Source organism: Candidatus Melainabacteria bacterium (assembly GCA_003963305.1).
Lineage (GTDB): Bacteria > Cyanobacteriota > Vampirovibrionia > Obscuribacterales > Obscuribacteraceae > PALSA-1081.
The window spans coordinates 1-115,343 of the sequence record RXJR01000005.1 but is presented as its reverse complement, the minus strand read 5'-3'; the positions used below and the strand labels follow the sequence as shown (position 1 = coordinate 115,343).

100 protein-coding genes and 1 tRNA gene (1 of these 101 running past the window's edge) are annotated in these 115,343 nt (G+C 50.9%); 47 read left to right on the top strand and 54 right to left on the bottom strand.

Annotated features, from left to right (window positions below; all coding sequences use genetic code 11):
- Both EKK48_07490 and EKK48_07485 read left to right on the top strand, forming a co-directional pair.
- Positions 1-419: the 3' portion of a YvcK family protein gene (locus EKK48_07490; protein ID RTL44120.1), read on the top strand. 1,069 nt of this gene lie to the left of the window's left edge; the window shows 419 of its 1,488 coding nt (coding positions 1,070-1,488); the start codon falls outside the window, past its left edge; it ends in the stop codon at positions 417-419.
- A 12-nt stretch (positions 420-431) separates the two neighbouring features.
- A complete protein-coding gene (locus EKK48_07485) occupies positions 432-986 on the top strand; it encodes a flavin reductase (GenBank protein ID RTL44119.1) in 555 nt (184 codons plus the stop codon).
- A gap of 1 nt (position 987) precedes the next feature.
- On the opposite strand, the gene EKK48_07480 is transcribed toward EKK48_07485, so the two are convergent.
- The 3 genes from EKK48_07480 to EKK48_07470 form a co-directional block, all read right to left on the bottom strand.
- Positions 988-1,923: a patatin-like phospholipase family protein gene (locus tag EKK48_07480; protein ID RTL44118.1), complete on the bottom strand. Its 936-nt coding sequence runs from the start codon at positions 1,921-1,923 to the stop codon at positions 988-990.
- Between the two features lie 282 nt (positions 1,924-2,205).
- On the bottom strand, positions 2,206-3,087 hold the full coding sequence (gene sucD, locus EKK48_07475) for a succinate--CoA ligase subunit alpha (protein RTL44117.1): 882 nt from the start codon (positions 3,085-3,087) through the stop codon (positions 2,206-2,208).
- 11 nt (positions 3,088-3,098) lie between these two features.
- Positions 3,099-4,322, bottom strand: coding sequence for a succinate--CoA ligase subunit beta (locus EKK48_07470; protein RTL44116.1), 1,224 nt, complete (start codon positions 4,320-4,322; stop codon positions 3,099-3,101).
- A 241-nt stretch (positions 4,323-4,563) separates the two neighbouring features.
- Here EKK48_07470 and EKK48_07465 point away from each other — a divergent pair, with 241 nt between their 5' ends.
- The 4 genes from EKK48_07465 to miaB all read left to right on the top strand — a co-directional run bounded on the left by EKK48_07465 (position 4,564) and on the right by miaB (position 8,642).
- Positions 4,564-5,595, top strand: a complete 1,032-nt coding sequence (locus EKK48_07465) for a 6-phosphofructokinase (GenBank protein ID RTL44115.1) — start codon at positions 4,564-4,566, stop codon at positions 5,593-5,595.
- Between the two features lie 11 nt (positions 5,596-5,606).
- Positions 5,607-6,719, top strand: coding sequence for a bifunctional diaminohydroxyphosphoribosylaminopyrimidine deaminase/5-amino-6-(5-phosphoribosylamino)uracil reductase RibD (ribD, locus tag EKK48_07460; protein ID RTL44114.1), 1,113 nt, complete (start codon positions 5,607-5,609; stop codon positions 6,717-6,719).
- 218 nt (positions 6,720-6,937) lie between these two features.
- On the top strand, positions 6,938-7,150 hold the full coding sequence (locus EKK48_07455; GenBank protein ID RTL44113.1) for a hypothetical protein: 213 nt from the start codon (positions 6,938-6,940) through the stop codon (positions 7,148-7,150).
- A gap of 220 nt (positions 7,151-7,370) precedes the next feature.
- The gene (gene miaB, locus EKK48_07450) at positions 7,371-8,642 is read left to right on the top strand and encodes a tRNA (N6-isopentenyl adenosine(37)-C2)-methylthiotransferase MiaB (GenBank protein ID RTL44168.1); all 1,272 of its coding nucleotides are present in this window, start codon (positions 7,371-7,373) and stop codon (positions 8,640-8,642) included.
- 3 nt (positions 8,643-8,645) lie between these two features.
- Here miaB and EKK48_07445 read toward each other — a convergent pair whose 3' ends face one another.
- A complete protein-coding gene (locus tag EKK48_07445; protein ID RTL44112.1) occupies positions 8,646-8,993 on the bottom strand; it encodes a hypothetical protein in 348 nt (115 codons plus the stop codon).
- A 90-nt stretch (positions 8,994-9,083) separates the two neighbouring features.
- Here EKK48_07445 and EKK48_07440 point away from each other — a divergent pair, with 90 nt between their 5' ends.
- Positions 9,084-10,052: a threonylcarbamoyl-AMP synthase gene (locus tag EKK48_07440; GenBank protein ID RTL44111.1), complete on the top strand. Its 969-nt coding sequence runs from the start codon at positions 9,084-9,086 to the stop codon at positions 10,050-10,052.
- Between the two features lie 74 nt (positions 10,053-10,126).
- Here EKK48_07440 and EKK48_07435 read toward each other — a convergent pair whose 3' ends face one another.
- Together EKK48_07435 and EKK48_07430 are read right to left on the bottom strand one after the other, a co-directional pair.
- Complete coding sequence (locus EKK48_07435; GenBank protein ID RTL44110.1) at positions 10,127-11,068, bottom strand: tetratricopeptide repeat protein; 942 nt, start codon at positions 11,066-11,068, stop codon at positions 10,127-10,129.
- Positions 11,065-11,733 (bottom strand): hypothetical protein, encoded by a 669-nt coding sequence (locus EKK48_07430; protein RTL44109.1) that lies wholly within the window; start codon positions 11,731-11,733, stop codon positions 11,065-11,067. Before EKK48_07430 ends, EKK48_07435 begins: the two co-directional genes overlap by 4 nt.
- Before the next feature lie 168 nt (positions 11,734-11,901).
- Between EKK48_07430 and EKK48_07425 the strand changes: the two genes are divergently transcribed.
- The 6 genes from EKK48_07425 to EKK48_07400 all read left to right on the top strand — a co-directional run bounded on the left by EKK48_07425 (position 11,902) and on the right by EKK48_07400 (position 18,224).
- Positions 11,902-13,395: a hypothetical protein gene (locus EKK48_07425; protein ID RTL44108.1), complete on the top strand. Its 1,494-nt coding sequence runs from the start codon at positions 11,902-11,904 to the stop codon at positions 13,393-13,395.
- A gap of 253 nt (positions 13,396-13,648) precedes the next feature.
- Positions 13,649-14,245, top strand: a complete 597-nt coding sequence (locus EKK48_07420; protein RTL44107.1) for a hypothetical protein — start codon at positions 13,649-13,651, stop codon at positions 14,243-14,245.
- Between the two features lie 146 nt (positions 14,246-14,391).
- Positions 14,392-15,123, top strand: coding sequence for a hypothetical protein (locus EKK48_07415; protein RTL44106.1), 732 nt, complete (start codon positions 14,392-14,394; stop codon positions 15,121-15,123).
- A 123-nt stretch (positions 15,124-15,246) separates the two neighbouring features.
- The gene (locus EKK48_07410) at positions 15,247-16,005 is read left to right on the top strand and encodes a PspA/IM30 family protein (protein ID RTL44105.1); all 759 of its coding nucleotides are present in this window, start codon (positions 15,247-15,249) and stop codon (positions 16,003-16,005) included.
- Positions 16,006-16,233: 228 nt separating this feature from the next.
- Complete coding sequence (locus EKK48_07405) at positions 16,234-17,832, top strand: DUF4388 domain-containing protein (GenBank protein ID RTL44104.1); 1,599 nt, start codon at positions 16,234-16,236, stop codon at positions 17,830-17,832.
- Between the two features lie 110 nt (positions 17,833-17,942).
- A complete protein-coding gene (locus EKK48_07400) occupies positions 17,943-18,224 on the top strand; it encodes a hypothetical protein (protein RTL44103.1) in 282 nt (93 codons plus the stop codon).
- Between the two features lie 114 nt (positions 18,225-18,338).
- Here the strand turns inward: EKK48_07400 and EKK48_07395 are convergent, their stop codons facing one another.
- From EKK48_07395 to EKK48_07380, 4 genes are all read right to left on the bottom strand, one after another.
- Positions 18,339-18,548, bottom strand: coding sequence for a hypothetical protein (locus EKK48_07395; GenBank protein RTL44102.1), 210 nt, complete (start codon positions 18,546-18,548; stop codon positions 18,339-18,341).
- 18 nt (positions 18,549-18,566) lie between these two features.
- On the bottom strand, positions 18,567-20,147 hold the full coding sequence (locus EKK48_07390) for a glycoside hydrolase family 3 protein (protein RTL44101.1): 1,581 nt from the start codon (positions 20,145-20,147) through the stop codon (positions 18,567-18,569).
- Positions 20,129-21,094, bottom strand: a complete 966-nt coding sequence (locus EKK48_07385; GenBank protein RTL44100.1) for an adenylate/guanylate cyclase domain-containing protein — start codon at positions 21,092-21,094, stop codon at positions 20,129-20,131. Before EKK48_07385 ends, EKK48_07390 begins: the two co-directional genes overlap by 19 nt.
- 149 nt (positions 21,095-21,243) lie before the next feature.
- Positions 21,244-22,497, bottom strand: a complete 1,254-nt coding sequence (locus EKK48_07380) for a methionine adenosyltransferase (protein ID RTL44099.1) — start codon at positions 22,495-22,497, stop codon at positions 21,244-21,246.
- A 432-nt stretch (positions 22,498-22,929) separates the two neighbouring features.
- Between EKK48_07380 and EKK48_07375 the strand changes: the two genes are divergently transcribed.
- The 3 genes from EKK48_07375 to EKK48_07365 are packed head-to-tail and all read left to right on the top strand — an operon-like array spanning position 22,930 to position 24,961.
- A complete protein-coding gene (locus tag EKK48_07375; protein ID RTL44098.1) occupies positions 22,930-23,556 on the top strand; it encodes a sigma-70 family RNA polymerase sigma factor in 627 nt (208 codons plus the stop codon).
- Between the two features lie 3 nt (positions 23,557-23,559).
- Positions 23,560-24,459: a hypothetical protein gene (locus tag EKK48_07370; GenBank protein ID RTL44097.1), complete on the top strand. Its 900-nt coding sequence runs from the start codon at positions 23,560-23,562 to the stop codon at positions 24,457-24,459.
- A gap of 13 nt (positions 24,460-24,472) precedes the next feature.
- Entirely contained in the window at positions 24,473-24,961 is a 489-nt protein-coding gene (locus EKK48_07365) for a hypothetical protein (GenBank protein RTL44096.1), read from the top strand.
- A 27-nt stretch (positions 24,962-24,988) separates the two neighbouring features.
- Here EKK48_07365 and EKK48_07360 read toward each other — a convergent pair whose 3' ends face one another.
- Positions 24,989-26,764 carry a hypothetical protein gene (locus EKK48_07360; GenBank protein ID RTL44095.1) on the bottom strand — a complete coding sequence of 592 codons (1,776 nt, stop codon included), beginning with the start codon at positions 26,762-26,764 and terminating at the stop codon, positions 24,989-24,991.
- Positions 26,765-26,945: 181 nt separating this feature from the next.
- Between EKK48_07360 and EKK48_07355 the strand changes: the two genes are divergently transcribed.
- The 3 genes from EKK48_07355 to rpiB all read left to right on the top strand — a co-directional run bounded on the left by EKK48_07355 (position 26,946) and on the right by rpiB (position 29,974).
- Positions 26,946-28,709 (top strand): arginine--tRNA ligase, encoded by a 1,764-nt coding sequence (locus EKK48_07355; GenBank protein ID RTL44094.1) that lies wholly within the window; start codon positions 26,946-26,948, stop codon positions 28,707-28,709.
- A gap of 161 nt (positions 28,710-28,870) precedes the next feature.
- Entirely contained in the window at positions 28,871-29,497 is a 627-nt protein-coding gene (locus tag EKK48_07350; protein ID RTL44093.1) for a WYL domain-containing protein, read from the top strand.
- A 30-nt stretch (positions 29,498-29,527) separates the two neighbouring features.
- Positions 29,528-29,974: a ribose 5-phosphate isomerase B gene (gene rpiB, locus EKK48_07345; protein ID RTL44092.1), complete on the top strand. Its 447-nt coding sequence runs from the start codon at positions 29,528-29,530 to the stop codon at positions 29,972-29,974.
- Positions 29,975-30,060: 86 nt separating this feature from the next.
- On the opposite strand, the gene EKK48_07340 is transcribed toward rpiB, so the two are convergent.
- Positions 30,061-30,843, bottom strand: coding sequence for a hypothetical protein (locus tag EKK48_07340; protein RTL44091.1), 783 nt, complete (start codon positions 30,841-30,843; stop codon positions 30,061-30,063).
- Positions 30,844-31,168: 325 nt separating this feature from the next.
- Between EKK48_07340 and EKK48_07335 the strand changes: the two genes are divergently transcribed.
- Complete coding sequence (locus tag EKK48_07335) at positions 31,169-32,185, top strand: aminoglycoside phosphotransferase family protein (protein RTL44090.1); 1,017 nt, start codon at positions 31,169-31,171, stop codon at positions 32,183-32,185.
- 86 nt (positions 32,186-32,271) lie between these two features.
- Here the strand turns inward: EKK48_07335 and EKK48_07330 are convergent, their stop codons facing one another.
- Entirely contained in the window at positions 32,272-33,477 is a 1,206-nt protein-coding gene (locus EKK48_07330) for an alpha/beta fold hydrolase (GenBank protein RTL44089.1), read from the bottom strand.
- 553 nt (positions 33,478-34,030) lie between these two features.
- On the opposite strand from EKK48_07330, the gene EKK48_07325 reads away from it, so the two are divergent.
- A complete protein-coding gene (locus EKK48_07325; GenBank protein ID RTL44088.1) occupies positions 34,031-34,672 on the top strand; it encodes a hypothetical protein in 642 nt (213 codons plus the stop codon).
- Between the two features lie 19 nt (positions 34,673-34,691).
- On the opposite strand, the gene EKK48_07320 is transcribed toward EKK48_07325, so the two are convergent.
- Entirely contained in the window at positions 34,692-35,132 is a 441-nt protein-coding gene (locus tag EKK48_07320; GenBank protein ID RTL44087.1) for a DUF393 domain-containing protein, read from the bottom strand.
- A 105-nt stretch (positions 35,133-35,237) separates the two neighbouring features.
- Here EKK48_07320 and EKK48_07315 point away from each other — a divergent pair, with 105 nt between their 5' ends.
- Positions 35,238-36,341 (top strand): glycerate kinase, encoded by a 1,104-nt coding sequence (locus EKK48_07315; GenBank protein ID RTL44086.1) that lies wholly within the window; start codon positions 35,238-35,240, stop codon positions 36,339-36,341.
- Between the two features lie 19 nt (positions 36,342-36,360).
- On the opposite strand, the gene EKK48_07310 is transcribed toward EKK48_07315, so the two are convergent.
- Positions 36,361-38,880 (bottom strand): LysM peptidoglycan-binding domain-containing protein, encoded by a 2,520-nt coding sequence (locus tag EKK48_07310; protein RTL44085.1) that lies wholly within the window; start codon positions 38,878-38,880, stop codon positions 36,361-36,363.
- Positions 38,881-39,155: 275 nt separating this feature from the next.
- On the opposite strand from EKK48_07310, the gene EKK48_07305 reads away from it, so the two are divergent.
- The 3 genes from EKK48_07305 (at position 39,156) to EKK48_07295 (ending at position 44,251) form a co-directional block, all read left to right on the top strand.
- The gene (locus tag EKK48_07305; protein RTL44084.1) at positions 39,156-40,427 is read left to right on the top strand and encodes a hypothetical protein; all 1,272 of its coding nucleotides are present in this window, start codon (positions 39,156-39,158) and stop codon (positions 40,425-40,427) included.
- Between the two features lie 171 nt (positions 40,428-40,598).
- Positions 40,599-42,515, top strand: coding sequence for a DUF4388 domain-containing protein (locus tag EKK48_07300; GenBank protein RTL44083.1), 1,917 nt, complete (start codon positions 40,599-40,601; stop codon positions 42,513-42,515).
- An 86-nt stretch (positions 42,516-42,601) separates the two neighbouring features.
- Positions 42,602-44,251 carry a leucyl aminopeptidase gene (locus EKK48_07295; protein RTL44082.1) on the top strand — a complete coding sequence of 550 codons (1,650 nt, stop codon included), beginning with the start codon at positions 42,602-42,604 and terminating at the stop codon, positions 44,249-44,251.
- A gap of 8 nt (positions 44,252-44,259) precedes the next feature.
- Here EKK48_07295 and EKK48_07290 read toward each other — a convergent pair whose 3' ends face one another.
- Both EKK48_07290 and EKK48_07285 read right to left on the bottom strand, forming a co-directional pair.
- Positions 44,260-48,915, bottom strand: a complete 4,656-nt coding sequence (locus EKK48_07290) for a hypothetical protein (GenBank protein ID RTL44081.1) — start codon at positions 48,913-48,915, stop codon at positions 44,260-44,262.
- A gap of 68 nt (positions 48,916-48,983) precedes the next feature.
- The gene (locus tag EKK48_07285) at positions 48,984-49,556 is read right to left on the bottom strand and encodes a sigma-70 family RNA polymerase sigma factor (protein ID RTL44080.1); all 573 of its coding nucleotides are present in this window, start codon (positions 49,554-49,556) and stop codon (positions 48,984-48,986) included.
- 359 nt (positions 49,557-49,915) lie between these two features.
- On the opposite strand from EKK48_07285, the gene EKK48_07280 reads away from it, so the two are divergent.
- On the top strand, positions 49,916-50,653 hold the full coding sequence (locus tag EKK48_07280; protein ID RTL44079.1) for a hypothetical protein: 738 nt from the start codon (positions 49,916-49,918) through the stop codon (positions 50,651-50,653).
- On the opposite strand, the gene EKK48_07275 is transcribed toward EKK48_07280, so the two are convergent.
- The 3 genes from EKK48_07275 to EKK48_07265 all read right to left on the bottom strand — a co-directional run bounded on the left by EKK48_07275 (position 50,650) and on the right by EKK48_07265 (position 54,581).
- The gene (locus EKK48_07275; GenBank protein RTL44078.1) at positions 50,650-52,197 is read right to left on the bottom strand and encodes an acyl-CoA carboxylase subunit beta; all 1,548 of its coding nucleotides are present in this window, start codon (positions 52,195-52,197) and stop codon (positions 50,650-50,652) included. The genes EKK48_07280 and EKK48_07275 overlap by 4 nt on opposite strands.
- Positions 52,198-52,209: 12 nt before the next feature.
- Positions 52,210-53,634: a magnesium transporter gene (gene mgtE, locus EKK48_07270; protein RTL44077.1), complete on the bottom strand. Its 1,425-nt coding sequence runs from the start codon at positions 53,632-53,634 to the stop codon at positions 52,210-52,212.
- 167 nt (positions 53,635-53,801) lie between these two features.
- Positions 53,802-54,581 carry a sigma-70 family RNA polymerase sigma factor gene (locus EKK48_07265; GenBank protein ID RTL44167.1) on the bottom strand — a complete coding sequence of 260 codons (780 nt, stop codon included), beginning with the start codon at positions 54,579-54,581 and terminating at the stop codon, positions 53,802-53,804.
- 430 nt (positions 54,582-55,011) lie between these two features.
- Here EKK48_07265 and EKK48_07260 point away from each other — a divergent pair, with 430 nt between their 5' ends.
- From EKK48_07260 to EKK48_07250, 3 genes are all read left to right on the top strand, one after another.
- Complete coding sequence (locus EKK48_07260; GenBank protein RTL44076.1) at positions 55,012-57,000, top strand: DUF4388 domain-containing protein; 1,989 nt, start codon at positions 55,012-55,014, stop codon at positions 56,998-57,000.
- A gap of 206 nt (positions 57,001-57,206) precedes the next feature.
- Positions 57,207-58,211, top strand: coding sequence for a tryptophan--tRNA ligase (trpS, locus tag EKK48_07255; GenBank protein ID RTL44075.1), 1,005 nt, complete (start codon positions 57,207-57,209; stop codon positions 58,209-58,211).
- 20 nt (positions 58,212-58,231) lie between these two features.
- Entirely contained in the window at positions 58,232-59,509 is a 1,278-nt protein-coding gene (locus EKK48_07250; GenBank protein RTL44074.1) for a hypothetical protein, read from the top strand.
- 8 nt (positions 59,510-59,517) lie between these two features.
- Here the strand turns inward: EKK48_07250 and EKK48_07245 are convergent, their stop codons facing one another.
- The 5 genes from EKK48_07245 to EKK48_07225 all read right to left on the bottom strand — a co-directional run bounded on the left by EKK48_07245 (position 59,518) and on the right by EKK48_07225 (position 64,798).
- Positions 59,518-61,161 carry a response regulator gene (locus EKK48_07245; protein RTL44073.1) on the bottom strand — a complete coding sequence of 548 codons (1,644 nt, stop codon included), beginning with the start codon at positions 61,159-61,161 and terminating at the stop codon, positions 59,518-59,520.
- A gap of 95 nt (positions 61,162-61,256) precedes the next feature.
- Positions 61,257-62,651, bottom strand: a complete 1,395-nt coding sequence (locus EKK48_07240; GenBank protein ID RTL44072.1) for an MATE family efflux transporter — start codon at positions 62,649-62,651, stop codon at positions 61,257-61,259.
- 32 nt (positions 62,652-62,683) lie between these two features.
- Positions 62,684-63,103, bottom strand: a complete 420-nt coding sequence (locus EKK48_07235) for a hypothetical protein (GenBank protein RTL44071.1) — start codon at positions 63,101-63,103, stop codon at positions 62,684-62,686.
- Positions 63,093-63,911, bottom strand: coding sequence for a DUF692 domain-containing protein (locus EKK48_07230; GenBank protein ID RTL44070.1), 819 nt, complete (start codon positions 63,909-63,911; stop codon positions 63,093-63,095). The genes EKK48_07235 and EKK48_07230 overlap by 11 nt, the downstream gene beginning before the upstream one ends.
- A 5-nt stretch (positions 63,912-63,916) precedes the next feature.
- On the bottom strand, positions 63,917-64,798 hold the full coding sequence (locus EKK48_07225) for a TIGR04222 domain-containing membrane protein (protein RTL44069.1): 882 nt from the start codon (positions 64,796-64,798) through the stop codon (positions 63,917-63,919).
- A gap of 331 nt (positions 64,799-65,129) precedes the next feature.
- Here EKK48_07225 and EKK48_07220 point away from each other — a divergent pair, with 331 nt between their 5' ends.
- Entirely contained in the window at positions 65,130-65,720 is a 591-nt protein-coding gene (locus EKK48_07220; protein ID RTL44068.1) for a hypothetical protein, read from the top strand.
- 27 nt (positions 65,721-65,747) lie between these two features.
- On the opposite strand, the gene EKK48_07215 is transcribed toward EKK48_07220, so the two are convergent.
- Positions 65,748-66,446: a DUF1311 domain-containing protein gene (locus tag EKK48_07215; GenBank protein ID RTL44067.1), complete on the bottom strand. Its 699-nt coding sequence runs from the start codon at positions 66,444-66,446 to the stop codon at positions 65,748-65,750.
- Between the two features lie 41 nt (positions 66,447-66,487).
- Positions 66,488-68,128, bottom strand: coding sequence for a thiamine pyrophosphate-binding protein (locus EKK48_07210; GenBank protein RTL44066.1), 1,641 nt, complete (start codon positions 68,126-68,128; stop codon positions 66,488-66,490).
- Between the two features lie 203 nt (positions 68,129-68,331).
- Here EKK48_07210 and EKK48_07205 point away from each other — a divergent pair, with 203 nt between their 5' ends.
- From EKK48_07205 to EKK48_07190, 4 genes are all read left to right on the top strand, one after another.
- Positions 68,332-68,829, top strand: a complete 498-nt coding sequence (locus EKK48_07205) for a hypothetical protein (protein RTL44065.1) — start codon at positions 68,332-68,334, stop codon at positions 68,827-68,829.
- Positions 68,830-68,925: 96 nt separating this feature from the next.
- Positions 68,926-69,330, top strand: coding sequence for a cobalamin B12-binding domain-containing protein (locus EKK48_07200; GenBank protein RTL44166.1), 405 nt, complete (start codon positions 68,926-68,928; stop codon positions 69,328-69,330).
- Between the two features lie 176 nt (positions 69,331-69,506).
- Positions 69,507-69,743: a hypothetical protein gene (locus EKK48_07195; GenBank protein ID RTL44064.1), complete on the top strand. Its 237-nt coding sequence runs from the start codon at positions 69,507-69,509 to the stop codon at positions 69,741-69,743.
- Positions 69,744-69,889: 146 nt separating this feature from the next.
- Positions 69,890-70,351 carry a type II toxin-antitoxin system PemK/MazF family toxin gene (locus EKK48_07190; GenBank protein ID RTL44063.1) on the top strand — a complete coding sequence of 154 codons (462 nt, stop codon included), beginning with the start codon at positions 69,890-69,892 and terminating at the stop codon, positions 70,349-70,351.
- On the opposite strand, the gene EKK48_07185 is transcribed toward EKK48_07190, so the two are convergent.
- The 12 genes from EKK48_07185 to EKK48_07130 form a co-directional block, all read right to left on the bottom strand.
- Complete coding sequence (locus EKK48_07185; GenBank protein RTL44062.1) at positions 70,321-73,746, bottom strand: CPBP family intramembrane metalloprotease; 3,426 nt, start codon at positions 73,744-73,746, stop codon at positions 70,321-70,323. The two genes, EKK48_07190 and EKK48_07185, sit on opposite strands and share 31 nt — an antisense overlap.
- The gene (gene acpS / locus EKK48_07180; protein ID RTL44061.1) at positions 73,743-74,153 is read right to left on the bottom strand and encodes a holo-[acyl-carrier-protein] synthase; all 411 of its coding nucleotides are present in this window, start codon (positions 74,151-74,153) and stop codon (positions 73,743-73,745) included. The genes EKK48_07185 and acpS overlap by 4 nt, the downstream gene beginning before the upstream one ends.
- A gap of 106 nt (positions 74,154-74,259) precedes the next feature.
- A complete protein-coding gene (folK, locus tag EKK48_07175) occupies positions 74,260-74,829 on the bottom strand; it encodes a 2-amino-4-hydroxy-6-hydroxymethyldihydropteridine diphosphokinase (GenBank protein ID RTL44060.1) in 570 nt (189 codons plus the stop codon).
- 205 nt (positions 74,830-75,034) lie between these two features.
- The gene (locus EKK48_07170; protein ID RTL44059.1) at positions 75,035-75,826 is read right to left on the bottom strand and encodes a tetratricopeptide repeat protein; all 792 of its coding nucleotides are present in this window, start codon (positions 75,824-75,826) and stop codon (positions 75,035-75,037) included.
- Positions 75,827-75,990: 164 nt separating this feature from the next.
- A complete protein-coding gene (locus EKK48_07165) occupies positions 75,991-76,710 on the bottom strand; it encodes an HAD family hydrolase (GenBank protein ID RTL44058.1) in 720 nt (239 codons plus the stop codon).
- A 12-nt stretch (positions 76,711-76,722) separates the two neighbouring features.
- On the bottom strand, positions 76,723-79,623 hold the full coding sequence (locus tag EKK48_07160; protein ID RTL44057.1) for a diguanylate cyclase: 2,901 nt from the start codon (positions 79,621-79,623) through the stop codon (positions 76,723-76,725).
- Between the two features lie 148 nt (positions 79,624-79,771).
- Positions 79,772-81,037 carry a hypothetical protein gene (locus EKK48_07155; GenBank protein ID RTL44056.1) on the bottom strand — a complete coding sequence of 422 codons (1,266 nt, stop codon included), beginning with the start codon at positions 81,035-81,037 and terminating at the stop codon, positions 79,772-79,774.
- 20 nt (positions 81,038-81,057) lie between these two features.
- A complete protein-coding gene (locus EKK48_07150) occupies positions 81,058-82,260 on the bottom strand; it encodes a M50 family peptidase (protein ID RTL44055.1) in 1,203 nt (400 codons plus the stop codon).
- Between the two features lie 2 nt (positions 82,261-82,262).
- Positions 82,263-83,039: a twin-arginine translocase subunit TatC gene (gene tatC / locus EKK48_07145; protein RTL44054.1), complete on the bottom strand. Its 777-nt coding sequence runs from the start codon at positions 83,037-83,039 to the stop codon at positions 82,263-82,265.
- A 21-nt stretch (positions 83,040-83,060) separates the two neighbouring features.
- Positions 83,061-83,864 (bottom strand): RNA methyltransferase, encoded by an 804-nt coding sequence (locus EKK48_07140; GenBank protein ID RTL44053.1) that lies wholly within the window; start codon positions 83,862-83,864, stop codon positions 83,061-83,063.
- Positions 83,865-83,900: 36 nt separating this feature from the next.
- A complete protein-coding gene (locus EKK48_07135) occupies positions 83,901-84,371 on the bottom strand; it encodes a 50S ribosomal protein L20 (GenBank protein RTL44052.1) in 471 nt (156 codons plus the stop codon).
- 147 nt (positions 84,372-84,518) lie between these two features.
- Entirely contained in the window at positions 84,519-84,728 is a 210-nt protein-coding gene (locus EKK48_07130; protein RTL44051.1) for a 50S ribosomal protein L35, read from the bottom strand.
- A 247-nt stretch (positions 84,729-84,975) separates the two neighbouring features.
- Between EKK48_07130 and EKK48_07125 the strand changes: the two genes are divergently transcribed.
- On the top strand, positions 84,976-85,545 hold the full coding sequence (locus EKK48_07125) for a hypothetical protein (protein RTL44050.1): 570 nt from the start codon (positions 84,976-84,978) through the stop codon (positions 85,543-85,545).
- Between the two features lie 87 nt (positions 85,546-85,632).
- Here EKK48_07125 and EKK48_07120 read toward each other — a convergent pair whose 3' ends face one another.
- The 6 genes from EKK48_07120 to rpsF all read right to left on the bottom strand — a co-directional run bounded on the left by EKK48_07120 (position 85,633) and on the right by rpsF (position 88,357).
- The gene (locus tag EKK48_07120) at positions 85,633-86,010 is read right to left on the bottom strand and encodes a hypothetical protein (protein RTL44049.1); all 378 of its coding nucleotides are present in this window, start codon (positions 86,008-86,010) and stop codon (positions 85,633-85,635) included.
- Between the two features lie 295 nt (positions 86,011-86,305).
- Positions 86,306-86,851, bottom strand: a complete 546-nt coding sequence (locus tag EKK48_07115) for a translation initiation factor IF-3 (protein RTL44165.1) — start codon at positions 86,849-86,851, stop codon at positions 86,306-86,308.
- A gap of 78 nt (positions 86,852-86,929) precedes the next feature.
- Positions 86,930-87,012: transfer RNA gene (locus tag EKK48_07110), tRNA-Leu, on the bottom strand.
- A gap of 173 nt (positions 87,013-87,185) precedes the next feature.
- Positions 87,186-87,422, bottom strand: coding sequence for a 30S ribosomal protein S18 (rpsR, locus tag EKK48_07105; GenBank protein ID RTL44048.1), 237 nt, complete (start codon positions 87,420-87,422; stop codon positions 87,186-87,188).
- A 53-nt stretch (positions 87,423-87,475) separates the two neighbouring features.
- Positions 87,476-87,946, bottom strand: a complete 471-nt coding sequence (gene ssb / locus EKK48_07100) for a single-stranded DNA-binding protein (GenBank protein RTL44047.1) — start codon at positions 87,944-87,946, stop codon at positions 87,476-87,478.
- Between the two features lie 24 nt (positions 87,947-87,970).
- Positions 87,971-88,357, bottom strand: a complete 387-nt coding sequence (gene rpsF, locus EKK48_07095) for a 30S ribosomal protein S6 (protein RTL44046.1) — start codon at positions 88,355-88,357, stop codon at positions 87,971-87,973.
- A gap of 158 nt (positions 88,358-88,515) precedes the next feature.
- On the opposite strand from rpsF, the gene EKK48_07090 reads away from it, so the two are divergent.
- Both EKK48_07090 and EKK48_07085 read left to right on the top strand, forming a co-directional pair.
- Entirely contained in the window at positions 88,516-89,493 is a 978-nt protein-coding gene (locus EKK48_07090) for a hypothetical protein (GenBank protein RTL44045.1), read from the top strand.
- Positions 89,494-89,579: 86 nt separating this feature from the next.
- Positions 89,580-91,496 (top strand): ABC transporter ATP-binding protein, encoded by a 1,917-nt coding sequence (locus tag EKK48_07085; GenBank protein ID RTL44044.1) that lies wholly within the window; start codon positions 89,580-89,582, stop codon positions 91,494-91,496.
- A gap of 128 nt (positions 91,497-91,624) precedes the next feature.
- On the opposite strand, the gene EKK48_07080 is transcribed toward EKK48_07085, so the two are convergent.
- From EKK48_07080 to EKK48_07070, 3 genes are all read right to left on the bottom strand, one after another.
- Entirely contained in the window at positions 91,625-92,818 is a 1,194-nt protein-coding gene (locus tag EKK48_07080) for a MerR family transcriptional regulator (GenBank protein ID RTL44043.1), read from the bottom strand.
- 271 nt (positions 92,819-93,089) lie between these two features.
- Positions 93,090-94,118, bottom strand: coding sequence for a tyrosine recombinase (locus EKK48_07075; GenBank protein ID RTL44042.1), 1,029 nt, complete (start codon positions 94,116-94,118; stop codon positions 93,090-93,092).
- 77 nt (positions 94,119-94,195) lie between these two features.
- Positions 94,196-98,338 (bottom strand): AsmA family protein, encoded by a 4,143-nt coding sequence (locus EKK48_07070; GenBank protein ID RTL44041.1) that lies wholly within the window; start codon positions 98,336-98,338, stop codon positions 94,196-94,198.
- A gap of 318 nt (positions 98,339-98,656) precedes the next feature.
- Between EKK48_07070 and EKK48_07065 the strand changes: the two genes are divergently transcribed.
- Positions 98,657-98,905, top strand: a complete 249-nt coding sequence (locus EKK48_07065) for a hypothetical protein (GenBank protein ID RTL44040.1) — start codon at positions 98,657-98,659, stop codon at positions 98,903-98,905.
- Positions 98,906-98,927: 22 nt separating this feature from the next.
- On the top strand, positions 98,928-99,317 hold the full coding sequence (locus EKK48_07060; GenBank protein RTL44039.1) for a hypothetical protein: 390 nt from the start codon (positions 98,928-98,930) through the stop codon (positions 99,315-99,317).
- 1 nt (position 99,318) lies between these two features.
- Here EKK48_07060 and EKK48_07055 read toward each other — a convergent pair whose 3' ends face one another.
- Together EKK48_07055 and EKK48_07050 are read right to left on the bottom strand one after the other, a co-directional pair.
- On the bottom strand, positions 99,319-100,602 hold the full coding sequence (locus tag EKK48_07055; GenBank protein ID RTL44038.1) for a response regulator: 1,284 nt from the start codon (positions 100,600-100,602) through the stop codon (positions 99,319-99,321).
- Between the two features lie 482 nt (positions 100,603-101,084).
- Positions 101,085-101,366: a hypothetical protein gene (locus EKK48_07050; protein ID RTL44037.1), complete on the bottom strand. Its 282-nt coding sequence runs from the start codon at positions 101,364-101,366 to the stop codon at positions 101,085-101,087.
- Between the two features lie 283 nt (positions 101,367-101,649).
- On the opposite strand from EKK48_07050, the gene EKK48_07045 reads away from it, so the two are divergent.
- The 3 genes from EKK48_07045 to EKK48_07035 all read left to right on the top strand — a co-directional run bounded on the left by EKK48_07045 (position 101,650) and on the right by EKK48_07035 (position 105,780).
- Positions 101,650-101,916 (top strand): 30S ribosomal protein S15, encoded by a 267-nt coding sequence (locus EKK48_07045; GenBank protein ID RTL44036.1) that lies wholly within the window; start codon positions 101,650-101,652, stop codon positions 101,914-101,916.
- A 190-nt stretch (positions 101,917-102,106) separates the two neighbouring features.
- Complete coding sequence (gene pnp / locus EKK48_07040; GenBank protein ID RTL44164.1) at positions 102,107-104,236, top strand: polyribonucleotide nucleotidyltransferase; 2,130 nt, start codon at positions 102,107-102,109, stop codon at positions 104,234-104,236.
- Positions 104,237-104,418: 182 nt separating this feature from the next.
- Positions 104,419-105,780 (top strand): hypothetical protein, encoded by a 1,362-nt coding sequence (locus EKK48_07035; protein ID RTL44035.1) that lies wholly within the window; start codon positions 104,419-104,421, stop codon positions 105,778-105,780.
- 208 nt (positions 105,781-105,988) lie between these two features.
- Here the strand turns inward: EKK48_07035 and EKK48_07030 are convergent, their stop codons facing one another.
- Positions 105,989-106,270 carry an HU family DNA-binding protein gene (locus EKK48_07030; GenBank protein ID RTL44034.1) on the bottom strand — a complete coding sequence of 94 codons (282 nt, stop codon included), beginning with the start codon at positions 106,268-106,270 and terminating at the stop codon, positions 105,989-105,991.
- A 416-nt stretch (positions 106,271-106,686) separates the two neighbouring features.
- Here EKK48_07030 and rsfS point away from each other — a divergent pair, with 416 nt between their 5' ends.
- Positions 106,687-107,046: a ribosome silencing factor gene (gene rsfS, locus EKK48_07025; protein RTL44163.1), complete on the top strand. Its 360-nt coding sequence runs from the start codon at positions 106,687-106,689 to the stop codon at positions 107,044-107,046.
- 113 nt (positions 107,047-107,159) lie between these two features.
- Entirely contained in the window at positions 107,160-108,320 is a 1,161-nt protein-coding gene (locus tag EKK48_07020) for a hypothetical protein (GenBank protein RTL44033.1), read from the top strand.
- Between the two features lie 58 nt (positions 108,321-108,378).
- On the opposite strand, the gene EKK48_07015 is transcribed toward EKK48_07020, so the two are convergent.
- The 3 genes from EKK48_07015 to EKK48_07005 all read right to left on the bottom strand — a co-directional run bounded on the left by EKK48_07015 (position 108,379) and on the right by EKK48_07005 (position 112,489).
- Complete coding sequence (locus tag EKK48_07015; protein RTL44032.1) at positions 108,379-109,095, bottom strand: hypothetical protein; 717 nt, start codon at positions 109,093-109,095, stop codon at positions 108,379-108,381.
- A 105-nt stretch (positions 109,096-109,200) separates the two neighbouring features.
- Positions 109,201-111,066, bottom strand: a complete 1,866-nt coding sequence (locus tag EKK48_07010; protein RTL44031.1) for a long-chain fatty acid--CoA ligase — start codon at positions 111,064-111,066, stop codon at positions 109,201-109,203.
- A gap of 370 nt (positions 111,067-111,436) precedes the next feature.
- The gene (locus tag EKK48_07005) at positions 111,437-112,489 is read right to left on the bottom strand and encodes an alpha/beta fold hydrolase (protein ID RTL44030.1); all 1,053 of its coding nucleotides are present in this window, start codon (positions 112,487-112,489) and stop codon (positions 111,437-111,439) included.
- Here EKK48_07005 and EKK48_07000 point away from each other — a divergent pair.
- The 3 genes from EKK48_07000 to EKK48_06990 all read left to right on the top strand — a co-directional run bounded on the left by EKK48_07000 (position 112,448) and on the right by EKK48_06990 (position 115,230).
- The gene (locus EKK48_07000) at positions 112,448-113,983 is read left to right on the top strand and encodes a tetratricopeptide repeat protein (protein RTL44029.1); all 1,536 of its coding nucleotides are present in this window, start codon (positions 112,448-112,450) and stop codon (positions 113,981-113,983) included. The genes EKK48_07005 and EKK48_07000 overlap by 42 nt on opposite strands.
- Positions 113,970-114,488 (top strand): hypothetical protein, encoded by a 519-nt coding sequence (locus EKK48_06995; protein RTL44028.1) that lies wholly within the window; start codon positions 113,970-113,972, stop codon positions 114,486-114,488. Before EKK48_07000 ends, EKK48_06995 begins: the two co-directional genes overlap by 14 nt.
- A 181-nt stretch (positions 114,489-114,669) precedes the next feature.
- The gene (locus tag EKK48_06990; protein RTL44027.1) at positions 114,670-115,230 is read left to right on the top strand and encodes a hypothetical protein; all 561 of its coding nucleotides are present in this window, start codon (positions 114,670-114,672) and stop codon (positions 115,228-115,230) included.
- Positions 115,231-115,343: the final 113 nt, after the last annotated feature.

Sequence of the window (115,343 nt, the reverse complement as noted above, 5' to 3'; positions counted from 1 at the left end):
GTGCACCTCCGCAATCTGGATATCGTTATATAAACGCCGTCCTCGTTAATGACGAGATCCCGACTGTGAGCAACAGTGATGAACATCATGGTGCCTCGGTGCCCGTGCGTTACGACCCGGACCGCCTGCGTAAGCTGGCAGTTGTGCCTGTGCGCCGTGCCGTTCTCAGTTCGACTTTGAGCGGTCATCACGATCCAAACAAACTGGCTCGGGTAATAATGTTGTGGTTCCGGCGCAAAGGCAGGCGCCGTCCCATTGAAAAAAAAACTAGCTTAGTGCGGAGACCGGAAAATTCAACAACCACTCAGCAGTCGTCATCGGCAAATCAGAAAGTGGAGCTGAGACCGTCTAACGGCAGAAGTAGCGATGCAGTTTTGTTGACACCTACTTCTACGTCGTCCGAGAAGAAGCCGCAGTAAGCTTTTAAGTTCATGCATGACCTGCTGAGCGTCACGCACAGTGTAGATTTAAATTCAAGTGGAGGAATAATGACTGCAGCGGCAACAGATGAGAAGAGAGAAAGTATAGGCCGGGCCATTGGTCGCATCGCCAGTGGTGTCTACGTCGTCACTGTCAAGCATGACGGTGTTCCCGATGGTATGTTGACTACGTGGATTGCTCAGGCTGGTTTTGAGCCACCCATGCTCTCTCTGGCTGTAAAAAATGATCGACCTGTTCTTCAGACACTGAAGAAAGGAGCACCATTTGTGGTGAATGTTCTGTCCAAGAAGAATATGGACATTTTCAAAAGCTTTGCCAGACCGCACACCGAAGGTCTGAACAGATTCGAGGGGCTCTCTGTCGACATGGAAAGAGCTGCTGCTGCTGTTTTTCCAGACGCAATTGCTTATATGGCGTGCCAGGTTCACGATCTGGTGGCGGCGGGTGATCACAGCCTTGTCATCGGTGAGATCGTAGATGGTGCCGGTCTCAACATTGAAGACGAGGCCATGGTGCATCTTCGCAAAAACGGTTTTCAGTACTGATTTAACAAGCTCTGGCAGGCGTTTCAGAAGGGTAGTCGGCGAGCTGTTCGAGTGCCTCTTCGTAGCCTTGCTTCATGAGTTTGCGAGATCTTTCCGGATCAATCTCCAGCAGGGTCGTATTGACGGCACGGCGCGGTTGAAACACACGGATGTTGACGTTCTTGCGTCCTTGCGATTCTATTGAGCCTGCAGCAATCAATCGGTTGTATAGTTCGGCTGATTGAATTTCGCGTCGTGCTGATGCATCCAGCACGATATCGAGGCAACGCACCAGAACCTCAAACATATTGGTCGGGCAGACATTGATCTTTTCTGGATGCAAGAGCACCATAAAGATTTCGTCTGCACCCATGTGGATAGCAGTTTCCATCGGCGTGTTGCGCACCAGCCCGCCGTCTACCCACAGCCCGCTGCCGTGAATGTGCCTGGGCGGGAACGCCATAGGAATTGCTGATGTCGCCATCAAAATATCTATTAGTTCGTTCGTCGACATAATCTCGTCGATGCTGATCAGACGGGTCTCAAGACTGCATAAGTCTGTGGTGCATAGTCCAACTTTCGTGCTGCTTGCTTTCAGCTTTTGCAAGTTGATTTCGCGACGCAGAATCTCTTCCAGTGGGGATGTGTCGAGCAAACCAAGTTTGTGTCCCAACACCAGTCGACCAATCAACCCGGCCGATGGCAAATGGAAAATGTCTCTGGCCCGAATAGAACTCCAGAGTTCTTCCAGTCTCTTGATCGCACCCTGTGCAATCAGTGTGGCGTTGATTCCACCTATGCTCGTACCGTATGCGAAATCAAACGTGATTCCCTTTTCGAGTAATGCCTTGGCGACGCCGACCTGGAAGGCTCCGCGTCCGCCGCCACCGGGCAGCACCAGAGCTCGTTTGGGTTTGTCTACCGGAGTGCTGGTCAGGCTGGGTGCTGCGTCAGTCATTACTGTTTCCTGAATTCCATGGTATCCGCGAGTTCTTAAGCGGCGGACGGCATTTTTTTTCTTACCGACCGGGTGGCTGGACGACCTTTCATCTGGACCGCCAAACTCAGTCTATCGTAAAAATGGACCTTTTTTAGGTCTTTAATGAAAAACGATCCGGCAATAGGGCGCCCCCGGCAGACAAGCAGGCAAACCGCTGCCATTGAAAAAGCGTGCAGCCAACCTGCACGCTTTCTCTTGATTTTTGGTTTTCCCGTACCGCTTCAAGCAGCGATCTGGTTGTTAAGCGCGCGTCAGCGTTTTGCGTGCTTCGCCCACTTTTTGTGCCACTTCATTTGGTGTCTTAGCGACCTTAACGCCTGCAGCTTCGAAAGCCTCAATCTTCGATTGAGCTGTTCCTTTGCCACCAGATACGATTGCACCAGCGTGACCCATTCTCTTTCCTGGAGGTGCGGTCTGTCCGGCGATATACGCAATCACAGGTTTCTTGATGTTCTTTTTGATGAACACTGCCGCTTCTTCTTCAGCGTTGCCGCCGATTTCACCAATCAAAACGATTACTTCAGTCTGAGGATCGTTTTCGAACATTTGCAGCACTTCGGGGTAGTCCAGGCCTTTGACCGGGTCGCCGCCGATACCGACGCAGGTTGATTGACCCTGTCCTGCATCAGTCAGAGCCAGTCCGATTTCGTAGGTCAGAGTACCGCTCTTGCTGACCATTCCGATTGGTCCTGATTTGAAGATAGAGCCTGGCAAAATGCCAATCAAACTCTCTCCTGGTGTGATGATTCCAGGGCAGTTCGGTCCGATTAATTTTGCCCCTTTGGCTTTCACTGCAGCAACGAGTTTGGCTGTATCTTGTGGCGGTATACCTTCAGTGATGAGCACGAGCAATGAGACGCCGGCGTTCAGTGCTTCGTAACCTGCATCTAACGCCAGATAAGGTGGAACGAAAATAACGGAGCAGGTTGCACCAGTTTTTTGTACTGCTTCGGCAACTGTGTCAAACACAGGTAGTCCGTGAATTTCGCTGCCGCCGCGACCGGGTGTCACACCGCCGACAATCTTCGTGCCGTAATCGATCATTCTTTTCGTATGCGCTGAGCCCATTTTGCCGGTAGCGCCCTGTACGATCACTTTCGTATCTTTATTTACCAGAATCACAGTGTTTCTCCTTACGCTTTGGCGCCGACTGGCTGTTTGACTTTCGACTTGGCGACTGCTTCTTTGACGGCATCTTCCAGATCCGGATAGAGTTTCAGACCTGACTTGGCCAGTATCTGCTCTGCTTTCTCCTGATTATTTCCGCGCAGCCTGACAATCATTGTTCGCTCTGGATGCTTGCTCATGAATTCGACAAGTGCTCCGGCGACTTCGTCGCAAGCGGTGATACCGCCCAAAATGTTCAATAAGATAACTTCGACTTTTGGATTTTCATTGACGATTTCGAGCGCCGTCAGGGTCTTTTTCTGGTCGCCGCCGCCGCCGACGTCGAGGAAGTTTCCAGGCTCGCCGCCAAATGCCTTGACCATATCCATGGTGGCCATTGTCAAGCCGGCGCCGTTGCAGAGAATACCGATGTTGCCTTCCAGCTCGACGAGGTTCAAGTCAGCCAGTTTGGCGCGTTGTTCGAGGTGGCTCAGATCGCTGAGGTGCTTTTCTTGCCAACCGTCAAAGTATTTTTGGCGACCGATTGAGTCGTCGTTGACAGTAATTTTTCCGTCCAGAGCGATTACATCTTCGCCTTCTGTGATCACGAGCGGATTGATTTCTGCCAGGTCGAGGTCTTTGCTTTCAAAGAGTTTGTAAAGCTTGTTGGCGACGTCGGCCACTTTGGTGAGCAAGCTGCCGGACAGTCCGAGCTTTTGCGCTAGCTCTCTGCCGACGAATGAGTGGAATGGATAAGGAATCGGCATCGTCACTACATTGTGCGACGATTCGATTTCAACACCGCCGTCGGCGCTGGCGATGAAAATCGGGCAGCCGGCGGCGCGGTCGAGGACGACAGCCATGTAGAGTTCGCGGGCAATGCTCAGTCTCGGTTCAACCAGCAGACTTTCTGTTTTCGAGCCGCCGATGGTCATGGCGAGCAGGTCTTTGGCGATGGCTTCGCCTTCTTTCAGGTCTTTGGGGAACTTAATGCCGCCTGCCTTGCCTCTGCCGCCAGAGAGCACCTGACACTTGAGTGTAAGCGGAAATCCGAGATGAACTTTTCTCAGCTCTTCCGGCTTGGTAATGCGAACCGAAGGTGGAACCGCAATTCCGTGGTCTTGGAAAATTCGCTTTGCTTCGTACTCATATAAGTTCAATGTCCAGTCCTCCCGACGTTCTGCATTCGCACGTCCAATTCGCGACCGCGGGCGCTCTGTCCCGCCTGGCCGCGCACTGTGCACAGCCATGTCATCTCATAAGAGTAGATGAACATCTGCGCGCATCCGGCGATATTTTGGAAGCTTTAATTTAGTAGATGAAAGAACATGTCAAAAAGCTTTACGTCACAGAGCCCTAGTTCAAGCCAGGATCCGCCATATACTTATATCCCGAGTCGCAGAGCATCTTGGCTTCTTGCCGTCGAGATGCTGATCAGGTACGAACGGTGTGGCTCCAGTTGAGCCGGGAGATCTAGGAGATGCAGACACAATGAGAATGGGAATACTCACGGGAGGCGGTGACTGTCCTGGATTGAACGCTGTCATCCGAGCTGTAGTGCGGCACGGCATGAAAGAGCACAACGGTGAAGTGGTCGGATATCTGGAAGGGTGGCGCGGACCGATGCAGAACATGGTCATGCCCCTGACGCTCAAGTCGACGGATGGATTAATTCAGCGTGGCGGTACGATTTTGCGAACTTCTCGCATCGACCCCTTTACTCTCGACCGCGGTCCTGAGCTGATTATGGAGTCGATGAAAAAGAACAATCTGGACGGACTGATAGTCGTCGGTGGTCTCGAGACTTGCCAGGTCGCTTTGAGAATGTTCAACGAGCACAAACTCAACGTTGTCTGCATTCCCAAAACAATTGACAATGACTTGAGCGCCACAGACTTCACGTTTGGTTTCGATACTGCCGTAAACATTGTCGCCGATGCGCTGGACCGGCTGCACACAACGGCTGAGTCTCATAACAGGGTACTCGTTTGTGAAGTGATGGGACGCAATGCCGGCTGGATCGCCTGTTATGGTGGTATCGCTGGTGGTGCAGACTTCATTTTGGTTCCTGAGAAAATTATTGCGCTGCACGACATCACCGAAGCGATCAAAAAGCGTCACGCCCGCGGCAAGGATCACTCCATTATCGTGGTCGCTGAGGGCGCTAAGCTGGAAGGTGATAACGGTACGCCCGGAGCCGAAGATATCGATCCTGAGATTCCTCAGAGGCTTGGCGGCATAGGCGATCGATTGGCAAAGCTGATTGAAAACGAAACGGGATTCGAGACAAGAGCGATGGTGCTTGGACATATCCAGCGTGGCGGCTCGCCGACTGCTTATGACAGAGTGTTAGCCACCCGGTTCGGTGTAGCGGCCGTAGACCTTGTCACCGAGAAAAAATTCGGAAGAATGGTGGCATTGCAAAATAATCGCATCGTCGATGTTCCTCTGTCAGACGCGACAGAGTCGATGAAAACTTTAGACATGGAACTGTATAAAGTCGCCTCCGTCTTTTTCGGTTAGTGAGCAGACCGGTGAGTGACGATCCACGCTTAGTTGAACGAGATCAGTCGTTCATGCAGATTTGTTTGGATCTGGCTCAGCAAGCCGAGGGACGCACGCATCCCAACCCCATGGTCGGCGCTCTGGTTGTGGACGCGCACGGTGAAATTGTTGGTCGAGGCTTTCACAAAAAATCGGGCACTCCTCATGCTGAAGTTTATGCTTTCGAGGAGGCGGGCGAACGGGCTAAAGAAGGCACTCTTTATGTCTCACTGGAGCCTTGCTGTCACTTCGGCAAAACACCTCCTTGTAGTCAGTCTGTCACCGAAAGCGGTGTCAAGCGAGTAGTTGCCGCCATGGTCGACCCCAATCCCAAGGTGGCAGGGCAAGGTCTTGCCCAAATCAGACAAGCCGGAATCGACGTTACAGTGGGCGTTTTGCAGAAAGAAGCAGAGTGGCTGAATCGCGGCTTTATCAGTCGCATAACCAAAAATCGTCCCTGGGTGTGTCTGAAAATGGCATTGACTCTGGATGGTCGCATTGCCGATCGCACAGGCAGCAGTCGCTGGGTGACCAATGCGGAGTCACGCAAGAAAGTGCATCAGTTGAGAAACAAATTCGATGCCGTATTAATAGGCGGCAATACTCTTAAGTTAGACGACCCCGAGTTGACTGTGCGCGATATTCCAGGTGCTCGTAATCCTGTCAGAGTGGCTATCGATTCGCGTCTCGAGCTCAAGCCTGATTCTCGTTTTTGCACGGTCGAAACCGGCGCCCGTACTTTTTTGCTGACCTTGCAAGAATCGATGCACTCTCTATCTTCGACATATCCGCAAGCGGTTGAACTTGTAGTTTTGCCCGCTACAAATGCCAACGTTAATATAAATTCTGCTTTGCAGTTTTTAGCTGAACAAGGAGTCAATTCGGTTCTTTGCGAAGGTGGTGGCAAACTGGCTGGAAGCCTCATGCAAGCAGGCCTGGTCGATGAAGTCTATTGGGTTGTGGCGACAAAATTTCTTGGTGACAGAGAAGCTATTTCTGCATTGCAATTGGATAGCAGTGTGTCCTTAGCGGATGCCTGGCAGTTGAAGTCTGTCACAACCGAAATGCTCGCAGGCGACATTTGGATTCACGGAACGCTGTGAAATCGCTGCTTTTCGAGCAATCGAATTTCGCTCCCGGTATCAGATATGGTGCACAGTAGGTTGCGTTCAGTTGCTGTCAGTCAGTATTAATTCGTGTTGTCAAGAGTTTGGCTCCAGCTCGTCCGTTTTAAAATGAATGAAAACTTATGGCCATTCTCAGATTACAAGGGTAACCTAGGATAAATTGCCAAGTCCTCAAATACAGCAGTGGTGACAAGATGCCGGTACAAAACCCAGTCAGAAATCTAGATTTGACGATTGAGACAGATCGCAACGGCGATCATTTTGTAGTTTTTCCAAGACGGTACGAGAACCTTGTCGCGCCCGAACTGCACGATGAAAAATTGCAGTGGATCCGCAGTTCATACGACACTTTCCTGGCTCGCGTGCGGGAATTTGAAGAGCTGAGAAGACCCGTAAATTACAACTAGTCGCGCTGATACACATCGCCGGGCGTATAGTATGCTGATAGGTCGGGCAGCTTGCTGCCTTTGATAGTTCTCGGTTGAGGCGGAAATCGCGCCTCTTGCCGGTTGAAATTGCCGAGTTGAAATTGTCGGAGCGAAGTAATTGAGCGCTACATACATTGCTGCGCCGCCTGAAAAGGCGACTGCCAGAAAGACCGTCTATATCGAAACCTTTGGCTGTCAGATGAATAAATCCGACTCTGAGCATATGTTGGGTCTTCTGGATGACATCGGTTACGCGCAGATTGATGACATTAAGCAAGCCGACCTGATGATTTTGAACACCTGCGCTATTCGCGAGAACGCCGAAGATAAAGTGTTCAGCTACCTGGGCGCCTGGAAGAAGATCAAAGACAAAAGACCGGGTTCAATGATTGCGGTGGGCGGCTGCGTTGCTCAAGACGAAGGCGCTAAGCTGCTTAAACGTGTTCCTTATGTTGATGTGGTCTTCGGGACGCATAATTTGCATCGCCTGCCCGATCTGGTTTTAAAAGCGCAGTCCGACAGTGAATCTGTTTGTGAGGTGTTTCAGGAACTGCCTGAAGATTTGCCGGAAGTGCCGGTCATTCGTCAGAGCGATGTCAGCGCCTGGGTTTCCGTGATTTATGGTTGTGATTACAACTGTACTTATTGCATCGTTCCGTTTGTGCGCGGACGCGAAAAGAGTCGCTCGGCAGACGCCATCGTTGAGGAAGTGAATGCACTTGCTCAGGGCGGCTATAAAGAAGTGACTTTGCTTGGACAGAACGTTACGGCTTACGGTCATGATCTTGAACCGAAGCTGCATCTGGGGCATCTGATTGAACGAATCGGCACCATGGAACAGATCAAGCGCATTCGCTTTCTGACCGGGCATCCGCGCGATTTGAAAGTGGAAGATATCGATGCCGTCAAGAATGTTGAAAGTGCGTGCGAATATTTCCATCTCCCCATTCAGTCTGGCGACAATCGCATTTTGCGCCGCATGGCCAGGGGGTACACCGTCGATTTCTACAAACGCGTGATTGAGCAAATACGCAGCAAGATGCCTGATGCTGCCATCACCTCAGATATCATCGTTGGATTTCCCGGCGAGACCGAGCAAGAATTCATGAACTCTATAAATTTGATTGAGGAGTTGCGATTCGACGCAGTCAATACGGCTGCCTACTCGCCGCGCCCGCATACTCCTGCTGCGGATTGGGATGGACAGCTACCGGATGCGGAGAAATTTGAACGGCTTCGCTTTATGAATTCTGTTGTCAGCGAAGTCGCTCACAAGATCAATAAGGGTTATGTGGGCAGACGCGAAGAGATTCTCGTAGAAGGTCGCAGCGATAGACACCCTGAACGATTGATGGGGCGCACTCGTACAAACAAAATCGTCAATTTCGATGGCGACGCATCAATGATCGGTCAGCTTGTCGACGTTGAAATCGTTACGGCAAATCCCTGGGCTTTGCGCGGAAAGCTTTAGAAATCAACCGTTAAACTGCAGTTTGTCGAAGTATTCTCTGATGTCGCCGCGGGAAATTCCATCGGTATCAGGGTTTATGTCTTCAACGAAAGCCTTTTTGATGTCGTCGAGCCGATAGAGCATAAAGCGGATAAATGACTTGGCGCGTGCACTGGTGGCGCTGGAATTGAGAAAATAATTCAGTTCAGTGCGCGAAACGAAGCCGTCACTATCCTTATCCATTACTTCAAATGAACGATATGCGAATTCCTGTATTTCCTGAAATGCATCGGCTACCTGTACGCCATTCTCGCGCTTGGGCCGCCGCCATTCTTCGTATATTTCTTCGTCGGCGGGACTGTATTCCAACATTGACACCTGGTTTTATTGAGGAGTTTTGCAAATAGCGCGCAAGAGCGCCATTTTAGCCGCATCCAGAATATACTTTTGCAGAGGCAAAAGATGAAAGAGGATATGACCATCATAGAACATGCGGTGCGATTGCTCCAGAGCGGTGAGCTTGTAGCTTTTCCCACCGAGACAGTCTATGGATTGGGCGCTGATGCCTCGAATCCGGCAGCTGTTGCCAGACTTTACGCCGCCAAGGGGCGTCCGACCAATCACCCCGTAATCGTTCATCTGGCAGACAGCAATCAACTCTCGAAATGGGCTAGTTCAGTACCTTTTGAAGCAATTCAGCTGGCTGAAAAATTCTGGCCGGGTCCCCTTACTTTAATTTTGCCGAAAGCCGATCATGTACTCGATGAAATTACAGGTGGTCAAAAAAGCGTCGGTCTGCGAGTGCCCGCACACCCCCTCGCATTGGAGCTGTTGAAGGCGTTCGGCGGCGGCATCATCGCCCCCTCGGCAAATAAATTTGGCAGATTAAGTCCAACTCGAGCCGAAGATGTTAGAGCTGAATTCAAAGATGAAGTATCACTTGTGCTTGATGGCGGTCCCTGTGCCGTAGGAATTGAGTCGACCATTGTTGACCTTTCCAGAGAGCAACCGATGATTCTGCGCCCGGGCATGATCGATCAGGCTCGCATAGAAGCTGTTATAGGTAAGGTGTTGTTTGCTCATAAACAGGCGGAGCCTTCATCTGTGACACGAGCGCCTGGTGATCTTGCCAGTCACTATGCGCCAAGCACTCCTTTGAAGCTTGTCAGTGCGGAAGATTTGCAGCAGATAGTGAGTGGCAAGGCGGAAGACTTGAATCGCACCGCCGTTTTATCACTTTCAGTTGCCCCTGGTTGCTGTAACTGGATCGTTGCTGAGACTGATCCCGAAATCTTTGCGCGTGACCTTTACCAGAATTTGCGCCAACTGGATGGGTTGAAACTCGATCGCATACTTGTTGAAACGCCGCCGGTTGACCCTCACTGGGAAGGAATCTGGGACCGGTTGAGACGTGCCTCTGCGAAGCTGTGATCATTGTCTCAAGAAGAATTGACCTTACCAATCAGTTGCTATTGTGGTGACCGTGAACGTGAAGCATGTCATGCTCAACTGAGCATCAAGCTGAACGGAGTCGGATTCGCCTGGCGCAATTTGAGTTGCGGTTCCAGTTCCAGAGCCCGTTTCAGGTCGTTCATCGCGCCTTCTCGATCGTTCATTTTTTCTCTCAGTAAGGAACGATTGTAATAAGCTTTGGGATTGTTCTGGTTCAACTCGATGTATTTGTTGTAGTCTGCCAGAGCTGCTTTATCGTCGCCGAGTTGAGCCTGCAAAACGGCACGGTTGTAGTATGCCACTGAATATGATGCATCATTTTTGAGTGCCAGGTTGAGCAGTGCGATCGCCTTCTCTTTGTATCCAAAATAGGCGTGCGCATTGGATTGGGCGAGATAATCACTGGGGGTGACGGCTTTGCACCTGAGCAGTTTAGCGTAGCTTGCAAGCGCTGCATTCTTATCAGTTAACAGTCTGATGCGATTGAATTGAGCGGTCAGATCGTTGCTTAGAGCTATTGCTCGGGAGAAGTCAGAAAGAGCTAATCCGTTTTTTCCGATTTGTTCGTATAAGATACCGCGGTTGGCATAAGATAGCGCGTCGTTCGGCCTCCATTTGAGCGCTTCTCGATAGTCTGCCAGAGCGCCGGCAGTATCTCCCGTTTCTGATTTGAAATCGGCTCTCGTGCGCAGGGCAACGGCATCAATCATATTCACTTTTAGAGCCTGATTTATATCGTCAAAACCGCCCTGACGATCTCCTAAGGAATCGAAGCGCATGAGAGCCCTGTCAATCAGCGCCACGTTGTCGTTGGGATCTTTCTGCAGTGCCTTTTCAAATTCTTCGAGCGCACCTTTTAAATTTCCCGATCTTTTGAGAACAAGTGCTTTCTCGAGATGATCCGCTTCAGCATGTGCGGCAGTGGTTATAGCGTTTGTTGATACTGCAAGTAGTATCAGTGTAAAAACGGCGAGTGATTTATTACTCTTTTTCACTTATTTCGTCTATGCAAAGGAATGTCCACTTCGTGGTCAAGGTGCGATCTCACCTGACCGTTCACGACATGTACAGGCACGCCTTTTAAGTGACCGTGATCGTAATGTGCTTCTGCTAGACCATTATAATAGTTCGATTTGTTTCTTTCAGCGGGAATGGGCAGTATTGTGCTGAAGTAGGCACCTTCGCGATAGGCAGACGCCGGAAGATTGGTGTTCACTGTTTCACTGGGGATGATGCCGTCAGGAGTTTGTGATTTGGGTATTGTCGTCGATCCAGTTAATACATCGCTACTTTGTCTTTGCTGGTGATGTCTTTGACCGCCAAGGTGTTGATCGATGGCACCGGCGTGCAATGGCTGATGATGATAGTCCGCTCTGGCTCGCTGTGTATAAGCAGATTCATAGGCTGGCGCTGCTTCAACATTGTTTTTGATAACGGCTGAGCCCTTGAGCAGTTGGCGCGTCTGATTGAGCTCACTGCCACTGGCGTTGACACTGTTATCGACAAGCTGGAAGTCGCCAAATTCGCTGGGCATTTTGGAGCCGGCACCGGACAAATCCAACTTTGGCGTCATCATTTGCGGCGTCCAGGGCTGCGAAAATTGTTGCAGTTTGCCTGACTCGCCGTTGTTTTCGATACGCCCCAAGTGTTTGTCGCTCATGCCGTGAAACCTCCAAACCTGACGATTCAGATGTTAGGGAAAAGTTTTGGCATTTCCTTGGCGCGCGGACGGGGAAATTTCAGATTCGTCGTAGTTCCCGCTTCCTGTTTTATTCCTGTTTTATCCCCATCGTTCATAAACTAAATGCGATCAGTCGGGAGTTTAAGAATGCTGGAATTAAGCCAATTTGCTGCGAAACCAAATGGCGGCAGCCACTCACTATTGCTCAGTGACCTGGGTGCAGATAGTGGACAAAGCTTTGCGGAGTCTCATTCTCAAGGTGCATGGGAGAGAGAGGCGCAGCTCGCGCACTCAGCGCTCACCTCTATTCCACGTGCAGCCGCGGCGGCTTTCAGTCCTGAACATATTGGTGAAACAGCGTCAAAAGTTGCTCTGGCAGGAGCAAGCACACTTGCACTCACTTGTATTTCCCGACAGCCCGGTATGGCTTGGACCGTTTCCAGAGTCGTGACGCCGGCGATGCTCATCTCAGCTGGGAGTGAAGTGCTGCATAATGGTGCCGCCCTTGTCGGAGCTGTAGCCGATACCTGGCATACTGGCAAGAATTTTGAGCACAACAAAAATATTGTTGATGACAGTCTTGGACGCTTTGCTTTTGACTTAGCCTTGACCTCGACTGCCGGCGGAATAGCTCACGCAAAGGGCAGCCAATACTTTGGTTGGCGTCCAGGTTCAACTCAAGGGCTGCCTGAACTTAATGAAGCAAACTTGCGCTCAGCTGTGCCTGGTGAGACGTCGCCGTTCAAAATCAAAAGCGATGGACTGTGGCGGCGTGTTGATTTACATTTGCCGGCTGGGTTTGATTTCGAATCAAATTCTAAGCGTAACCTTCTGATTGGTCTCGATGGTATTCTCGTCAATAAGCAGCCTGGAATGGCTGGAACAAACGGTCTTGGTGCTCTGGTCGATAAGACCGGTGATATCGGTGCTTTCCCGCACGCTGGTTCATTCAATCTTGTACCAGGCGCGAAACTGTCTTCCTGGCAGTCTGAGGGAGCCGGATTCCTCACTCCAGGTCACTGGCTCGTTCCCAAAGCTCCCATTGACGACACTCGTTTCATTGCCGACGTCAACAGTCGTGTTAAGGATTTGCTCAATACTGATCGGTCAGTGCTTGTTGGTTTTTCTGAGGGCGGCAATGTCAGTCACAATGTCGCTGCAAAACTAGGCAAGGACGTAATACAAGGAATCGGTTCTGTTGAAGGAACAATCATCGGTCGAGAACATCCACCTGTGCCGGGAATGGATGTCTTGATAGTGCATGGAACCGAAGATCCGACCATTCCAATTACCGGTGGTGCAGGTGGCCTGACCAAAATTCTTTCCAGGTTGGGCCACAAGCGCATTGAAAGCTCAGAGCCAATGGCGCAAATAGCTCGATACACCGAAACCAACGGTTTCAAAGGCGATCCTTCAGTCACCGAACTCCATCCGGGTGTAACTGAAAAGGTTTATTCGTCAGAACAAATGGCGAACGGCGGTGAAGTTCGCTACGTCGAGATTGCCGGCGGCAAGCATGCATATTCAGGGCGCAGCGTTGGACTTCAGGAAGACAAATCCGTTTTACTGGGGGCAAATGGTGGTCCTTCCGACTTCAAGATAAATGATCTGGTTGGAACGGTCTTATTGCGCTCTCATTAGATGAATCGAACAGGCTCGAAAAAGGAAACAATTTAGACACTTTCTTCTGCGAAACTCTAATCATTGAAGAGCCGGGACGCCCTTTACGAAGGGGTGTAGGGCGTTCCGGATGCTTCGATAATCTCGGACTCCGCAACTCGACTTCTCCCAAAAATCTTTTCTCTTTTCTGGTTTAGTAACGACTCGGTAACAACAGATTGAGAATATAGACTTGTCCAAATTACCAGTGGTCGTTCCACACTGAGGTACGAAGATGAAACGCTCTAACTGCCGGGGCTTGCTCGGCAAGCTTTTGCTCTGCGCCGGATTACTATTTGCTTCTGCTCCAGCCACTCTTGCGCAATCTGCCGATAACGTCGGTGGCTCATCTTTCGGCAACTTCGGTGCCGGCGGTGCTTACGGCGATTTCGACATGCAGGCTCAAGCTGCAACCTGGGATGGTTCGGCAGGCAATGCAGGCAGTTCATCGGGTGACGGTGGAGTTTACGGACGCGGCTCGTACGCAACCAACGAAGCCCCCGGGCAACAAACATATGGCGATTCTCAACACACAGGCAAGCAGTTAGCCAGTCGGAACGGCATGGGCACGCTGAATTTGCCTCTCGCGCAGACTGTGCCTCTCGACAAAGTCTTTGGCGGTGGTCGCGGCTTACCTCCAACCAAGCTTGACAGCTTCGTCAGAAATGCTGGTGGCAGCGCCGATATGATTTATGGTGACGAAGGATCGGTTGGCATTCCACCATTCTTTGGATTCGATGCAAGCCACTACATTGGCACAGGAATTCAATCGGGCGGTCTGACCACGGGTCACCGCAGCGGACTCCCAAGTGCATGGGGTTATCCTCAATAGGTTTAAATAATGCACCTTGAGGTGCAATTAAATACTCTTTCTCAGGGGCAGTGGGCGAGGTGCATGGGTGTGCGCTTCGTCTACTTCTTTAAGGGGTTTAAGAGGAGTCGGGCTGATACCGTCCCTGGTGTTTTCAAGCCGTTAAGATACTTTCGTTCCCCTCTCTGGTTGTCATCGTGAAATTGGCGAAAAGCACTCTTCATGCAGTATTTGTCGCTGCAGGTTTCGTTGTACTGCTACTTTTGAATCTGACCGCTCCGTCCTCTGGCGCCGAGACCAGTCGCGGACTGGACCGATTCGAGAGTGAGATTATTGCTTATGAAAACAAGGACAAGAAAAATCCGCCGCCGCAGGGACAGACTGTCTTCATCGGCAGTTCGACTTTTACACGATGGGAAACACTGAATAAAGATCTGCGCAAATTGCATCCTGTCAATCGAGGTTTCGGAGGCTCTACTATTGCCGAAATCAACCATTATGAAAAGCGGCTGATGGCCAATTTACATCCCTCGCGAATTGTTTTTTATGCAGGCACAAATGATATCGCTGAGGGACACACGGCTCAACAAGTTTGCGACGACTACAAGGCTTTTGTGCGAATGGCGCAAGAAGATGCGCCGGGCGCTGATATCTACTTTATTTCGATGAGCGTCGCACCCAGTCGAATCTCAATGCAAGACGTCTTCGATCGCGGCAATCAGTTAATAGCCGAATTCATCAAGACAGATCCGAAATTGCACTTCATTGACGTGCGTTCGGCAATGCGCGACAAAAATAATCAGCTCAGAGCCTCATATTTCGGACCCGACCATTTGCACATGACCCATGCCGGTTATGAGGCGTGGATTCCAATAATCGAAAGAGCACTTGCTAATTAGCCTGGAAGGGGCGCCAGATAGGCTCTGAAGCCAGACAGAATCAGATTCTGTGGCAATCCCCTTTAAGGTTCCGGAACTACTGCTATCATGGATAGGCCGTCCTTTTAGTGGAGTAGCTGGCTGATGTTTGATCGTCTCAAGAATATTATGAACGCCATGTTCAACAAGAGCATGAGCTCCCTGGAAACCCCGGAAGTTCTGGCTGAGCAGGCGCAAAATGAGCTCGAGACGGGCGTCAAAAAATTGCGAGAGGCGCTGACTGCCTCACTAACCAACGAAAAGATGTTGGAAAAGCAAATTCAGAAAGCCACTGAGGAAATTACCACCTGGGAAAAGCGCGCTGCTGTTGCTGTCGGCGCCGGAAATGACGATGTGGCAAAGCAATGTTTGGCGAAAAAGCAGGAAGAGAATGTCAAACTGCAGTCATTGCAAGCTCAGGTTACGACGCAGAAACAGAATACCGCCGCATTGAAAGAGCGGTGTCAAGAAATGGAAAGCAAGTTGCGCGATTTTCAGGCTCGTAAAAACGACATGATCAATCGAGTTAAAGCCGGTGATGCTGTTGTAAAAGCTGATTCGCTCATGTCTAAAACGGGCAGCTCCGGGCTCGATAAGTGGGAGCAAAAGATTCATGAAAAAGAAGCGCGTGCTGAGGCTATTCGTGAGCTTAATGGCGGTGGCGCCATGGAAGATAAATTCAAGCAGTTAGATAAGCACATCGAAATGGAAGATGAACTGGCTGCGTTGAAAGCAAAAATGGCAGCCGACGGAAAGATGCCGAAGCTGATTGTAGACGGAGCAGCGGGCAAAACTCAGGTCGATGATAACGTGCCTATGGTAGTGGAAGTAATCGAGCCCGGTGAAGATAAACCTTCGAGCTGAACTTTGGCGCTGCTGGCACCATATGTGATATCAATGCCGGCACCAGGGTTGGCTGTTTGGGACCGTATCACTATTGTTTTGACGGGCGCCCGCTCAACTTTATCAGACTTTATGGCAGCTAAAATCATAGGAAATTCGCTGCAATTGCTGAGCTCGACGCGCTTATTACTCGGGAATCTTGGTATGTAGCGTATAGTGCCATATGAACAGCCCCAGAAACTTGGCTAAATGAATAGACCCTCGTCCAAAAAAGTCACCAAGCTCCCCATACTTCCCGACGGAACGAATCCCAGTGAAGGCGATCTGCGCAGATTGCTCAACATGGCGCAGGGGCAACCGGGTAATACATTTCAACTACCCTGGGTTCATCAAGCGACCGGCGCTCTTTATACTCTTTCGTGCTCGGACACGGGCGTACCTGAGTGGACTTTGACTACAGGTATCGGAGTTCAGTCGGTGACCGTGTGGAAGCATCTCACGGGCGACCTGGAGTTGATTAACAATCTTGTCTGGATGGAGTCAAGCGGTGGATCTGCGCCGCCCAGCAAGCCTGCTGGCTTCTCTGACTTGAGTGATCTGGTTAAATCTGAGCTGGAAAAGGATGCCCAGACGCGTGGGGTGCCGCTCGAGCCCAGACCAGGCGCCAGTCCGTCAGCCTCAGCTGTTTCTGCGGAAAAACCAAAAGCCGCGTCCGCATCGTCGTTGCAGGGCAGCTTGAAAGAAATGCAAGTTTCGGGTGTGCTGCAATCAATCAGCATGACCAAGATGACTGGAAAGCTCGTTGTTGACAGTAATTCCTATGACATAACAGTATTTTTTGAAGAGGGAACGCCCGTGCATGCCGTATCGATGGAGTCGATCGGCGATGCCGCCATAATGGATTTGCTTACCTGGGATGAGGGGCAGTTCAATTTCATCCCGATGGAACGAACCGCCGATCGCAGTATAAACAGGCGACTGGAAGCTATTTTGATGGAAGGGGCTGCACTTGTCGATCAGCACCAGTTCCTGACAAAGAGAGGCTTGAAGCTCAGCACCTTCATGCGTCGTAAGAACCCCAATATCTCAGAACAAGAGTTCGAGATGGCTCTGCGCGATGCCGCGCCGCTCGACATGATTTTCCAGAAACAGATGTACCAACTTGTAGACAGTCGAAAAACATTTGCTGAGATCCTCCGTATCAGACCACTGCTTAAGTCTCAGTGGGTGCCGCTCTGGTACAACCTGATTTCATGCAATCTCGTGGAAATGTCTGACATGCCGACTCTGGCAGCGAAACAATCGGCGCTTGAGAGCATCGGAGTCGATCAAGCATTGGTGTCAGCGGCCAAAAAATCCATCGTGCGTGCCGAGTCTGGAATGTTGCCTTTTCCGCTCTTTCTCTCGTTTTTAGAACAAGAGTTCGTCCGTTTTGAATATACGCGCTCACCGCTCACCTTAGTGGTATTCGATGTGATGGTCAATAAAGAAAAGGGTCCTGAGCCTATTGCAGGCGGCGCCGTCAAGGGTTTGACAGACATAGTCACTTCGATTAAGCGAGAAATAGATTGGCTCGGTCATTTCAGAACCTTCGAATTTGGCGTTCTCTTGCCGCACACTGACGCCCACAGCGCATCTTTCTTTGCCAGCAGGCTGGTTGAAGAAGTCAGAGCTAGTACTATTGGCGGTGCCGAAAATAGTGGCGATCTTTCTATTGCTGTTGGCGTGGCCAGCCTGCCGCAAGACGGTCAAACTCTTGGAGTGCTTTTGCCGGCTGCGGTCGAAGCGAAGAAAAATTCGCGAGAAAAGGGCGTTCCAATCGTTTTGTTTCAATCACTCTACAAATGACCAGGCGATCTGCTCCGTGCAAGCTCCGGTAGGACCTGCAGACAACTCGGGAACATTTTTGTACTCCGGTACAACTATAGATCTGTAGCTCGGAGTCCGGGAGATAGGTCATGAAATCATTAAATGCAGCTCTCTTACTATTGGTTTCCATCTTTGCCATTGCTCCAACAGTGTCTTTCGCTCAGGTGCCTGATGACGTTCAATCCAACCTGCCAACGCCCGTATCGGGACCGAGCCGGGAAGAGCGAGCCAAGCTTGCTGCTGAAAGAAGAACCCTTGAGATTGAGTCAGCCCGATCCGATATTAATGACCTGTCGAAATTCGAGCATGATCATGGCTACTTGCCGAAATTTTTTTACAAGCGCAGTTCTGCTGTGACTAATGAACAATAGATGGTCGCTGGAAAAAATAAACCGTCGTATTGAGCACCATATATAGTGCTGTTTCGAGCGGTAATCGAGCTACGGCAGTTGCGACTGGTTGCAACTGATTCAAAGGTTTTCGATTTAATGAGCCGGTGAGCCTGGTGTGGAAGCTGGTGTGGTTGTAGTTGTCGTCGTCGTTTCGGTACCGAAGTTTGGCGCTAGAGCATCGCTCAATGTTTTGCTGAGAAACCAGCCACCCACGCCAAGCACTATCGCCCCGAGAATGGCGAAGAAGACGATCATTTTGAAGACACGCTCCTTCCATTCATCGCTCTTTGTCTTAAGTGACATAGAAACTCCTAAACCATTTCATCGGCTGCTGGTGACCTGAAACTCCAGAGAGACAGGGCATGTTCCCATCGGGGTGAACTCTCCCAGCAATACTTTAGCAAGAGCGCGCATAGCTAGGTCTGAGGGGTCGTAAGTGGCAATGGCGTTCTCCCAGGCCGATAGCCCCATGCAATCGAAGGGCACGTCGACAGCGACTTGCACTTTCTCTCGTGCATCAAATGATATGAGAGAACCAAGATGCAGCTGCCCCTGGTTAATTAAGGCCCGATAAGTAAGGAAAATGCAGTTGCGTTCACTGCATTGCGATTGCAACGTCTGCGATTCTTCCGGTGATGGGTCGATGCTATAGCGAATTTCAGTAAACTCGAGCGAAGTGAATCTCTCTCTGGCTATGGCATTTAAATGCTCGACGAGCTGCATCGGATAGCGGGAATGATTTGGCACCAGCACCACCCAGTTGCCTGAGTTGATGGGTGGAATTTCACCGCGCAAAACAGTTATCGCACTGCAAGAGGCTTGCAGGCTGCGATCGAACTGGGCATCCAATTCATTTTGAAAGGCCGGTAAAGATTTTTTAGCAATCACTTTTGGTCGTTTGGGGAAAAGTTTGTCTATTCTGCTGACGGCGTCTTTCACTCTAGATTCAGGCAGTCTGCCACTTTTAACGGCATCGACAATGTATCTATGTACGTCCACAGTTTCAGCAATCGGACCGCAAGTGAGAATCAGATCCACTCCCGCCTCGAGTGCCATGACGCATGCCTCAGCCAGTCCCCAGCCCGTTGTAATTGCCTTCATGACCATGTCGTCGGTCATAATCAGCCCCTGATAATTCAGATAGTCGCGCAGAATGCCTTGCGTCACCCGTTTTGAAAGTGTGGCTGGAATCGGCTCCGGGTCTACCGAACTGAGCCAAATATGTCCAACCAGAATGGACGGTAGGTAATCCATGAGAGTACGGAAGGGGAGAAGATCGAGCTGCCACAAGACTTTGCTGTCCATAGGGCAGACAGCAAGATCGGCATGGGAATCTTCCAGCGTTGAGCCATGTCCCGGAAAATGTTTGCCGACAGCAACTAAACCGCCCTCTTCAATACCTTCGATTGCTTGCAGTCCGTATTCGCAAACTTTACGCGGATTGTCCGAGAAAGCGCGTGTACCTATGATCGGGTTGAGAGGATTTGTGAGCACGTCCAGACATGGTGCCAGCAAGCAATTGAAGCCCAGTGTTTTCAATTGAGAGGCATTGATTTTGGACATTTGTCGCAATGCATCCGCTTTGCCTGATGCAGCCAGAGCCATCGGTGATGGAATCGGTGTCAAAACGTGATCGAAACGTTGTACTGCGCCGCCCTCTTGATCTACCGTCAGCACAGGCGGATGCAGAGAATGTTTGACTATGGCGGTACAGAGCGCATGAAGCTGCTGAAGATCGGCAGCGTTTTCTTTGAAGAGTACGGCACCACCGATAGTGCCTTCCTCCAGAGCTTGTTGCGTTACCGCATCCAGAGTCAAGCCCGGAATTCTAGCGACGAGAAGACGACCTACACTCTGGTTGAGTCTGTCATCGTCATTCACGTCTACTTCAATCCCAGTAATCGATGTACATCAACAGGACGTTGTCGGCCTTTTACATTGAATTGTCCGACATACTCAAACTTGAAATGTTCTTTGGCTAGTTCGTAGGTGACGTTCTCAACTACGATATCGCCCGGGCGATCGTCGCCAATAAGCTTTTCGAGCCGGAATACGAGATTAGCCGTATCGCCGAGCAAGGCCGGATTGGCTGTCTGTCCGAGAGCACCGGCGGCAACGGGGCCTGTAGCGAGTGCCATATCGAGCATCATCGGGTGGTCTTTGAAAGGCCATAAATTTGGATTCTTGGCCAGATCTTTCGAGATCACCTTAAGTTGCAGCGCTGTTTTGCAGGCTTGAAACGCTTGCAGACTGGCTCCGGTTTTGGAATCATCTCCGTGCCAGTAAGCCATGATTGCATCGCCGACAATTTTCTCCAGCTGACCGTAGTTGCGATTAATCTCTTCTTTGAGTGTCTCGAAGAAATTTTGAGCGGCTTGCATAACCACACCCGGCTTGTCAGCATACTGCTCTGATAGAGCTGTGAATCCTTTGATGTCGCCAACGAGAATGGTGGCATTAATCAAGTGAATGCGAAACTGGGTCTTATCTTGCTGGTTGCGATCTTCCTCTTCTTCTTCGTAGGAAGTGTCGTTGGGCGGGCTGACCAGTAAATCGTACTGAGCGATTTGTACAACGTCGCCTGTACGCAGCGGATACTCTTTACCGGGCGTGAGCCGGGCTCCATTTAATGATGTGCCGTTTGTACTGCCCGAATCGATTACTGTCCAGCCATTCGACTTGCAGCGAATTTCGGCGTGCTGACCGGAAACTTCCGGAAAGGGCAAAACGAGCTTGCGTTTCCCTGTCGGTGCGGGTTTGCGACCAATTTCGAGGATTTCTCCTTCTTGCACTTCGACCGAATAGCTTTCTGGCGAGTTCGGATTTACGGTGATAAGCCCGGTCGTCATTGTCTACCTATGCCAAATATGTTTTGAAAGATGCCGCTCATGAAAACCACAGACAGGAATTCCCTCAATATTATAGCTAGAGAGACAATCTAACGATGTCACCAGGTAACATCGTTAGATTGCTTAGAGTACTAGATTGGTTTCGCGCTCTAGTTGGCGCTAGCCGTCTTTACCAGTGATTTCTTGAGCTCTTCTACGCGATCCAGCTTCTCCCATGGAAGATCCAGGTCTGGGCGACCGAAATGACCATAGGCTGCCACATTGCGGTAGAATTTGCCGCCGTGTTTCTTCGGCAGTTCATTCAACTTAAATGTGTTGATGATTGCGGCTGGACGGAGATCGAATACTCGTTTTACGACTTCGGTGATTTCGTCATCAGCTATTTTGCCTGTGCCGAACGTTGTTACGTGAATTGACACCGGTTTGGCGACACCAATTGCGTATGCAATTTGTACTTCGGCTTTATCAGCCAGGCCGGCGCCGACGATGTTTTTGGCTACGTAGCGAGCGGCATAGGCGGCAGAACGGTCAACTTTAGTTGGGTCCTTGCCTGAAAAAGCGCCGCCGCCGTGGCGTGAGTAACCGCCATAGGTGTCGACGATGATCTTTCGTCCGGTCAAGCCAGCGTCACCGTGTGGTCCGCCAACAACGAAACGACCGGATGGATTGATCAAATAGCGGGTCTTTTCATCTGTTGAGATGCCCAATTCTTTAATCACGGGTTGAATCACATATGCTTTCAGGTCGGCTGCGATGCGAGCTTGCACCTGGTCGTTGTCTTCAACGCCGTCAATAACAGGATCGTGCTGTGTGGAGATGACGATGGCATCAACGCGCACTGGCTTGTCGTTTTCGTATTCGATAGTGACTTGAGTTTTGCCGTCTGGGCGCAGATACTTGAGAATGCCCTTTTTTCTCACTTCAGAAAGGCGCAGAGCCAGTCTGTGAGCTGCTGAGATAGGCATCGGCATCAGTTCTGGAGTTTCGGTGCAGGCAAAACCGAACATCATGCCCTGGTCGCCGGCGCCGATGTCTGCTGCTTTATCATCGTCTGCACGAGTTTCCAAGGCGTTAGTAACACCGTGGGCGATGTCTGGCGACTGTTTGTTGACTGCTGTCAAAACGGCGCAGGAGTTGGCATCGAAGCCACCACCGTTCTCACCTACATATCCAATATCTTTAATTACATTTCTGACCAGCTCTTGAAAGTCGACATTAGCTGTTGCGCTGATTTCGCCGCTTACTAGAACAAGACCCGTTGAAACTGAGCATTCGGCTGCGACACGACCCTTTGGGTCTTGAGCCAAAATGGTGTCAAGAATGGCATCGGAGATCTGGTCGCAGACCTTATCCGGATGACCTTCTGTAACTGACTCCGACGTGAACAGATATCTCTTAGCCAATGTCTTACTCCTCTTCTACTGGTGGCACTCCGTTTAAGGAGGCTTTGAATTTTTGAAGCAAACCTTGACCCAATCAGTGTTAGGCCAACGTTTACACATCTGTGTGGCTCAAAAATCCCCAGCACAGAGGCTTGCACATTGCTTATGCTAGCAACGATCCAGCTGTCATGAATTAAACATCTTATACAAAATGAGCCTGGCAGCGTTTTGAGCTGACATGACTTGTCACAATCTGATTTTTGAACCCCGGCCGACTAGCTTACCGAGTCATTTTTTTGAAAACACGTTGCGCAGTGAGTGTTACGATATAACCGCGATCGGCTCTTCGACTTGTCGAATGCCGAGATGGGTGAATCTCAGGAACGACAGGCAGGTCCTAGCGTCTAACTGATGGGATGACTGGTCTCCCGGCAGACCAAAAAGGATTACAAGATGGCCACAGCCTACAGCCAGAAGAGTGATAGAGACCTGGTTCTCGCCTGTCAGAGGCGCGAACCGGCAGCTTTTGAGGAGCTCGTTAAACGGCATCAACGCACCGTATATGCGTTGCTGTACCAATTGGCCCCCGATTGGACAGACACGTCCGATCTGGCGCAGGAAGTGTTCATTCGCGTCTGGCGCTCAATAAACAATTTGCGTAATCCGTCATCGTTCAGATCGTGGCTTACCCAGATCGTCACCAATCTTTTTTATGATGAATTGCGGAAACGTCCGCGTCGGTTGCCAACAGTATCTATGGACGAGCCCATGGATGACGAAGAGAGCGCTGATGTGACGCGCGATATAGCCGATGCACATCCACAACCTGATGAAAAGGTTCTCAGCAACGAGATGTCGGATGTCATCAGGAGAGCAATGCTGAGATTGCCGGAACAGTTTAGAACCTCCATCGTCTTAAGAGAAGTGGAAGGTCTTAGCTACGAAGAAATTGCAGTCTTAACCAAGACAGAAATGGGCACGGTGAAATCCCGTATTGCTCGTGCTCGAACCAAATTGCAAGAGCTGCTTAAGCCTTACCTTGAAAACAATACGTCTTCGACGACCGAGGTTTCTGGCTGATTTATGGAAAATTCCTGTACTCGCTATAGATCGGAACTCTCCGCGTATATCGATGGTCAGCTCGAGAAAGAGCAACACACCGAAGTTCAGGTGCATGTCGGTAACTGTGAGCAATGTACGAAAGAACTGGAGACTATTAAGTCGTTAACCAGCTTCTTAAGTTCCGGATTAGCATTAGAAGATCAAAACGTTCCCGACATCTGGGGGGCATTGCAAGATTCAATGCCGTCCATGTGCGAACTGATGCGCGCTGAGCTCTCTGCCTATCTCGATGGCGAACTGACTGCAGCCGCTCAGGAGGGCGTCAATAAGCATCTCAAAGATTGCTCCGACTGCATGGTTGAGTTCAAGCTCTTGAACAGCACCAATCGCTTGCTTGTCAAAGGGCTGGAGTTGCCTGCTCATATCAAGGTCGATTTGTGGACGGCTGTGAAAGCTCAGCTTAATGAAGATTGCGCTTTGATCAACACAGAGCTGTCATCTTTTGTCGACCAGGAAGTGCCCTCGCAGCGTCATCGCAACATCACCGCTCATTTGATAGATTGCCCCGATTGTCGTATTCGCTTCAACAGCTTATCCTCAGTCGGTGACTTGATACGCGAAGCTTATCAGCCGGAATTGCCTGAGAACTTTGATCTCTGGCCAGGAATCAAGTCGAAACTACAGGTGGTGCCTTTCACCGGGAAACAACAAGAGAAAGCCAAGAAAAAATTTGGCGGGCAGCGTATGTACTTGACTGCAGCCGCTGCTGCCGTAATCGCAGTGATTGGTTCGTTAGCATTCTGGTTCGGTACGCCGCAGCCAGTGACAGCTGACACTGTGAGTTCGGAAGGTTACTTAATCGAGTCAGCATTGAAGGAGCCAACGGATGTTGCCGAGGCTGCGGTATATGAGCAGAAGTAAAAAGACTAAGAGAATGAGACTAAGAACTACGCTTTTGACTTTTTCTATGGGCATCACGTGTGGTGCCGCCTTTGCAGAAGACCATTGCAGCATAGATTGGACTAAGTTGAATTTGACTCCCGGTCAGCAACAGCAAATAACTGCGTTGGAATCTGATTGGAATAAGCAATACGCTGACATCAAGCCTGGAATCGTCGAAGAACAGCGGCACCTTTCTAAATTGCTTGCCGATCACACATCAGATCCTGTTGAAATCATGTCGGTGCAGCAGAATCTGACTCGCAAGAAAGAGTCTTTGAACCAGCTGGCTACGGCAAATTATTTGAAGAAGCGTTCGGTACTGAACGAAAGTCAGCAGTTCAGTTTGGAAATTATGGTCAAAAATGCCGTCTCAATGCGACAGCGCATGAACAACCCGGGTGGGCAGACTGAAGTCATGCCTGACCGTGTGCAGAGCTTGATTGAGCGGGTGCGCAATATCTGGCCAACGGCCGGCCCTTAAGGGCGGAAGGACAATTTCCGCTGAAAGTCACCAGGGATCGGTGATAAAGGCGTTGTCGCTATACGATGGCGACATCACTCTGTCGGTGATCGATTGCAGCGGTTCTCGTATTTTGGGATCGTCTTTTATTTCCAGAGCTCGTCTATATTCGCAAATGGCACCGACGTCGTCATGCTGAGCAGCGAGCCCATCGGCAATCTCTTTTCGCAATGAGTATGAATCCTTGCCTCTGATGATTGTTTTGATCGATGTGGAAATATTTTTCTCAGAGGCAGTGTCGTCCGTGCGTAGCAATTGGGCTCGGTGGAAATCCAGGAGTGCTTTGACTTTGTTGTTGCGCTGTTTGATGCCTCTATTATTAAAGACCATGCCCAAGTTATTGCGAGCCAGTTTATAACCCGGGTCCAGATTGAGTGCCTGCGACAGTTTTTGAATCGCTGTAGCATAATCGCCACTGTTCAAAGCGTTGGCGCCTTGATTGTTTAGAGCTGCTTGCGGCAGCCCCATCGGTTTTCCCGGTTTAGGAGCCTCTTTGCCGAGTTCTGCTATCTGAGTTTTGACTTCGGCAATCTGTATTTCGATGTCACGCAAAAGCTCCTCATAGCGTTTTAGTTGCGGACCTCTTTCTTTCGCGATCGCGAGCAACAATTGCTCTTTCGCTCTGACGAAATCGCCGTCATTTTCATATGCTTCAGCCAAACCAGCATGATTCTCGGCACTCTTTTTTTGTGCCAATCTGGACAACCACTGCTTGATAGCGAGATCTTCTTTGTCGAATTTATTCAGAACATTGTAGCTGAAAGTGAAATCGAGTGATACCGAACCTGGTGCATCACTGGGCAAGGGAGGCAGTTTTGAATTTTTCAAAGCGCTGATGGCAGCTTGTTTGTATGCTTCACTGGTTGAGACGGTGGCGGCGATATTCGAAATCTTACCCGGGCTCGAGAGATCGAATCGCAAAACTACAGTTTCAGTTTTGTCTCCTCTGGGCGGGTGCCAGTTGGCGTGTATGACTCTTTCAATTGTGAGAAAATAGTTGGCCAGATCAATGCGACCTTTGGGCTGCGCAACTTCGGAATTTGTCTTCGGGCAAGCTACGCATGACACATGCAAAACGGCTTCGGGAGGTTGATGCAGTTTGATTGCTTCTTTATTCTCTTCGTTGCGGATTTCATTGTATTTTTGGAAGTATGGCAAGGCATCTTCTTTGCGTCCCATATGCCAGAGCGTGTCGGCTAGATTCAGGTAAGCAATCTCTCGCTGCGGTTCTACTGAGATGACAGCAGCAAGAACGCGCATCGCTTCTGCATCCTGGTCAAGTTTTTGCAAGTACCTGCCATAATCGTTCAGTGCGGCAATGTACACTTCGCGGTCCATCTTGAGTGTCGGCAACTTCCATCCGGCTAACCAATATTCAGGTGTTCGGTCTGGAGTGTTGACGTCATGATCCAACTTGTCTGCAACATACGCAGTGAAGTCGAATGTCAATTCCAGGCGGTCTGCCGCTTTTGCAACTTCGCCTTTTCTGTAGAGAGCTTTAGCTTCCTGGTGAACCTTTTTGACGAGGTCGTTGAGCGACTTTGCCGAGGCGTCGCGTGTAGTAATTCCGTCTAGAATGTCATAGTCGTAGACTTTGCGCAAAGTCGCCTTGTCGCCCGCCAGAACCGCATCTACAGCTTGATTGTAGTAACGTTGAACCGGATCGACAGGCGAAACAACGGTAGCCGCCCCGAAAGTCGATGCTATAGTTGCGGCGCTCAGGCAAAGGAATGACGACGCGCTCAGAAAGAGCTTTTTAGACATGTTGACCTGATTGGTATCGCAGACAGTGTCAAAGTCTGTCTTTGACTACTACAAAAAGTATAACGAACTTCACTTAGTGAGTGAATATACCTCATCCTGTACTATCATTTAATGTTGCAAGAAACTCTTGGCTTGCCAGCCTCAAGGCGGGCAGGGATGTCGAGTCTAAAAGGGGACCGCGATGATCGAACAAAAACTCCAGCAAATTGTCGAAAGTGCCATCGATGGCGCTGTTAAGGATGGTAAGCTCGGAAGCCTGACAGAGCGCTCTGTTCCGGTAGTGATCGAACGTCCCCGTCTACCTGAACATGGAGACCTGGCTTGTGGCGTGGCGATGAAGCTGGCCGGGCAAGCAAAAACCGCTCCCATTAAAATTGCAGAGTCGATTTCGGAATACATTAAAAGCAATCCTGAAGCAAATTCAGATGCGATTTCGAAGTGCAATGTTGCTGCGCCCGGTTTTATCAATTTCCAACTCGGCAAACGCTGGCTGGCCAACGCGCTTCAGCAGATCCATGAGAGCGGTGCTGATTTCGGTCGCAGCGACGTCGGTGGAAAGAAAAGGCTTTTAATCGAGTATGTCTCAGCCAACCCGACCGGAGAGTTGCATATCGGTCATGGGCGCAATGCTGTTTTCGGCAGCTGCCTGGCGAACCTGTTCAAGTTTGCCGGTTATGACGTTGTGCAGGAGTTTTACTTAAACGACACTGGTGCTCAAATCGAGCAACTGGGCGCGCAGGCCTGGGCTCTATACCAGCGCAAGAACGGCAGGGAAGTTGAATATCCTGAAGGCGGTTATCCCGAAGAATCTATCAGTCACTTCGTCGATCAAGTTTTTGAGCAAAACAAAGACAAATTCATCAACTTGAATTACGAAGAAGGGGTTGCCGCGCTAGCCGACGCCACGAAACATGTGATTCTGGAAGACCAGAAGCAACTTCTCGAGAAGTTGGGCATTCATTTTGACAGCTGGTTTTCAGAAGCAACTTTGCACAATGGGCAGGTTGAAGAGGTTCTGGAAATTTTTGCCAGAAACAATTTCAGCTATGAAGCTGAGGGCGCGCTCTGGTTGAAGTCTAAGGAACTTGGTGACGAGCGTGACAGAGTCTTGAGAAAGAGTGCCGGTAATACAACTTATCTGGCTGCTGACGCTGCTTATCACCGTGACAAATACTCGCGTAATTTCGATGGGTTTGTCACCATATGGGGTGCCGATCACCACGGTCAGGTGCCTGGCTTGCGCGCTGCAGTAAAAGCCCTGGGCGAAGATCCTGATCTGATGGAGATTATTCTGACGCAGATAGTCAATCTTTCCAGAGATGGAAAGTCAGTCAGAATGTCGAAAAGACGCGGCACCGTCGTCACCTTGAGCGAAGTTATGGAAGAAGTGGGTAAGGACGCAGTGCGTTATTACCTGGCAGAATCGAGTCCGCAAAATCCAATTGCTTTCGATCTGGAGTTGGCCAAAAAGACTAGCCGAGAAAATCCAGCCTTCTACATTCAATATGCACACGCCAGATGTTGCGCAATCCTGCGCCGGGCGCTCGAGCCATACGTGAACACTGAGAAGCAGGTGACTGAACCACCTGTATTGAGCGAAAAGGAATGGGCTGACTTCCAGGCTGAATTCAAAAAGTCTGCTGATGTCTTCTTGCCTGCCTTTGATTCGGACCCGATTGTTTTTGCAGACCAGAAGGCGCTTGTGATGGCCCTGCAGTCGTTCCCGCAGGAGGTGAGGGACGCCGCCGTCAATCGGCAGCCCGGTCGCCTGGCGCGCTATGCCTTTGAAGTCGCGAACGCCCTGCAGAAGTTTTATGAGGTCTCACGCGTCATTACTGACGATACAGCCGTAACTAAGGCCAGACTTGGTCTGATAATGGCGACGAAGCAAGTATTGGCGAATGTTTTGGGCATAATAGGCGTGTCAGCCCCCGAGAGGATGTAGACACTACTCGCGGAAAAATTTTTACTGGCGCTTGCTCACGGGCGTGCCAGATCCGCACGTAGAGCGTATGCTAGAAGAAGAAAGTTTAGCTTCAGCCTGGTCAGCCATCGCTGGCACAGAGCGCGGGCTATCTTTATCCCCAGAGCCATAAGGAACTTTCTATGCAGATGGAAGAAAAGTTTTCGCTGGAGCTGAGCCAGGAAGAGGGCATCCTCCTTTTGACCAGCGCGAGACTGTTGGACAAGCTGGTTGCGGGGGTGACGATTCACGCCCAGGAGAGGGATGAGTTAATTCGCGACATTATCGATAAACTATCGGCGGCCGTATCGCCCTCGCTTGTGACTATGTCTGAAGAGCTTGCCGACGCCATTGTCGACTCCGTGTTGGGCACAGACGAGGAGACTGACGACGAGTTCTTCTGTCCCCACGATGTTTCCGACCGAGATTTCGTGGAGGCGAGCGCCGACGATAACTCGGGCTTCAACTATCCGATGTATTCCATAGATGGCACCTTGCCTGTATTGGAAAAGGCTCTGATAACGCATGTGGCTGTGTCTGCAGAGTGTTATAGCCTGGCTCGAGAGGCGATCGACACTTTGACGCTCGACCCGCTCAGCATTGTGCGAGAGGACGGCATGTGGCGCATGGTGGCATATTGTCACGAAATGGACGACGTGATGCTGTTCCGCGTCGATCGCATCAAAAGCGTTGTGGAGACCAAAGAGCACTTCGAAACGCCGAAAAACTTTGCCCAGAGAAAGCACCAGGCTTTTGCCGCCTACTGCTAGAATCTAACGATTCAGTAGTTTGAGGGAGCCATGGAAAAATTAGCGATTGGCAGTGACCATGCCGGACTCGAGCTCAAGGAGAAGATCAAATCTATCCTTGAAGGAATGGGGTTCGGTTGGGAAGACATGGGCACTAATTCGACAGATTCGTGCGATTACCCCGAGTATGCTCGCGCTGTGGCTGATGCTGTTTCCGGGGAAAAATTCAAACGCGGCATTATCTGCTGTGGTTCAGGCATCGGTGTCTCGATCGTCGCCAACAAAGTGAGAGGCATTCGGGCTGCTCTCTGTCACGATGCCGTCGATGCTGAGACGAGTCGCCAGCACAACGACTCTAATGTGCTTTGTTTAGCGGGGCGTCGCACATCAGTGGAAGAGTCTGAGAAAATCATCAAAACCTGGCTGGAGACACCGTTTGAAGGTGGCAGACATCAGCGCCGCGTTGACATGATCGAGAAGCCACGCGCGGGCGAGTGAGCGAGATTGCGGCTTTGCGAGATCCGTGGATTTATGGTTTTGCGGTTTAGCAGTTTAGCAGTGTTGCTGCCTGATTCGCGTTTGTACTATGGAGTAGGCACATCTGTGTTTTGTCTTTGCGCCAACTGCTGCTGCTGTTGCCGAGTTCTCGTCAACTCGTCCAGATTCATATTGTGCGATTCGACTACAGAAGCTAAGTCATCTTTGGTCATGCCTCTGCTTCCGAACAGGTAGTACCTGTTGCTCTGATACTTATCTATATAAGACAGAACATCGCGCTGTCTCTGGTCCAGGCTGCGACTTTGTAAGTCTGCGACGGCTCCATATTTAATGTTGCCGTTCTCGTCTCTGACGCGATCGTAGAGGCTGTTACCTTGATTGTCTCTCTCAAAAAAGTTTCTTACCTGGTTGCCGGGTAGCAAGCTTTGTTGCTCACTCTGTAGACGATCTCGAATTTTCGACATCGATGCATTTGTCAGACTCAGACTCCAGAAGTAGGGAGGCAGCTGATCGTAATTTCCTTCGGCCGCGTTTAGCAAATCCTTTTGAAGCGGATTAGTTGAAGCGCTAAACTTTGCATCGCTTATCTGTTTCCGTGAGATAGTCGCGCCGGCTCCCGTGTCAGCGTGTACCAACTCGAAATCCACAACTGCTGCGGTTGCTCCATCGCGTCCCAGCTTCGCTTCCACCTCATATTTGAATATGTCCTGCTGCTCGGGATGGGATTTCATATACTCAGAGGCACGATTCATTGCCACTCGATACTCTTGCAGATTGTCGGTCGCAACTGCCGTTTCAATCTCCATGCCGATTCTATGAGCAGTTTCTTTTGTTTCGTTGCGCGGACTCCAGCTATCGGTTACGGACATCGAAGAATCCTCTCAATGAGATCAATAATCGGTCACATTGATAATATTGGATGTCCGTGACAGAGACATTACCAAATTGATGTGCCCCAGCCTGCCTGTTTGGCGGCCATTTAATTTGTTCGATTTCGCGTCGATTCAGAGTGGCACCGTATACGGTGTTGCACCCGTCGCATTGACCAAAGGACAGGGCTTCGTAATCATACGAAAAATCAAAGTGTTGCTTTTACAGCCATTTTATCCATCGCCGATTACTTTGAAGCAGCGAGAGATGGCAGTCGTCCGGTGTGAGACGTGACGGCGCTATCAGTTTCCAGGGGTACGACCCGTGAATCCAATTGAGACAGGTTCGTTGGCATTGAGACTCGCCGAAAAGGCCGCGGTTGCAGTCTCCGGTCAGGCTGAACCTGCCGCAGCTCTGCTTGCTGATGCAGTCGCATCGTGTTCTGGAAAATTTCCCGATATCGCAAAGCTCTCAGAGCAGGCTGGACTTGGTTCTGTTTTGGGAGCAACCAGATTACAGGGTGGCGTGGTCAACAATGTTTATCGGATTGAGACCACCGGCAAACCGTTCATCGCTCGATTTTGCCAGGACTCGCTCGATGTCTATCAAAAAGAGCATTGGGCTATGGATACCGCCGCATCTCGCGGCGTTATAACGCCTCGCATTTTTAAGGTGGGTGATGAAGGCACAACGAGCTATATGCTCATGGAGGATGTCGGTCGCAGGACTCTTGCAGATCTTGAAGGGGACAGAGGCGAAGCGCTTCAGAAGCTCGGCAAACAGATTGGTCTGACTAATGGGATAAAGGTTGAAGGATTCGGCTTTTCGCTCGATTTGAGCAAGCCACAGCGTCCGTTCTTCACGGAATCGTGGAAAGCCATGAAAGCTGGCGAGAACAGATATATCTTCGATGGCGAGCCTCTGGTCAAGCTTGGAGCGCTAAGCGCGAAAGAGAATCGCGAAGCCCAAAAATTTTTGCAACCTATGCTTGATTGGAATTTTGAACCCCGACTTTGCCATGGTGACGTCAGTCTGAACAACGCAATCATGCGGGATGATGGGGCTGTCGCCGTGATTGACTGGACTCAAGCAAAAGGAGGTGTTGCTCCTTATTTCGACCTGGCACGTTTGTCGACTGAGATTCCGGCGGAGCTGCCTTCGTTTCTGAAAGGCTATGGGATTACTCCGCAGCAATTTGCCAGTCAATCTCAGAATTATCAGCGCGTTGCGCTTACTGATGTTTTGAGAGCCGGAAGCTGGGCGCAACGCACTTCTCACTCCGAGCCGCAGAAGTTTGTAGCGGATATTCGTAAGTTGTATGAGAGTGTAATTGGCTCATAACTGCAGAACGGAAAGCTCCAGGGCTTGCTTTGGGGCATAATTCTCTGGACATAGATGCGCTCTCTCTCGTTGGTTTGCGCGCCTTCCTAGTCCCGAGTAGGCTTCCCACCAACCTGCAAAATCTCTTCCTTGATTGCTGTCATCTCTTGAACATGCGCAGGGCTCTGGTCTCTAATCCAGGCATCTATTGAATCAAGTGTCGCTGGTCGCAGATAGGCTGTCTCGAGAAGCAAGTGCCCGTGGGCATATAGCCATCGCGCCGTCTGGTCGGATGAGCGAACATTGCCCATCAGTCGCGTCACCGCACGCGGTACCATGCATTTATCTTCACTGCCTTGTATAAGGAGCATTGGCATTCCCACTCTAATCTTTGATGCATTAGCCAGTGTGCGTCTGACGAATCTTTTAGTTTTGAGCAACTCCGCTACAGTTAGTCCTTTTCGGCAGAGAGGATCATTCAACAGCTCTTGTACGATGTCGGGATCATTTGACACAAGGTTTCTGACAAAACTCGATGTGGACATATTGAAACGCGGATGAATCAAAAGTGCCCACGAGGCTGCCAGCATATTCTCTGGATGAATGAACATAAGAGGATTGACTTGAACTGTAGGACCGGACAGTAGCAGACCGCTGACGAGATCTGGTTGATCCGCAGCGAGCTTAATTGCAACAGCGGTGCCTAAGCTCTCACCCATGACAAACAGCGGAATGTTGGGATGGGCGCTCTTCATAGCTTTTGCTAAAGCAACGATGTCTTGAAAGGACTTTTCATAGTCGACTCGTCGCTTGCTCTCACCATCGACTGAGAACTCTCCTTTCTCGTCAGTGTAGCAGCGCCCAAAGCCTCGCATATCGGGGGCGCAGACGTAGAAGCCTTCTGCGGCGAAAGCTCGTCCCAGCACTTCATAACGTTTGCCGTGCAACGTCAGCCCGTGAATAGCAAGAACCATACCATCCGGCTCTGCGTTCCTCGGTATCCACTCGTAAAGCGGGAGATGCAATTGTTTTGAGAGTGGACCATCTTCCACACATTTTATGCGTTCAAGGGCGTTTCCTTCCCGTCTCGATGTATCTTGAGCAGTCGCATTTTGCGCAGGCGCTGCTTGTGTGGATGTAGTTTGTTCCGGAGCGTTTTGTACAGAGGTATTTTGTACGGAAGCATCTTGTGCCAGCTCTTTCGCAGCAAGCGATGGACTGCCAAAAAGCAAAATCCCGATTGCGATCAGACCGAGAAGTCGATTGGGATGAGTCTTTTCAAGTGCGGGCTGTGATTTGGGTTTTATGGACATTGGCGAATCCTGATTGATTTCGCCACATCTTATGATCTTTGCTCAGTCCGTTCCAGAGGTCGTTTTTAATGGACACCATTGTTGATCCATGCCTTCTGCACGAACATGAATGGTGGGGATTGAAGCACAATTTCTTTCCAAGCACACAAACACAGATGGCGTCATCGAATACGATGGCGCCATATGTGGTGCGTTAGAAGGAGTAACTGGGTTACAGTCCTCTAAAAATCAGGTTTTTATTATCGGGGCAGTCGGACGCAAGGCCCGGGGCTTAGAATCAATGTTGCACTGCTCTAATCGCATCGTGCAACTCCTCTGTTACTTACCTGCCACTCGCTTGCTTAAGCTAAACGTGTTTCTGCATTAAACGCTCAAATTTTTTGAAAAGCCCTCTCAAACCTACAACTAGAATGAAGGGGTGCCTTTTAACCGTCTGAGTGCGATAGAATTATCTGAACAATCTGCAGGCGAGCTTTCTGTGAAACACATTTTTTTGCTGCTCCTCCTATTGCTGCTTAACTGCAACTCTGCTGTATTGGCGGATGAAAACAAAATGACGGTTGAGCAGTTTCAGAAGATGCTTGATTGTCAAAAAGATGCGATTAAGTCAGTTGACATTACTAACGGCCAACCGCTTTTTGACGTAAAAGTTGCCGACAAAGAGGTGCACCAGCTGGTTGATGTTAAAGAGTCAGAACGCAAAGGTTTGATTCAACAGGTCATAGCTAGCGGTGTGCCGTTGGTCATTCACGACAATTTGATGGATTGGGTGAACGATAAGTTTAGTGGAAAAAAAGAACGCGGCAAGGACTTTGGCTGTTCCCAACTTGCTGCTCTTATGGCGGAAAATAAAGTCAGTACAATCAGCCACGTAGATGTCATCGATGGAACGAACGCTCTGGCGATACAAGTTTCAGGCGAACCAGAGCATGAGGTCGTGATGCCTGTTGAAATCAAACAGGAACTGGTTGATCAACTGATCAGCAAGGGGGTCAAAGTCGACCACAAGTCCGCCAAATTGGATTTAGGCTACATTCTTCCTGGTTTCATACTCGGTGTGCTTGCTCTAGGGGCGCTCTATATGTTCAGCCCGATGAGATTGGCGTCAGAGGTGAATGGAAGACCTAACATCGTAAGACCTCAGTCCAGTGATTCGGATGGTACTACAGGCAGTGGCGATGGTCCAAGTGCCTGAAGAAAATCCGGCGGCGTCGTCAAACTTCTATGAACCGTTCTCGCGAACTTTCATCCGGCAGCCTGCATGAGTCATGTTTGCCGAAAATTTTGTAGCGGTTAGAGGCAACCGTGTCGTATCCGAAATCCCTGATTACTTTCGGCATGAACTTAAACAGAGCTGCTACCGACCAGACAGGACCTAAGTTGCTCAAGACGAAAGCTGCTGCGTCTGATTTTGCGAACCAGCGTTGAGTGGGTAGACCGTAATCGGCTACTACAATAATACTATTCAGGTCATTTGCCTGGATGTTGCAGCTCTTCAAAAGAGTCGCTGCAAACTCACTTTGCAGTGAGGCAAACTGAAATTTCCCTGTCGAATCTCTGGGCAGTACGAATTGCACAAACCTGTCGCACAAACCGCAGACGCCATCAAACAGCACAATGTGCGAGCCTGTTTTCGGGTTGGTCAACAGCGTCATCAAGGCTCCTTAGCTGTACCTCCCAGGAAAATGCAGCAGCGTTGTTGTCCTCAAGTAGACAAAGTATCATATTGACGCTTTAGTTTACACGCGGAGGGCGAAAAGTTGCGGTTTCTTGTCAGTCCTTGTGCTTATAAAGGAACGCTCTCGGCACTGCAACTTTGCGAAGCTATCGCGCGAGGCATTCGCGAGGCTTTGCCCGCTTCGGAGATATCTATGGCACCGATAGCCGACGGCGGTGATGGAACCTTAGATGCCTTGCATGCTGCAATAGGCGGGGAGTTCCACTATGTTGAGACTGTAGATGCGATCGGGCGACCTGTGCGTGCCAAATGGCTGCACATCGACCAGACTGCCGTTGTCGAGCTGGCTTGCGCAAGCGGGCTGGCCACGCTCTTGCGCGACAACAAACTGAATGCGCTTCAGGCTCACACCTATGGTTTAGGCCAGGTTACTCGCGATGCACTTTTAACCAGGCCGCAGTATTTGTTCGTCTGCGTGGGCGGTAGTGCCTCTACTGATGGTGGCGCCGGTATGCTTACTGCTCTCGGAGCTGAGTTCTTGAATGAGCGCGGGCAGCCTGTGGAGCTAGGCGGAGAGCACCTTAGTTCCGTGCGGTCTTGCAATCTGAAAGAAGTGAAAAGGTTGATTGATGCCAGTGGTGTATCGTCGATCAAAGTTGCCGTGGACGTTGATAATCCGTTGTTAGGCGATTATGGTGCGGCAGCTGTATACGGTCCGCAAAAGGGCGCGGGACTAGAGCATGTCAAACTTCTGAATGATGGATTGACTCAGTTGGCGCAGGTTTTAGAAGCCGAAGTTGGCAGGGAATGCAAAGATTCTCCCGGCGCAGGCGCGGCTGGTGGCACCGCATTTGGTGTTAGTATCGCTCTTGGCGCTGAAATGATTTCAGGCTTTTCATGGCTTTCGTCAGTGATGAATCTAGAAGAAAAGATTCGGCATTGCGACGTTGTAATTACCGCCGAAGGCTGCCTGGATGACCAGTCAATGAGTGGTAAGGCACTTGGTGAACTGGCAAAGTTGTGCAAGCTTTACGGTAAGCAACTCTGGGCTGTACCGGCAATGGCCGAGTCAGACATCGACTGGAAGAGTCAGGGCGTGGACAAAATTCTGACGACATCATCACACGGAAAGCTGGCAGACGAAATGAGCGTTCAAGCCGCTGCGTATGACCTGTGCAAACTTTGAGGCGCAGTCAACAGGGAATCTATTTTGTCTTGCGAATAAACTGGGCCAGGTCCGCTGTCAGGTTGGAAGAAACCACATCGTTTTTCGGTGCTGTTAACTGATGCAACTCTGCTGGAGTTGGCTGTGGTGGCAGCGTGGCGGCAGCTGCTGCTCCCGGTCCACCAAGATGTACTGGGGTTGAAGCTGCTTGTGGTGCCGGTGCCGCAGCCTGTACTGGGGCGGTCTGAACCGGAGCTGCTGGAGCTTGCGGAGCTTCCATAGCCGTTTCTGGCGCCGCTGCTGGTGTTTGAGCTTGCATTTCGGCCGGTGAATAACTTTGTACTGGTGTTTGCGCGATTGAGCCATCTGGATTGATTGGTGTGCCACCTTCCATCCGCAGTGAGTCACCGCCGGTAGGGGCACCGCTTGGAGCAGAGGACATCTGAGGTGCGCTGGCGAGTTGTTGCGAAGCTGCCGCGGTCGGTGCTTGAGCGAGCGTGCCGGCACTTTCTGCGCCTGTTCCAGGCAACTGCAAGTGTTGTCCCGGCATGATCAAGCTCGGATTAGAGCCGATGATATCTTTATTGAGGTTGTAAATTTCGCCCCATTTGCTGCCATCGCCGTTGACGTGCTTGGAGATATCCCAGAGATTGTCTCCAGCTTTGACGATATAAGTTCCATGTTCAGCTCCGGCTGAGGCTATATCTGAGCCTCCACCCGGCAAGTTGATGGTGGTGCCAGGGTGAATCATCGATGGATTCGATCCCAGTACATCGGTGTTCATCTTGTAGATTTCGGACCAGCGTGTTGGTGCACCCAGTTGATCTTTGGCGATATTCCAGAGGCAATCTCCGGCCCTGATCGTATAGGTGCTGGGCGCAGCCTGAGCCGCTTGAGTAGCATCTCCTGCGGCAGGAATTTGTGATGCGTCTCCTGCTTGAGCGATTTGAGTGCCATCGGTTACCTGTGAACCATCGGCGATTTGTGAGCCGTCAGCAACTTGCTGCATCTGTGAACCATCAGCGACCACCTGTTGATTTGGCACGGCGGCTTGCTCGAATGATGCGTTTGTAGCGCCGACCGGTTTGATCATTTGTTGAGGTTGGGCGGCGATGCGTGGTTGCTCGACATGAGCGGGGGCGCGGTGAACGTGCGCGATGCCATCTCGACCGCTCAACAATCCGGAATGGTTGTGCGAGAAACCAGCAGTTTGATGACCGATATGATCCATAACATGTTTCGGTGCATGAGCGACATGCTCTGTTGCTGGTTTTGCGTCCGCGCTGGCGGGATGACTGGCTGTTGAATGTGCAGGAGCAGCTGCATGGCTTGCCGGTGCAGCATGCGCGGCAGCAGGTTGAGCGACATGTGTCTTGCCCGTTACGCTATCGAGTGAAAGCTGATTTGCTTTCAATCCGCCGAGGTTGTGCGAAGCAGCCGTGTCGGCTGGTGTTTGATGTTGCAGGTAACTGGCGTCGTAGCCGGATGTTGCGTCAGGTGTTCCAAGGGTGGGATGGAAGGTGGCTACGCCTTTGTCCATAGCGATGTATTTATTGGCGCCTAATTGATCTCCAATCGCTCCTGATGGACCGACACCATTGGCGGTGCTCGAATCTACAGCGGATCGTCCCAGTTGACCGATGTTGAAATTACCGACGTTCTGCGCGCCGCTGGCAGCCGGCGCAGCGTCGCTCAGTCCACCTGTGGCGGACATATCGCTTGTGAAGTTGCTTGAGCTGACATTCAAAGAGCTGGGCGCCTGGCCGGAAACAGGAACAGTCTGAGCTGATGCGACTGATGATGTGGGGTTAGCCATCGGAGAATGCGAGGTGAGGGCGACCGGGCGATCGCCGAAGAGTCTGTTCGCTCCGGAAAGGTGTGTGGCCGAGCTGGCTTCTCTCATGGCGGGACCGGACAGAGCATCGCCTTTTCCACTCAGTCCATCGATCTGGCTGCTTAACCGTCCAGTTTCGAACTGAGGCTTATTGAGATCGAGTGAGCCTGAAACTTTCAATTGATCGCGAAAAGCAACGCTATCTTTAAGAATGTCGTGTGTGTTGAATTGACCTGCTGCGTTTTTACCGACAGCGCCGAGCATGTCTGCGCCGTTGGTGCCGAGACCACCCATGCCAAGGTTTTGCAGAATTGGTGCAGTGTTGGGCAGCAAGCTGAGGCTGATACCCATGTGCTCGCCTACCGGCATCGATGTAATCGCCGAGTGGGCGCCAGCCAGAATTGATGGATCGAACCCGGCCAGCAAGTTAGCGTGACCAACGAGGAAGTTGCCCAGTGCCTCGAACATTGAACTGAGCAGCCCAATCTGCCCGGGCATGCGCATGATCATCTGAATCAACGGTGAGATCGGCTGCGAGGCTGCTTGTACTGCAGACATGATGCTCTGTTCAGCTGCAGGCATGGCAGCAGCCACATGCGACTCGATGTTGGGCTGGAAAACCGCGGCGCGGTGAACGTCAATCGCTGAGGCTGCAGCCGCTTCGCCACCTGATGGAGTGAAGTTGGCGCCGGCGCTCATTTCTGGATTGAAAGCGAATCTCGACATGTTTTCCTTGCGGGTTCCGTTGTGCTGAAATCAATGTACATAAAGGTTTGGGGCAAGTCAAAGCAATAGTGGGAGGATTCCCATGCTCTCGACGGCATTTAGCGTATTTCGCGCATGCTCTTCGTAAGATCACATGTGAAACTTTGCTGCTTTTAAGGCGAGCGGTTGCGCTACTTTTGCACTTTTCTCAGGCACGCCACGGCGGCGGTTAGTATAATCACCTTTGGCGATGAAAACAGCGCCGGCACTTTAGTTTGGCTATTTGGGAGAGGATAATGACTATACCGATCAGACATACACTTTCGTCAGCATGTCTGGCATTAGCAGTCGGTTTTTCACTTTTACCCGCCTGTGCACAAACCGTGAAACCCGCTGCCAGAGCAGATGCTGCCGTTACAAAAGCAGCCGTGCCTGCGACAAAAGCCGCTGCTCCTGCCAACCCGGCCGCTGACTCAAGTGCAGCGTCGCTCGATCCTGCAGCCAATCCTGCCGTGGCCAGGCAAATTGCTCTGGCTGCAGCCGTTAAGCAATACAAAGCCAAACCCGACGCCTATTCGTGGGAGGGCGTTTGGAAGGTGGCTCGCGAAATCTTATCCCAACCTGCTACGGTGAAAGCTCCTGCGGCAGCCATTCTTGCCTCTTATCCAGGGCTGTCTGAGGTCGGTGTTTCGGTCATTGACGGCGAAGGTGCGCGCCTCTGGGCTTTTCCGAAAGTTACTGATAGTCAAAACGTGCTCCTGCAGTGGTCTCAGTCTACTTCGGCGCCGGCACCGCGCCCGGCTGGTCGAAGAAGAGCGCCAGTCCACGTCGTTGTGACCACAGTGCCGCATGCTCAGGCTCTCCTGATTCCTGCCGGAGTTGTTCTCAATGACGCACACCTGGCCACCGGTGCGCATGCGCTCACTCTGACTGGAAACATGCGTGGTTCTGGAGCAGTCTGGCTGCAGGGCTACAAAAATGTGGAAGGGCAGTGGACAGAAACGGGCGAGGTTTTTTCGTCTATTCCTCCATTCCTGACCCAAAATCTGGTTGGAAAAGCCTCTTTCTCAGGAAATGACCTGGTTCTCACTGTCGGCGGAGCTAAAACTGCGGCCGGCAAGCCTCAACCGCAATCTTCCGGATACAAAATTGTTTTGCATTTTGTCGAGGGGCATTACTCGCTTGATGCCAGAACCAATGAAGAAGGTCCGGCACTCGTAGCTCTTCAGTTCATTCAAGCCGTCCAGCAAGGCCATTCAGACCTGGCGAAGGGGTGGTTGGCCGACCCCCGGTTGATTAGCATTCCCAAATACATTGGTCTCAATCGCAGTGCCGGTCTGCCTTTCAAAATAATTGCCATGGCCAATCCGGGCAACGGATCGTTCCGCTATCGTTGCATGACGTTCGAGAAAAACGATTTGATTATGGACATCGGCAAAGTCAAAAATCAGTGGGCTGTCAAAGCGCTCTTTATTGCTCCGCCCGACCCGCTCGCTCAAAAGCTGGTTGGTGGTCTGCCGGCTACTGAAAAGGCGGCTGATTCTAAAGCGGAAGAGTCCAATAAATAAGTTGTTTTTGCCAATTTGGCCACTCCACCCGCCTGTTTTGAGATACTTGCGGAGGGGCTTTGTCGATTTACCTAAATTCTGGTATTTGTCCTCTAAATACCTGACGGAGTCAGGGAATCTGGCATATTAATGGGAATATAAATTCTGACGTGAACAAATCAGGCAAATACTTTGACGTCTTATCAGTCCGACCTGCCGCAAACTAAGACAATTCCTCAAGAAGAGAAATCTCTTGAGGAAAAAAACTACTTTGCCTCCACACTTTCTTTTCTCACGTATTCTTATCGCGAGACTCTTTTTGCTGAGTTGGAACGCCTCGTCGAAAGCAGCAAAGCATTCGATGGTTTGATTATCGACTTGATGCAGACTGGATTTTCGTTACCACTGGAAGCGCTTGTCAAATTTAGCCTGTATGCCAAGCGTCTGTTGAAACCCCAGGGCGTCTTGCTCTTCGTCAAAGCAGATGGCGCCATTACGCTCACTAAAGATGACCCGGGAGGCGGTCTCACTTTCAACGCTTACGACAGTCCGTTCGGCATTTTTGCCAGACATCCGATGCTCGCTGATTACGTCTGCGCGACAGTAGCTGGTCTGGATAGACGACGTTTACGCGGGGGCGGCAGTACTCTCGCCAACCATATTTTGTTCACGTCTACGCCTGTGTTGACGGAAGAAGGTCGTCGCGTCAAGGAAACATTTGCCTTGCCTGCACCGCAAAGTTGGGTGATTCAAGTCATAGACGATTACTCCTCTGTCGAGTCGATGACGAGGCTGTTGGAAAGCCGGCACCACTTGCCCGCCGACGAAACGCTGCGCATCATGCAAGAGCTCGAATCTGCGCATTTGATTTATCCGATTTTCTCGCGTATTCAATTCCTTGCTAACTGCTATCACAATCGCAAAGCATTTCGTCTTGGTCGATATATGGTGGCGGCTGGAATCTTGACTGAGAGCCAACTGCAGGAGCTTCTGGAGCGGCAATCCGAGCAGGGGCTGGGGCGCGGACAGAAGAGTTATCTGGGGTTACTGGCGGTGCGCGCCGGTTATTTGAACACGAGAGAATTGGAAGTTTTGCTTGACGACCAGTATCTCTATGGCGGCTATCACAAAAAAGCCGAAGATGATCCGAACTCTCGAAACATCGAGACCATGCGCGATTCCATGATTGGAAGTCTGGGCGCAATCGACACGGCTGGATTGCTGCAATCATTTTCGACTGCTAAAAAGACCGGACTTTTGACTGTAGAAAATCGCGACAAGGCGCTCATCGTTTCATTCGTCAACGGCAAACCGACACATGCGAGAATGAATCGGTTGCGCGGTTATGACGCTATCGTAGAATTCCTGGTCAGTTGGACCGAAGGCATTTTCGTTTTCCGCGATAAGAGTGTCTCGCAAGAGTTGGATGATACCTGCAGTTTGCAGCATCCGCTTGACCGTATTTTGCTTGATGCCGCTTTGTTCCAGGATCAGGTCAATCAGGTTCTGGGCACTCTACCAGGTGGTCGTAATACGATTCTGGAGCGCGTTTGGAATTTCGAGACACTCTGGTATAAGCTTGAGTCTCGTCCGCTTAAATACCTGGATGAGTCGGCAGTCACTGAAAATGACAAAAAAGCGATTGTCGAACTCGTCAGTCTGATAGACGGGCTGTCAACTTTAGACGAAGTGATCAAATCTTTCGATAAGTGGCCTGGTCACTCGATTGTCAAATCAGTGCAGCTTCTGTTGGAACACAGACTGGTCAATGTGCAGCAGGCGAGTTTATTCAGACCGCTGTCGATATTTCAGCGCATCGTTGCGGAACTGCAAAAGACGATCGGGCGCGATGACAACAAAGCCTTATTGCAAGCCAGTCTCCACTACGTACATGGTGATTCTGCCGCTTCCAGTCGCTTTCATATTGATAATGAAGGACGTGTCAGTGTCAACCTCAGCCAGGTGAAAAGCTCCGGTGCACCGGTATCGGCGGTGATACTAGAATTGCGGCGCTGGATGGAAGCATACCTGGCCTATTGCCGAAGGCAAATTGAACCGAGCGTAGTCGACAACGTTGTTGCAAAAGTAGTCAACGGAAATACGACTTAACTTTTAAGATCAACTGCGGGATAATATGACCCTACTGTCTGAGCTCGAGCTTAGATAGTCACCTCAACGCCTGGGCGTGAACTTGCATGGCTCTCGCTCGGTCGCCTACCTCTTTGGAATCAGGTATGAAATACAAATTTGAAACTGCAGCTCTTTCTAAAATCAAAAGCGACGTCATCGTTGTCGGCGTCTTTCAAGGGGAAGACCTTGGAAACGTAATAGCCGGTATTGACCAGAGTCTGGCTAACGGTTCAGGCAATTTTGCCGCTAGTATCGTGGAAGCCGCCTCGCATGAGTCTTTTCAGGGGAAGCTTTCACAAGTTGTCAGTTTGCCGACATACGACAATCTCGCTTGCAAAAAGCTGGTTTTGGTCGGTCTCGGAAATTCAAAGGATTTTAAGCCTGGTGTAAGCAGGAAAATTGCTGCCAACATGGCTCGCCGCTTCTCCAACTCCACAATGACGAGCCTCTGTTTCGTCGGTCGTTTCGCTCAAGAGACAGAACATGAAGACTCGACGAAGAAGCGAAAGAAATCGCAACCAGCGGCAAAGGCTGCTTTAGAGAAAGCTTCGGCGTCTGAGAAGGGCAGTGACAGAGAAGCAGAAACAGCACATCATTTGAAAGCGCTTGTCGAGGGCTGGAATCTCGGTCGTTACAGTTTTGAGAAGTATAAATCGCAAAAAGACGAGAAGAAAAACAAGACTGAGCTGACTCTCTCTTTTGCCGGTGTTAAAGAAACGAAACTGGCTTCCAAAGCCTGTTCTGTCGGTGATACGATTGCAGCAGCCACTAATCTGGCGCGCGGCTTGATTGCTGAGCCGGCATCATATATGACACCAACCAAGCTGGCCGAAGAGGCTAAGCGAATCGCCAAAGAGTACGATCTTTCTTGCAAAGTCCTGGATGCGCCTCAAATTGAGAAGCTGGGCATGGGAGCGTTTCTCGGAGTGGCAAAGGGCGCTGATGAGCCGGCCAAATTCATCGTGCTCAAGTACGATGCTGAGAAATCAAAGAAAACCGTTGCCATCATTGGTAAAGGAATCACCTTCGACTCCGGTGGTCTCTCCTTGAAACCGGCTGCAGGCATGGAACATATGAAATACGATATGTCAGGTGCTGCCGCTGTTCTCGGTGCCATGCAGGTGGTAGGTGATCTGAAGCCCAATGTCTCGGTGCTTGGTTTGATTGCCGCCACAGAGAACATGCCGGGCAATAATGCTTTGCATCCTGGAGATGTGCTCATCTCAATGAATGGCAAGACCATCGAAGTGAACAACACTGATGCTGAGGGCAGACTTGTTCTTGCCGATGCCCTGACATATGCCAGCCGCCAGAATGTGGACGAAATGATTGATCTGGCCACGCTTACAGGCGCGGTTGTGACAGCCCTGGGCCGAGTTGCTGCGGGAATCATGGGCAGCAACCAGGAACTTGTAGACAAGTTGATTGCTGCCGGCAAGGATGCCGGTGAAAATCTCTGGCAGCTTCCTCTCTATGACGAGTATAAAGACAGCCTGAAAAGCGACATTGCCGACTTGAAAAACGCCGGCTCGCGGGGCGAGGCTGCCTCATCCAGTGCCGCCATGTTCTTGAAGGAATTTGTAGACGGCAAGCCATGGGCGCACTTAGATATAGCAGGACCAGGCTGGCTGGATAAAGATCGCGACGAGTGCAACAAAGGTGGCACCGCCTTTGGTGTGCGCACTATCTGTCAGTACATATTGAATTACGCCTAGTTTGCCGCTTACTGAGCAACCAACTGCGTGATGCTGCGCATCAGCGGAATCAGTGAGTCAGTATCAGTGCCATCACTGACGGTGACAAGCAAACCGCCGCCGAAGTCGGCAATGACAACGTAGCCTTTGGGTGTGCGCGATACGATCTGGTGAACTCTCTCTTGACCCATTTTCTTGATCACCATTTCGGTGCTCATGTAGAGTCCGAGTGCCCAGACCCCGATTGACTCGGCATCGATATCAGGAGGCATTGTATTGGCGATCAATAAGCCGTCGTGTCCGACAATAACTGAACCGATCACTGTCTCTTGAGTGCCGATGTGCTGCAGCAATGTTTGCAGTTCTTGCGCGGCTTCCATGGTCAAAATGCGCATCTTCGTTTCAGACAAGTCTGAACCGGTGAGCTTGCCGATTTTTTCCAGGTCTTTCTGGTCGAGCAAGAACTTTCCGATTGATGCAATTCTGCCTGAGCCACTGTCGGCTGAGCTGTCTGTGCGTGGGTCGAGTCTGCCGACGCCTGCAATCTTAGGTGGCGGTACGTTTTGTGCTACGTCAGCCATTTCTTTCACGGCTTCGTTGACGTTGAATTGCGGTGTTGCAACAGGCTGTGGAGGCTGAGGTTGAGCAGCAGCAGCATTGTCAGCGAATATCTTATCGATCATGCTGTCGTCTATCGAGAACAATCCACCTTGCTGCGGTGGTTGCTGCATGCCCTGCGGCGGCGCAGGCGGTTGCTGTGCCCACGCTGGCGCTGCCTGAGGCGGCGCTGCCGGCACTGGCTGGGCCGGTGGAGTGGTCAGTGGTGCGAATGGGTTTTGCATTGCTGGCGGAGCGCCCAGCTGCGGTGCCGGTCTGCTGAAAGGATTGGCCGGCGGTGCAGGCTGTTCTTGTGCCATCACGGGTGGTGATTGGAAAACTGGAGCAGCCGCTGGCTGTGCAGGCTGGTTGGACGGTATCGCTTGTTCGTTGACACCGAGATTTTTACTGAACAATTCGTCCATGGCTGAATCATCGAGGTCGAACAAACCATTTTTCGGCGCTGCCGGTGCTGCCGCTACGGGTGCAGCAGCAACTGGAGCTGCGACTGGTGCGGGTGCAGGCTGGGCGAAAGGTGAGGCCATAGGCTGCGGGGGTGCCATCGTCTGCGGTGCGCTTGCCGGCATGGCAAATGGTGCAGCGTTGCGACGATCCACGCCGGGAGCTTGCGGCTCCTGAGGTGCAGCATTGCGTGGTGTGATCGGTGATATTTTGGGTCCACCTGCGTCAGCAGGCGGTGCCTGACCTGGCACAGCAAAGGGCTGCGGAGGGGCGCTGAAAGAAGGCTGAGCCGGTGCTGCTGTGCCACCATTTTCACCGGGATTCCAGCGAGGAGCTGTGAAGGCTGGTGTTGGTGCTTGTTGGACCGGAGCTGCAGCAGCGGCACCGGTATCATTGACACCGAGGTTCTCGCTGAACAATCTATCTATAGCGTTATCGTCGAGATTCTGGAACAGTCCACCTGGCGCTGGTGCCGTACCGCCGACAGCTGCCGCGACAGCCGGCTGCGGCATCGGGGCTGGAGCTGCGACCGGGTTGGCTGGAGCTGCGAAGGGAGAAGCCATTGGTGCTGCCATCGGGCTTGGAGCTGCCATTGGGCTTGGAGCTGCCATCGGGTTTGGAGCCGCCATCGGGCTTGGAGCCGCCATCGGGTTCGGAGCCGCCATCGGGTTCGGAGCGCCCATTGGGTTGACCGGATTGTCCCATCCGGCTGCCGCTGGTGCTTGTTGACCGATTGGATTATCCCAGCCGCTGGCTGCTGGTGCTGATTGCCCTACCGGCGTGTTCCAGGCACTTGCGGCCGGTGCTTGTTGACCGGCGGGGCTATCCCAACTGTTAGCTGCAGGGGCCGGTTGACTGGCAGGGGCGTCCCAGCTGTTCAAAGGAGCAGGCTGGTTCGGTTGATTATCCCAACTGGCAGCCGCAAGGGGCTGAGCGAATGGATTGGGTCCGGGTGCCACAGGTGCTGGTGGAGCATCCCATGCACCTGTCGCTGGAGCTGGCTGAGGTGCTGGCGCTGCCTGCGGTGCGGCTGCCCAAGACGGAGCTGCACCTGGTATCGCAGGCGGTGCACTGGCTTCCGGCGCCTGTCCCCACGGTGCGGTAGCAGGCTGTTGAGGTGGCTGAGCAGCAGCTGCTGCGGCTGCCGCGGCTGCCGCGGCTGCCTGTTGCTGCCGTTCCTGAATAGAGATGTCCCACTGACTGGAGCTGGCAGTTTGTTGAGTAGCACTGGCCGCTTCGTTGTTGTTCAGTACGTTGCCGAGACGATCCATTATGGAATCGACTGGTACCGATCCACCCGGCTGCCCGGGCATCGGTGCCGGCGCAGGCTGCGGCGGTGCCGGTTGTGAGAATGACGGAGCAACGGGCATATCCCAGGCTCCCGACACTTTTGTTTCCGGCTGTACCGGTGCCGGTGGTGGTGGCGGCTCACCCCATCCAGTCAAACCGACTGGTGATTGAGCCGGAGCAGGAGCGGGGCTGTCCCAGGAGTTGGATACTTTGGGTTCGGCCGGAATTGTTGTTAGTTGATCTGGAGCTTCGTAAACAGGAAAATTCCAGCCACTCTTCGTGGGGGCGGGGTTGTCTGACGGCAACAAAGGCTCTTGCGGCTTGACCGGCTGTGGAACAGGTGGTGCAACAGGAGCAGGTGCAGGAGGATTGGGTTGGCCGAATGCTGCTGCCGGCGTCGATGCTGCCGGGTTTGGCATATTGGTGCCGCTTTGCTTGATGCGATCTTGAATAGGAATATCCCAGCGGCTCTGTTCATCTTGTTGCGGAGCGAAAGACTGTTGGTTGCCAGAGGCTGGTCGTTGAGCTGCGCCACTGCTTAGAGTTTCTCCGCTTGGAGCGAAGGCTCTCCAGGTGCCCGTTTCTACTTGCTCTGCTTCGAGAGACCAGGCTTGTTGTCTGCCACGTCCGAGCGCTGCCGCCTGTGCGCTCGATCCACCCTGCGGTTGGGGTTCAGGCGTCGCCTGTGGTGGACTGGCTTGACCTTGCGACCAGTCGGCTCCATCCCCCCAGGCTGGTTGGTTGCCGCCTGCAGGTTGGTCCCAACTCGAACCCTGGCCCGGTGCAGATTGACCCCACGAGTCCTGTCCTGCCGGTGTGCCGTTCCAACTGTCTGATACTGGTCCGCCCCAATCACCTGCAGGTGGGTTGCCGCCGCCTCCTTGAGCGGGCGCGGTTCCCCATTGATTTCCTCCTGCTGCCGTGGCTTCTGGAGCGCTTCCCCAGGCATTCGGCGCTGGTGAGCCTCCCCAGCTGTCTGTGCCCGATCCGCCCCAGGGATCTGCAGCAGCTCCCTGTCCAGGACCGGCTTGAGGGCTGGCGCCCCAGGCTGTATTAGTATCATTGGTGGTGCCAGGCGCCGGCATCGCCGGTGATGCTGCTTGCGGTTTAGCTCCGGCTTGCATGCCGAGATCGCCAAGCTTGATCATGCCTGTTTCCATTAAGCTCGCGCCAAACTGGCTGGCACCAAGCTGGCTTGCACTCATCTGTCCCTGAGGTTGCGGTTGAGGAGTGGCTGCTTTGTTGGCCGCTCCGCCGCCCCATGATTGACCTGACTCTTGAGCAGGCTCGTCCCATGCACCACCTGCAGGTGGCGGGCCCCAGTCTGATTCAGCTTCGTTTCCTGTTGCACCTTTGGGCGCAGAATCGTTCCATCCGCCCCATGATTCGGCCGATGGCGCTTGCATATTAGGATTGTTACTTTGCTGACCTGGAGCGGCAAATGGGTCTATGCTGCTGCCGCGCGGCTGGGCCTGCATCGGTTGGCCACCCGGTGCGGCATTTGTGTCGTAGTTCCAGTCGTCTCGCGACATCGATTGTGCGGCTGCGTTTTGTTGTCCGCCCCAGCTGTTGGAGCTGTCAATTGGTGATGGTTTGCCCCATGACCCGAGCACTGGTTGTTCGGCCTGACCGGGCTGTCCTGGCTGCGGTTTAGCACCGGGAATGTTTGGAGGAGCAGCCATGTTGGCCGGTGCTCGACCCCAGCTGTCGTCCACCTGAGCCGCTTGTGGTGGCGCAGGCGGTGCCATAGACTCTTCTTCTTCTTGCTGCTGTTGGTCGTCGGCTTCTGCCGGTTTCTCAGAGATCTTGCGTCTAATCGACTCAGCCAGTGTCAGTGGTTGATCGTCGGTGAGGCTGCCGCCGGGAGGCGCCGCAAAACCTAATTTTTCACCGAGAGAGCGCGTTGTCGACTGGGCTTCGCGGTTTTCGATCGGACCCTTCGAGAGAGCTTTGAGGCGATTGGATGTGCCGCTGTGGTCTTCTTCGCGTTGCTTGCTGGTCGGCTTGGACGCTTGCAGTGCTTCTTCCGGCTGCGCGCCACCACGGTTAACGTGAGGAAATTTGGAAGCGTTGCGATCGACTGTAGTGGGCAGCTCCTTCTCTTTCTTGGCGAAAAGCTTTGTGATGAACTCGAACGGGTTGGCTTTAGGCTGTGGCAAACCTTCCATAATGCTCCGAGCTAGCGCTTCTGGCGGATTAGGTGACATATCCTCTGGCAGTGGCACCTCTTCTGCAGCCATAATCACTTGTTGCAGCTGGTGGTGGAATTTGGCGCACGATTCGCATGATTCAAGATGAGCACCGACCATGCGCTCGTCTTGTGGCGCAATGTCCATGTCAAATCTTTGTTGGATCAGGAATCGAAAACGACTGCAATTCATTATGTATACCGGACTCTCTTGAGTTAACCTCGACCTAAGCACTTGACGATCTGAACTCGCGCCCGGAATAACCAAGCCATAACGTTTTCAGGGGTTTGATTCAAAACAGCGCCGATCTGGTCATAGTTTAGTTGGAAGTTGTGGCGCAGCAAGAAAACCTTTTGTTGTTCTTCAGGAAGTGCATTCAGACAGCGCTTTACGCGTTGCACTCCGAGGATGATCGTCGTTTCCCAGTCCATCTGGGCTGAACCGTCGGCACTGGGGTCAGTGCGTGGGTTGCTGTTGTTGGGGGTACTGTATTGCGAGTGATATTCAGCGCAGGCGTCGACGATAAACTGTGAAAGCCAATCCCAGATAGCCATTGAGACTTGTTTGGGGTTGACTTGCTTGAGCGCTCCAAAGGCGTTTTGGAAAGCCATGATCGTCAGCTCGTTGGCATGGTTCTGGTCGCCGGTTGCCATGTATGCGATGGCATAAAATCGGTCCTGATACATCCAGACGAAGTCGTTGCGTTTCGATGTATCACCTTTTTTCAGGTCGACAAGAACAGTCGATGCTGACTGCTGGTAATTGTTGCGGGTGGGGAGGATAGCCATTTGTTACTGATAAGTCCTTTCGATGTGAATCGAAATGCAGAAAAAACACCCTATCTTGGTTCTACCCATTGGTTATAGGTTGTGCGCAGCACAACCGGAAAAAAGCAGATCTAATTTCCCCGTACCGCACTCGTTTTCCATGTTGAGACCGGGCAGCAATCAGTGCACGAGCCTCGAACGAGTTACAAACCGCCAAGACGCCTATCTTTCAGTTTACATGATTTAGGGCTAATCAGCTGATCCAATGGGTTTTGAATGTTTTTTTTGCCTCCATATTTTTACCGGACAAGCCGATTTGACCGTAACATAGATGTACCACGAACGTCCGCTCGCTAAAGGCATCATCAATAATAATAACTATGCCCAATTCAGCCACTTACAAGCTCTCCATCACAAACGAGAACCCCTCCAATCACACTTTGAATTCGGTTGTGATGCAGCCTCGCGCCAGCACACCGATTGACCTGCAAGCGGCCACGTCAAGTATCAAGGTGGAGAGCGATGGTGATTGCCCGCGGCTGATCGAGACCGTCGTTCGCTACATATTCACCGAGTTTTTCTCGCTGGCCCACCGCACCGGACTGTACAATCGCCAGAAACTGCTCTGGGAGTCGATTGCGCGTGTCAACGACGTCGCTGTTCACCGTTTGCAGCAGGGATTTTTCAGCAAGACTGATCTGCCTTATTTCGATTTGCACTTTCGGGACAGCAAAGGGCGTCCGGTTCTACTGGCTTGTGTTGCAGAGCCTGACGCGGTGCTGGCAGCCGATAATGAAAGTGAGCGCCGGCTCAAGGATTCGGTCAAAGCTTTGCAGCAGAGAGCAGAAAAATTGCGTGCCAAAAGCGGCACGTTGTCAGGGGTGTTTCTTGTTTATCCCAAACCGTTTCCTGAAAATGTTTTAAAGATTGTTGAAGACTTGACTGGAGCTTCAGATCCTGTCGGACGATTCGAGTCCATTTTGCCCGAACCGCTCTTGATGCCGATAGATCTTCTGGAAGTCGACCTCGTGCAACTCGATCATGCCGCCGCAGATAGTACCGAACCGGTACGGCTGGTGCATCCGGACCTGGCTGTGAAGAATCGGGGCAAATCCTAGAGCGGAATGTTTCCGTGCTTTCGAGCCGGCCGTTCGACACGTTTGTTTTGCTGTACTTGCAAAGCGGCAATCAATACTTTGCGCGTCTCTGTCGGCAGAATCACATCATCGACATAACCGAGTTCGGCTGAAACATAGGGATTGGCGAATTGTTCTTTGTATTCCTCAACCAGACGTTTTGATTTATCGGTCTGATCGCCCTCTAATTCCTTCCTATATAGAAGGTTGACGGCACCCTGGGCACCCATCACGGCAATTTCTGCAGTTGGCCAGGCAAAGTTGAAATCGCCGCCAACATTTTTCGAGCCCATTACATCGAAAGCGCCACCATATGCTTTGCGGGTGATCACAGTCAGCTTGGGAACAGTCGCTTCGCAATATGCATAAAGCAACTTGGCACCATGTCTGATGATGCCGTTGTGCTCCTGCTTGGTGCCAGGCAGATAACCCGGCACGTCGACAAAAGTGATGACTGGAATATTGAAGGCATCACAGAACCGAACGAAGCGCGCCCCTTTCACTGAGGCGTCGATATCCAGAGTACCGGCTAATGACTGTGGTTGATTGGCGACGACACCGACTGATATTCCGTTCAGCCGGCAGAAGCCTGTGATCAAGTTTGTGGCAAACATAGGAGCAATTTCGAAAAATTCGCCGCTGTCGAAAATACGTTTGATCACTTGATGCATGTCGTATGGCTTGGAAGGGTCAGACGGAACAAGAGAATCAAGCTCGGCTGCGTTCTCTGGCTCGAATGCATCTTCGGCTGATGAAGGCGCCGTTTCTAAATTGTTGCTCGGTAGGTATGAAAGTAATTTGCGAGTCAGCCAGAACGAATCTTCTTCATCGTCGGCGAGAAGCTGTGCCACACCGCTTTTCTGGTTATGTACGCGGGCACCACCAAGATCTTCGAAGCTTACTTCTTCACCAGTTACGGTGCGGACGATCTCAGGTCCGGTGATAAACATGTAGCTCTGGTCTGCCACCATGATTGTGAAATCAGTGACGGCTGGGCTGTACACGGCGCCTCCGGCGCAGGGACCGTAGATTATTGAAATCTGTGGAATCACTCCAGAGCAGGCGACGTTGCGATAGAAAATGTCGGCGTAGCCGGCCAGGGAAGCGACACCTTCTTGAATGCGCGCACCACCGCTCTCGTTCAATCCTATGACCGGGCAGCCGGCTTGCTTTGCCAGGTCCATTACTTTACAAACTTTCTTGGCGAATACTTCTCCCAGTGCGCCACCGAGGAAGGTGCCATCATGGGCGAACAGGTATACGGGGCGACCATCGATCATTGCCTGACCGGTGACAACTCCGTCTCCCACTACTTTCTTCTTCTCCATGCCGAAGTTCGAGCAGTTATGCAACGCATAACGGTCCAGTTCCATGAATGTGCCCGGATCAACCAGCGCCTCAATGCGCTCTCGCGCCATCATTACTCCACGCTCTTGCCGTTTTTTCTTGACGGCCGGATCCACAGCCAGGCTTTTATTTCGTTTCTCGAGCAGCTGAGCGTTTGGATCTAGTTTTGTTTTCTCCATTTTTCTTATTCCTTAGAGCAATGAATTCAAGCAAGTGTGGACGATAGAGAGGTAAATAGACATCGTGCAAACATCAAGAATACTTGTGATGAACGGACCGCTTGCATGGGCGGGCTCGACGCCGAGCTTTTCGAATAGAAACGGCATTGAGGTGCCAATGATGACACCGACAGTCATGGTGACAAAAAGTGAAATGCCCACAACCAGACCGAGATTGTGTTGCTGCTGATTGAACAGTGTGCCCATTAGACCGGTTGCCAGACCGCAAGTCAAGCCGAGCATCATGCCGACTTTGATTTCGTGAAAAACATTGCGACTGAAGACCTTCCAGTTCACCTGGTCCAGACCCGAACCACGCAAGATAATACAGGTGCTCTGCGTGGCCACTGACCCTGTCACTCCTGAAAGTAGTGGCATGAACGATGCTGCAGCGATTGTCTGTCTGATCACGTCGTCGAAGTGAGTGATTACAGTCGCCGAACCCGACTCGATCAAAAGTGTCACGAGCAGCCAGGGCAGGCGTGCTTGAAAGGCGCGGCTGACATTGTAGGTGAGCACTTCACCTTCTTCCGCGCCGGATGGGTTGATACCGGAAGATTGATAAATATCTTCCGTCGCTTCCTCTTGCAAAACGTCGATGACATCGTCGGCGGTGATGATACCGCGCAGTCTGCCCTGCACGTCAACTACAGGCAAGGTCATCAAGTCGTAGCGACTCAATTTCTCTGCCGCGTCTTCCTGGTCTGTCTCGGTGCTTACTTTGATGAACTTGTCGTCCATGACGCTTTCGACAAGAGCTTCGGGATCGGCAGTGAACAGTTCTTTCAACGTCACGTGACCAACGAGAACTTCTCGCTCATCGACCACATAAACGTCATAAATTTCTTCTTCCAACAGCTCATACTTTTCGCGCAAGTAGGCAAGAGCTTGTTCGACAGTCATCTTCGCGTCAAGCGCAAGGTAGTCGGTTGACATGATGCCGCCGGCGGAGTCATCTTTGAAGGCCATCAACTCCTGGATGTCTTCTGCCGCTTCCATGTCGGTCATCTGTTTGATAATTGCGTTGGCTCGTTCTCTGGGCAGTTCGGCCAGCAAGTCAACAGCGTCGTCAGGAGACATTTTGCTGATGATAGGCACAACGCCTATTTCGCCTAAGTCGTGCAGAAGTTCGCGCTGATCTTCGACTTCCAGCTCGGAGAGTACGGCAGAGGCGTTATCTAAATCCAGCAGTCGGAAGCATGAAAGCCTGTGGGGAGCGTCTAATTCTGCAAAAGACTCGGCCAGATCGGCTGGATGTTGCTCGTTGAGCAACATTCTCAATTGTTGACGCTCGCCGTTATCGACTAGCTTAGTCAACTGGTCAGGTGCTAGTGCTTGCGCTTCCGTCACGAAGATTCCTCGAACAAATTCCGGCAGCAAGCGAAGCCGCTGTCGCATCACCACCAACTATAACCCTATCAAGCCTGTTATTTGTGTATAAGACAATGTGTCTAATAAAGCAAGGATGTTGCAGACCGGTTTCGGGGCATGTGAGGCAGTCGCAAGAGTTGCAAAAAAAAGACCTTTCAATCAAAAGGTCTTTCCATGTATTTTCGAACTCAGACTCAGTCTTCCAGGTAGCCGACTAACTTAGACGACCAGGCTGGCTGACGCAGCTTTCTGAATGCTTTGTGTTCGATCTGTCTGACACGCTCACGTGTGATATTGAACAGGCGACCCACTTCTTCCAGCGTTCTTTGCCGTCCATCTTCAAGACCGTAGCGCAAGTGCATGATGTCTCTTTCTCTTGGTGTGAGCTGGCTGAGCATGCGGTTGAGATCTTCTCGCATCAACTCTTCTTCTGTTGTCGAGTCTGGTCGAGCTGATTCGTTATCTTCGATCAGATCGCCAAGATATGTCTCTTCATCCCGGTTTAGAGGCATCTCCATTGAGACGGGCTCTCTGTCGGCTTGAATAATTTCCTGGATTTTGTTTACCGGCAACTCCATTGAAGCGGCTAGTTCGCTCTCATTTGGCTTGCGTCCAAGGTCCTGGGCTAGCCGAGCGCTGGTTTTCTTCAACTTGTTGATGGACTCAACCATATGCACTGGCACTCTAATTGTGCGCGATTTATCAGCCAGTCCACGACTGATAGCCTGTCTGATCCACCAGGTGGCGTAAGTGCTGAACTTGAAACCCTTGGTGTGGTCGAACTTCTCGGCCGCTCTAATCAAGCCGAGATTGCCTTCCTGAATCAGGTCCTGGAATGGCAAACCTCGATTGACATATTTTTTGGCAATTGAAATTACCAGGCGAAGATTGGCTTGAATCAGCTTCTTCTTAGCATCGAGATCGCCTTTGGCAATGCGTCTGGCCAATTCGATTTCTTCATCCGGCTTGATCATCTTGACGCGACCAATTTCGCGCAGATAAAGACGTACGGAATCTTCAGTGAAACCTTCGCTGGGAGAAGCTACCTCCGCTTCAGGCTCTTCAGTGTCGTCTGCAGCGGCTGCTTCTTCCTCAAAAGCCGCTTCCGCCCATTCGTCTGTCAATTCTTCCCGTACCTTTGAAGCCAACGTCGTGAACCCCGATAGTAAAAGTTCGAGTGTAACCTACTCCGTATTTACCCAGTTCACCAACTTCTCTGTCAGTCAAGATGTAGATTAAGTTTTGTAAAATTCCCTAAATCTCATGTAGAGTAAGCCGATGGGGTGGGTGGCGCGTCTATGATGATTGTAGTGTCCCGCTTTCACCGACACCGTCCGAAGAACCGCTTCAAGTATCCAGCAGTCGACAAGAAAATCCGGCAGTGATGTTCACGGTTAATGACTTATGTTAGAAGGCAATTTCAGAGACGTTAGTCTGCCAGGTCTCCTGCAGTTTCTGGCCACTGAAATCAACAAGAGCTATCGGGTCAAAGTTACATCGAACAATCATGCCGGTGAGATATTCGTTTGCAAAGGTGCGGTGACTGCCTCGAGTTATGGACTGCTCGAGGGTGAAGATGCCCTGTGCGAGTTTCTGTCTTGGAAGGATGGCGCTTTCGGTGTGGAGTTGCTCAATCCGCAAATTGAAATCAAAAAGAATTTGCAATTTCAAATTCAACCGACGGCAACTTTTGCGGATCAGAGTTCTTTCTTGAACGAACAGAATGTCGGATTGAATTCAGTGTTGATCGCCTCTAAACTTTTCGGCACACCGGAATGGCAAGACACGGTTCAGCAACAGCCGCTCGAACGCGACGATTTTATGGTCTTGGGATGGTTTGCATCCGGACGCACGATGCGTCAGGCTTCCCGTGAATTCAATTTCGATCTCGTCAAAGCAACTGGCATTTTATTCAGGCTGGTGGCAACCAAATCGATTCTAGTCATGCGTCCTGGCAGCAAAGATGGCAAAGAGCCTGGCATCGAGCCGGAAGAGGCTGGTGTCAGCCCGGCCACGGTGCAGAGGTTCCTGACTACAGGCGGGCAAGAGGCTGCCGCTGCCAATGTCGCTCACGAGGCGGCGCGCGCTCTCACACAAGAGGCTGCTGATGCAGTCGCTCAGGATGCTTTCGTCTCCACTTCCTTCAAAACGGATCTGACACCGCGTACGATACCACAGCCGGTCATCAATCCTAAAGTCGATATGGCGCAGGTGCGCGCTTCGATGGAAGCGCGGTTGCGTGCGAAAAGCGTCAGATCGACGCGTTCCGGCCCCGCTTTCAGTCCGGAGCAAGTTCATGATTTGACAGCACAGACAAGCAATGAAGCACAAACCGCTGGCGCTCCGGGTCAGCGCGATGCCAACTCTGTGGCTAATCAACCCGGTCAGTTGCAGTTGCCGAATCCCTCGGCTGTGACCCTACCGCCGGTGCCCTTGCGCGATTTACTGACTTCTCAGGCGGCGAATCAGCGCGCACTGGAGGAAGCTATTGTTGCACTTAATGACTACTCCGATTACAACAATCGTACTCAACCGCAGTCGGCGGCACCAAATCAGGTGCTCGATTCGACATCGCAGGCGGCTCCGGTTATAGATTCTTTTTCGAAACCTTCACCGACGCCAGCACCGACGCCAACAGCTTCTTCTTCAGCCCCTTCACCTTCTCCTGCGACTGGTCAGACCGACTTCAGCGCGCCCGCTCGTCCGCCTCAGCCATACAGTGCATCGCCCACACCGCCGTCAATGTTTTCGCCATCTCAGTCAGGCATCGATACAAACAGACCTGCTTTGCCAAATAACAGCGACCCGCAGGCAGACCTGATGTCTCGTTCGGGAGTGCCGCCCTTAGCGACAAATAATGCTTTTGCCAAACTGGTCACAGACGAGGCCGAGATGGCCGCCATCGAGGAGGCTTCGCGGCTCAAAACCGCCAGCTTGCCGCTTGTGAGTATGGATATTGAGCGTCTTTTGCTGGCCACGTTTAAACAGACTCAGTTTGGAAAGTTGGCTCTTACGAATCCGTCTCTGGACCATCTGCGACGTCAAACTTTGCTCGATGTAGAGGCCGGCAAGGCCTTAACTGCTGTTATCAGTGAAGGAAATCGCCCTCCTGCGGCGGTTTTATCTTCTTATCGGTACTGTCTGGACCGTGGTTACATCGAGTCTGCAGACCCGGTTATTTCGTTAACTGCTGATTTGCTGCTTGGCCGGGTGGAGCTGGATCAGTACTTGCTCCAGCGGCGCCGGATCACAGGTGATGAATTAAGAGAATTGACAGCTCTGGCTAAGAAGCAAGGGGAGAATCTGAGCGCCCTTTTCCTTCAAAATGGTTACGTAACTGAAGAGGATCTCGATACATTGACGCGCGAACAGAAGCGTTTTGCCTTCAAATAATGGTATATTCTCCCTCCATCTAGAATTCAGATTGATGTAAGGAGGTCTCCGTGACCAATAAGTACAATGCTCGCGAAAAGAAAAAGCGCCGTCTTGCCAAAGCTGAGCGCAAAAAAGAGCTGGTCAAACAAACTATTGCGAATCATGCCAAGTCGCGCGAAGGTCGCAACTAAAAATTGTCTTCGGCGGTAAACAGCAAGCGAATAATGTCTGGAATGCGCCCCACGGGGCGCTTGCACCTCGGACATTATTTTGGCGCTTTAATCAACTGGTTGAAGTTTCAAAGTCAATACGAATCGTACTTCTCAATCGTCGATTGGCATGCGTTGACGACCAAAGCAAATACGCGTGAAGTAAAGGCCAATATCTGGGAAATTGCCCTCGACTGGTTGGCAGTCGGCATCGACCCCGAACAATCAACCGTATACGTTCAATCAGCCGTTCCTGAGATAGCTGAGTTGCATCTGCTTTTTTCCATGATGACTCCTCAAAATTGGGTCGAGCGCGAGCCGACTTTGAAAGACATGGTCAGGATGCTTGCTGCAAATGAGGCAGAAGCCCGCGACAAAGTCACTTACGGGCTGTTCGGTTACCCTGTTTTGATGACTGCAGATATTCTCACATTTAAAGGCGAGTTGGTTCCCGTCGGCAAAGATCAGGAATCGCACCTGGAATTTGCTCGAGACATCGCTCGTAAGTTCAATAACACCTACGACGTTAACTACTTACCGGAGCCCAAGCCGGAGTTCACTGAAACGCCGCTGCTCAAGGGCATCGACGGTTTGAAAATGGGCAAGTCGTACAATAACGATATAAAAATAGCCGACACCGCTGCTGATACCGAGAAGAAGGTGAAGCAAATGGTCACCGATCGCACTCGTATCGCCAAGTCAGACCCGGGACACGTAGATATCTGCGAAGTGCCATGGCCGATGTATAAAGTCTTCAGCGACAAGACTATGCAAGCGACAGTCAAGAAAGAGTGCGAAAACGCTGAGATTGGCTGCGTTCAGTGCAAGTCTCGTCTGGGCGAGATCATCAACGAGAAATTTGCGCCCTTTAGAGAGCGCAGAGAGACGCTGGCGAAAGACCCCGATCAGGTTTTCAAAATTCTCGAGCACGGCAACGTGAAGGCGCGCAAAGTAGCGAAGCAGACGCTTTATGAAGTGCGTGAGATTATGGGGATGGTTAACTGGCATTCCCTGAGCTAGCATCTTGCGGTGTGAACCGTATGCAATCGGACTTTAAGGAAAGTAATTCATCTGCCCCGATCTCTTTCGGGGAGCGTCTGGTCGCCGTGCAGGACTGGCTTCTGATTGCCTATGCTGCCAGTCTTTCCCTGCCGATTACTATTCCATGGATAATTTTGACTATTGGAATAATTGTCGGTCTCGTGCAGATCGCCCTCAGTGCTCGCCAGAAGACACTGAGATTGTCAGTGCCACCACTTGCGGTGCCAATTGGCGTTTTGGCTCTGGTCTATTTTATTTCCGGACTCTGCAATGGTGGGCTGAAGGAGGCATCGGCTTCTGTTGGAATAATGAGAACGTTCCTTGTCTATTTCTGGGCTTTCTACGCTATTGACAGAAGAACGGAACTGAAGGCGAAAGTAATGCCGGCGCTTCTCTGCATGGGGGCTGCAGGCGGCATAGCAGCCACGATTGAACATCAGTTTCAGCTGCATATCGGCTCTTTCAAATATCTTCAGGGCACGGGTTTTCTCAGCGGTCCTATGGCTTTTGCAGGCGTCATGCAATTGCTTGGTTTGCTGTCGCTGGCACTTTTGTTGACAGGGTCGTACCAAAATCTGTCAGGTTTTTTCAAAGACAAGAAGGTTTTCATTGCCATTACTCTGGCAAATTTACTCGGCGTGCTCTTCGCCTTTGAGCGCAGTGCCTGGCTGGGCTTTGCTTTCGGAGCGTTGCTTGTTGCCGGTCTCGTCTCAAGGAAGTTAGCTCTCAAGGTTGTCTCTGTCGGGCTTGTTATTGCTGTGGTGGGCTGGTTTGCACTGCCTGCGGTGCAGGCGCGAATGGGGAGCATCCTCAGAGGTGAGCAGGAAGAAAGCTCACGCCAGCGAATGGAAGTCTGGATAAGCGCTATAGATCAATACAAATCATCAGTGAAAAGCGAAATCATCGGTGTTGGTCCCCGAAAGTTTTCACCACTTCCCATTCAGGGACCGAATAAGCAAGTTCTGGATCATGCTCATAGCAATTATTTGCAGAGTCTTACCACAACCGGAGTGGTTGGATTGTTTGCTTACTTATGGCTGTGTATCGCCAGCCTCAAGCTGGCCTGGCAGAATGCCAGAAGGAATCGCTCCGATGAGCATCTGGACAAATCCATCAGTCTTGGCGTATTTGGCGGAATCGTATCGCTTATGATCGCTGGACTTTTTGAATACAACTTCGGTACTGGAAATGTTCGACTGGCGCAATGGTTTTTGCTGGCGATGCTTGCGGGCAATCAAACCTGGTATCAGTTTGGTGGCAAGGCTGAACACGACTGAGACTGTCTTTATTCGGCGGGATGTGGCGGGGTGATTGTCGCAAGCACTTCTTCGACTTTGCCGGCGGTCTTGATGCGTTCACCTGGAGCCTTTTGCAGCATACCGGCGATGCAATTTTCCAGGAGCTCAGGAAACTTGAGCTGGGGAGCCCGCTCTGCCAGAGTAGGCGCTTTGTCGTAGGCATGCTGGGTAAATATCTCCATCGCATTTTTGCCGGAGAAAACTCTTTCGCCAGTTAGTGCTTCGAACATGACACAGCCCAGTGAATAAATGTCCGTTCGTTCGTCCAGCACCTGCCCTGTGCACTGTTCGGGAGACATATATGGTGCTGTACCTGCAACTGTTCCTTCTGCGGTTTTCGAGTCGGTCATCTTTTTGTCGAATTCTGTCGACTTGGCCAGCCCGAAATCAACTAGTTTGGCTTCCAGCACTCCGTCTCGATTCCGCACCAGGATGTTGCTTGGCTTGATGTCGCAATGAATGATGTTGTGTGAGTGAGCTGCGCTCAGCGCTTTGCACACTTGAGAGAAAATCGAGCAGAACTCAGCCGGCGTCAAATGATGCTGGCGGACCAGAATATCGCGCAGATTCTCACCCTCGAAAAGCTCCATAATTAGGTATGGTTCTTGCTGAGAAGAAATACCGAAGTCGTAGAGTCGAATGATATTCTCGTGGTCTAAACAGGCAATTGCCATTGCTTCTTTTCTAAAGCTCTGGAGCACGATCGCATCTTTCAGAAGATTGCGGTGCATTATTTTCAGCGCCACAGGACGTGCCATAAGAACGTGCTCGGCTGCGTACACTTTGCCTGCACCGCCTACTCCTAATTCGCGGTCGATGCGATATTTGTTCTCGAACATCTGTCCTGTATGCAGTGTTTTAGTGACAGGCGCTATCACTTCTTGCACTGCTTCACCGAGCACCTGGCGCATCGGCTGCTGTTTGCTGTAAGAGCGCAATAAGCCGCGTATTGCCGCTGCCACAGCATCTTCGTTTGTGCCCAGTGAGTCGGCTATTTGTTTATTGTTCATACCGTCGCGAATAAATTTGAGAATTTGCAGCTCGACAGGCGAGAGATTATTTTCTCTTCTGCTGCTTGTCGGGTTGTCGCGCACGAGCCGGTCTGCAACGGCTGGGTCGATCCAGATGTTGCCGCTCATAACTGTGTCGATTGCATTTGTAATCTGTTCGATGGAGCGATTTTTGAGCAAGTAGCCTTCTGCTCCGATGGAAAGTGCTGCAGTCACGACCTCCGAGGTGCCGAAGGAGGTGAACATGATAATTTTGGTGTCTGGTAAGTGGTGCTTGATGCGGGAGGCGGCTTCGATGCCGTCCATCCCTGGTATGACAACATCCATGATGACCACGTCCGGGCGGGTTAACAGCACTGACGCCACGGCATCTACGCCGTTTGTAGCCTCCCCGGCAATCTCATATTTGCCCAGATCGCCCAGCGCCATTTTTATGCCGGCCAACGTCAGCGGTTGGTCTTCTACGAGGAAAACTCGGGGCTTCTTTTCAGTTGGCAGACTGGCCATGTAAGCGGATATTTGATAAGCCAAATTTTGCGAGGAATGATTGTGATTCATTTTACTAAGCTTATTGGGTTGCAATCTCTTAGACTGTCTAGATTCGTTGAAGTTTCCGCTCATGTTTATCTAGGCATGACAAGTGATGAGGTAAGCGGATATACATGAGCCGGTTCGGCAGTGGAGAGCCAATCAGGCTCAGACTTTTGGCATAGTCCTCAAACTTGTATCTTTATCCAGGCCTTGGACTGGAATCGCCATGCAGTCAGCAGTCCCATCACGACACATGAGATGGACATTGCCAGCCAGGCTCCAATCGGTCCCATATTGATGGTGATGACCAGATACCACGCTAAGGGAAGGCGTAAAATCCAGTTTGTAAATAAGGTGATCCACATCGGTGTTTTTGTATCGCCGGCTCCCTGCAGCCCTCCGCTCAGCACCATTCCCAGTGCTAAAAATGGTTCGCAGAATGCATTTATTTTCAGGTAGTCAGCGGTGTATAGAACGGTGTTCGGATCAGTACTCATCGAGTTAGCCAGGGCATTGGAAAATACAAACATGCATGTACCGAGCACGCAATTCAAACCGACTCCGATCGCTGCTACGTTCCATCCTGCCCTCACCGCTCTGTCTGTCTGCTCAGCTCCGAGATTCTGACCAACTATTGATGATACCGCCATGCTCAGAGCCATTAATGGCATGAACACCAGACCTTCAAGTCGCATACCGATTGTCCATGAGGCCAGTGATTCGGTAGGATGAGCACCGCGGGCCAGGATAAAAAAGAGGGCGAAAACACTCATCGCCCATGCTAGGCGCTGAAGTCCTGATGGAATGCCGACTTTGACGACGCGTTGCAGAGTGTCCAGGTTCACTTTGAAGATTTCGTTCAGACTTTCGTTCAATTTAGGTGATCTGACAACGAAGGCAATAGCCAGCAAGCTGCCCAGGCAACTGGCCAGAACGCCTGACAGAGCAATGCCGCGCACGCCCAGGTCGGGTACCGGCCATTTGTAAATGACAGTCAGTATGTCGCCTATGATGTTCACCGTCGTCATGATGCCAACGAGAATGAGGGGTGTTTTTGTGTCACCGAGGGCTCTGAATGCCGCATTGATGATGGCTGTGATGCTAAACGGGATTAGATAAAAGCTGTACACAATTAGATAAGCAGTGCTCTGTGCTATTACATCCGGTGCTTTGCTGAATAAACTGACACCAAATCTGGCGAATATAAGTGATATCAGGGTCAGTACAAGACCGACGATGACTGAAAGAGTAATAGACTGCGCCGTCACGCGTATCACTTCGGGTTGGTCGCCTGCACCGGCCGCGCGTGAAACGAGAGCTGTGGTGCCGACACCTGTGGCCATGATGAAAATCATGTAGAGAAAGAGCACTTGTTCTGAGATACCAACGGCAGCCTGCTGTGCAGGCCCTAGCGTGCCCGCCACTTTCACGTCAGTCAAGCCGACAAGCGAACTGCAGATTGTGGTTAGCATAAGCGGCCAGGACATGACCCAGATCGCTTTCCAGAGGTTGCCCTCAGTCAGGACGCCTTCTTTTCTCTTTTTCTCACTTGGGTTGGCGTCCGTCTGCGAACTCGACATGCAATCTGACTTCCATAGCTGCCCTCAATAGTTTAGCGGGCCTGGAAGGCGATTAACAGTGCTGAACAGGCGCGAGTGGATTTTAAGAAAAGCCACCAGTAACGAGGCGTTCTCCAGCCAGTTGAGAGGAAATATCCCCGCCACATGTGGGCTGGCAGATTTCCCGATTCAGCCAGATACTCAATGAACGCTTTGCCGTCAGCAAGAGGTCCTGCCGCTGGAATCGGATGTTTTTTTGCGTATTCTGCGAAGAGCTCTTCGAATGATTCACCAAGGGCTGAGTTGAGACACGGATGCACACGTTCGACTGTGCGCAGTCTCTTTTGTTGCAGGCTGATCGCTGTAACATGCAGTCGGTTCACATCAAAACCCTGCATCGGCTTATCGTCAGTCAGTGCCTGCATTAGCTGGGCCTGTTTGGAAGCCAGTCTTCGTCGCGATTCAGAGGGCATGGCATAACCTCTTTGAATGCGAAATCTCTTTGATCATATCGAGTTCGTGGTTCAATTCTTCATCCAGGTTTCCCGGGAAAATTCCATCTCTTTCCAGTAGAACTCTGGGAGAGTTGGCTCTCATACATACATCTTGCAGCAGCTTGAGCACTGGATTCTTAATGGAGTGACAATGCGTATCGTGATACAGCGATCCTTTGAAAATTCCGCCTGCCACATGCACGTAGGCTAGTTGTTCAAAAGGTATTTTGTTCAAGTAGTCTTCGATTTTGAAGTTGTGATTGGTGGCGTTCGCGAACAGATTGGCTACATCAAGAAGCAGTGAAGCACCGGTTCTTGAGAGTACTTCTGCCAGGAACGTCGCCTCGTTCATTTCGTTATCTGGCCATTCAAATAACGTGGCGATGTTTTCGATAGCCAGTGGAACACTCAGTGCCTGTTGGGCAATCATGATGTTTTCGACGACGATTTCCAGATTCTCCTGCGTTCTTTGAATCGGTAAGAGATGTCCGGATTCCATTCCACCGGCTTTGACAAACGCTAAATGTTCGCTGACCAGCCCACTTTCATAACGCCGGGCCAGACCGTCGAGGTGTACCAGCGAACTTTCGCTTGGAGTCTCAGAACCGCCAAGGTTGAGGGTCGTGCCGTGAATAATCACATCAACTCCTCTGTTCATCAATTGCTTTATTGGTGGCAGTGGTTTGTCGGATGGTGAAAAATCTTCTGCCAGTATTTCGACAAAATCGATATCTTTGCGTTTCTGGATCATCCAGGCCAGTTCGGGTCTCCAACCTATTCCTAACATCGTCGTTAACCTCCGCAGCCGCCGCAACCGCCACCACATCCGCCACCACCGCAGCTCGAGCCGCATCCGCTACCACCGCTGCCGCTACCGCATCCACTGCCGGAGGCTTGTGTGATAAAGAGCGGTTTCATGGTGGCAAAGAGTGGCGAAGTGAGCAAGATGGTGGTTCCGAAGAGACCCGTTGCCATGGCCAGTTCTGTGCTTGTGGGAGTGCTGCCGTAGCGGACGCTGTATTCCAGGGCGCGGTTTTCGGCTTGCAAAAATGAGAGGGCCGCGTCGCCGCGTGCTGTACGAATGCATGACTGACAGAAGAACCATAAGGCTGCTCCGAGACCAATCAATATGAATGCTATGAGAAGTCCTACCGGTTTGCCTCTGGAGAGACCGAGCAGCAACTTGGGAATGCCCAGGAAAACTACCGGACAGAGCACAATCAGAGTGCAAAGTGAACGTATTGCCGCAGTTCTGGCATCGCCCAGAATCAGTCCGGCTTCGACCAGTTTCGGACGGATGCCCTGCGAGATGGGCACCACGTACTTGTAGATGTCCCGTACTTTGGAAATATAGTGGTTTTTTACTGCCTGAAAAACCGAGCGTTCAACCGGGTCTGCGTCGCTCGGCAGAGTGCCGGTCGCTTTGATCGAGCGCTGTGTAAGCTCTGTTGTGAATACTTCAGAAACTAAGAGCTTAGCGGCTGCGGCGTCAACGACGCGGCTATCGCCACCGCTAAGGTAAGCCGCGTCGTATGCGCTCAGCTCAACATCATTGTATTCGCCACCTTTGATTTTCAGAGCGTAGCGCAGAACGACAGCACCGAATATGGCGCCAAATGTGGCTGGGACGTACATTGCTAAAAACTGCGGACCCATCAAATCAAATTCGTTCATGCTTAAACCTCATTTCCATGTTGGACAAAGGAGGCGTTCGCGTCTGCGCCCATCGCGCACACATTGCGCCTGAACCGCTGAAACCTGGTTTTAAAACTCTTTCGCGATGCCTCTCGCTGGCATCTCTGTCCTGTTTTTCTTCTTTTCTTTTGTGCTTCTATACTACTCGCGGGGTGGTTATGGTGTAGTTAAGACGCAGATCATTTAAGTATTTCTGCACTATTTGCAGGAGCGCTTCTGTTTCGATACTCGTGAGAAATACGATATCTTGCTCAATTTCCCTGTCACCTTTGGTATATATGTAGCGACGGTAAAGGCGGAGAGCAAGATTATGCCGAATTTGAGAAGCAGTGTTTACGGTTGGAAGTCTGTATGGATGGACCTGGCCGACGAAGCTAAAGGTGAATTCAAGGAAGACGGAAACGTGGCTAGAGTGCGCGTTCCGATGACTCCGTGGACCGTCACATTCGAGATGAACAGCAAAGGCAAAAACCATTCGAAGATACTTTTGCCGTTCATTGCCAAATCTGATTTTGAATTCGAAATCTACAACCGCAACTGGATCGCTGACGCCCAGAAGAAGTTTGGTCTGCAAGACATCATCGTTGGATACGACGAGTTCGATCGCGACTTCATCATCAAGGGCAATGACGAAGCAAAAGTCAAAAAGCTCTATTCTTCTGAGAACTTGCGTGAAATGATTCATCTGCAGAAAGCAGTGAGACTATCAATTCACAAAAACGGCGCTCTCAAGCAGTACGGAAATGTTCCCAGCGGCGTGCACGTCCTCGTTTTTGAAGAGGATGAAGCGATCAATAGTTTTGACCGGTTGATTTCTTTGCTCGAGCTGTTCAGAGCAACAATGACACAGCTGTGCGAAATGGGCGTGGCTTCTACCGGCGATCCCAACTTCCAAATTTAGAAACGGATTGATTATTCCTTGATCTGACTATTGCTTCAAAGGAATCGATCCGGAGCAGACGTCGCCTTCTTCTGCGCCATTCAGCCATTCTTTGAGTTGCCCGGTGCGGCTTTTGGTGAGCTCTATCATTTTGCGCCATTTGAAAAGTTCGGAGCCGCCGCTCAGAGCGAAGGCATCTGAATCAGAGTTCCTGAAGGCGATCCAGGCTACTTCGGCATCAGTCAGATTCTTCCTGAACGTCGGTCCTGTCTTTCCTTTTGCTGCACTGCCTGACTTGACCTTGACGTAGACATCGTTCAACGTCTTATCGACTTTGTTGTACTCAGCTTTTAATGCCGCCAGGTCAGCCTTCGGTAGAGGTTGTGACCAGGCGTTCAACTCATCCAATCTGGCTTTGTACATCTCTTCTTTGATGTTGCCTACGCACGAGCCTTCGATGCTGCCATAGAGGGCTCGATCGTCTTCGCCTTTGGGTACAGGGAAGCGTTCGTTGATGTGGGCTTGCACGAAATTTTCGTACAGCTCTTGAGCTTCGTCCATTTTTGTCTTGAAACCAGCTGTTTTTGCGTATTTGGTCGAGAGCGTACGCAAAGTTTTCTGGGCTCGTTTCTTAATCAACGTAGCTGAGCTGTTTGCTTGCTCGTTCATCTCCAACTGAGTCTGTGCGCAGGCTTGACCGACGTACAGGAATGACAGACAAATCAACGTGGCAACTCTGCTGTTCACAGTTACTCCTTAGACCTGGTGGCAAGTTTTATTCAAGCACTTCAGGAGATAGATGCTTTAACTTTGGCACCGAAGTGGTCCGTCAGCCGTCTGAGAGTCGGCGAGATGTCGTCTTCTGAGATCACCGCATCAATCAAGAATAAGCCGTCGCTCTTCTGCGCCTCTTTCAGTGCTTTCTGGAAATCGGCTCTGGTAGTCGCCTGCACTCCCTTGCCGCCGACTGCCCGGGCGATGGCGCCGTAGTCCCAGCGAGCCAGATCGTAATAGTCGCGTTTCTGGTCAATGTGGCGCAACATGGCATAGCTTGCGTTGTTGAAGACGATGACGATAGGGTTGAGACCCAGCTTAGCGGCAGTGCTTATCTCCATTCCTGTCATCTGGAATCCGCCGTCGCCTACAAGAATGATCGATCGACGTTTGGGATTGGCTACCTGTGCTCCGATTCCTGCCGGCACACCGAATCCCATGCTGGAGTAGTAGCCAGGCGCAATGAAGATGTCTGTCTTCAGGCTCATACCTGCATAGAGGCAGTCGCCGACGTCTGAGACTACCGAATAGCTCTCGCCCATGACACCGTTCAAGTCTTCGATCATGCCTGCCACTGTCAGTTCTTTCGTACCGGCGGGCGGATAGATATCTTCCACTGGGATAGACGGTATGATGAACTTCATTGCCGGCTTGACTTTGCTTGTGGCACGGTCCAAAAGCTCGTTGACGAGCGATCGCAAATCCACACCGCGGTAAGTGTGGTAGCCCACGGTCACTTCTTTGGCTGTCGATTGGATCAGGTTCTCGGTTTCAAGCTTGGCTGTGTATCCTGCTGTTTCCATCTCGGTAAGAACCGTGCCCAGCGACACGATGCAATCTGAAGATTCGACATATTCGCGTACCTTTGGATTTCCGAATTGTCCAAAGTAATTGCCGATGAAGTTAGGGTGAGTTTCCGGGAAGGAAGCTTTACCCAGAATCGAGGTGACGACTGGGATATTGAGAGCTTCAGCCAGAGCGATGACTTTGTCTTTGAGGTGGAAGCGGCGAATTTCTACACCGACGAACATGACGGGTTTCTGGGCACTTTTCAGGCGCTCTATGATATCTGCAATCGCTTCGTGCACCGCGGGTGATGCGGCATCGAAAGAGTCAGGCGCTTTTTCAGAGACGTTGATTTCGTAGTTGACCATGTCTCGCGGAATTTCTATATAACCCGGGCGCGACTGTTTCTGAGTAGTCTCGAAAACTCTGTCGATGTCGTCCTGGGCCGTGATTGGATTGGACAGCAATGTTTGCGCTTCGGTCACTTCTGCAAAGACGTTGTATTGTGTGTCGAACGATTTGACGCAGTGGTGCAGTTGTGGTTTCTGGGAGCGGTAGCGTGTTTCCGGACTGCCGCTGACAACGATGACGGGTGACTCTTCTGCATAGGCCAGACCGATGGGATTGATCATGTTCAATCCGCCGGCACCGTAAGTGACCATGGCGATTCCCAAGCCCTTGAGGCGAGCATAGGCATCAGCAGCGTAGCCAACAGACGGCTCATGTGTCATCACCACGGTTTTGACACCAATCTTTTGCTGAGCTGCATACAAAGGAAGAATGAAATCACCAGGAATACCGAAGGTGCAGTCGACACCGCTGTCCTTGATTTTCTTGAAGAGGTATTCCGCCAGTTTTGTCTTTTCCATCGTTACCACCTGAAGCTGTTGAAAACGCCGCACTTACGGGTATTACAGCGTGGCATTGTATCGCAATAATGGCATCAGCGGCTGATTCGCGGTGCTTTTCAACGGGGAAGATCTTCAAACTTCTCGCTTGCGGCGTTATTTTGAAAGGTGATTATTTGCAAAGGAAAAGGGGATAATGTGCCCATAGGTTATTCGTGACATCAATGGGCAAGCAGAAGAAAGACGGAAAAACTCCCCCCAAGCCGGCGGCTTTCGAAGCTAAGGTTGTTTATCAACGAGCGCGATGGAAGCATGGTATGCGCATCTTCGGCATCGTACTCATGTCAGTTTTGAACGTGTCGCTCGTCATGAGCGACATAGAGCGCGCCAACAAGGCGGCTCATTTTTCCCTGGTTCATGAATTGATCACCTATGTGGCTCTGTTGCTCCTCGACACGACAGTGCTCATGCCTTTGCTTTTCGAGGTGGATAAAGTTGAGCTTTTCAACGACTCGATTTCTCTGAAAGCGATTTTCTGGACGGCCAGGTTGAAGTGGGAAGAGATTCAGTATTTCAAAACGCCACCGATGCTGAAATTTGCAGTTTTGAAGAGCCAGCGCTGCTTTTACTTGCTGAACAAGCGTGATATCAAGCAATTTTCCGACCTGGCGGCGGCTATTTTGAAGCACCAGGACGAATTCAAATTAAAAGCGAAAACCTAATACCTATATACTGATTGGGATGTATTCTAGCTGGAGCCCTTAAGGCTTTATCTAGAGCGCCGTTTCGGCAAGGATCTCAAAATGGCAGTGAAGGTTATGGCTAAGAAAATTCGAGTACTGATTGGTAAGCCCGGTCTTGATGGTCACGACCGCGGCGCAAAAGTCGTGGCGAGAGCCCTCCGCGACGCGGGTATGGAAGTTGTGTACACGGGTTTGCACCGCTCGCCCGAAGAGATTGTTGAAACTGCCATTCAAGAGGACGTCGACGCTATCGGCTTGAGCGTTCTTTCCGGTGCCCATATGACCCTTTTCCCCAGAGTGGTCGAGTTGCTCAAAGAACAGGGCATTGATGACATTGTTGTTTTCGGCGGTGGGGTGATTCCCGATGAAGACCGCGAGATTTTGCTGGCAAAAGGCATCTCTGAAATCTTCGTTCCCGGAGGCGGCACTCAAAAGACCATCCAGTTCTTAAAAGAGCGCTTCGGTGGCGACCAGAATTAGCATTATTAAATGTACAAAAAGGTGTCAGAATTTCTTCCGAGATGGGTATACATAACTACGAGTAGCATTACTTGTTAAAATTGAAATTCTTACATTAAAAAAGTAAGATTATCTCTTGAAAAGTATGTTATATTATCGGCACTCACCAAGTTCTACTCACAGGGACTTCGAATTAAATGGGAAAACACAATCCTGTCGAAAACACCGATGCTCAAAAGAGCATGAGCCTAGAGCCAACCACAACGTATGGAGCGATGTGGCGGGAAGTAGGTTCACTCTTGAGCGGTAACATCAAGGACATCGCCGCTGAAAAATTTCAGCTTTTTAGCAGAGCAGAAGCCAATGCCACAATTGGTCAATATGCAATGTCAAAAGGTTGGAATCCTGAAGACGACGTCTACGATTTCGCTTAAATAGTCGGTATAAATCAAATTTCCCAGGGTTCGAAAGAGCCCTATTTGTGCTTTTTAGATCTTTTTAGACCGAGCTTCTTTAGACTGATACAATGGTCTAGAAAGTCATTTTGGGACTTTATTTACTAAAACGAGTAGAGGCTTAAATGTCCTCCAGAGCACCTCAGTACAGGAAAGGCGACGTTGTCTTAGTATCCTTTCCTTACACCACAGACGAAGGACAGACGCAAACAAAGCGGCGTCCGGCTGTGATCATTTCCAATGACTACAATAACCAGCGACTCGACGACGTGCTACTGGTGCCGCTGACAAGTAACACAACCAGAGCCGGGCGCGAACCAACCCAGGTTGTCGTTGCCATGAACACGCCCGAAGGCAAGGAAGCAGGCCTTCGTCTGGACAGCGTTATCGATTGCACGGTCATTGCAACCATTCCCAAGACTCTTTTGGTAAGTAAGATCGGTCAGTTTCCAAATGAGACTATGGAACGTGTCGATCAATGTTTGATGATCGCCATGGCAATCGGGCGTCCGGTTCAGACTGAGCCGAGACCACCGCTTTCTTTCGGCAGCGGCGATCAGAATGAGCCCAAATCTGAAAGTGCTTGATTCTTAGCTTGAGCAGCCGGTTTTGGTTTGCCGCCCAGAAATCTGGGACGGTTTGTTCTTTTGAAAATCACATACATGACAGGTGACATCATCAGAGCTGTCAGAAAGACGAGGTCGTCAAAATACAGTCCGGCTGCGTGTTTCATGAGAACCCGCATGGAACCGACGATGGTTGTGATGAATCCAGCCAGGAAATAAGCGAGCAGGTTTTCTCGGGCCAGCTTTGAAACAAGGAAATAGATGATGGCAAATGTGACCAGATAGTTGACTACGTCTATCAAGTAATCTTGCCAGTATCTGTCCGGGCTGGGGAAGATGAAGCTGACCACGAGCGCAAAGATGAAATAGTTTCGCGCCGTGCGTAAATACTTGAAATAGATGCCGATACAGATTGCTGATGCAAAAACTAATGTCATGCCTCTCGTCACCGCATCCAGTACCGTACTGACGGAGGGGTTGAAAATGTTGACCAGCCCGCACAAAACCTCGAGTGGTGCCATTGAAATAGTGGGAGAGATGTGACTGCGCACCAGACCGAGAGCGATCCATAAAACCCGCTGCCCGAGCCCGATTACGAAACCGATGATGGTGGCATCGAGCCAGATGTTCAAGCTGACTGACTTTTCTTCAGGGCCGGCCGGCAAGAATGTTGTTCTCAGGACCGATGCTACGGAGGTGCTGGGCATGAGCAGGCGCAACGCACCCAGACCGAATGCGGCAATGGCTGCGTACATAGCGATTGTCGATGTGGCGCTGGCGAATGTGCGCACACCTTCAGCGACAAAAAAGGAGACGAGGGGCATTTTCGTATCGTACTCAGTAAACAGATCCGGCAATCCGTTCACTGTCTCAATCATGTTGAAGATGCCAATCACTACCCCAATTGCAATTGCGGGTTTCCATGGAATGGCTTGTGAGCGCAACACGCCTTTCGCCCACCAGATCAAGGCAACGGCAAATACAAAGTAGACGAAATAGACGAGGACTTTGCAAATTTCTTCGCGTAAATACTTTTTGTCGCGGTCGAACTTCCATTTGTCGGGCAAAATCCAGTTGTGATCGTAACCGCTTACTCTGTCACCGATACACTCAGAGGTGAGCTTGTATTCAGCTTCCCCGACTTTGTATTTAGGCACGTCGAACTGCACCGTATAATCAGTGCGCGCCTCTTTTTTCTCTTCTCTTGGTTCTGCCGCCAGTGTGAACGGCACGATTTCACGATGTTCCTTGTTGAGGAATGCTTCTATCTTCTCTTGCGCTTCTTTCTGTGTCAGGTTGGCTCCAGGCTCGTCATCAGGTTCGGTCAGACCGAGCGAGAGCACTTTTCCACGCGAATCGACGAGCACCAGATATTCTTTCTGTACAAGATGCTTGAAAAATCGTATGCGCCAGATGAGCGGGCGCTCCGGGATCTCGCTCAACTCATAGAGCCGTTTGGGAGCCTTTTCGAACACATATTGCATTTCGCTGTCGTCCAGACCTTTAACCAGCGATGCTGAATACGAGTATCCGTCCAGGTGCACGTCGTTGGCTTCCAGGTACTGTTTGGCTCTGGCAATAGCACTTTCTCGTGGTATCGTCAGTAGTGCGCTCTGCCCGATCGCCGGCACATAGTAAAGAAACTGGATCGCCGTAAAAATTGTTGCCATGCATGCCAGAATCAGGCGCAGCGGTCTTTTCATTGGTTTGTATTGATACGTGCGCGGCGCTAGCTCTTCAGCTACTACCACAGCTGGTGGCAATTCAACCGGAGTCAGCGCCTTGTTGCTGATTGAATCTTCGTCGGTGAACTCTCCGCGTTTGGCCCGCAAGATAAGAGAACCTGCAGCCAGAGCCAGAAACGGCGTCAGCGCCAGGAAGGCACTGAGGCGCATGGTTGGAATGGAGGAGGCGAACAGCGGTTCCAGACCGAGAAACGTATCAATCAGGTTGTGAGAGAAGATACACGGAAATACCCCGAAATAGCGCAGGATAGTGCCATAGAAAAAGCCCACCACCGTGAGCTCGACGCCGCGAGCGTAAGGCGGCTCCTGGGGATAGTTGCTGTGCATGAAAGCCCAGGCGGCGGCTTGCAACAAATTAGCTACCCAGAAGTTTTTTACCAGTCGTTGAAAGCCAATCAGCCCGATTACGCGATAAGTGAATTCTTCAGTCAGAGAGGCGTTGAAACCCACATTCAGGGCTGAAAAGAATGGGAAGTAAGAGCTCAAAGACTCTTCATTTTGCACTTCAAGTGGGCACCACAGTCCCAGCGGTCTGCCTGCCAGATAGAAAAGAACTATCCAGCCAAGGTGTGTTCCGAACGCGGACGTGCCGCTTACAATGCCGTTCAGCGTGGTTCTTGTGCGCAGACCAATAGTCGTCAGCACTTTTTCGAGGGCCATTTTCTCTGGGAAAGAGCGGCGGTAGATAGATTCTGCTGCTGCTGTCAGAATGAATGTCTGGACAAAAGTCTGCACGGCGCCCGTGAATATTCCCATAGCCAGATTGAGTTGGAATCCGTGCTGCGGCATACTCGTGTCATAGCTGTGCCACTGACTGGGTAATCCGTTCAGGCTTTCAAGCGTATTGAGCACGGCGTAGACGACCGCGACGATGAGAGCAAAACGCCAGCGAATCAAATTATTGGCAAAAGCCCATATAAAAATGAAAAACGACCCGGTGTTCAGTGCCACGTAAAATATGCTGGCTGCGTCAGCCAGTGCATCATTGTAGGAACGCAGCTTGCCGAATTTACGTGACCAGACGTCGGGCACGTGCAAGTAATGATTATAACCAGTCACCTGATTTCCGCTTATGTACACGTGCGTCCGAAGCTTGGCTCCGTGCCATTCATGAACAGTGTCTTCCCACGTAAAATTGTGATCGGTTCTGTGCGGTTGCTCGACTGTGGCCTGCTCGATCAGTTTGTAACCATCGAGACTGGATTGTGCTTCTCTGGTGACAAAGTCCTGGGCCATGGTGAGAGCCTGGTCGTGTTTCACCGTGGGCAGCTCTCGATCATTTTCCAGGCTGCGGTCAAAGGCAGTCAGATGCCCGTCTGGGCTGAGCCAGCAGCCAAATTCTTCTTGCTTGAGCGGCTTGCAAAAGCGTGTTGTCCAGTACCATATCGGAATTGTTTGCTTCATCAGAGCATTTGCTTGTGTCGATCCAAGCTCGTACTCGAGGAAAGTTTTTCCATCGTCGTCGTAGGCAAAGGTGGTTGAATGGATGGGAAGTATTTCACTGTAGCCCAGTTTCTTAGCCCATTCTTCAGCGCGCTGAGTTACTTGAGTTTTTGAGAGCTTGATTTCAATACTTGCTGAAGGAAAAACCTGCGACGATTTCAGCAAATAAAAAGAAAAGCCGATTATTCCGACAATCGCCAGACACCATAGGTAGTGGCGTTTTTTCACGGACTGGTCTCCGTTGGACCGTAAGCGACTACGAAAGCGACTGCATACTCACGCTCGTGACTTAAAGTCACCTCGATATTTGTCAATCCTAATTTCCTGGCTAGCACTTCAGCGCGTCCGTGCAGGCGGATGCCGGGTTCGCCGGACCGCTTCTTTGTCACTTCGACGTCCTTCCAGCCGATTCCGTTCCAGCCTGTTCCCAGCACTTTTGACATAGCTTCTTTGGCTGCGAATCTGGCGGCGAAACGTTGGGCCGCGCCGTGCTTCCTGCCGAAGACATATTTCGCTTCGTTCTCAGTCAAAATGCGTTCAGCAAAACGATGGCCAAATCTTTTGTATGTATTCTCGATACGGTTGACTGAACAAACATCGGTACCGATTTTCAGTTGAAAAGGAAGGGTTTCCATCTAAACAACCTTTCGCTGTGGCTGATTATTTCAGCATAGCTCATTCTCTGAAATCAAAGCCGGACTATTTGGAGCCGCTTTTATCTGTTCAGTGAGACCCGTTGAGTCACTGATCGACTCCGCGCGTGCCGTATAAAAATACTAACTCTGGAGCGGGAAGTGCTTCATGAATTTGAGTGACTGTTCTGTTCAAAATCGGATGCACGAAATTAGGTGCAATCTCTAAAAGCGGCACCAGCGCATAGGCTCGCTCAGCAATGTATTGATGAGGAACGTGCAAATAAGGTGTTTCCAAAACTTCATCACCGAAAAAGAGAATATCCAGGTCGATTATTCTTATTCTCAAACCGTCGTTACGCCGACTGGAAACAGACTCTTTGCTGTGCATTTCGGCTAATCGTTTTTCGATGTCTTTGCAGACGTCGAGCAGCTCTTCGGCGGTCAGAGTTGTGTCTACCGCGGCGACTGCGTTGACGAACCACTCTTTATATTCTCGATTGACCGGCTCTGTCTCATAAAGACTGGAACACTCAATTACTTTGATGCGAGGAATGTCTTTGAGCAACTGCATTGCCTGCTGTACATAGCCCACGCGATCGCCAACGTTTGACCCGAGTCCTATGAAAGCTCGACTCTGGCGCGGATTGCCTCTTATTTTGCGCGGCTCGACCAAAATATTTCTCTCTTGCCCACTTCAGGTGAGCGCGCTAATTATATCGACTCAGCCAGGTCTGTACGAGTCTTGACTTGCAAGAACCTTTGTTTATGCGTACTGAATGCTGACCTGGGGGAACATGCACAGCTTATCCGGCCGGGGCGGAATGGTTACCGTACCAGATCAGGTGCTGTGGGTCGTTCAGTTGCTGTGGGGTGTTCAGGTGCTAGGGGTTGTTCAAGGAGTCTTTGCGCTGTTGCATCAGACGACCAATACCAGACTGCGTCGGCGGCGCCTCGGTAGAAGGCGGTGGCAAAGGAAATTGTGGAGATTCCGGCATGACGGGCTTTTGAATTGGCGGAGGAGCTCCGACTGAGTGCAATATTTTGCTGGAAGGGGGCACGGTGTCTGACTGTTGCTGTTGCGTTTGTTTTGGTGGGGTGCTTTGAGCTGCCTGAGCCGGCGCCTGGGCGTGCGACGGAGCTACTCCACCGGCATTGTAGGCCTGATATCTTCCCGACATGTTCCACTTGCCGGTAGTCGCGCTCTTGGCCATGGCCCGCATCTGTTCTCCCTCTGCGTCTCGATGGACACGAAAGAGCAGATTTGCATAGTTTCCGAGCAAGTTGATAACTTCGGGATGTTTTGCGCCAAGTGCTTTCGTTTGCACGGCCAGAGCTTTCTTGTACAGGTTTTCAGCCTGCTCGAATTTGTCTTGCATGTGGTAAAGCATGGCCAGGTTATTTGCGAGGATGCCGACGTCTGGATGAGTCGGTCCGATTGTGCGCTCGTAAATTTGCAGAGTGCGTTCGCAAAGCGGCTCTGCTTGCGCGTACTTACCCTGTTTGAAGAGCAACTCGGCCAGGCACTCGAGCGTTACTGTCAGTCTTGGATCGTTTTCCGGAAAACCCTCTGCATCTTGCAGTGCGGCATACCAGAGTGATTCGGCGTGTTCGAGTTTGTTTTGTTGAACGGCTCGCTCAGCCTGTTCTTTATAACTCAGCCATCTTGCATCCATGGCGAAACCTCAGGCTTGGAAACGATGTTCCTCGCGTGGCTTTGGGTCGGGGCTCCCTGTCGTCACTTACTACTATAGCAAGCGGCCTTTGGTTCGGGAGTCCTTTGCTTCTTGTTGTTGCCCGCAAAAATTCTCCGGTCTTGAGCTTTCGTCTCAAGAAAAGATCAGTATTTGCATTCTGTCGACGCCGGCATAGACGCTAGAATGGCGTCCATGACTGCCTGTGTGTCAGCCAGCGATTTGAACAAGTATTCTGGATTGGCGGCTTGCAACTCGTCCCACGAGGTCTTGCCTGTGTTGACTGCTATGCATTTTGCATTGTAGCCTTTTGCGCACAACACATCATTGACGCTGTCACCGATAATGACGACTTCGTCTGGCTGGAAGTGAATTTTGAAAAGCTGCCTGGCTCGTTCGACTGCAACTGCAGGAAGGTCTAAACGGTTCGCAGAGTCCGAACCGTAGGCGCCCAGCTCAAAGTGTTTGTTCAGATCGAAGTGGTCGAGTTTCATTCTCGCGCCGCGTTCTACGTTGCCTGTCAACAGTCCAAGATACATGTCCGGATGCGCTGCAATTGCTTCAAGCAGAATATAGACGCCATCATGGACGATGTAATATTTTGAGGCAACGATTTCTTCCTGCAATAAGCCCAGATACTTGTCGATTACTACCGGAATGGCGTCGTTGATTTCATGCAACGGAATCGCTGATGCCGTCAAAATCTCGGTCAAGATTTGCGGGTCTGTCTTGCCTGACATGGGGATGTTCAGGTGGTGCGGCTCAATTTGATAGTGCTCGTTGAGGACTCGCGAGATGGCGCGTCTTCCCGCGCCGTCCGATGAAATCATCGTTTCGTCGATATCGAATAGAACTAATCTTTGCACTATTGGACTTTCTTAGTTGCGGATCTTGTTGATTTTCGAGAGTTTGTTGTCGGCATCACTGTCACGATTGATCACCGGGGTGATAATGGGCAACGACGAAGCTACAGCTGGTGGTGTCGTAGGTGGTGGCGGTGTGAAGACAACGCCCTCGCCCAGATCGATGGCAGTCGGTTCCGCCTCAAATAAACGCACTTGATCTCTGCCGCTATTTTTGGCGACATAGAGTGCCTTATCTGCATTTTCGACCAGTTCAGCCATTTCCATGGCATGTTTTGGAAAGGATGCAACGCCAATCGACGTAGTGATGCGTCCCAGTCCTGGCACCGGTGTGTTGCGGATCTGGCTGCAGAGTCGGTCTGCAATCAGTGCAGCTTCAAGCAGAGTCGTTTCAGGAAGGATAATGGCGAATTCTTCACCACCATATCTGGCTGCAGTGTCACCTGAGCGCAACAAGGTCTTGAGGATGGCACCGATCTGGCGGATGGCGGCATCACCAACCGGGTGACCAAACTTGTCATTGATCATCTTCAACTTGTCGAGGTCGATCATGAGCAGCGAGCAGGAAGTATTTTTTCTCTTCGCCAGTCTGATCTCTTCAGAGAGACGATTCTTGAAGTAAATGTGATTGTAGAGCCCTGTCAGACCATCTGTAATAGCCTGATGTTTGACCTGTGCAAACAGGTGTGCGTGAGTGATGGCAATGGCGACCTGGTCTGCGATGGCAGCGACCAGTTGAATTTCGCTCGAGTCCCACGTTCTCATCGAGTCGCACTGATGCACCATCAGCAAGCCAACCAGCCTGTTTTCGTGCAGCAGTGGAGCGGCAATCATCGACTGTGAGCTGACCACGTCCAGGAAGTCTTTGAAAGGTAGAGTGCGGCTGTCTTCGAACACATTGTTGATCACCGCTATTGGTGCATCTCGCAGTGTCGTTCCGGCTGGTCTTGGTGAGCCCCATTCGTCTTCTGGCGCCGGCGCTTCCATGATTTCGTCGAGATTGATGCCCAGCAGTGTATTGTTTCCAGGCAGAATTCTATTCAAACCTATGTTCGGATGGAAATCGATGGCATCGGAGTACATGTTGACGCCTTTGACGTCACTCATGTGAGCAAGATGGAACTCGTGTGTGACGACGAGCGGTCCTTCAGTGCGAGGCTGGGCGATCTGGATGCGGTCAGCCCCGAGTGCTTGACCGAGTTCTTGCGTGACGGTATTGAGTATGGTGTCAAGGTCGAGAGAGCTGCGCACCGATCGGCTGATGTGGTTGATCAGAAGTTCCTGTTCCGCCATTGTCTTGGTGCGGTTGTATAAACGCGCATGTTCCAGAGCCAGGGTGACGTGTCGTGTCACCGCCTCAACCAGTTCTAATTCGTAGTCGGACCAGACTCTCAAGGTGTCGCACTGGTGTACGAGAATCAAGCCGAGAGCACCACTTTTGGTTGTGATCGGGCAGGCGATCAGAGATTTGATCGAGCGCCAGTCGTTGGGAGAGTCTTTGGAATTCTCGAACAGAGGTGTCGGACCCCGGTCATCCAGCATGTCGAGTGAGAGAATGGAGCCCTGTTCGATGATCATCTGCATAACGCTGTCTCTGGTTATGCGAATTGACTTGTTGTGCAGTGATGTGCCGCCGAATTTTTCGTCCCACCAGACGTGGTTGAAGACGAGCTCGTCGTCTGAGATATCGACTGTGTCTTTCGTGTCGATGAGGGCCAGGCAACAGCGGCTGGCTGAAAGTGCCTGACCCAGTTCGCGCACTGTCGTGTTTAAAATTTCGTTGATATCGAGAGATTGCCGAATCGATTCGGACAGTTTCTCGATCATAGCTTTCTGGTCTTGTCCGACTTCCAGCTGTGTGGCCATTTGATTGAACGCCCGCGCCAAAAGTCCCAGTTCGTCTTTAGCCGGAACATGCACTCTCTTGGTCAGGTCGCCGCGACCAATTGCCAGTGCTTCTCTGACTAGCACATTGATTGTGCTCGTGAAGTGGTTGGTGACGAGAAATGCCAGACCTACTGAGATGCCGATTGCACAGCCAGCCAGACAGGTCATGATGAACAACCAATCGTGAGCCGCACCGTATATGGAATCAGTCGGTACACCAACTACGACAAGCCAGCCTGTTTCAGGAACACGGTCGAAGGCATAGGCGCGAGCGGTCGGGTCTGCGATTCCCACTGCTTCGAAGGTGCCTCGGGTCGTCTTCGATGCTGCTGTAACACTCTTGGCGTGCGAGAAGTCTTTACCTTCCCAGTAGTCATTTTGCAGGGTGCGCGCTACTACTCGTTTGGAGTCATCAACAACGGCGACTATGTTTCCGTTGTTTTCTCCCAGACCGAGAAATAAATTGAGCACTGCTTTCGGGTCGATTGCGGCAACCAGTACGCCCTGCAGTTCACCGCTTGCTATAACCGGAGCGCCGACTAAGATGGCCGCTTTACCGCTGATTGGTGCGTGTTCATAGCCTGAGACGAGTGGAGACTTTGTTTTTTCCACTTTGGATATAAAAGGAACGCTCGTTAAACGCACTGCAGTTTTTTGTGCGTTTGGTATTGCTGATGTGCTCAAAACCGGCTCACCGGCAGCACTGAAAAGAGTGATTTCAGTCCAGAATGGTTGTGCTTGCAAGGCTGTGGCAAAGACTTTTTTGGACGTGTCTAAATTCATCTGCTGTACAGCATGAATAGATGCAATCGCTCTGACTGTGCTTAGCTGAGCTTTGGTCCACTGACCGAGAGTGCGCACTGAGATGGCGGCCTGAAACGTCGTTGCCCGCTGAGCTTCTTGCTTGAGGGTGCGATATTCCTTCCATAGAGAGAAACTTCCGATAGCAAGCAACGGAGCGGCCACTCCCAGACAAAGGAGCAGCATTCTGGTTCTAATATTGAATCGAGTCGGAAATTCTACAGCCACGCAGTCATTCTCTATAGTCCAGTTCTACGGTGATGCCTTTATCTTGATAACCGGACGCCACGAGAATTATAATTGTTATCTAAGAGAGTGAAAGGCCTTGTCGCGTTTAGTAACGACTAATTCGCCGTTAAGGGTGGGATTTCACGCATTAGAATCTGTTAGTACTTTGACTTAATCTTCTGCCTATACGACGTTCTTCAACAGAAACGAGCCAGTCATATGCCTTCTCAACGTCCAGTGGCACTTTGTTTTCGAGATCGAGAGTGAGTCCCAGATGCATGGCGAGAAGAATTTCTTCGCCTGCCTGTTCTTTTTTGCCCTGAGCCAGGAAGACGTCTACTTTCACCATGCGCGCAACCAGGCAGGCGTCGTCAAATTCCAGGGCTCGCTCAGAGAGATTGAGCGCACCGATAATGTCGCCTTCAGCGAAGGCTGCGCAAGCCGCTGCGGCGAGCAAACTGCCTTTCAGGTCACCGTCTACACCGGGATGGTCTGAGGTGTAAATGAAGGCTTTGCGAGCGGCTTTGTAATCGCGACGACGATAGAGAATCAGAGATTCAAGAAAATTGGCGTACAGAGACTGACCGAAATTGTCGCGCAGGCGTTTCAGTTGCTTCTTCGCCTGGCGCCGCAAGCCGGCTTTGTCATAGAGCAGACCGACTTTGCAAACCAGTCTAGGACTGTCAGGGTAGGTGCGCATGTTGGAGAGTGCTTCACGCAACTCCTCATTGGCGGCTGGTCTTGAGAGTTCGGAGAACCATGGGCGCACCTTGGAGTAGCGCATGAAGAGTACAAAAAGGGTTGCTAAAGTGAGATGGATAGCCACAAGCGGCATCCTCTGCTCGACTGCGCCGTCCTGAAATGCCAGCTGCCATCGCACTCCACCCAGCCCTGCAATGGAAAGGAGCGGGTCGGCGATGAAGTTGAGACTGAGCAAAAACACTGACGTGTAGCCGATGATCGTGGCAAAAAATGGATGAGGCTTGAAGAAAAGTGCAGGTAGAAGGCAGAGAGCCAGCAGGGTTGTCGCTATTGAACCTGAAAACAGAACTGGAATCACATACTGTGTCGGCAGTTCAGCAGGCACAATGTGATACCAGAGCAAGCCGTAGTTGAGCGATTTGACGAAACCGCCAAACAAATCGCAAGCCATCGACGTTGTGCGCATATCTACCAGTAGCGCCAGCGGGTAGATGAGGAAGATGACGACGCGCCAGGCGAAGGCTCTGTCTTCGTCGTTCAAATCTTCTTTGGTTAAGCGGTCGCGTTCGCTAAAGAGCCGCCAGATTGTATTTATACCTACCAGCGCGGTGACGCCGGTGACGCTCCATAGGTAAATGTCGTTCATGCTCACGGTGTTAATCAGGTCGCCTGCGGGGTCCTTAATTGGCTTGTCATTATAGGGACCCGTCACCTGACAAGCCTGAGTAAAAATTATTCCGCCGGGTCCGAAAGCTTTATTGCCAAATCGATTTCCTTCTGAACCAGCTCACCAAGCCGGGAATCCAGCCATCTGGCGTTTTCCAGTTGACCCAATTCGTCAAGGGCCATCATGTGAAGCCCAGCTTTATTAAGCGCCCGGGCCCGGTAAAACCTGGCATCGCCAAATTCGGGTGCGAGCCTCGCGGCGGCACTGAAAACCTCCAGGGGCATTTTCCACATCTCAGGAGGCACAGGTCCATTTTTGGTTTTCGTTTGAATGACCCGCTCTTCCAGTTGACCGACTGCCATCAGTGAACGCGATTTGAGGATCGCCGAGGCATGAGGATTCTGGCTCAGTTCAGTCAAAATCGCCTGAGCCTGTGGGATTTTATTTCGTTCTACATCAATCCAGGCTTTTAGATATATAGGATCGGCGAATTTCGGATTCAATTTCAAGGACGTGTCAGCTGCTTCTTCGGCGAACCTGAGCAAACCGGCTGCATAGTAGTGCCAACCCAGATCCAGATAACGGTCGGCACTGGGGTGGTCCTTTAAATCATCCAGGATAAGTTGACGTTTGTTCTCCCAGTTGGGGCGCGTCCTGGCTGCAAACCACAAGGCGGGCGCCTTGCCTGTGAAAGCATAAATGAGCGCAATTACTATAATGGCGTGAATGGCGGCTATATATGGAAGCCACGATGTCACTGGTGTCGAGTAAATCAACTGCCAGTCGCCGTACATGCCGAGTGCCGACATCAGGGCATAGACAATGGCGGTTCCAGCAATAGACCACAATGCCAGGTAAGTCAGGATCGCCACCACCGGCGGTGAGGCGATGAATAGAGAGGCGACGAAAGCCAGCAGTCCAATTGCTATCTGCACACCGCTTCCGGCAAGAAGAATCATCAGTTCTTGCTCGGGTGTAAAAAATCCAGACGGTCTCACGTAGCCCCAGAGTACGCCATAGTGGAATTCGGCGATTTTTCCGCCGCACAGTAGTGTCGTTACCGCGTGACCGCATTCATGGAAAAAGACGACGACAGGCATGAGCACGAACATCGTAATTTGCATGAGCAGATGTCGGTCGGCTGTGGTTAGATCAATATCCCAGAGGCTGTGACGTTGTTCCCATGCCATTTTAATCGTGTACAGCATGAGCGGCACGACGATGATGATGACAAAGTCTTGCGTAAAGATGACTGAAGGATCGAGCATTGTCAGCGCCCGAACAATTTCAGCAAAAGAATGGACAGGAAATACAATCCGGTCAGAGCCGCCATGACCATGAGCATAGACATCGCGGTCGGGTCGGGAGTGACTATGGCAGCTATGACGGTAATGCCGGCAACTGCGTATTTCCAGATACCCAGAAGCATGCGCGAATTGACGATGCCTGTGAATGACAGCGCAAATATCAAGATTGGCAATTGGAAACACAATCCCATATATAAGAGGATCGAGCTAACCAGGGAGATATAGAAATCGAGTCTCTGGTTGATGGGACTGACACCGACTCCAAAAGAGTTGAAGAAATTGAGCATTGGCGGCAAGAGCAGGTAATATGCAAAGGCGGCGCCACCAATAAACAGAAGCGGACTGCCAATAACAATCGGTGTCATCACGGCGCGCTCTCTTTTCGTCAAGCCGGGCGCGATGAAGCGCGATAGCTCGAACAAGATGAATGGCGACGCGGCAATCAAAGCCGCATAACAGGCAACTTTGAAGAAAACCAGGACAGGTTCTTCCAGGGACAGCGCTTGAAACTTGATATCACCGGCTGGTTTTTCCAGGAATGTAAGAATATCTTTTGTGACGAAAAGCATTGCGATTAGAGCGACGCCGATATATGCGATCGATCTGATGATGCGAGTACGGAGTTCGTCGAGATGCTCGACGACTGTCATCAAGCCTTCAGTCGACTCTTCGTCTTCTTTGATTGCCTGGTTGGTGGAATCCAGGTGCTCTTCCAACTTTTCAAACCCGCTTGTTGTCATTTGAGAATCCCATGCGCCATTTTACCGCTTCATGGCGCTACGCTGTCGAGCGCATTCAAATAGAACCACAGCGGAGCTGACCGCAACATTAAGAGATTCGGTCTGGCCTGCCATGGGAATGGTCACTACCTCATCCGCCAGCTCGGCTACCTCGCCGGTCAGACCGTTGCCTTCATTGCCAAACACGAAGGCCAGTCCTTGATTTAAATCCAGTTGCCAGAAAGGTTTCTCGGCAGTCGGCTCCAGAGCGATGATTCTAATATTCTCTTCTTTAAGACGTTTTACAACATCGTCCATTTTCATTCCGACAATCACAGGCAGCTTGAAAAGCGCGCCCATTGCGCTTCTTACAACCTTGGGGTTGAAGGCATCCACACTGCCTGCGGTGGCAATCAGGCCGCTGGCGCCAAAGGCTAAGGCTGCACGAATCATCGTGCCTAGATTGCCCGGATCTTGTACCGATTCTGCCACCGCAATTAGTGTCGCAGTTCCCTTCAAGCAATCGGAAAACTGCGGCGTGTGGATTTTGCCTGTGCTGACAATGCCGCACGGAGTCGATGTTGTGGTCAGATCACGGAACAATTTGTCGTCGACCACAGTAATCTGTTCGATGTTGGGATTTTCGCTCGCCGAAAATCCCGAGTTCAAATAAGATGAACTGACAATTACATCCTGGATGATTATGCCTTTCGACTGCGCTTCGACAAGCAGTTTAGGCCCTTCCAGAAGGAAGAGCCCATGTTGCTCTCGGCCAGAGCGCTGCTGTAAACTCCGCACTTTTTTCAGTAGAGAGTTAGAGGCGCTGCCGATCGAATTGATCTTCATCGCTGCCTGCTGTTGGTGCGTGTGCCCTGGTTTGCTTTAGTGAGCAGCGAAGGTTTTTTCGCGAGCTTTTTCTGCTTCTTTCTTCTTCGCTAAGCGCGCCTGTCTATCTGCATGCGCTTTCTTATCGGATTCGATTTTTTCAGCCAGGGTCTTGTCGACGAGCTGTTTGGCTTGTGACGCCAGAGCTGCGAAAGCTTCTTTGTCATTGACAGCTACTTCGGCAAGGACTTTGCGGTTGAGGGTAACGCCAAGCTTGTCGTTTGCCCAGATAAATTTGCTGTAGCTGAGTCCGTTGGCGCGGCACGCAGCGTTGATTCTGGCGATCCAGAGACTTCTGTAATCGCGTTTTTTCTTGCGTCTGTCAGCAAAGGAATTTCGCCATGCTCTCATCACTGCCTGTTGTGCGGCGATGAAGAGTTTTGATTTTGATCCGCGGAATCCTTTGGCGTACTTGAGGATTTTTTTGTGGCGTTTTTGTAGAACGTTGCCACGTTTGACTCTAGACATTACATCTCCTTCTTCTGATGAAACGAGTCGTGTGATTGAGAAGCCGGTTTTGTTTTCAAAGCTTGAAAAGTCTGTTTCGTCATCGGAGAGGAGGTTCCTTAGACAGAATCAGACGCCGGCACCTTCGTCGAACCAGGCATGCCTGGCTTAACGAAGGTATTTCGGGTAGGGGAAGAGTTCCCGTACGTTGTCGTCTTGGGTCTTATCAAGTGGAGCCCAGCCGCGCAGATTGCGCTTGACGGATGGGGACATCCATTCGTTGATGTGGCGCTTACCTGCCTGCTTGCGCAAAATCTTACCGGTGCCGGTGATTTTGAAGCGGCGGGCTGCAGCCTTGTTGGTCTTCATCTTTGGCATGAATTTGCTCCAGTGGCTAATCATGAGGTGTTGCCAACTATTGTCAGTAACAATAGTGAGCATTCGTAAGCCCCAGCCTGGTAGACGGGGACGAACTGTACATCATAACACCACTGATGCCGATTCCGGGCGTATTCTCCATGTTTCCTCAATGTTTCGCAGTACACGGGAGGGCTGCCACACCTTTGAGCTGAAAAGTCCATCCCCCTTTGCTTTTCGGGTAAATTCAGTTTTTGTCAGGATTTCCGTGATATTCATGGATGGTGTGCGCCAGTTGATACCGATACTGCCCGAAATCATGGATTTTTTCAGAAATATCATCGGTTTGTTATTCCCTGCGGGCAAGATGCGTTCGTTGGAAGATGGAAGCCCAGTTCATGCAAATGACAATACAACTCAGGCAAGACTCGGCGACCCAACCGAGTTGCCGGATGTGTGTTGCCCCTTCAAGCTGGTCTGGTCGATTGCTCGGGACGAAAAGGACGAGCGCATTTTGTATTTCGAGTTTGAAACAGACGGCGGTGTTCACTTGTATCGAGAACTAGCCAGGTTCGAAGATTGGTCGAGAGCGAAGCAACTAGTGGCACTGTTCAGGACAAAATATGAAGAGAAACTCAGCGAAATCTATCTCGCTCCAGGCGTCGGTATCTATGTTGGCGGTGACGACAGTGCGGGCTGGGCAAACTTTGTTGACTTTGTCTCAGAACAAGGTTACGAGCGCATCATGCAAGATATCGAGTACGTAAAACGCGATGGGGCGACACGCGAAATCTTAGTGCCCGAGACGATTTTTCGCCTTCGCTCGACCGATTGCTGACACTGGAAAACAGTCTCTCAGTGCGGGCATTTACGGTTTAATTGCAGACAGAAAGCAATTATTTTAATGTCACCGGATATGGTGGCATTAAAACGGCAGTCCCCAGATGCTGGGCCGCAGCACGCCGACTATAAAGCATACAGGGCTGAAAATAAGCGATACGAAAGCATTCAGGTCGCTGATTATATGAGTGACATCGCCAGTTAGCGGCGCGCGGATCATCTCAACAGCTATCGGTACAATCATGGCGTAAGGAGAAAGCGACAAGCCGATCAGCAGCCCAAAGACGACGATCGTGCCTGTCTTCTCGGCCAATCTGCGATCTAGAATTCCGGCCAGCCACTTTCCCGCTGCCAGTCCGAGCAGGAAGGCAATGAAGCAGCACAACAGAGGTACACGAATAAATGGCATAATCCAGCCGCCGGCAAAACCAATGGCAACGCAAATTGCCAGTGTTCTTGTCACAAGCCATGCTGACGGGCCGGACGAAGAGCTTTTCGCGGCGCCTCCCATGCAAGCGCGGCAGCGAAAGCCGACCGGGCATTGAGTCATGCAGTTGCTACAAATAGGTGCTTCGCATTCGCTGCACTTCAAGCGAGAATCCGCGTGATTGCACTTTCCTGCCACGTCTTAAACCTCTGTTCTCACCGGTGTCGCGTTTGCTTGATCTTTACATGTACATAGTCTGATTTATACAAGATGAAGCAGGACTTTGCGCGTCCTGCTTCCAATTCAATAGATTCCAACCGAATCAAATCAGTTATGTGCTTTCAGCCGTTTCTGCAGCTGGTCTGGAGCCACCACGCGACGGCAATGGCGAGAGAATCATAAGGACGCTCTTGCCTTCCATTTTTGGCTCTCTGTCCATCATGGCCAGGTCTTTCAACTCGTCGGCGAATTTCTGCATCAATTTCATCGCCATGTCTTTGTGTTGCATTTCGCGTCCACGCAGGATGGTGAGTACTTTGATTTTGTCGCCGTCGTTGAGGAATTTTTGAGCGTTGCGGAGCTTGACCTGGTAGTCATGCTCTTCAATTTTGTAGCGCATCTTGATCTCTTTAACATCGACAACGTGATGCTTACGCTTTGTTTCACGAGCTTTCTTTTCTTGCTCGAATTTGAAACGACCGTAATCCATTATCTTGGCTACGGGCGGGTTAGCATCGGGTTGGACTACGTATAAGTCCAGTCCTCGTTCTCTTGCCGTGTTGAGTGCTTCACGAGTGGGAACGATGCCCAGCTGATTGCCCTCTTCATCGATCAATCTGAGTTCACGGTCACGAATCCTCTCGTTCAAGAGGGGCATGTCTCGTCGTGCTTCCGGTCTTCGCGGATCGCCTTTGTCTACGCTCAATAATCACCTCATGGTTGGAACTAAAAAATATGCCGAAGGTGGGACTTGAACCCACAAGAGATTGCTCTCACTACGACCTGAACGTAGCGTGTTTGCCATTTCACCACTTCGGCGGGTCGAATTGCATTAGCCTAGCAGATAGCTGCTTGGCGTTATCTGATTCTACAACACTATCTTACGGCAACCAAATTAAGTGCCATAGTCAAGTGAGAACTCAACAGGCTGCCCAACACAAGATGGGCAGCCGGCTGAAAGATTTTTTGTGCGATTGTGTACAAATTTGAGTTTAGCCGTCAGCGGTGTAAGGCATGAGGGCGATATCTCTGGCTCGCTTGATAGCGACCGTGAGAACGCGCTGGTGACGCGCGCAGTTGCCGCTGATGCGGCGTGGAAGAATTTTGCCGCGCTCGGTGACAAACTTCTTCAAACGGTTTGGATCTTTGTAGTCTACGAAATCCACTTTATCGGCGCAAAAGCCGCAGGTTTTACGGCGACGTGGTGGTGAATCTTGCGATTGACGCATTTACCTTTACCTCTTTCCTTATTATTAGGCGTCTTAGCAGTCAAGCTGCTGACTTAGAACGGAATCTCGTCTTCGGAAGCGAAGATTTGGTCGAGATCCTCTGATTTGTTCGCTTTGGGACCACCGGATTTAGCTCCGGCGCGAGCTAGTTTCGGTTCAGCCGCTCCGGCATAGTCGTCTGATGCGCTGCTTGCTCCGCCAACTGCGGCAGTCAGATTTTCCACGGCAATCGCATCGATTTCAACGTCGCGTTTGCGTGAACCATCTTGTGCCTGGTAGTTGTTGATTTGCAACCGTCCATCGACGGCTACGAGGTCACCCTTCTTGATTTCTTGAGCGCATCGCTCAGCGAGATCTCTCCAGGTAACAATTTTGACGGCAGCAGTTTCTGTTGCACCATCTGCTCGCGGTGCGGATTCAACCGCAATCGCGAATTCAGTTACTGCAACGTTTGTGGATGGGGTGAAGCGCTTTTCGGGCGCTCTTATCACTCTTCCAGAAACAACGATTTTGCTTAAGCTCATGAAAATCCCTGATGTGTTGTGGGGTTACAGAGTCTTTGCCGACTCTTTTTCGTGAATGACGATAAGGGAACGAATGATGTCTTCGGAAAGTGTCATCATGCGCTTGATGCCCAAAATCGCATCTGGTTTCGCGTGGAAAATGGTGAGGACGAAATATCCATCGCGCATTTTGTCGACTTCATAAGCAAGTCTGCGGCGGCCTTTTTTATCGGTTGTTTCGATAGTGGCGCCGGTTCCTTTGATGAACTCTTCAACGGCGAGGACTACTCTGTCTACAGCGTCTTCATCAAGGTTTGGCCTGATGATGTAGACAACTTCGTATGGTTTGATTACGTTGCTGGCCAATGGTTTTCCCCTCTGGTCGTCTGTCCTGCAAAGCAGGCAAGGGACGTTTGTATTACAAATTCGCAACTAATTGCCGGACGAAAAGTCAGGCAACGTGCAGAACATTCGGCAAATTCTACCACGGGATCCAAATAGGAGTGCCATTTGCGTAGTCTCAACATAGCCAACGCAACGGTCTTGCAATAAACTTTCCTTGTTAAGGTTGTTTCACCTGGCGCTTGTAAATGAAACAAAGGCATCTCCCAACTCTTGTAATCGCCGTGTGTAGCGCATTTTGCACGTTTTCACCGACTGTGCTGGCGCAAGGAATCCTGGCTGAGCCGTCGTCAGGCGACCAGAATCCCATGCCGTTCACGCCGCAAGTGCCTGGAGTGGCGCCTGGGTTCACTCTACCGTCCATGAGTGCTTATAGTTTGCCTGTGCCAGCTGGTATGCGGCCTATCCCAGCCTTCACCCCTGATCTCTTCAAGCAGGTCACTTCCACTCGCCTCGGCGCAGGTACCGTTCTGACCGGCATCCTGGAAGATGACCTTTCCAGTGCCAAGAATCAAGTTGGGGATGTTTTCTCAATTCGACTGGAGAATGGATTCTCCTCTAATGGTGTGGTGATTATTCCGCCCCAATCTAAAATTCTGGGCTCTGTCATCTCGGTCAAGTCAGCCAAGTTTCAAAAGTTCGGAGCGCCGGGGTCGATGGATGTCAGTCTCCAGACTCTCGTCTTCCCGGACGGCCGGTCAACACGCATTTTTGGATTTGTCGAGCACAATCCGGCCCTTGATATGAAGAGTAAAAACGGCACAGGAAGCGCCTGGTCCGGACCATATCAGACTGTCAAAGCCTCAGCTCTTTCTGTTTTTTCCGGCATTAATCAAAAAACAGGGCTGCCTATTCAAATGCCAAACATGCGGCAGGGTCTTGATTTCACTATGTCGAAAGGCGAACTCTTGCCCGTGCGTTTGAACCGCACTTGCGATCTCTCTAATATGGCTGCACCGCCAGTGATACCAGGTACTGCCATGGCTCCAGCGACAATGCCTAACTTCACCCCTTCGGCTGACGGCATGCCACCGCAGGCACCTCCGATCGGCCAATCGGCGACGGCAGGTTTGCTGCCCGGTCTTGCTCCCGGCGAAGATTCACACTTCGGGCTTTCAGCACCGGTGAAGCCAATGCCTCAATCTGATTTGCCTGAGCCATTTTAAAAATCTCTCAGGCGTTACTGTAGTTGTATTTTCAGGCTCCTGGGTAAGTAGGAATAATCCACTTAGCTGTTTCGCCGTGAAAGCAAATGACTGCATCATCTTCGACCGGTGAAGTTTCATCTCCCGTTAGTGAAAACAAGCCACTGCCACCGCTAAAAAATTGGTTTAAGCAATTCAGCGAGGCACTGCAGGTGATGGCAGGCACGCCGCGAATTCTTCGTCTGGTGTGGCAATCGCATCGACAATTTACGGCAATTTTGATTTCCGCCAATATTGTTCTCGGCCTGGCGCCAATGGCAGAGATCTGGTCAATCAAGTTGATTATTGACGGGGTGGCGCAGTGCATAAAAACTGGAAATTTTTCCGGCACAGAGCAGGCAAACCTGGTTGGTTTGCTTGTCGTGCTGGCTTTAATCCGCCTGGTCAGCAGTTCTATGGAGCCCACGGTTCGCCTGGTTCAGGAGCAACTTGGCGATCATCTCGTTCGCGATATCAATTTGCTGATCTTGCGAAAGGCAAACAGCCTGGTTGATATTTCAGTTTTCGAAAACTCGACCTTTCACGATAAGCTGACTCGCGCACAAAATGAAGCAAGTTATAGACCGCTTGCCATACTCAGTAACGTGACGGCGATCTCGCGCTCATTCATAAGTTTGACATCAATGATCTGTGTGCTTGCGTCCTTTCAGCCCTGGTTGGCGGCTGCGGTAATAGCGCTGGCTATGCCAAATCTGATTGCTCAGATCAAGATGCAACACGAGTCCTGGGCTATTCAGAATTTTGAAATTCCCGAAGTGCGTAAAATGCGCTATTTCGCTGAAGTTCTGACGCGCGTAGAAACAGCCAGTGAAATTCGTTTGTTCAATCTTGGTGACCTGTTCATAAAGAAATACCTGGACAAGTTTGCGGAATTTCAAAAGGCTCATGCAAAACTGCGCGCCAATCACTGGATAAGGAATTTTATTCTGGCTAACATAGCGGCAGTGGGGCTGGTCGCTTCCTACTCCTATGTTGTCTTTAGTGCTCTGCGCAATGTTATTTCGCTGGGCAGCCTTTCTATGTATCTGACTGCCACAACTCAGATTGAATATCAATTGGAGATAATTATCTGGTCGATAGCGCACCTGTATCAAGGGAACTTGTTTGCAAAAAACATGTTCGACTTTCTCGAGGTGTCATCGCCCGTGGTATTGCCTGCGACTGGCGCGGCAAAACTGGTGCCGAAAAAATTTGAGCACGGCATTCGCTTTGAAAATGTCAGTTTTCATTATCCAGACAGTGAGCGCGAGGTTTTTGAGAACCTTAGTTTTGAGCTGAAAGCGGGGCAGTCGATTGCGCTGGTTGGAGAGAACGGTGCCGGTAAGACTACTATCGTCAAATTGTTGTCGCGGCTCTATGAGCCTGTTTCGGGACGCATCCTTGTTGATGGAGTGGACCTGAAAGAATACGACTTAACCAGCTGGCGGGCGAACTTGAGTGTCATATTTCAGAACTATGTACGGTTTCATCTGACAGCACGAGAGAATATCGGAGTGGGTAATGTCGATTTTCTCGACGATATGGAACGGATTGTCGCGGCTGCCGAGCGAGCTAGCGCTGTTTCTCTGATCGAGAAGTTTTCGGACAAGTACGAAACCATGTTAGGCAAATGGTTTTCTGCAGACAAAGGGACGGAGCTCTCCGGCGGTGAGTGGCAGAAAATTGCCCTGTCGCGAGCTTTCATGCGAGCCGGTGAGGGTGAAGCGCAGTTGTTGATACTGGATGAGCCAACTTCTGCGCTTGACGCACAGGCAGAATACGACATCTATCTCAGATTCTCGGAGTTGACCAGAGGCAAGACCACGCTTCTGATTTCGCACCGTTTTTCGACGGTGAAGATGGCTGATGTCGTTCTGGTCCTGGAGAAGGGAAAGATCATCGAGCAGGGCAGCCATGACGAGCTTATGCTCAAGAATGGCGAATATGCGCGACTCTATAATTTACAGGCCGATCGCTACAAATAGCATGCGAGCAATACACGGATAGCCAGCCGATCGCTACAAATAGCATGCGAGCAATACACGGATAGCCAGCCCATCGCTACAAATAGCAGACCTATCCTGCTCTATCTATCACTGCAGATTTCGGAGCTCTAGTCTTCTGTTGCTGGGGCGGGTGATTTGCCCAGTCCCTGTTGCTGTGTGGCTGCTTTGTAGTCAGCAAGGTGACGCCAACCCTGATGCAAGATCAATTGATATGCATAGATTTGCTCCAACCAGCGACGTTCGCCTTCCGGCAAGTCTGGACGCTCCAGTCGGCGCTTCAGGCTGCCTGTAATGGTCCTGGTCTCTTCAATTGCTTTGCGGTAGTTGCGTACCGAAGTTCGTTGCACCGCTGCCGGTGCCACGGTCGGAGCAGCAATTCGGGGCTGAGCATTTTGTTGCTGCGGAGCAAACTCGCGACTTTCTCTCGGTGCACGGGCTTCAATGCGTTCGCGGTGTTCTCTAGGTTCACGTTCTCCGCGCTCTCCTCTGTCTCCGCGTTCTCCCCGTTCGCCGCGCTCACCACGTTCACCACGTTCACGTGGTGCACGCTCTTCGCGAATCTGCGGAACGGCTTCCAATTCGCCGTTTCCAGCCTGGGCGGCTGTGCCTTTGCTGGCAGCTTGTTGGGCGAGCGGATGCTGGATGACGTTTTTGTGTCGGTCTGAACCGCCGCGTCTGCGTTCTTTTCTCTTTGCTCTATAGCAGTCGAGGCAGTCGCGCAAGCGTGGGTTCATGTGCTCGAAAACTTTGCCGCAGGTCTGACAAGTCAATGAATGCTTGCTGCGTCCATCGCCAAGTTCTTCGCCGTCAGCGGCAGCTTCGCTTTCACCTTCAGATTCTTCGGCTGGTGCTTCAGGAGTGGTTGGCTCGACTTCGGCTTCCGGTTCCACTTTCGTGACCCGACGTGCGGTCTTGCGCACTTTAGGAGCCTCTTCTTCTTCCTCTTCCTCTTCTACAACAGCAGCTTTGGCTGATTCCTTCTCTTTGCTTGCCTTAGTTGTTTCAGTCTTCTTCACGGCAGCTTTGGCTCGTGATTTTGGCTCCGCTTTTTTCTTGGGCTTAGCGCGAAGTTCCTCGAGGATCTCCAATACTTTCGGATTGGTGAGTCCGTCCTCTTTCAACTTGCGAATTTCTTTCAGCTCTTCCATGGCCTGGTCCGGAAGAACTTTGATGCCATTTTCATCTGATATCGTTTCGATGTTGAATTCGGTTAGATATCGGCGAATCGTAACGCTAGTGACATTCAAGTCCTTAGCGGCTTGGGCAATCTTCGTGCCCTCTACCTTTGGTGTTCGGCTCATTAAGTGATTAGTCCTGACTGTATGTGTTGTCTAAATGGTGTCGTCTCGTTCGTCGACTTCTGCTCAAGGTCAAATCTGAACTGAACTGCGCTAACTGCGCCGCAACTTCCGGATGCTCCAGTCGTTGGTTGGTGAGCTGAACCTGTTTGAAATGACGAACCTGAGGAACTTGCCTGAGCAGCCTGAACTAGCGAAATCGCCTCTGGCCTCAGGGCATCAAGAACCCTCTTAAAGTTAAACCATATACTTATAGTCAGCGCCGAGATGTTTATTAATTTTTCGTCATCGCTGCTGACGACACTGGCGACAGTTCACCCGCTGGGGGCACGAACTGCGCTCCGAACGATGTTTGAGCGTTTTGGTAAGCCCGACGCAGATGATTCCTGCTCAGGTGCGTGTAAAGCTGGGTGGTTACAACCGATGAGTGTCCGAGCAGTTCTTGTACGGAACGAAGGTCCGCTCCACCTTCCAGAAGGTGGGTAGCGAAGCTGTGTCTGAGGCTGTGGGGCGACAGATTCTTTTGAATCTTAGCGCGATAAGCAAGCCGCTTGATTGTCTGCCAGACAACCAGTCGGGAAAGCCGATTGCCTTTCAGGTCAATCAAAAGCGGCACTGCTTTCGCGTTCAGTGATGCGGATCTGGTGGTGGGGGGAAACTTCTTTGCTTCGGCCAGGTACTCTTTCAGCGCTTCCATGGCAAGCTTGCCGAAAGGGACGATTCTTTCTTTGGAGCCTTTGCCCAGGCAACGTATGTATCCCTGGCTCAGGTTCACATCTTTTAGATCCAGTTTTACGAGTTCGCTGACGCGTAGACCGGCGCCGTACAGCAATTCGATGATCAGACGATCGCGAGATTTTTCTGCCACCGCAAGCATTCGCGCCACCTCATCTGGTGTCAGAACTTGAGGCAGATGTTTGGCTTTTTGAGGGCTCTGGAATCCTTCGCACGGGTCATTTTGCCGCATGCCGACATGGCGCTGCCAGACAAACCAACCGCGCAGGCTGGCAAGAATTCGCGTTGTTGTGGCCGCGCTTTGCCCAGCTGCTTTTTGGCTGCTCAAATATCGGGCAATGTCATGGCGGGTCGGATTGTTGTTGCCGTTCAACGCTTTGATAAACGCAGTCAGGTCCGATCGATATGCCGCCACTGTGTTCGCGGATAGTCCACGCTCCAACTCGATGTGGCTCAAGTAGTCCTGGAGAGCGTCAGATAATGAAAGTGGTTCCGGATGTGGTGCACGTGACAACACAGCCCTGGAATAATGCGGCATCGAGCGTGGTGGCACGACCGAAGGTTCCATTTCTAGAATTATGAAATTTTAAGCGTGTCAGTATCATACACAAAGCGATGCTCAATGCAAAGCTTTTTCTTGTCAATTTAGCCGGGTGTCAGTCCCGGCAACGGATGCGCTGAGGCCCGCGGTTTGCTGGGCAGCCAGTGGAAAGACTTCTCAATCGACTGACCGACGGCTTTTGGTTTATCGAGTGGCGAATTTATCTTGAAGGCGAAGGCGCGCGGTTTATCAGACGCGATATCGCCAAGCACCGGCAGTGATGGCAGGTTCTCCAGCTGATGCATTGTCACTTTGTTCATTAGTTTTTGAATCGTCATAGCCTTGGACATTTCGCCGATGGTGCCGCTGCCGAAAACGCTCGATGTAACCCGAGGAATCTTTCCGGCAACCTCGATATCGAGAGTGTTTCGGGTCAGGTTGGCTTTTCCGGCCCCCCACAGTCGCATGTCGTCGCCGTTGTATGTCAGTTCGTCAACGTAGAGAACATTTTTGGACAGTCTGAATTCACTCACCATGTCTTTGAACTTTCCTGTTCTCACAGGCACAGTGCTTTGCAAAAGATTGTTCAGGTTGAAGCCGAATAAGCCCTGGTGCAATAAGTTTGCCTGCGTGATTTTGTTCTGCAGCTGGCTGAATCTGGTGACGATGCCGCTGTGCACCGTTACCACTCCATTGCCGCGCAAGTTGGACAGGGCATCTTTATAGTCGTTGCCTTCTGTTTCGAACTTCATGTCGGCATCGACTGTGCCTGTCAGTTCTCCTGGATGTCCGAACAATTGCTCCGTTAGTTTGTTGGCCTGAGCCTTGGCTAGAGTTGTTCTCAGCGACAGTTTATGTTCGTTCATGTCGAGCCAGCCGCTCACGTCCATGGCGCCGCCAGCTAGATTGGCGTGCCCATTCGTGATGTGCAGCTTCGGCTGTCTGATTTGTTGTTCGTCGGCGTCCAGTTTGATATCGGCTCTAATTTGGTGAACGGGAATCTGTCCGACTTGCATCTGCGAAAAGTCTATTTCTGCTTTCTGGTCTGAACCGCTCAACTCCTCTAAATTGATGTTTCCACTTAAATCTCTGACGTCGAAAGATGGAATCGTAATTTTGTTGAATACAATTTTTCCAGTTGCTTTAGGCTGGAATGCCGTGCCCCCGAGGTTCAATGCGCCCGCTACCGTGCCGCCTACATCTTTAGCCAGGGACGGTTCGAGCAGGGCAATCAGTCTCTTGGCCGGCACCGGATGTGGTGATTTGATTGATCCGCTCAGTGTTGAGTGAGGCAGATCCAGCTCTTTCTTTTCTTTGTCTTTGTAACTCCAGGCTACTGCTCCTTCGGCCTGCAAGACAGAATCGCCGAGAGTAACTGTGGCGGAGGAGACTTTCATAGCGTTGGCACCGATCGCCAGGACTCCTTCTATCTTCATCGGCTCGTCCAGTGGCTGATGCAACTGTCCCAGCGGTGACGAAAGCACGAGACGATTCGACGCTCCAGAGGAGACAGAGAAACTAACTTCGCTGGCTTTCATGGTGCCGTTGAGCTTGGCTCGCAGTGCCAGCGGACCCGATGAGTTGATCGTTAGTTTCCACTTCTTGAACTGATCTGTGAGCGATGGAATCAGCTCCAGCATCTCTTTTGAATCGATGGAGGCAATCAATTCTGTTTTTAAGTTGGGCAGGTCGCTTTGATAGTTTTCGACATGTCCGTTTAAGCTAAAGTGAGAATTTCGCAGCGCTCCGTTCAGGTCTTGCACCGTCAGAAGCGATCCTGATGCCGTCAGTGTGCCTGCTACGTGTTCGATTGGAAATCTCTGCGCACCAAACTTTGCCCCGACGTTGATAAGACTGATCACACCGGAGAGATTCGGCTTGTCATTCTTCATCTCGCAAGTGGCATCGCCGTAGACGCGTCCGTGCACTTTGCTCAAGTTATAGCTTTTCAGGAAGTCGGTGTAGAGCTTCTTGAGCGGCTTTGGCATGACGCTGGATGCCAGGTAAAAGTCGACGTCTGAGAGGTCTATGCCCGCCGATTTTACTTTGATGGCAGTTTTCACCCTGGCGTTCGTTGACAGTTGTTCAATGGCAAAGCTGGTTACTACTTTGTCGTTGTGCGTCACGAAGCCGACGTCTTGCAACGTCAGCACATCATGGTCGTAGACGATGGTTCCGCTTTTCGCACGCAGTGGCTTGGTCATGCCTGCCGGCTGATAGCAGAGATCTTCGGGCGTGGTCTTGAAGTAAATGTTGGGATAGGTTCTCGGTCCACTGATTACGAGATCAAGGGCATGCACTCTGCCCCTCAACTGGTGCTCGGTCAAGAGAGGCACGTGCACCTTCAAAACTTTGAGGAGCGTATTGAGCTGATTCAGATCCAGATGGTCTGAATGAATAGTCAAATTGACGGAAGGTGTTCCTCTAACACTGGCAGTGCCGTTTAAGCTGAATCTGCCATCACCTATAGTGCCGGCCAGACGTTCTATGTTGACCTGGTCGTTATTCCATTTTAGATGTCCGTTCATATGTCGGGCTGTTAGTGTGCCGTCTGAAAGGCTAAATTCGGCGTCTCTGAAATCGGCAGTGCCGCTTGTGTTGTGTTGATTGTCTTTCAGTTTTTCGAAGACACCATTGACGTCGAGCAGTCCATCCAGATTCAATTTTTGCTTTGGTGTGAGAAAGACAAGGCGAGCCAATTCGTTCATGGCCATTTTTGATTGGTAGAGAGCTTGCTCTGCTTTTGCCAGCGATAGTTTGTCTGTGTGAAATGCGAATTTGCCTTCGTCTGTCTTGAGGTTTGCTGAGCCTTCCGTTCGTATGGTTCCGCCTGCGACAGGAATAACTCCTTCGGTAACATCGACACGCTCATCGGGAATCATTTTAATTTCGCCTTTCACCTGTGATGTCTTGCTGAGACCGAGCAAGCACAGAGCGGGCGAGAGTTGTTTTGGCAGGCGGGAGATGAACTCTTCAACCGGGAGTCCTTCAGACTTAACATCGGTCATCATTTTCGGATTGTTGGATGGTCCTTCGATTTTGATGCCGACCTGGGCGCTGCCGCTCATTTTCTGGGGATCAACATAGCTGTTTGGGACCGCTCCATTCTTGGTGACAAGACGTGATACTTCTCCAAGATCCTTGATGTGGCTGTCGAAATTGGCAGAATAGAGAGGAAGTTTCTGGCTCCAGTCACTGACTGTTCCATGGCTGGTCAACTCGACATTAGCCAGTTTGGTGACCATGTCTTTCCACTCGAGATTTTTTGTGTCGATGCGAACTTTGGCAGTTGTTGTAGCTTCCGGTGCCTTGATCGTGCCGATTACCGGTGCGTCGAAGGAGAATTTTTGAGCTTCGGCTGAGACATCGGCTGTTATCCCTTTGCTGAGTGTGCCCCCTCCTTCGATTTTAAAGTCGAACAAGCCCTGTAATTGTTCAAATTTCCTGCCACCTTCTGTAGTGCTGAGGGGGCGATCAGAAATAGCTCGTAAGAAGGGCATCATGTCTTCAGGATTGGCTCGACTGACGGTTGCCTTGAAGCTATATTTGTTGTCTTGCCAATTTGCCAGCTCACCTGAGCCCAGCCCGGATAAGTCAAAGCTTGTCGTGTAGCCTTGTTTGGGTAGTTTGAAGGCAAGATAGAAGGGCGTTTTCTTGCTCTTGTGTGGCCAGACGAATTTCAGCTTCACTTCATTGAGGTCGACCACTTTCCAGGCTTCCACTTTGTTGGGAATGCGGTCTATCAAGTGCATCTTGCCGTTTTGAATTTGCAGGTAACGAATATCAGGCCCGGCCTCGAGCAAATCGTCGAAGTTCCAGTTCGCTTGAGCTGTGCGTATCGCCCAGATTTCTGGTTGGACGAAATTGAGATGGCTGATCACCATTCTCTTGGTGAAGAGCGGCAAAATGCCGATGCCGATTTCGCTTGTGCCGGCGATTAAAAAGGGCGCACCGTTGGGTTCGTACACAGCCAGTTTTGTGGTTTCGACCTCGAGACCGTTCAGTCCGAAAGACCAGGTCAGGTGACCAATGCGCACTTTACGGTGAAACATTTGAGTGAGCGCGGTCTGGCAGTAAGGCTTGGCCCAATCGATGTCGACTAGCAGCGCTACGCCAATGAGGATGACGACAAAGGCAAGCCACATCGCCATAAATTTGCGAATAATCTGCAGCGGAGCGAAGTTTGATTTAAGAGGAGACTCATCCTCGGCCACTGTCTGCTCTGATAGCGAGTCGCTTTGAATCAAACCCGTTTACCAACTAGTCGTAATACGATCGTCATGAAACTTCCGAATTACTAACCTTCCGAGTTGTGCTGAAAAGATTCCGAATGACGCGACTTAGTTACCGTTGATTGTTTACGCAGCAAGCTGCTGACTTATCTTTTGAGTTTGCGAGGCTAATAATCTTGCGGAAGTGTCGCCACACCCAATTCGCTGGTTTCAGGCTAGCACAATCAGCCATGGTAGCCAAGAGTATCCTGCAGGTTCTCTACCTACATGTTACATCCGATTAGATGCAAATCCATACTGATAGGGAATATATCTTTTACGAAGAGAGTAGATATGAGACTCGTGACCAAAGACATCGACATGGAAGAACTGGACAGGGCTTGTTGGCCTGTGTTCCAGCGGTTGATGGATGAATTGGGTGAACGTTACCGTAATTGGATTGTAGTGATTGAGCCTGTTTCGGAAGAATACTTCCTGGGTCAGGACGATCAAGAAGTGTTGTCACGTGCCAGAAAGAAGCACCCCAGGGGCGTTTTCTTTGCTTATCGGCTCAATGAAAATCCGGCCATAGACAGTTTGTAGCCAGACTCGGTGAGGTTCTTAGGTGTATCTGAGAAAGACGAAAAGTATCACAGGGCAGTTTGATGAGGCAGGGCGAGTGCTTTTGCCGGTCACGCTAATGGCTTCGGACGGTTTTGAGCTGATCGTTGAAGCTCTGGTTAATTTGGAATTTACTGGAGCCCTTGTTTTACCAGAGTCTCTGGCTCGTTCTATTGGCTGGCGGTGCCTGGGGGCGCGCAGAGTGCAGATCGGCAACCACGTTGAGTTGTTACACCACTATATTGGAGTGATGTCGCTTGGTGGCACAACCCAGACAGTGGTAGCGTTAGGAAGTTATAGAAACGTCGCAGAAGTTGGCCATAAGCTGCTTTCGGGGCGACGACTGACTGTTGATTTTGCCAGACAGAGTGTCATCGTCGAAGAAGTCGTTTAGGTTAACAGAGATGATTCTCGTAAGCGTAGCGCACGAGAGCGGCTCTGCTGCCCAGGTTTAGCTTCTTCCGCAGGCGGCTTACGTGTACTTCGGTGGTGCCTTCCGTGATGTGCAGTGTTTCTGCGATCTCTCTATTTGAAAGACCTGCAGCCACATTCCTTAAGACCTCAATTTCGCGGGTGCTCAGTTGAACACGAACTTTCTCACGACTCTCATTGCGCTCGGTAATTTCTCTTGTTGAGTTAACAACCGTGCTCAACTGGCTGCACAGCTCGGTTAGCTTATCGATGCTGGTACTTTGTGTTTCAACGATTTGATAGAGTCTTGCCTGGCTTATGGCAATCGAGAGCTGGTTGGCGATGCGCGTCAGCAAGTTGATTTCGCCTACTGTCCAGCAGCGTGCGTAGTCGCACTGGTCCAGATGTAAAAGCCCCATCAACCGTCCTCGATAAACGAGTGGCACCATGATCATGGATAGAATCTGGAACTGAATCAGTTCTGCTCTTACATCTTTAGCAAAGGCGAAAGTGTCGTCTTGCATAACCACGAGAGGACGCCGCTCACCGACATCGAGCAGCAGATCGTGATATTGAGAAAAGAGAGAACTCTTTTCTGAGATCGCATCCACTCCTTCTGGAGTCAACTGTCTGACTATGCGCATGCTGCTTGTCGGATCAGAGGTCAAACAAATGATTGCACGTGAAATTTTGAATTCGCCGGAGAGGCTTTGTACTGCTTTGTCGACAATATCTTCCAGGTCGAGAGAACCGTGGATGCTGACAATGAGACGATTGAGAAGAGCTTCGTCTTTGGATGACTGCTCGACGCGCTGGTAGGTTTCGCGCAGATTCTCGAGTAACATGGCTCTTTGCAAATTAGTCGTGATCGATCTGGGCAAAAATTTCTGATATTCGGTAATCTTCGGCAAATAGTCGCTTGCGCCTGAAAGCAATATCTTCAGGGCGAGCTCGGGACTGTCGACGCTTGTGATTACTATCATCGGACAGTGCGGTACTGCCTTATGGAGAGTTTGAACCAACTCGCCGTTGATGTTGTCAGGCAGTTCGTAATCCATAACGATGACGTCAAAGCGGCCTGTTTGCAACTTGGCAAGCGCTTCTTCGGCGTTGGTTGCAGTTTCTACTCCGTACAGCTGAGATTGCGCCAGGATGGCGTTGCGACAGAGATCTTGCTCTGCTTTGTTGTGGGCAATCAGTAACACGAGCCGTTCACTGGTTTCAGTGCTAGCTGTAGTGTTACTCACAGAAATTGACTCCATCTCCATCGGGGATTCCCTACCACCTCAACACTACATGTATCAGACCGCGTCGACCCTCATTGATAACATAAGCCAGACCATAAACAATTATTGCCCAGCATATAGGGCTCGTAGTTGGGAGATTGGTATAAAAAATATAGTTGCTGGTTTTGCAATTATCGGTCCAAATCTCGCAAGGAATCATTCTTTAAACAAAGACCCTCACCAGAAGCCCCCCAGACCTCTTGTTGAGGTTTTGAAGAATCCTACGAGAATCAAAGAGCAGCCTTCCCTCCGGCTGCTCTTTTATTTTGTCTGTTTCGGCTTGCCTGTTTGCGCCTGAAACCCTGACGGGCTGGCAAGCCATATGAGTTCCAGGTACCCCTTTTGAGTTTTAAACTGATATCAGTTTAAAAACCGGTACGAGGCATTTTTATTCTATAGGAACGCCACAGGCTGGGCGTTTCGACTCCTGACCGGGTCAAATAAACTGCAAAAAATCAATCTGATTAGTTTGCGCCCGTTCCAGTCATCCGAATCGGTTGTCTGCCGCGCTGCAGATAAACTCTGACCAGTTTCTTATGGGCTACGTCCTTGACGTCTGATAAATCGGCAACGTAAGGGAGGACTTCTGGATTGAACTCCATCTTGCCAACTGCTTCGCCCAGGTCATCATAAAAACGACCGCTAATTTCGTAGTCGCCATCTGGGAAAGATTCGATTTCAGGATTGAGAAAGTACCCGACGTGCTGGGCGCTCGGTGTATATATATTGACTTTGACGTCCGCCATCTCCTGCTCCTGTAATTCTTCTGGTCAGAATAATTTTGGCATCTTCTGGCACTTTAGTACTTGCCTGCCTGTTACATTAACAAACACGCATCAGGTTCGCTTGCCGTCAATTTACCGTCGGACGCGGCAAAGCGTTCTTTAAAATGTCGCGACTGATGAGATTTTAAGGCGACAATTCTACATAAACAATGAGGATTATTGTCCTAAAGCCCGTCCAGTGGCTCAAAGGTGATATCATTTACGGACGCAAATACAATCTATAAACAGGAACGAATCTACAGAGATGCTTTTACAAGAACGCAAGCAAGAAGTTATCGAAGCGCACCGCGTACACGCCAAAGATACCGGCTCCCCTGAAGTGCAGGTGGCGATGCTGACAGAGCGCATCAACCAGTTGACCGAACACCTTCGGTCGCACCCGAAAGATTTCCACAGCCGTCGCGGACTGCTAATGATGGTTGGCAAAAGACGTAGGCTCCTGCAGTACATCAGCAGAGAAAGCCAGGACCGATACAAGAGCCTGATCGAAAAGCTCGGACTAAGACGGTAAAGCTATATTGGCGGGCAATTGCTCGCCAATTTTTTTTTGCTGCCGCGTGGAGTGATCTCCCTTGACGGCCTGACAGAGACGTTTAGTGAAATTGTGATCGCGAGCAGCACCGCCAGCATGTCGGTGAGGCGCTGTCATGCAAAGAATTGAAAGTAGAAAAGAAGAAGAGAGGGAAATATTCGTGCAAACAATGCAAAGTCAACAAACTGTTTTTGAAGTAGACGGAAAGCAAATCACGGTGAGAACAGGGCGTCTCGCCAAGCAAGCCTCAGGATCTGTTGAGGTTTACAGCGGTGATTCGATGGTGCTTGTTACTGCTACGGAGAGCAAGACTATTCGCGACGGTATCGATTATTTCCCGCTTCTGGTTGACTACGAAGAGAAGTTGTACTCAGTTGGTCGAGTGCCTGGCAGCTTCGGACGCCGTGAAGGCAAGATGCCCGACAAGGCTGTATTGATCAGTCGTTTGATTGACAGACCGATTCGACCGCTGTTTCCAGAAGGTTACAGAAATGATGTGCAAGTAACAGCGATTGCCATGAGCGCAGATCATGAGCATCCGACCGACACGCTGGCGATGCTCGGAGCTTCAGTGGCAATTGGGCTGGCCGGCTTGCCTTTCAACGGACCTATCGGTGCCGTACGCGTCGGACGTGTCAATGGCAAGTTTATTGGCAACCCGAGCTACTCACAGATGGAAGAGTCTGACATCGACCTGGTCGTTGCCGGCACAGAAAGCTCGATCATGATGGTTGAAGCTGGTTGCAAGCTGGTCACTGAGAAGGACATTCTCGCTGCCATCGACTACGCTCACAACATAATCAAGAAGCAGGTGGAAGTTCAGCGCAACTTTTTTCGCAGCCTTGGTGTTCAACAAAAGTCATTCGAAGCGCCGCCGAAAAAGGAAGGACTCAAAGAGCTCATCATTGAGCACTGCACAGACAAGCTCAAGCAATCAATGGCCGGAGTCACAGACAAAGCTGTGCGAAACGGATTCATCGATGAAGCAAAAGCGGCGCTCAAGGCGGCAATCGAGCAGCTTCCAGAAGAGCATGTATTGAAGACTGTTTCCGACAGGACCATCGCTGAGTACCTGGAGGAAGTGGAAGCCGAGATCATGCGCGCTCAGGTTCTAGACACAGGCGCAAGAGCCGACGGGCGACGCTGCGATGAGATTCGACCGATCACCATTGAATGTGGCATATTGCCCAGAACTCACGGTACCGGCTTGTTTACACGGGGCACCACTCAGGTGTTGTCTGTAGCAACACTTGGTATCGGCAGTGACGCGCAAAGATTGGATTCAATCGATCCTCAGACAGAGAAGCGCTACATGCACCATTACAACTTCCCCGGTTTCTCAGTCGGCGAAGTTAAACCAAATCGCGGTCCAGGACGTCGCGAAATCGGGCATGGTGCTCTTGCTGAAAGAGCCATCATTCCGGTGCTGCCAAGTCAGGCAGATTTCCCGTATACGATTCGCGTCGTCTCTGAAGTGCTTGAATCAAACGGCTCAACATCTATGGCTTCGACTTGCGGATCGAGTCTGGCTCTCGCTGACGCTGGAGTACCTATCTCGCACACAGTTGGTGGTATCGCCATGGGTCTGATCCTGGAAGGCGACAAGTTCGCGATTCTCTCTGATATTCAAGGTCTTGAAGACTTCCTCGGCGACATGGACTTTAAGGTAGCCGGTTCCAGAGACGGCATCACTGCCTTGCAGATGGATATCAAAATCGAAGGAATCTCCCTGGCTATCATGCACCTGGCTCTAGAGCAGGCAAAACGTGGCAGACTGCACATCATCGACAAGATGGAAGCTGTCATGCCGAGACCAAGAACAGAGATGTCAAAATGGGCACCTCGCATTATCACTCTGCACATTCATCCTGAAGACATCGGTACCGTGATTGGACCGGGTGGCAAAATGATTCGTCGCATCATCGAAGAGACCGGCGCCACCATCGACATTGAAGATGACGGCACCGTGCTCGTTGGTAGTGTCGACCAAGCTGGTGGCGAGGCTGCTCGCGACTGGATTCAGCGCCTCGTGCAACGCATCGAAGTGAACGGAGTCTATGAAGGACGTGTCACTCGCATAATTCCGATGGGCTGCTTCGTTGAAGTTCTGCCAGGAAAAGAAGGCATGGTGCACATCTCTCAACTGGAAAATCACCGTGTGGAAAAAGTTGAAGACGTAGTCTCAATCGGTCAACGCGTGGTGGTCAAAGTAAGAGAGATTGACGATCGCAATCGCGTCAACCTGACCATGAAAGGCGTCAGTGATGAAGAGAAGGCTCAATTCGCTCCCAAGGGCTAAAGACTGAGCGCCTCAGCGAGCTTTGCGGTTTTATCAGGAGAAGGCAGCAGGCTGTCTGTTTCAAATCGGCTATTCTTAGATTAGTTGAGTTGTTTTGGAGTGCTGCCTCGAAATATATGCTCTTTGGATATGATCGCTATCTCGAAGATGGCATTTCTTCGTTAACGAAACGCGGAGCTGGATTGCTATCCATCAGACCGAGCGGTTTGGTCAGTGCTCTTCTGGCGATTACTTTTGCTGTCGGTGCTGCTTCCCCTGCGCTTTCTAAAAGCTCCAGGGCACACGCATCGCATCACTCCACCAGCAGTCATCATGCTGCGGTTTCCCATCGAACAGGGGCGCATTCGTCCACTCACCATGCCGCTCATCGTGGTGCTGGTCCGGTCAGTCATGTCAGCAGGAAGGGCGGAAGGCATTCAATAATAGGAGTTTCTCGCGGGCATGTGCACCATGGTAGAGGTGTGCACGTCTCAAATCATATTGTTCATCACACTGCTCCGACTTCATATCCTGAGCCTCACGCCGACAATGTGCAGAATGCAAATAGTCTGGCCAGCGTTTATCGACTCTATGATCGTGGCGTTAACGAACGTTTGGCCGGTCAGTATGAGCAGGCTACCAAGACATTGCGGGAAGCCAGCAACGCTTACTCGTCTAACCAGCGAGGCTTGACTATTGAGGCGATGATTGATTACGAGCTTGGCCAGGCCGCCGAAGCGTGCCGTAACTACTCGGTTGCCGCTGATGCCTATGCTCGCAGTCTGAGGGTAAAGCCTAATCTAATCGAGGCATCAGTGCGCCTTACGAGTATGCTGATGAAAGCCGGTCAACCGCAGGCGGCTTTGAGTAGAGCTAGAGAGACCGTGGCGATGAATCCTAATGATCCGCGTTCACATCAAATTCTTGCACTGGTGCTCGACAGTAACGGATTGAATGCCGACGCCAAAGTAGAGCGCGAGTCTGCCGATCGCTTGCTTCGCTCTCGTTCGACCTTGAATTATACGGATGTGCCGACCAACCTGGAGCAAGAACCCGTCATTCCGTCCACATCTCCTGCTGCTTCCAAATCTAGCTCGACCGAGGGGCGCGACAACACCGGGGCTGAATCGACATCGAGCGAAACTGCTGACAGTGCCGGCCAGAACGAGTTGCGTCGCGCCAGGCAGGAGGCGCAATGGCGCCTTTATCAGCAACAGCATCCACAGGAGCAGTCTGTGAACACAGGCAGCGGCTCCCAGAGAAGACCGTTTCAATACACGCCCGCATCCGGTGGAGAGTTTTATCGAGCTCGAGTTGAACCAGCTAACAAGCCGGTCAATGTTTTACCTAAGCGAGAGTCTTCCGATTTCCCGAAAGGGGCGGGTGATGCCGTTAAAACATACACTCCCGAAAATTCGAAAAGCGTCAGTGCAGATGGTGCCGGAAATACTAGCGCAAATGGTCCAAAAGATGCGCCAGTCAGCGGTTTGAAGGGAGCGGCTGCGGATGCAAACAGGTCCAAAACTAAGCCTGCAGTTGAGCCTGTTGACGACGAAATGCCTTAATCAGAAACTGGTGGCGCCGATAGTGCTTTAATAACGACGTCGCATTGACGGTGATTCTATGTCATGTAGCTCATGACATGCGCAACTGAATCGTTCAAGCCGGGGAGCGACTGCTCTGTAAGAAGAGGCACCTGGCGGCATTCCAGGCTAACAAAAAAGGAGGGTTGCCCCTCCTTTTTCATTGGATTGATCACGATCCGAGTCACACTTATTTGTGGTCGACTCTTTCTTTGAATTCTTTTCCAGGTGCGAAAGCAGGTACGCGCTTCGCTGGAACTTTGATCTTTTCGCCAGGTTTTTGTGGGTTGTTCGTTTCACGAGCGTTACGGTTACGACGCTCGAAAGTGCCGAATCCAACGAGAGTTACACGATCGCCCTTGGCGACTACTTCGGTTACAACATCTGTAAATGCAGCGAGCATCTCTTCCACGGATTTCTTCGTGTTGTTAGTGCGAGCGGCGATTTCTGCAGCTAATTCTGCTTTGTTCACTGAGCTTCCTCCTATCCCTATTAGTTTAGTAAACCACCTTGTTTACTGAGTCTTTGTGATTTTTCTGCTCTGACGCAACGAACCACGTAATCGGCAAGAATACAGCACCTGATACCGTGAGACAAGATACTGAGCATAAAAAATCAACTTTATTGGTAACGAATTTTCGGCGCCCACGCCGCAAAGAGGGGATGACATCCTCGAGGTGGAAAACAATCGCATCAGTAAATGCGATTTGGCACGCCAGAACTGGCTTGTCAGTTGCAATTCGTTCTAAAAGAAATGGCCAAAAGTGGTGTGAAATCGGGTACAAATGGGAATATCATGCAGTACGGATCCTTAAGTCGAGCAGTTCAGCTGCGTAGACTATCCTCGGAAGAGTCAGTTTGGGACCATCATCAGCCTCAAAAAATTCAATAGATTCGCGCCAGGCGACCTTTGCGGCCGCGAACGCCGCGGAAGCAAAGAAATCGCTTAGCACAGTCGTGTTGGATGTAAGGCAGGTAACCCTTATAGCTGATTATTTTGTGATTGCTGGGGGTGATTCGACCAACCAGGTACGAGCCATCGTCGACTCAGTCGACGAGGCGCTTTCCAAGTTGGGCTATCGGCAGCGCTCAATCGAAGGCAAGGCTGACGGAAGATGGGTGCTTCTGGACTACGGTGATATTATCGTTCACGTCCTTCATGAGAAAGAGCGGAACTTCTACAAACTAGAGCAGTTTTGGAATAACGGCTTGATTGTGCCAAAAGTGGAGTGGGAGCGTTCAGAATAGTCAGATTCGGGTACAAGGATGATAGAGGAAATTTTGGACTGGAAGCATCGCTTCTGAACCAGATTCCATTTTTAGTAAGCGGGTTGAGGATCATCGGGGGCTAGGGGTTTGATATGAGCTTCAGGACCAGATTACAAGGGTTTGTTGAAAACAGGCAGAAGATCCAGATCTGGTATGGAATGGGTTGCCACAACACGGTAACCGGACGTGTGCTTTCCGTTGATCACGACCATATCGACGTCGAATCTTACTCACACGAAAGCGATGGACAGATTCACATTCGTCGCATTCTCATACCACTGCATTTGATTTTGCACATTGATATTACATCGGCGGAGTCTATCGAAGAGGAAGAAGCCGATTCAGCACAGGGGGCGGAGGGAACCAAAGAGGGAAAGCAGTCGGCAACTGAGATGCAGGTCATTGATCTGCCTGATGCGCCACGCGGATACGCAGTGCGCGTGCTCTCTCAGTTGAACGCTTCGTACTCTAACCGGTTCTCGAGAATGGCTTCCGGTCCTGGAGGCGTCTACTTTGCCTGTGACGGCAGTGTCTGGTTTGTCGACAGCGCCGGTCAACTGACTGAGTACGCACGCATCCGCGGCAACAGCACCATTTCAGGTCTCAGGTTCGATCGCAAGGGCGTGCTCTACGTCGCTACAATCCAGGGAACGGTCTACCGCATCGACCCGAACAAGAGCGGACGCATCCTTGCTCAGCTCGATGGCAGTTTGACAGGTGGTGGCACCTTCCTATCAGACCTGGCGATCGGCACTAGAGAAGAGCTATTCGTTTCTAATTTCCCATCCAATACAGGCGGTATCTTCAAGATCGATCGTACCGGCGAATACGAAGTGCTCGTCGGTGGACCCGGACACGGCACTCAGGGATTGCTTCTCGATCCTGATGGCTTCCTCTGGTGCCTCGAACATGCAACTGGGTCAGTTGTGAAAAGATCGCTAGACGGCAGAGAAATCGCAAGAGTTGTTGTTGCTGAGCCGGAAAGCTTCAATTTTGCAGACGGTTACGACGGCAATCTCTCGATGGACAGCCTGGGCAGATTGTATGTCACCGCTGGACGTTCAGGTTGCGTGCTTCGCGTCAATCGCGAAGGCAAGAGCGAAATGTTCTTGACTGGTCTGGTAAATCCGACAGGCGTCGCCTTCGGTTCGGATGGCGCTCTCTTCGTACTGGAAGCAGGACGCTCGAGAGTGTTGAGAGTCGCGGCTCTCGACAAAGCTGACCGCACAGCAAATGCGACAGCCTTGAGCTAACATTCAGTTCGACATTGTTTGCAAAAGGGGCACCAATCATGGTGCCCCTTTTGAATTGTTACCAGAACTTCCAAAACGGCTTAGCTTGTTTTTGTGACTCAGGGGCGGTGGTTTGCTTGTTGGACGGTTTTATTGAAGTAGTCTGGTTTGTTAAATCAAAGAGCTCTGTTTCAAATACATCTTCCGGCATTTCATCCAATGGCATTCCAAGCGGGCGTGCTCCTAATGCGAAGATGATTTCCTCGGCTATGGCACACAGGGGAAATTCTTCTATCTTGCCCGAGATTTCACGTGGAAATACTAGACTGCCATCCTTTTCAAATGAGTTTGCGTATACACGCTCTTCCTCTGGCATGCGATTGCCATTCTCATGGATTATGTCAACCTCGCCATCACCTGCAAACGCCCTGATCAGTTCACCATTCCGATAGTAATTGAAGGCAGCAAAACCAGTTACGCTATGTAAGCCCAGCGCCAATAAGTTTCCACCGGGATAACATGACATTGCCTGACGCAGAAGTTTATCTTCATGCGTTTCCAACTCGTCCATGATCTTTTCTGTTGCAATGAAGGCACCGTTGTCGAATGCACCAATAACGATCTGATTGCGTTTGCGTGGATAGATCTCCGCGTTGTAGCCTTTCCCCTGGATATGCGGATCGTAGCCAAGTTTTTTCAGAATCTGTCTGGCCTTTTCCGGCGAATGTTGAGGTCCAGTACCGAAATAGCCATTTTCGATATCACCGACGAATAAGCAGTAGCATTTGAAACCCAAAATGTGTCCTCCTGTGCGTCTTGTGGCGCCAAAATCGAAGGAGCAAGCTCACCTGCTCTGCTTGAACAGAGCTGAATTAGACTGATGAGTCCTTCGGACTAATTCCTAGCGTTTTGAGCCACCAACGAGCGCCGCTGCATCGACGTTCTCGTCTCTGTACAAAGCTTCGATGACCGATTTATATCTGCTGGCAACGACATTTCGCTTGATCTTTAACGTCGCTGTCAATTCGCCTTCATCGACAGAGAGCTCATCTGGTAGAACGGCGAAGCGCTTCACGACTTCATAATCAGCTAACTGACCCGAGCGAGATTGGATTTCTTTGCGCAAGAACTGATTCAATTTCGGTTGCTTCAATAGCTCAGCATATGAGTTGAATTCCCAGTTTTGTTCGTGTCCAAATTCGGTCGCAGCCTGTTCATCGAGCGTTAACAAGGCAACAAGAGCCTTCTGCTTATCTCCAAAGACAACGGCTTGCGAGACAAAAGGCACCGTTTTCAGTATCGCTTCTATTCTCTGTGGCGCAATATTCTTTCCGGCAGAGTTGACGATCAAATCTTTCTTGCGGTCAGTGATCTTCAGATAGCCGTCTCTGTCCACTTCTCCGATGTCTCCGGTTTTGAACCAGCCATCTTCGAAAGCATCTGCTGTAGCCTCTGCATTCTTGTAATAGCCATTGAAGATCGATGGTCCTTTAAGAAGGATTTCGCCGTCTTCTCCGATTTTCAAATCGATTGAAGGCAGCGTTGGTCCGACTGTGCCGATTTTTACTTTGCCGCGCAGATTCACGCAAGCGGGAGCGGTTGTCTCGGTTAGTCCATACCCCTCAAGTGTATCGATGCCGATTGCATTGAAGAACTCGATTGGTTCTGTGGACGCGGGTGCTCCACCGCTGACGACAAGGTTAAGTCTCGGTCCAATTTTTTCGCGGAGTTTGCCGAGCACAAGCTTCTCTGCGAGCCAGTATTTTGCTTGCAAAAATGCCGAGATGTTTTTACCCTCAGCCCTTTTCCCGACGATCTGTTTGCCAACTGCAATAGACCAGTTGATCAGCTTCTTTCGTCGGCCGGAAGCGCCTTCTATGCCGATGCGTACTTTTGAATAGATTCTATCCATAACGCGCGGCACGACCAGAATCATGGTTGGCTGTACTTCGGCAAGGTTTTTGCCCATCGCCTCGATGCTTTCAGCGAAGGCGTATTCGCCTGCGCAAGTCATCCAATAAAACTCACCGCAGACGCGCTCGAAAACGTGAGAAAGAGGCAGGTAGTTGAGGTAGACGGTGTTTTCGTCGACCGGCAAGACTTGCTTAACCGCTTCAATCAAAGACAGGATGTTGGCATGAGTCAGCCCCGCCCCTTTCGGGGTGCCGGTCGTGCCTGACGTGTAGATAATGGTGGCCAGATCGGACAATTTCGTGCGACTTAAGCGCTCATCAATTAGATCTGGATTTTCGCTCTTCAGCTTTTTACCAAGCTCGAGAATATCTTCGACGCTTGCAAGTATGCTCTGATCCGCTGGCAGACCTAATTCTTGAGTCAACTCAGCAAGCGACTTTTTGGGCTTGTTGAGTAAAACTATCTTGTTAATAGCTGCTTTCTTCGTGGCAACTACTTTTCGGCAAAGTTCTTCGTTTTGCACGAACACTATCTGTGCTTCTGAATTTTCGAGAATGTATTGAATGTCTGACTGTGAGCTGGTCGGATATATTGGGACTGAAATACCACCATTACAGATGGTGGCAATGTCGGCTGCCACCCAGTAAATAGAATTGGCTGAAAAGATAGCGACACTGGAGCCGCTATCTACACCGAGAGCTGCCAGACCGAATGCCATGTCTCTAACAAGAGTCGCATAATCAGTCCAGCTCAAACTTTTGTATGGGCTCTTTTGTTCTTTGTAGCGTACTCCGACCCGATCGCCCATTCTTTGAGCACGTTCGAAGAACCTGGTGGCAATACCTTGCGTCACGATTCATCCTCAGTTGATTGAAAGCTACGTGAACTTCAGACAGTTAGAGCATTCCGCGTCTTACGACGTCGCACTATTATAGCCAGTTCCCGGCTTGTCAATGGTGAGAGAACTCTGAGGTTTGAATCAGGTCGAATATTTTCGACGTTCCCCGCAATTCTTGCCCTGTTGGGCTTTTCAACAATAGTGGGCGACTATTGTTTTTCCCGGGCTTGTGAAGTTTACTTAACCTGAAGTCTGGTTTGAATCTGGTGATTTCTGTCGGCGCTGCAATGTGCTACGTGCAAGGTTGCCGAAGGGATTCGAGCAACTGCGCTCGTGTTTGTCGAAGCGGCCGACTTTGTCCATCTTGGTATCAAATCTGGTATCGCTAGGTGCTCTTGCGAAAATCTGCTTTCACTTTTGATGCGGGTTTTGCTGTTAGCGATGTCTGGGAAATCCAGGACGAGAGACGGTCGCTCATTTCGTCAATGATCGGGTCAAACATTAGATCGTGCCAGGCATCCTGATAAACCTCTTTCTCTTTAGCGCACGTCAGACCGCTGAAAAGTTTTTCGCTGGCCCGGGGATTGACTATTCTTTCCATTCCCGCGCTAAACATCATGACCGGGCAGACGATTTGCTTTGAGCGTTTACTCAAGTCGTTGGTGATTTTTAAAAGTTCGAGCAGCATGCGCGCTGGTACCGTGAAACGCCGTTCCGGATCGCTTAAGATCCACTTGCGAACGCCCAGATCGCGCGTCACCAGTTCTGGTGAGTAGGGTAATACGACTTCGCTATCTGGTGCTGTAAAGGCTTGCCAGAGGGCTTTGATGCGAAAAGGTAAAGTAAAAACTTCAGGATGTCCGTCGAAGCCTGGAGAAAACATGACCAGACCGGCTGGGTCCACCAGGCGGTCGCTCAACGCTCGGACGGAAACGACTGCTCCCATGCTGTTGCCCATGATGTAGAGTGGTTTGTCACCGATCGTGTCACGTGCATAAGTGAACGCCGTTTCCAGGTCTGTCAGCCACTGGGTGTAAGAGACGAACTCTTCGTCTTTGCGTTTTCCAAAGCCGACCTGGTCGTACGCAATCGAGTATATCCGGCGTATACGCAGTCGGCGCCCCAGAGCTTCGAACCAACCGCTGTGAGCGCCAAGACCATGAACGAGTATGGCTCCGGCTGCACACTCATTTGGCGTGCCCCAGGTCCGCGCAGGAAGAGGCTTGGCAAGCTGAGACTGTTCCGATGTCGCATGTTCAGTGCGATCTATCAGAATATGCGAGGCTGTGGGCGTTAGATTGATATCGACGACCATATTCAAGTTATTATAACTTTGATAGATGCTAGATATTACATTGCTGAGCAATTGTTGCAAAGGCGTGATGGCTCCGAAAGCATGACAGAAACTGGATTTAACGAACCTGGAGTGGAGCAACATCAGCCCGCCTCGAAAAGCGGATCAAAAATCTGGCGTGTTCTTATCGCGGTAATTGTCATTGGTGTGGCCGCCGTTGCTGTTTACTACCTGACTCGCCCTGCAGAGACTCCCTACACGCGCGCAGCAGCGCTCATTCGTGAGGGCAAAGCGGCGGCGGCACTGCCCATGCTCGAGCAGCTGGCCAAGGAGCATCCTGAAGATCCTGAAGTCAACCCGCTTCTGGCGCAGGTCTATTTGAGTACGGATCGGTTGGCGGAGGGTCGCACTTATCTCGATACCGCGCTCAGGTTGAATATAAAAGGACCTACGTTGTCTCCAGTGGTCTTGTCTTATGCAAACTACTACGAGAGCAAGGGTGACTTTGACGAGGCCGAAAAACTTTTCCAGTCTGCTTCTTCTGCCTGTCCGCCTGAGGAATTGAGCGCTGGGCTTGGCAGCTTGTATGCTAAATGGGCAGATCTCGATTTAAGTAAGAATCAAGTTGAGCAGGCGGTGGCTCATCTCGAGTTGGCTCAAAAATATTCCAACAAGTTGCAAGAGCCTGAGAAGAGCCTGGTTCCGCATCGATTGAGCGAGGCTTATCGGCAGTTAGCAGCGTCTGCAGAACTAGCCAAAAATGACCAGTCCGCTATTGAATTGCTCAACAAAAGCCTTGCTGTTTCTGATGAGCCGGTGGCAAGAATGGCTCTGGCTGCCATTTATTCTCGCATTGAACAGCCGGAGAAAGCAATTGAAAATTACAAGAGTGTGGTAGCAGCTGATGCGAACAACCTGGAAGCGCGCCATCGCTTGATTGACCTTCTCTGTCAGACCAAAGATTATCAGGGCGCTCAGGAAGCGCTTCTCGATTTGACTGACAAAGAGAAAAGCGTCGAAAATTATCAACTTCTGGCGGCTGTCAATTTGAAGCTGGAAAATTATGCAGGCGCTGTTCGAGCTTTTGAAGATGCTTGTGACCTTCGTCCTAAGCCTGAGTTGCTGAAACAACTGGAAGCCGTTCTTGTCGACTGGAGCAATTTGCTTATGAAGCAGAAGAAGTTTCAGGAAGCTGCTTCGGTAAAAGGGCATGCTGAGCGTGTTGCCGAGCAACTTGGCATGTTGACAAAGGACGATAAAGTCGAACTTTCAGACAAGCAGGATAAGTCTGTTCGGGTTGATGACCCTCGTGTTCCGCCTGTAGCGCTCAGTTCCTCAAGAATCTGGTTGGCAAAGGGCAGCTTAACTCCCGAGGGTGAGATTAAAATTCGCAATATATCCGGGCATGCCGTGGCCGATCTGGCTCTTACTGCCGTATTTTTCGATAACACGACTCGCCGGCAATGCGGCACTGTCAGCTTGCCTGTTGCTTCACCGCAGTCGCAGCCGTTTCCAGAGGATGGCTCCCGCTCTCTCTATTTTTCCTGTCCTAACATTGTCAAACCTGAACATCAGCTGGCTGTCATTATTTTCTGGCGCGGACATTTCTTGAAAGAGTTTCCGGTTGCTAAGCAATAATAGTAATGTGGCGTGTTTTAATAATTTGATGATGGAAGAGAACATTGAGAAGCCCGAAAAACCGTGCCGTCACGAATACGTGAAGGTGTTTCAGCGCAAACTCAAGGGGCTGGAGCGTCGTATGGTGGCGATGCGCGTTTTTCTGCCTGTGGGGCTGAAAGTTGGCGATTTCAGTCATCTCAGCGAAGGCAGCTACTGCTTCTGCACCACTTGCCGGACCAGACTCTACCCGCGCAGAACAGCTGCTGATAAGGCAGCCGCCCGTGTGGCTCTGGCCATGGGCAAAGCGGCAGCCGCCGCCGAAGCCGAGTTGGCTCTGACTGAGAACGTGGATGCGCTCCTTGAGTCTATGGACGCCCAGGAAGTGGGGCAAAAGACCGTAGACATTCATGTGGACGAACTCGAGCTGGAGTCTGTCGATGTTCAAGATATTGCCGCCGAAGGCGTTAAACTAGGCGATGATGACGAGGAATCCTGCAACCTGACCGACGATGGAGACATCTAACATGTTCAGTAAGATAGAGAAGATTTTTGGTCTGATGGTGGTTCTACCGCCTGTTTATATGCTGTTCCGTTTTTTGAAATGGTATATCAAGCAAGAGAGCGAACCGCAGATAATCGATGCCGACGCCACTGAAGCTTAGAGAATGCAGCGTTATTTCGCCCGTATTGTTCGAGCAGTTGTTGTGTGCACCTTGGGTTTTGGAGGTGGCGCGGGACTGTTCTTTTTCATTTATTGCGTTATCTTCAATGGCGCTCCCAATGCTTTCGAATTGGCAGTCAAAGCTGGATTGATCGTTGGTTTGCTTTTTTCCAGCATAGTCGTCGGCATATTGTTGCCGATGGATCTCAGCGCTCACTTGTTTTTGCGAAAAGGGCTTTACAGGGAAGTTTGGGAGCTTGAGCAGACCCGCGAAGTAGAAGTGGAAGGCACCAACAAGCAAGTCGTTTCCGCTTGCCGTCAGGCACTGCTGGTGGTGCCATATATCACCAACGTCTCAGATGATACCGAACACCTGATTACTCGCGCAGCCACGGGCGCGAGCTGGCGCTCCGCCGGCGAGGAACTGGAGGTGGAGATTAATCCAATCAGTGCTACTCGCTGGAGCTTGAAGTGCACCAGTAAGTCTAAAGGAAAGAATGTTTTGTTCGACTACGGCAAGAATTACGAAAACGTAGAGACATGGAGCAAGCACTTGCTCCGGTTATTGGCGGAGAGTATTGCCAGCGAAGCCAATCGCGCTTAGCTTACTTCGAAATTCGACATGTGGCTTACTTCGAGCTTCTAATCGAGCTTAGCTCTATAGCTAAGCTCGATACAAGAGCTCGATACAAGAGCTCGATACAAGAGCTCGATACA

What these genes read in the sequence shown, in the direction of transcription:
- EKK48_07240 (RTL44072.1), bottom strand. Translation starts at nt 62,651, where the DNA reads ATGTCGAGTTCGCAGACGGACGCCAACCCAAGTGAGAAAAAGAGAAAA.
- EKK48_07250 (RTL44074.1), top strand. Translation starts at nt 58,232, where the DNA reads ATGCAATCGGACTTTAAGGAAAGTAATTCATCTGCCCCGATCTCTTTC.
- EKK48_07055 (RTL44038.1), bottom strand. Translation starts at nt 100,602, where the DNA reads ATGGAGATGGAGTCAATTTCTGTGAGTAACACTACAGCTAGCACTGAA.
- rpiB (RTL44092.1), top strand. Translation starts at nt 29,528, where the DNA reads ATGGAAAAATTAGCGATTGGCAGTGACCATGCCGGACTCGAGCTCAAG.
- EKK48_07290 (RTL44081.1), bottom strand. Translation starts at nt 48,915, where the DNA reads ATGGACATTGCGCCACAAGACGAGCGCATGGTCGGTGCTCATCTTGAA.
- EKK48_07150 (RTL44055.1), bottom strand. Translation starts at nt 82,260, where the DNA reads ATGCTCGATCCTTCAGTCATCTTTACGCAAGACTTTGTCATCATCATC.
- EKK48_07130 (RTL44051.1), bottom strand. Translation starts at nt 84,728, where the DNA reads ATGCCAAAGATGAAGACCAACAAGGCTGCAGCCCGCCGCTTCAAAATC.
- trpS (RTL44075.1), top strand. Translation starts at nt 57,207, where the DNA reads ATGTCTGGAATGCGCCCCACGGGGCGCTTGCACCTCGGACATTATTTT.
- EKK48_07350 (RTL44093.1), top strand. Translation starts at nt 28,871, where the DNA reads ATGCAGATGGAAGAAAAGTTTTCGCTGGAGCTGAGCCAGGAAGAGGGC.
- EKK48_07425 (RTL44108.1), top strand. Translation starts at nt 11,902, where the DNA reads ATGCTGGAATTAAGCCAATTTGCTGCGAAACCAAATGGCGGCAGCCAC.
- EKK48_07135 (RTL44052.1), bottom strand. Translation starts at nt 84,371, where the DNA reads ATGTCTAGAGTCAAACGTGGCAACGTTCTACAAAAACGCCACAAAAAA.
- EKK48_07310 (RTL44085.1), bottom strand. Translation starts at nt 38,880, where the DNA reads ATGTCGAGATTCGCTTTCAATCCAGAAATGAGCGCCGGCGCCAACTTC.
- EKK48_07195 (RTL44064.1), top strand. Translation starts at nt 69,507, where the DNA reads ATGGGAAAACACAATCCTGTCGAAAACACCGATGCTCAAAAGAGCATG.
- EKK48_07205 (RTL44065.1), top strand. Translation starts at nt 68,332, where the DNA reads ATGGGCAAGCAGAAGAAAGACGGAAAAACTCCCCCCAAGCCGGCGGCT.
- EKK48_07020 (RTL44033.1), top strand. Translation starts at nt 107,160, where the DNA reads ATGAGCTTCAGGACCAGATTACAAGGGTTTGTTGAAAACAGGCAGAAG.
- EKK48_07275 (RTL44078.1), bottom strand. Translation starts at nt 52,197, where the DNA reads ATGGAGAAAACAAAACTAGATCCAAACGCTCAGCTGCTCGAGAAACGA.
- ssb (RTL44047.1), bottom strand. Translation starts at nt 87,946, where the DNA reads ATGAGCTTAAGCAAAATCGTTGTTTCTGGAAGAGTGATAAGAGCGCCC.
- EKK48_07320 (RTL44087.1), bottom strand. Translation starts at nt 35,132, where the DNA reads ATGACGCTGTTGACCAACCCGAAAACAGGCTCGCACATTGTGCTGTTT.
- EKK48_07090 (RTL44045.1), top strand. Translation starts at nt 88,516, where the DNA reads ATGAAACAAAGGCATCTCCCAACTCTTGTAATCGCCGTGTGTAGCGCA.
- acpS (RTL44061.1), bottom strand. Translation starts at nt 74,153, where the DNA reads ATGGAAACCCTTCCTTTTCAACTGAAAATCGGTACCGATGTTTGTTCA.
- EKK48_07170 (RTL44059.1), bottom strand. Translation starts at nt 75,826, where the DNA reads ATGGATGCAAGATGGCTGAGTTATAAAGAACAGGCTGAGCGAGCCGTT.
- EKK48_07405 (RTL44104.1), top strand. Translation starts at nt 16,234, where the DNA reads ATGAATAGACCCTCGTCCAAAAAAGTCACCAAGCTCCCCATACTTCCC.
- EKK48_07400 (RTL44103.1), top strand. Translation starts at nt 17,943, where the DNA reads ATGAAATCATTAAATGCAGCTCTCTTACTATTGGTTTCCATCTTTGCC.
- EKK48_07480 (RTL44118.1), bottom strand. Translation starts at nt 1,923, where the DNA reads ATGACTGACGCAGCACCCAGCCTGACCAGCACTCCGGTAGACAAACCC.
- tatC (RTL44054.1), bottom strand. Translation starts at nt 83,039, where the DNA reads ATGACAACAAGCGGGTTTGAAAAGTTGGAAGAGCACCTGGATTCCACC.
- EKK48_07305 (RTL44084.1), top strand. Translation starts at nt 39,156, where the DNA reads ATGACTATACCGATCAGACATACACTTTCGTCAGCATGTCTGGCATTA.
- EKK48_07230 (RTL44070.1), bottom strand. Translation starts at nt 63,911, where the DNA reads ATGTTAGGAATAGGTTGGAGACCCGAACTGGCCTGGATGATCCAGAAA.
- EKK48_07485 (RTL44119.1), top strand. Translation starts at nt 432, where the DNA reads ATGCATGACCTGCTGAGCGTCACGCACAGTGTAGATTTAAATTCAAGT.
- EKK48_07265 (RTL44167.1), bottom strand. Translation starts at nt 54,581, where the DNA reads ATGATCAAGCCGGATGAAGAAATCGAATTGGCCAGACGCATTGCCAAA.
- EKK48_07200 (RTL44166.1), top strand. Translation starts at nt 68,926, where the DNA reads ATGGCTAAGAAAATTCGAGTACTGATTGGTAAGCCCGGTCTTGATGGT.
- EKK48_07385 (RTL44100.1), bottom strand. Translation starts at nt 21,094, where the DNA reads ATGACGACCGGGCTTATCACCGTAAATCCGAACTCGCCAGAAAGCTAT.
- EKK48_07295 (RTL44082.1), top strand. Translation starts at nt 42,602, where the DNA reads ATGGCTCTCGCTCGGTCGCCTACCTCTTTGGAATCAGGTATGAAATAC.
- EKK48_07140 (RTL44053.1), bottom strand. Translation starts at nt 83,864, where the DNA reads ATGAAGATCAATTCGATCGGCAGCGCCTCTAACTCTCTACTGAAAAAA.
- mgtE (RTL44077.1), bottom strand. Translation starts at nt 53,634, where the DNA reads ATGCGACAGCGGCTTCGCTTGCTGCCGGAATTTGTTCGAGGAATCTTC.
- EKK48_07330 (RTL44089.1), bottom strand. Translation starts at nt 33,477, where the DNA reads ATGTCCATAAAACCCAAATCACAGCCCGCACTTGAAAAGACTCATCCC.
- EKK48_07365 (RTL44096.1), top strand. Translation starts at nt 24,473, where the DNA reads ATGAGACTAAGAACTACGCTTTTGACTTTTTCTATGGGCATCACGTGT.
- EKK48_07065 (RTL44040.1), top strand. Translation starts at nt 98,657, where the DNA reads ATGAGACTCGTGACCAAAGACATCGACATGGAAGAACTGGACAGGGCT.
- EKK48_07080 (RTL44043.1), bottom strand. Translation starts at nt 92,818, where the DNA reads ATGAGCCGAACACCAAAGGTAGAGGGCACGAAGATTGCCCAAGCCGCT.
- EKK48_07285 (RTL44080.1), bottom strand. Translation starts at nt 49,556, where the DNA reads ATGGCTATCCTCCCCACCCGCAACAATTACCAGCAGTCAGCATCGACT.
- EKK48_07000 (RTL44029.1), top strand. Translation starts at nt 112,448, where the DNA reads ATGACAGAAACTGGATTTAACGAACCTGGAGTGGAGCAACATCAGCCC.
- EKK48_07190 (RTL44063.1), top strand. Translation starts at nt 69,890, where the DNA reads ATGTCCTCCAGAGCACCTCAGTACAGGAAAGGCGACGTTGTCTTAGTA.
- EKK48_07050 (RTL44037.1), bottom strand. Translation starts at nt 101,366, where the DNA reads ATGGCGGACGTCAAAGTCAATATATATACACCGAGCGCCCAGCACGTC.
- EKK48_07115 (RTL44165.1), bottom strand. Translation starts at nt 86,851, where the DNA reads ATGCCCCTCTTGAACGAGAGGATTCGTGACCGTGAACTCAGATTGATC.
- EKK48_07220 (RTL44068.1), top strand. Translation starts at nt 65,130, where the DNA reads ATGCCGAATTTGAGAAGCAGTGTTTACGGTTGGAAGTCTGTATGGATG.
- EKK48_07370 (RTL44097.1), top strand. Translation starts at nt 23,560, where the DNA reads ATGGAAAATTCCTGTACTCGCTATAGATCGGAACTCTCCGCGTATATC.
- EKK48_07410 (RTL44105.1), top strand. Translation starts at nt 15,247, where the DNA reads ATGTTTGATCGTCTCAAGAATATTATGAACGCCATGTTCAACAAGAGC.
- EKK48_07440 (RTL44111.1), top strand. Translation starts at nt 9,084, where the DNA reads ATGAAAGAGGATATGACCATCATAGAACATGCGGTGCGATTGCTCCAG.
- EKK48_07280 (RTL44079.1), top strand. Translation starts at nt 49,916, where the DNA reads ATGCCCAATTCAGCCACTTACAAGCTCTCCATCACAAACGAGAACCCC.
- rpsR (RTL44048.1), bottom strand. Translation starts at nt 87,422, where the DNA reads ATGCGTCAATCGCAAGATTCACCACCACGTCGCCGTAAAACCTGCGGC.
- pnp (RTL44164.1), top strand. Translation starts at nt 102,107, where the DNA reads ATGCAAAGTCAACAAACTGTTTTTGAAGTAGACGGAAAGCAAATCACG.
- EKK48_07465 (RTL44115.1), top strand. Translation starts at nt 4,564, where the DNA reads ATGAGAATGGGAATACTCACGGGAGGCGGTGACTGTCCTGGATTGAAC.
- EKK48_07225 (RTL44069.1), bottom strand. Translation starts at nt 64,798, where the DNA reads ATGAACGAATTTGATTTGATGGGTCCGCAGTTTTTAGCAATGTACGTC.
- EKK48_07210 (RTL44066.1), bottom strand. Translation starts at nt 68,128, where the DNA reads ATGGAAAAGACAAAACTGGCGGAATACCTCTTCAAGAAAATCAAGGAC.
- EKK48_07325 (RTL44088.1), top strand. Translation starts at nt 34,031, where the DNA reads ATGACGGTTGAGCAGTTTCAGAAGATGCTTGATTGTCAAAAAGATGCG.
- EKK48_07395 (RTL44102.1), bottom strand. Translation starts at nt 18,548, where the DNA reads ATGTCACTTAAGACAAAGAGCGATGAATGGAAGGAGCGTGTCTTCAAA.
- EKK48_07340 (RTL44091.1), bottom strand. Translation starts at nt 30,843, where the DNA reads ATGTCCGTAACCGATAGCTGGAGTCCGCGCAACGAAACAAAAGAAACT.
- EKK48_07375 (RTL44098.1), top strand. Translation starts at nt 22,930, where the DNA reads ATGGCCACAGCCTACAGCCAGAAGAGTGATAGAGACCTGGTTCTCGCC.
- EKK48_07420 (RTL44107.1), top strand. Translation starts at nt 13,649, where the DNA reads ATGAAACGCTCTAACTGCCGGGGCTTGCTCGGCAAGCTTTTGCTCTGC.
- EKK48_07430 (RTL44109.1), bottom strand. Translation starts at nt 11,733, where the DNA reads ATGAGCGACAAACACTTGGGGCGTATCGAAAACAACGGCGAGTCAGGC.
- EKK48_07445 (RTL44112.1), bottom strand. Translation starts at nt 8,993, where the DNA reads ATGTTGGAATACAGTCCCGCCGACGAAGAAATATACGAAGAATGGCGG.
- EKK48_07455 (RTL44113.1), top strand. Translation starts at nt 6,938, where the DNA reads ATGCCGGTACAAAACCCAGTCAGAAATCTAGATTTGACGATTGAGACA.
- EKK48_07045 (RTL44036.1), top strand. Translation starts at nt 101,650, where the DNA reads ATGCTTTTACAAGAACGCAAGCAAGAAGTTATCGAAGCGCACCGCGTA.
- miaB (RTL44168.1), top strand. Translation starts at nt 7,371, where the DNA reads ATGAATAAATCCGACTCTGAGCATATGTTGGGTCTTCTGGATGACATC.
- EKK48_07005 (RTL44030.1), bottom strand. Translation starts at nt 112,489, where the DNA reads ATGTTGCTCCACTCCAGGTTCGTTAAATCCAGTTTCTGTCATGCTTTC.
- EKK48_07470 (RTL44116.1), bottom strand. Translation starts at nt 4,322, where the DNA reads ATGGCTGTGCACAGTGCGCGGCCAGGCGGGACAGAGCGCCCGCGGTCG.
- EKK48_07245 (RTL44073.1), bottom strand. Translation starts at nt 61,161, where the DNA reads ATGAGCGGAAACTTCAACGAATCTAGACAGTCTAAGAGATTGCAACCC.
- EKK48_07085 (RTL44044.1), top strand. Translation starts at nt 89,580, where the DNA reads ATGACTGCATCATCTTCGACCGGTGAAGTTTCATCTCCCGTTAGTGAA.
- EKK48_07360 (RTL44095.1), bottom strand. Translation starts at nt 26,764, where the DNA reads ATGTCTAAAAAGCTCTTTCTGAGCGCGTCGTCATTCCTTTGCCTGAGC.
- EKK48_07235 (RTL44071.1), bottom strand. Translation starts at nt 63,103, where the DNA reads ATGCCCTCTGAATCGCGACGAAGACTGGCTTCCAAACAGGCCCAGCTA.
- EKK48_07355 (RTL44094.1), top strand. Translation starts at nt 26,946, where the DNA reads ATGATCGAACAAAAACTCCAGCAAATTGTCGAAAGTGCCATCGATGGC.
- EKK48_07075 (RTL44042.1), bottom strand. Translation starts at nt 94,118, where the DNA reads ATGGAACCTTCGGTCGTGCCACCACGCTCGATGCCGCATTATTCCAGG.
- EKK48_07260 (RTL44076.1), top strand. Translation starts at nt 55,012, where the DNA reads ATGTTAGAAGGCAATTTCAGAGACGTTAGTCTGCCAGGTCTCCTGCAG.